This is a genomic window from Neobacillus sp. C211 (assembly GCF_051842875.1).
Lineage (GTDB): Bacteria > Bacillota > Bacilli > Bacillales > Cytobacillaceae > Neobacillus.
In genome coordinates this window covers 57672-173014 of sequence record NZ_JBPXRO010000002.1, presented here as the reverse complement: position 1 = coordinate 173014, position 115343 = coordinate 57672, and the positions used below count along the sequence as shown (strand labels likewise).

Sequence of the window (115343 nt, the reverse complement as noted above, 5' to 3'; positions counted from 1 at the left end):
ACTTCCATAGTAATCTTCTAACTGAGAGTCATATTGATCCAAAACTTCATGATATTTTTCTTCGTTATATACATTTTCATGAAGGATTGCTTCAACTGGTAAACGTGGCTTAACCAGCTGAGTTTCATTCGGAATCCCAACTGTCATACCGAATAAAGGAATTGTTTTATCAGGTAAACCAACAACTTTACTAATTTCTTCAGGGTTATTTCGTACCCCTCCAATATAGCAAATGCCATAGTTTTGAGATTCTGCAGCAACTACAAAATTTTGCGCAAATAGTGCTGTATCAATGACAGCGACCAAGAAATTTTCAAGAATTTCATTCTGTATGCTTGTTCCTTGTTTTTCACATGCATATTCCAAGCGTTTCAAGTCAGCACAGAATAATAACAAAACAGGTGCTGATTCGATTTGCCTTCTATTATTTGAAAGTGATGCAATAGCTTCCCTTTTGTCTGGGGCTGTAATATGAATAACTGAATATGCTTGAACAAAATGAGAGGATGCAGCATGTTGTGCTGAAACCAACAATTTTTCTAGTACTCCAAAAGGCAGGCCTTCCTTTTTATAGTCTCTTATGGAAGTATGACTTCGTAAAAGTTCGAGCGTTGTATCTAATTGTTGTTCAATTGTCATATAACTACCTCCTTCATTAACTTATTGCCAATACCGGCTTTAGGACAACTTGATTCAGACCATCTTCAAAAGCCTGTAAGACATCTGTCAAAGGATAAATCGTCATTATATCCATTAACTTTTCTGATAATGAATTTAAAACTATAAATGCTTCATTATAATCTTCTGGATTACAACCATAGCTTGTATTGATGAGTACCTCATTTCTTACTAATTCTGTTAAAAAGAGGGTGGTTTCATATTCGTATAATGCAACCAAAATCGCTTTTCCACCTTTTTTCAAACTACGGAATCCTGTTTTTACCGCTGCACTTGATCCGGAGCATTCAAAAACAATGTCTACCTTTTCTTCCACATTTCCTGATTCAACAATGTGTGGGATGACTCCGAATGATTTGCATTTTGACAATCTGCTCTCATAATCTCGATCTAGTCCCGACAAATAAACTTTCGAGCCCTTCTTGGCGAGTATTAAACTTACAAAAAAGCCAATTATTCCTGGACCTTGAACAAGAATAATATCAGATTTTGCTATTTCTCCAGCTTGACGAACGGCATGAACTGCAATGGCCATTGGCTCACTTAACGCTGCTAAATGAAGTGGTATTTCCTCTGGAATTTCTTTTACATATTGAACATTTGTTTTAACATATTGTGCCATGCCGCCATTGTAATGAAGACCTATTACTTTATTCTGAGCGCAGATAGATTTCCTTCCGTTTATACAGTTTTCACAGAGGCCACAATAATTCATAGATTCCACGATGACACGTTTTCCCTTTAAGTGTTTTGCAGAGGCATCAAAGCAGTCAACGACAACACCTGAAAATTCATGGCCTAAAATAATGGGTTTATTAACAAACTCATAGCCTTTTGAATGCTTATATGCATGAAGATCGCTACCGCATACTCCACAGTACTTTACTTTAATTAACACTTCATTTCTGTGGAGTTTTGGCAGTTCTTTTTCTTGAAGGATAATTTCGCCAGCCTTTTCTGTTTTCATGGCCACTCTCATACATGACACCTCTACATTCCAAGGTAAGCTTTTTTCAGATGTGGATCTTTAATTAAATCAGCGGATTTTCCAAATAACGACAACCGCCCATTTTCTAATACATACGCATCACTAGCTATAGCCAATGATTGCTGTACATTTTGCTCCACTAGAAGAATTGTAATTCCCTTATTTCTTATATTTATTAAATCCTTTAATAACTGTTGGACTAATATCGGAGCTAATCCAAGCGATAGCTCATCGATAATTAAAAGTTTAGGATTAGCCATTAATCCTCTGGCTATAGCAACCATTTGCTGCTGTCCGCCACTCAGGTCACCTGCCATTTGATTTTTTCTTTCTTCTAAAACTGGAAACAAATCAAACACGAAGCGGAGATTTTTTTTGAAATCTTTTTTTGCCCGTTTGGAATAAGACCCTAATTCCAAATTTTCTTGAATGGACATATAGTTAAAAAGCTTTCTTCCTTCTGGTACCTGGATGATCCCTTCTTCAACAATTTCATGCGGGCTCATTTTGTGAATCTCTTTTCCTAAAAATGTAATTTTACCACCCGAAATTTTTTCTAATCCAGAAATAGCATTGATTGTACTTGACTTTCCGGCTGCGTTCGCTCCTAGTAATGCAGCAATTTGACCTTCATGAATTTCCAATGATAGATTCCATAAGGCTTGAATTTCGCCGTAGAATAAGTTTACGTTTTGTAATTTAAGCAAAGCTCAATTCCTCCCCAAGATAAGCTTTAATTACTTCTGGATTGTTTGCGATTTCTATTGGAGTACCCTCGGCTATTTTTTCACCATGATGCACTACGACTATCCGATCACAAACATTCATGACGACTTCCATTATATGTTCAATAAGAATAATAGTAATTCCGCTGTCTCTTAGTCCCTTGATCATTGGCAGGATTTCCTTCACTTCACTTGGATTCAGACCCGCCATAACTTCATCCAACAGTAGCACCGTTGGCTGGGTTGCCAATGCTTTCGCTACTTCAAGACGCTTTTTATCAGCAATGGTTAAGCTTTTTCCAACTTGGTCTTTCTTTTTATCTAAACCAACCTTTTTCAAGATTTCCATGCTATATTCCCTTGCCTCTTTTGTACTGGATGCTTTGTTAAAAGCTCCAACCATCACATTTTCAAGTACAGAAATATTACCAAATGGCTTAACAATTTGATAGGTTCTGCCAATTCCTTTTTTGCAAATGACATAGGGTTTTTGACTAGTAATATCTTCATTATTAAATATTACTTGTCCGGATGTTACTCCAAGTGAACCGGAAATAAGGTTAAACAACGTCGTTTTACCCGCCCCGTTTGGCCCGATGATCCCGACAATTTCTTTTTCATTTACCTCAAAAGAAACATCTTTTACCGCTTTTAACCCACCAAAATGTTTTGAGAGTTCTTTAACTTGAATAATCAACTTTTTCACCCTCCCCTACTTTGATGTTTTTCTTATTTAAGCTTTTTAACTTTTCAGGAATGCGTTTAAGGATTGGAAGTAATCCATTCGGCAAAAACGATACGATTAAAATTAATACAATTCCATATATTAGATAATTCATTCCACTCAAAGATGGGAATGTAGAACGTAAAAGCTCATTTAATGGGATGATGATAAAAGCTCCTAATACTGGTCCGAAAACAGTTCCTACTCCGCCGATAATTGCTATCAAAGCAATTTCAATGGAAAAGTTTAAGTTGAAAACAGAAATTGGTTCAAAGAACAACATATATTGAGCGTAAAATACACCCGCAACTCCCGTCATTCCCGCACTAATCGCCATGGCAATCATTTTATATTTCGTTACATTAATACCTAATGTTTCAGCCCCATCCTCGTCTTCACGAATTGCCTTCAAGTAATATCCAACCTTTGTTTTATCAACCCAAATTGCAATTGCTATACTAATAGCAAACAATACCAATACGACAAAATAATAGGCGCTGTATTCTCTGAAAATAAGGTTTTTTAAACCTGGTTCAAAACGAATGTTAACACCGATCGCCCCATTTGTTACATTTTTGAAATATAATGTCAAGTGGCGGATAACCTCTGCAAATGCAATAGTTGTTAAAGTAAAATATGTTCCTTTTAATCTGAAAGCAGGCCATCCGATTAAGACACCCACCACTATGGAAATCACAGCCGCAATGATAAATCCTAACCACGGACTAACACCAAATTTTAGATATAAAAGCGATGAGGAGTAAGCACCTAATCCAAAAAAGATCGCATGGCCGAGTGATAATTGACCACCGTATCCGCCTAAAATATTCCATGATCCAGCAATCGTCGCATACAATAAAATTAGAATGAAAATATTTAGATAGAATTTGTTTTGAATAACAAACGGAGTTACTAATAGAAATATCCCCAAGAAAATAAGAAATTTTTGTTTAGACAATAGCTGCATCATTTCAATCCTACCTCCTCTGCACCTTTACCCAGACTAAAAATACCAGCTGGACGAACTAGTAATACCATTATGAAAATGACAAAGTATACCGCTTCTTTGAGACCCGGGTCAAATATAACACCAGAAAGCGCCTCGACTACTCCTATTATCAACCCGCCGAAGAATGCCCCGAACATGCTCCCCATACCACCTAATACAACGACAACGAACGCAATAAGTACGAAGGATGTTCCAATTGTTGGATAGACCGAGTAAATTGGCATGAGCATAGCACCTGCAAGACCTACCAAACCTGAACCGATTCCGAAAGCTAGAAGATAAATTCTTTTGACGTTAATCCCCATCAAAAATGCTGCTTGTCGTTGCATAGCAACCGCTCGGATGGCTTTTCCAGTCATCGTCTTTTGCAAGAATAGATATAAAAATACAGCTACTGCTACGGCAACTCCGAATGCAATTAGTCTAGGAACGCTAATAGCAAATTCTCCTATATTTATAACTTGTGTCTGATAACTTGTTTTTACTGAAAGATGATTCGCACTTAAAGTCATTAAAGCAAGATTTTGAAGTGTAATCGATAATCCTAATGTTGCAAATATTTTCGTTGAAGCAGGTGTATCCAAAATTGGCTGAATCATAATTCTCTGCGTTATGACACCCAGCAAGAAAAGACAGATGATTACTAGAACGGCAGAAACATATGGATCTAGACCCAACGTCGAATAAAATAGGAAACTTATATACATGGCAATCATTAGCAGTTCACCATGCGCAAAGTTTACGATTCTTACGACTCCAAGAATTAAATTTAAGCCCATGCTGATTAAAGAATATATACCACCTAACAATAGACCCGAGATAAGTGTTTGAACTAATGTCATATTTACACCCCGCTGTTTCATTTTAAAATGGGTTTACCCATAAGTGCCCAGCACCCGTTAGCAGTTTCTAATGGCAGATTAGACTGGTCTTGGTTCTACTATTTATTTTCCGCTGATGCCAAGTACTTATTCCTGGGTTATCCTTTTAGCTACCTTTTTGTAAAACTATTACTTTATTGATTTCCAATTTGGGGTTCTTCTACAGCAACATTTTCCGGCCAAACCGTCTTAAGTTCACCATTGATCCACTCATGAACGTATGGTTGGCTCAACTTATTTTGTCCGCTTTTCTTATCGAACTCTACTCCCCAGCCAGTAACGGTTGAACCTACTTTAGTTGTGTATTTCAAAGCTTCTTCTTTTAATTTATCCGGGTCAACTTCGCCAACTTTATCCATTGTATCGAGTACGACTTTCATTCCCATATAGTTTGTTAAAGAATGTCCAGAACGTGGCTCTTGACCATACTTTTCTTTATAGAGCTTGATAAATTGTTCAATTCCAGGCGTAACATCGCGATTAATTTGGTATTGTGGGAAGTCAATATCAAATATCCCATTGGCTTTTTCTCCCATCGCATCTTTAAAGTCACTCATTGTATGACCACCTCCGGAACCAATAAATACTGGAACCTTTAGTCCCAATTCTTCACTTTGTCTAGCAAGAAGAATGGAATCGTTTAAGTATGAAACGGCAATGATCACGTCTGGTGCGGCCTTTTTAATATTCAAAATGACTGAACTTAAATCATTAGTACCTGCGCTGTATCCTTGGTTTGCTACAACATTAATTCCTTCTTTTTTTGCAAGCTTAGTAGCTTCATCTGCAATGGTTGTCCCATAGGAAGAATCTTCATGGGCAATAGCAACCTTAATATCTTCTAAACTTTTCCCTAGTTTTTTTGTTACCACATTTTTAATAAATTCAATATGCACCTTAGAGAAATTAGAAGCAGGCGGATTAGTTCGTAGAACATATTTGTAATTTCTGTCTGTAATGGAATCAGATACGGCCCCAAGCTCCCAATACAAGACACCGCTTCTTTCAGCAACTTCACTAGCAGCAAAAGAGATGGAGCTAGAATACGATCCGATAATCGACTTTATGTTTTCTTGATTAATTAAACGATTCGCCTCTGCTTGAGCAGCATCTGCATCAACAGCGTCACCCTTAACTAATTTAATTTTTTTCCCGCCTGCAATACCGCCATTTTTATTTGCTTCTTCAACTGCAAGCTCGGCACCACGAAAACTCTCTTCACCAAGAAGCGCTAAGCCACCTGATAAAGGGTATAGAGCACCAACTTTTAATGTTTCCGATTTACCACTACCTTTACCATCACCACTTGCTCCTCCCGAGCAAGCTGATAAAAGGAAAAGAAAACTCACCATTATAACGCTTACAATTTTCTTCATTGAATACCACCTTTAAAATAGTTATTTATTTTGGTTAAGTTGTGGTTCCTGCACCGCCACTTTTTCTGGCCATACAGCTAAAAGTTTTCCGTTTACCCACTGATGAACATATGGTTCGCTCAGCGTGTTTTGACCCGTTTTAGAATCGAAGTTAACACCCCAGCCAGTCACGGTTTTACCAGGGTCAACTTTATATTTCATAGCTGCAGCACGTAATTTATCAGGATCAATCTCTCCAACTTTATCAATCAGATCAAGAAGGACATTCGTTCCCATAAAATGCACAAGAGAGTGCCCAGATCGCGGCTCTTCACCATATTTTGCTTTATATAACTTAACGAAATCTTCCATTCCCGGAGTGAATTCATGGTTAATTTGGTATTGTGGAAAGGCTACATCAAAGATTCCATTCCCACTGTCACCCACACCCTCAATATAGTCAGCCATATCATGACCTCCACCAGAGCCAACAATAACTGGAACTTTTAATCCTAATTCTTGACTTTGTCGGTGCAATAGAATTCCATCATTTAAATAAGATACTTCTATAAGAACATCAGGTTGAGCTTTCTTTAGGTTTAGGACGACTGAGCTTAAATCGTTTGATGAAGCACTATATGGCTGGACTGTTACAATGTTAATGTCTTCTTTTTTGGCTAACTTTACTGCTTCATCTGCTATGGTTGTTCCATAAGATGAATCTTCATGAGCAATCGCTACTTTAAGATCACCTAAGGACTTCCCAAGCTTGCCTGCCAAATAATTTTTGATAAATTCAATGTGTTTTTTTGATAGATAGGATGCTGGCGGATTCGTACGTAACACATATTTATAACCTCGGTCCGTAATCGAATCAGCCACGGCACCATACTCCCAAAACAAGACTCCGTTCCTCTCAGTTACTTCACTGGCTGCCTGTGCGATACCAGATGAATAAGAACCAACAATGGTTTTAATATTTTCCTTGTTTATTAAGCGGTTTGCTTCCGCCTGTGCAGCATCAGCGTCAGGTGCGTCCCCTTTAACGAGCTCGACTTTTTTACCACCGGCTACACCGCCATTTTTATTTCTTTGTTCAATTGCAAGCTCTACTCCGCGATAGCTTTCTTCACCTAGCAGTGCTAATCCTCCAGACATTGGAAATACAGCACCAATTTTTAACGCCTTGCTGCTTTTATCATCTCCACTAGCCTGATTGGATCCACTACAGGCTGATAATAGCAATAGAAAACCTATCATTGTTAGAGATAAAATCTTTTTCATAAATTGTCCCCCCTTTAATTTTTTAACTGATTAGCCATCCGCCATCGACATAAATTGTTTGGCCGGTTATATAATCTGATGCACTTGAAGCTAGGAAGATGGCTGCTCCTTCTAGATCCTCTAGCTCACCGGTTCTTTTTAGAGGAATACGAGATTTCATCCACTCTACCTTTTTCTCGTCTTCAAAAAGAACTTTTGTCATTTCTGTCTTAAAATAGCCTGGCCCAATTGCATTAACTAAAATTCCATCTTCCGCAAACTCTACCGCCATTGCCTTTGTTAATTGGGAAATCCCCCCCTTACTAGCCGCGTATGCGGACATGTTAGGAAAAGCTATTTCACTTGTGAGTGAAGCGATATTGATGATTTTTCCATACTTCTGGTCCTTCATATAAGGAATAACTGCCTGTGAGGTAAGTAGGGCTGTTTTCAGGTTGATACCCATCACAAAATCCCAATCTTCTTCAGTTACTTCCAAAAACGAAGAGCGTACATTTGTGCCAGCCGCATTCACTAAAATATCTATTTTCCCTTCATTGATCACGATTTCTTTTACGTAGTTTCTAATTTCCTCTGAATTTCGCGCATCCACTGTCGCATAATACGCATTTCTAGAGAAGTTTTTAATCGCCCCTGCTGTTTCTTTGAGTTCACTTTCTGTCCTACTAATAACAGCTACGTTGGCACCTGCTTCTGCAAGCGTAAGGGCAATCGTTTTACCTATGCCTCGTCCTCCTCCCGTAACCAGGGCTGTTTTACCGCTTAAATTAAATAACCTCAACTAATACACCCCCAATTGATTTCCGATACAGTTCGATGACATCTTCATATGTAGTAGTCCTTGGATTTACCGCGATATTCCCACTTAACAAAGCATCCTTTACCATCCGATCTATTTGAGACTCATCAATTTGGAATTCTGCGAAAGTAGTTGGAATTCCAATATCCTTTGAAAGTTTTTTAACGGCATTCACTGCAGCTTCTGCTCTTTCCATTAATGTTAGTCCCTCTAGATTTTCCCCCATATCATCCGCAATATCGCTAAACAGTTCCGGTACAGCGAGCGAGTTAAATTCCATAATATGGGGAATTAAAATTGAATTAGCTATGCCATGTGCAACACCATAAATTGCACTTACTGGATGACTTAAGGCATGACAATTTCCTAAACGTGTATTGTTAAATGCTAATCCGGCTAGTAAACTTCCCATAAGCATATTTTCTCTAGCTACGATATTGTCACCATTGTAAACAGCTTGCCTCAAGTTTTCACTGATTTTTCGAATTGCTTCCCTTGCAAGCGCTTTCGTAATTGAGTTAGCCATTTTAGATGTATACGATTCAATTGCGTGGACTAATGCGTCAAGTCCAGTCGAAGCCGTAATATGTTTTGGTAGTGTTAAAGTAACAAGCGGGTCGACTAATGCCCATTTTGGTGCAAGCTTTATTCCACCTACCGTTAGCTTGTATTGTCTTACTTCATCTGTGATAACGGTAAAAGTTGTGACTTCACTTGCAGTACCTGCAGTTGTTGGTATAGCGATTAATGGCAAAAGTTCATTATCACACGTATCAATTCCTTCATATTCAACAATGGATCCACCATTTGTGGCCAGCAGACACACTGCTTTGGCAACGTCAATCGAACTTCCACCGCCCATCGCTATAACCGCATCAGCATCAATCTCATGAAGTAACTTAACTGCATCATTACAGTTGGTTACAGTTGGATTGGGCTGTGTTTGATCATAGATAGAATAATTGATATTATCTAATTGCCTTGTAATTTGATTTATTAGGCCCGTCTTAACAAGTCCTTTATCTGTGATAATGAGAACGTTTTTAAAATTTTGTTCATCGATAATTTTTCGAAGTTGGTCCGTTACTCCTAAACCAAACATAATCTGAGTTGGATTTTTAAAAAAGCCAATTGTGTGCACCTTGATTCCCCCTAGGTAAAAGATTTTACACTATAACCATAATGCAATTATTGTGCCAAGATTGAAAATTCATATAATTCCGATTAAACTAACCCTTTATCCAATCATTTACAAAACTTAAATTTTTCTTAATGGGTAAAATTTACACAATTCTTATATTTTTGTATAAATATTATCCATCATGAAGAACCACTGCTGTTTTTGCTGCTTTAAAAAGCATGAAAAAAACCTCAAATTTTGTTAAGGCTTTAGTCATGCTATTGAATTACAGTAATTATTGACGCTAGTATACGCTTTTAATACCTATTTAGCTGAAATAAGTTTCCATATTATAACAATCAAAAGAGCACTCATTGACAGTATTTATGAGCATAACTCTTCTTCCTAGAAACATAATAAATATGGTTAAACCAATACCTTTAGGAGGAGATAAAAAATGATGCAAAATCAACAGGGGCAAATGCACCAAAACATGCATACAGGGAATATACCTCAACAATTAAATCACGGCGGCCATGAAGTGTTCGATGTCCATGAGGTACTTTCAGGAGCAATAGGGACATTAGACCAATACATGATGTTACGCCAACATGTAAAAGACCCAGAATTACTTGATATTCTGGATCGCCAATATCAATTTATGCAGGATGAATATAACATTACTTTAGAATGCTTCAAATCGGGACAAGATCCTTCCAAACGAACCCAAAGCTATAAAATGAACCAAGGAAATGACTTTGTTTATGGGCTAAAACCAGCCCAGCCGAAAAAGCCGCTGCAATCCGTTTCTGAGCTTACTGATGAGTGTATTTCCAGCATGATGCTTGGATCTGTAAAATCAGGTGCATCGATGAAGACTATGGCAGCTTTAGAAGTTACCAATCCAGTTGTCCGTCGTGTGCTAGCTGACTCTGTTCCGAATTGCATTGAAATGGCCTATGAAATCTCGATTTATCAAAATAAACACCATTACTATCAAGTACCACAGCTTGCCGAGCAGGATATGAATCAACTGCTTAATGCCTTCGCCCCTGCACAAGGAATGCCGCAAACTAACAATATGAACATGAATGGAAATATGAATATGAATTCTAATATGAGTCATTAAAAACTTTTATATTAATGAGTGAAGTAATGCAAGCTATCCTATTTTTTAGGATAGCTTGTTTAATTTAAAATTTGAAAAGCGCTTATTTAGATAGTAAAATAATAACAGAACGTATGTTTTGATAGTGGAATTTAGAACGAATCTTAGGAGGAGTTTAGATGGAATCATGGGAAGCCGCCTATATTGCTGGGATTATTGATGGAGAAGGGTCTATTACATTAACTAGAATGCATGAAAATGAAAATCGACGGCCTTGTATTACAGTTGCTTCAACAGATAAGGAACTTTTAGTATATCTTCGTTCTTTAACCGATGGAACTATTAATAGTAAAAAAAACTATAATCCTGAACGACATAAGGATTCTTATACTCTAAGTATAAAGAAAAAAGATTCAGTTGTTACTCTTTTAAAAAAAATATCACCCTATCTTCGGGTGGATAAAAAAAGAAAGCGTGCTCTATGGATACTCGAAAATTATGAAAAGGTTACTCCCCGAAATGGAAAATATAATTCTTTATTATTAACAAAGAAGATTGCATTTGAAGACAACTTTTTTAGAATATAAAAAAGACCAGCATTTTCTGCTGGCCCTTTTTTCCACTATGTAGTGGAGACGGTGGGACGTGCTCTTCCATGCTTTCGTCATGGCACTGACTATATCTTGAACCTGTCTTCAAACAGGTCCTCCGGCGTCTTATGCGAATCATAAATTTACCTCTTCAAGGTATAGATTTCGCATCCTAGTACTACCATATACATGGCAGCCTATAAGTCGATACACGGCTGTTGGATTACTCCACATACCGCTCGGCATTGCCCTATCACATTAAAGTGACTTAGGTTTCACCGATAAAGCCGAATTTTCACTTATGTGTTACCACATAAGGCGACTAGTTACTAATCGAACCCACGTCCAAAGATATCGCCACTTAAGCTTCTACGAGTGTAGTCGATATATTGGTGTTTCGCTGATTCTTCTGCCTATCGACCGGCGTCCGGTCAGCTAGCCTGGTTGTTCTCTTCCTTCATCCTCAGGCGGTGGAATCCGGCGTAGCCCACTTAGAGTGAGTCCCTTACCCTACCACATGGGCAATGGAGGGAGGAACCGCTATGCAGTATTAAGCTGCGAAAGCGAGGTTGTTGTTAGTTTTGCCAGTTATGGCTTTGACGTTTTAACGAGGCCGATCCCCTCGACTCGCGACCTAAGCTCAAACTACCCCTGTCGAATCCGTAGCGTCCCCATAATAAAAGGAGCTGCAATCTAGTTAAAGATTAAAGCTGTAGACGTTAGGAAGCTCAACAATGTTCTTTGAGCAAATGTTACTGTCGCTCTCTTGGCGACAAATTTATTATAACACACTGTAGGGATTTTTCAATTGTAATTATCTGTAAAATAATTTCCAATTCAGCAACCGACGATTCAGATTACATCTTCTGACGATCACGGAAGGCACGTTCGATTTCACGCTTGGCTTCTTTTTGCTTTAAGGATTCGCGCTTATCATAATTCTTCTTACCTTTCGCGAGCCCAATTAACACTTTGCAAAAACCATTTTTCAAATAGAGCTTTAATGGAACAAGCGCATAACCTGCTTCCTTTGTTTCACCAATTAACTTACTAATTTCACGTTTATGTAATAGCAGTGTCCGTGTTCTTAATGGGTCGTGGTTAAAACGATTTCCTTGCTCATAGGGGCTGACGTGCATCCCGAATAGAATGGCTTCTCCATTTTGGATCCGTGCATAGGAATCCTTTAGATTTACTTTTCCGGCCCGAATCGATTTGATTTCTGTTCCCTGCAAGACAATTCCAGCTTCGTAGGTTTCTTCAATAAAATAGTCATGGTAAGCCTTTTTGTTTTGGGCAACTACTTTTCCTTCACCTTTTGGCATTTTTCTCACCTCGTCTTAAAATTTATTTTAGCAGAATATAGAAGCTACTACAATTGAAAGAGAGCCCCACATGGAAGGCTCCCTCAACGCTATCATTTATTTTTACGCTTCGTACTTTTGTTTTTTGGCACATTATCATAAAATTTACGTTTCTTCTTCGCTTTATTACCTTGACTGCTGCCGCCTTCAGACTTTGCATTAGAATTGCCGCCTTGACCACGACCGCCGCCGCCTTGCTGTTTATTCCTCCGAGACTTCTTGGTATCGCTGCCCGTACTGAAAACCTTTGGTGTTTCCGATCGTTCGCGACGCGGTGTACCCTTCATGCCCACAATTTCAAAATCAATCGCACGTTCTTCTTTATTGACTTTTACTACTCGAATGGTAATTTCATCGCCGATCCGGAACACATTTCCGGTTCGTTCGCCAATCATCGCGAGGTGGCGCTCATCGTAACGATAGTAATCATCCGTCATATAGCTGACATGGACGAGGCCTTCAATCGTATTTGGCAGCTCCACAAACATTCCAAAATTGGTGACAGAGCTGATAATGCCGTCATACTCCTCGCCAATCTTGTCTTCCATGTACTCTGCTTTCTTCAAATCGTCCGTTTCTCGTTCGGCATCCACCGAGCGTCGCTCCATTTTTGAAGAATGATCCGCAATTTCAGGTAAGCGAGCATTCCATTTTTCCTGAGTGGTTGAATCCAGCTTTCCTTCGATTAAGTAGGTCCGGATTAAACGATGAACAATTGTATCCGGATAACGGCGAATCGGCGAAGTAAAATGGGTATAGAACTCTGTTGATAAACCAAAATGTCCGAGACTTTCCGGATCATATTTGGCCTGCTGCATCGAACGAAGCATAACCTTCGAAACAACCATTTCCTCAGGCTTTCCTTGAACCTCTTCAATAATCTCCTGAAGAGCCTTAGGGTGGACATCATTTGCTGTCCCTTTTACAATGTAGCCGAAATTGGTGATAAACTCGAAAAATCTACGTAGTTTATCCTCCTTCGGATCCTCGTGAATACGGTAAATAAACGGAACTTCCATCCAATGAAAGTGCTCTGCCACGGTTTCATTGGCGGCAAGCATAAACTCTTCAATTAATCGTTCAGCCACCGAGCGCTCACGAAGCACGACATCGGTCGGCTTTCCATCTTCATCAACTAGGACCTTTGATTCCTTAAAATCAAAGTCGATCGCTCCCCGCTTCATCCGTTTGTTTCGTAAGATAGCGGCCAGCTCTTCCATCATTTCGAACATAGGTACAAGCGGTTCGTATCTAGCTCGCGTTTCTTCATCATGTTCAGCAAGAATCATATTTACAGCATGATAGGTCATCCGTTCGGTTGTCTTAATCACACTTTGAAAAATTTCATGCGAAACAACGGCGCCCTCTGAGGTAATTTCCATTTCGCAAGATAGTACCAAGCGGTCTACCTTCGGATTTAAGGAACAGATTCCATTCGATAAGCGATGGGGAATCATCGGGATGACTCGGTCGACTAAATACACACTCGTAGCCCGTTCTTCCGCTTCCAGGTCAATTGGCGTGCCTTCTTTTACATAATAGCTAACATCTGCGATATGAACGCCAAGCTTATAGTTGCCGTTCTCAAGTCTTGTTACAGTTACCGCATCATCAAGGTCTTTGGCATCGGCCCCATCAATCGTGACAATCGTTTCATTTCGAAGATCGCGGCGATTGGCCAATTCACTTTCATCAATGGTGTCAGGCACCTCGTTGGCTTGTTTTAACACCTCGTCTGGGAAGGCCATTGGCAAGCCGTGCTTATGTATGACTGAAAGGATGTCCACACCCGGGTCGTTTTTGTGTCCGAGAATGGTAATGACTTCGCCCTCTGCACTTTTTCGCCCTTCTGGATACGTAACCAGCTTAACAACAACCTTATGTCCCTCGACTGCCCCTTTGGACGCTGCCTTTGGAATAAAAATATCACTCGCAAATTTTTTATCATCCGGAATGACAAAGCCAAAGCTTTTGCTTTCTACATACGTTCCGACAATTTGCTGCACACCGCGTTCAATGATGCGGATAATACTTCCTTCCCGTCGCTGCCCCGCGCTTTCAGAGGAAACACGCGCTAAAACGATATCACCATGCATGGCTGTGTTGGTTTCATTTGGAGGGATAAAAATATCATCCATCCCTGGCTCATCTGGTGCGACAAAGGCAAATCCTTTCGCATGACCGATGAGCTTACCGCGGATTAAGTTCATTTTCTCCGGAAGTCCATAACGGTTGCTTCGCGTCCTGACAACTAACCCCTTTTCCTCCATTTGCACGAGTGCTTTCACAAACTCCTTAAAATCACTAGAATCCTGGATGCCAAAGGCAGTTTCAAGTTCCTGCACGGTTAATGGTTTGTATGCTTCATCCTTCATATATTGTAAAACCTTATCAATATGCTTTTGTATATTATCTTCCAAACTAATCCTCCTTTGTGGGTACTTTGTTAATCGCGCCAGTCGAGCTTTTCTAAAAAGGTATAGACATCCTCATGCAATTGTTCCCGTTCTTTGTCGAGCGTGATCACATGACCGGATTCTTCATACCATTTCAGTTCCTTCACAACTGATTCGATTTCATTGTAAATAATGTTGGCACTTTCTGTGTTTATCATTTTGTCATGACGTGCCTGAACGACAAACGTGGGCGCATAAATCATATCCACATTTTCACGCACATCTGCGATCAATGCCTGTAAGGCCTTTAACGTTTTCATTGGTGTTTTCTTAAACTCATTCATTTCCATTTCGATTTGCTCGTCTGTTTTTCCTTCACGTTTTTTAAATTCACGGGCATAATCGAGAATTCCTTCGTACATGACCTCTTCACTTTTTATATGCATCGGTGCGCACATCGGTATAATGGCTTTTATAGGTACAGTGTAACCCAATTTCAAGGAAAATACGCCCCCAAGTGATAATCCCGCCACGGCTATTTCTGAGTGACCTTGATTTTTTAAAAACTCATATCCATTTATCACATCCTGCCACCAATCCGATGGTCCTGTGTGAACAAGCTCTTCGGGTGGAACTCCATGACCCTTATAGTGTGGAGCATGACAAGTATAGCCTTTTTTTTCTAAAAAACGTCCTAGCATGCGAACATCCGCTGAATTTCCGGTAAAGCCATGTAAGAGAAGTATAGCTCTTTTTCCTCCTTTGAAAGTAAATGGCTTAGGTATAACAACTTTCATGATAAAAACTCCCTTAATATCAATTCGTTTAGTTTAGTTTTAACAAAGCAAGGGTGAACATTCCAGAAAAAAGCTTATGTTTTTATAAAACAAACAAAAAACCTGGCGCTTGAGGCCAGGTTTGAGTGTAAATAATTAGATTTTAAAGTAAGTTACTGCGATAGAAAGCAGGATAAATAATACTGCTAATACAATCGTAATACGATGTAGAATCAAGTCAAGTCCTCTTGCTTTTTGCTTGCCGAATAGTGATTCAGCACCACCTGAAATGGCACCTGATAATCCAGCGCTTTTACCTGATTGAAGTATAACAACACCAATAAGTCCGATACTTACAATTACTAATAAGATTACAACTAATGTATGCATAAAGGCCACCTCCTGTTAGACGTACAATTCACAGTATATTAAATCTATCATATTTCCTCGCTTAAAACAATAGTCGTGATTGTGTCTTATGGAATGATTAAAAAGGCACACATCCGAAAATGTGCGCCTTTGATATCGTGAAAAATTATTTGCTTAGGTTATAGAATGTTTTCTTCCCTAAGTATTGAGCTGTTTCACCTAATTGGTCTTCAATGCGAAGCAATTGGTTGTATTTTGCGACACGGTCTGTACGAGATGGCGCACCAGTCTTGATTTGACCAGCATTTGTAGCAACAGCGATGTCAGCAATGGTGTTGTCTTCTGTTTCACCAGAACGGTGAGAGATAACAGCAGTGTACCCAGCACGTTTTGCCATTTCAATCGCATCAAATGTTTCAGTAAGGGTACCAATTTGGTTAACTTTGATCAGGATGGAGTTACCGATTCCTTTTTCAATACCCTCTGCAAGTTTACGTGTATTGGTAACAAATAAATCATCACCAACTAATTGAACTTTTTTACCAAGGCGTTCAGTTAAAAGCTTGTGACCTTCCCAGTCATTTTCATCCAAACCGTCTTCGATTGAAACGATTGGGTATTTAGATGACAGTTCTTCGTACCAATCAACCATTTCTGCAGAAGTCTTCACAACACCTTCGCCAGCAAGATGGTATTTTCCATCTTCCTTGTTGTAAAACTCAGAAGATGCAGCATCCATTGCAAGCATAACTTCTTCACCTGGCTTGTAGCCAGCTTTTTCGATTGCTTCAACAATGGTTTGAAGAGCTTCTTCATTTGATCCTAGGTTTGGAGCGAAACCACCTTCGTCACCAACTGCTGTGTTAAGCCCTTTGCCTTTAAGAACAGATTTTAACGTATGGAAAATTTCTGCACCCATACGAAGCGCTTCTTTAAAGTTTGGAGCGCCAACAGGCATAATCATGAATTCTTGAATATCTACGTTGTTATCAGCATGTTCCCCGCCGTTAACAATGTTCATCATTGGCACTGGAAGCTGCTTCGAATTGAAACCGCCAAGGTATTGATATAAAGGAATATCTAAGTAATTAGCTGCCGCATGAGCAACTGCCATGGATACACCTAGGATTGCGTTTGCACCTAGTTTACCTTTGTTTTCTGTTCCATCAAGTTCGATTAAAGCTTGGTCAACAGAAACTTGGTCAAGAACGCTGAATTCTTCGCCAACAAGATGTGGAGCGATAATTTCATTTACGTTGTCCACTGCTTTTAGAACACCTTTACCAAGGTAACGTTCTTTGTCTCCGTCACGTAGTTCAACAGCTTCATATTCACCAGTAGAAGCACCACTTGGAACCATTGCGCGGCCAAAGGCACCTGATTCAGTAAATACTTCAACTTCAACAGTTGGGTTACCACGGGAATCTAATACTTCACGAGCATATACGTCTGCAATAAATGGCATTTAAAAATCTCTCCTTAAAAATTAAATTGTTTTTCGTTTACTTTATTAATGATGTCCCAGTCATTTCGGCTGGCTGATTAAGACCTAATAAGTCTAACATAGTTGGCGCTAAATCCCCAAGTATTCCACCGTCACGCAATTGAATTCCTTGTTTTGTCACAATTACCGGCACTGGATTTGTCGTATGTGCTGTCATTGGCTCGCCTTCAGGAGTGATCACTTCATCAGCATTCCCATGGTCAGCGGTGATAATCACAGATCCGCCTTTTTCAAGAATTAGATCAACGATTTTTCCAAGACACTCATCGACAGTCTCAATTGCTTTAATTGTTGGCTCAAGCATACCTGAATGCCCTACCATGTCTGGATTCGCGAAGTTCAGTAAAATGGCATCAAACTTGTCCTCCTGAATTTCTTTAAGGAGTGCGTCAGTCACTTCGTAAGCACTCATTTCAGGTTGAAGATCATAGGTTGCTACCTTTGGAGAGTTGATTAAGATCCGCTCTTCGCCAGGGAACTTCTCTTCACGTCCACCGCTCATAAAGAACGTGACATGCGGGTATTTCTCGGTTTCAGCAATTCTCAATTGCTTCATATTATTTTGCGATAAGACTTCACCTAGGGTGTTGTCTAAGTTCGTCGGTTTAAAGGCGACATATCCATCCACAGATTCACTGAAGTGGGTTAAGCACACGAAGAATAAATCTTTCGGATGCTTCGGCCCGCGGTCAAAGGAGCGGAAGTCTTCATTTGTAAATGTATTAGAAATCTGAATTGCCCGGTCCGGACGGAAGTTATAGAAAATAACAGCATCATTGTCCTGAATCGTTGCAACTGGCTGGCCATCTTCTTTTGTGATGACAGATGGGATGACGAATTCGTCAAAAATCCCATGAGAATAAGAATCCTCAACCACTTCTAATGGATTCGTATAGGCAGGGCCATCACCATAGACCATGGAACGGTAAGATTTCTCGACACGCTCCCAGCGCTTATCACGGTCCATAGAGTAGTATCTCCCTGAAATCGTAGCAAATTCACCCACACCGTATTCCTTCATTTTATCCAGTGTCTGTTGAATAAATTTAGCTGCTGTTTTTTGACCGACATCACGGCCGTCAAGGAATGCATGCACGTATACCTTTTCGACGCCTTCTTCTTTTGCCAGTTTCAGCAGAGCAAACATATGTTGAATATGGCTGTGAACACCGCCGTCTGACAATAATCCGAATAAATGAAGGGCTGTTCCATTTTTCTTCACGTGCTCCATTGCACCTGTAAAGGTTTCATTTTTTTCAAATTCACCTTCACGAATGGCAATATTCACTCGTGTTAAGCTTTGGTAAACAATTCGACCGGCACCAATGTTCAAGTGACCCACCTCTGAGTTACCCATTTGGCCTTCTGGAAGACCGACTGCCTCTCCAGAAGCTGTTAAATGAGAATGTGGATACTCGCTCCAAAACCGATCAAAATTAGGTTTTTTCGATTGTGCGACCGCATTCCCTTTTGTTTCGCCCCTGCATCCAAAACCATCAAGGATGATGAGAGCAACTGGAGATTTACTCATAGCTGCCTGCCTCCAGTAATTGTAAGAAGGATTGTGCTTCAAGGCTGGCTCCGCCTACTAATGCACCATCAATATCTGGTTGTGCCATGTATTCTTTAATATTTTCTGGTTTGACACTGCCGCCATATTGAATTCTTACCGCATCGGCTACGTCTTGCGAGAATTGTTGTGCAACTACTTGACGGATATAGGCACAAACTTCATTTGCATCAGCTGAAGTGGAAGATTTACCAGTTCCAATCGCCCAAATCGGTTCGTAGGCAATGACCGTTTGCTTCACTTGATCGTCTGTTAAACCAGTTAATGCTTTCGCCACTTGGTCTCCAACTAATTGGTTCGTTTCACCTTTTTCACGCTGTTCTAGTGTTTCACCACAGCATACGATCGGAGTTAAATTATATTTGAAGGCTGCAAGTGCTTTCTTGTTTACAGATTCATCTGTTTCATTGAACATTTCCCGGCGTTCTGAGTGTCCGATAATGACATATTGAACTTCAAGGTCAGCAAGTGCTTTCGGGCTGATTTCGCCTGTAAATGCTCCGCTTTCTTCAAAGTGCATGTTTTGAGCTCCAATTTTCACATTGCTGCCTTGTGTTACTTCGACAAGACTTTGTAAAAATAAAGCAGGCGCACAAATAACGGATTCCATTTTTTCTGGAGTTGGTACAAGTCCTTTTACTTCCTCTGCAAAGCTTTTTGCTTCAGAAAGTGTTTTGTTCATTTTCCAGTTACCTGCAATGATTGGTTTACGCATACTGGCACATCCTTTCATGATTAAAGCGCAAGCGCCCGTTTAGCGGCGTATGGACTGGAGCGCTTCGACTGAGATAAAGGAAACACGGAGAGCGATAGCGCATTCGTGCTTGACTTATCGTAGGGAGAAGAGCGATGTCCACTAGACGCTGGGTGCTGGAGCTAGATAGTCTTCTTCATTCAAAACTTATACTTTCTTTCTAATAAAAATTATTTATCGTTCAAAGCAACTACACCTGGAAGTGCTTTGCCTTCCATAAATTCAAGGGAAGCGCCGCCTCCTGTAGAGATGTGGCTCATTTTGTCTGCTAAATTGAATTTTTCAACAGCGGCTGCTGAGTCTCCGCCGCCAATAACTGAATATGTACCTTCTGCTTCAGCAAGTGCTTCGGCCACCGCTTTAGTGCCGTTAGCAAACTTATCAATTTCAAATACACCCATTGGTCCATTCCAAATCACTAGTTTTGATTTTTGAATGACGTCACGATAGATCTCAGCAGTTTTCGGTCCAATATCAAGTGCTTCCCAATCAGCAGGAATTTCCTCAATCGCAACTACTTTGGAATTAGCGTCTGCAGAGAAATCATCTGCAACTACAGCATCCACAGGCATATAGAAATTAACACCCTTTGCCTTAGCTTTTTCAATAAACGATTTTGCAAGATCAATTTTGTCTGCTTCAAGCAGTGATTTTCCCACTTCATGGCCCTGTGCTTTGACAAATGTATAAGCAAGACCGCCGCCAATAATTAAGTTATCGACTAATTCTAAAAGATTTTCAATAACACCAATCTTGTCCTTTACTTTGGCTCCACCGATGATCGCTGTAAATGGGCGTTCCGGATTAGAAAGTGCTTTACCAAGTACATCGAGTTCTTTTTCCATTAAAAGACCTGAAACAGCAGGCAGAATATGAGCAATACCTTCAGTTGAAGCATGGGCACGGTGTGCTGCACCAAATGCATCATTTACATAAACATCAGCTAACTCGGCAAATGATTTCGCCAACTCAGGATCATTCTTTTCCTCGCCAGGATAGAAACGGACATTTTCAAGCAGAAGGACATCGCCTTCCGTCATTGTTCCAATCAACGCGTTTACAGAATCACCATAGGCTTCATCTGCCTTCTTCACGTCTTTGCCAAGCAGTTCAGATAGTCTGACACCGGCTAGGGTTAAGCGCATTTCTTCGACTACTTTTCCTTTTGGACGGCCGAAGTGGCTGGCTAAAATCACCTTCGCACCTTGTTCCACTAAGTATTGAATCGTTGGCAATGCTGCACGAATCCGCGTGTCGTCCGTAATTTGACCATCCTGCATAGGTACGTTAAAATCCACTCGGCAAAATACGCGTTTACCTTTTACATCGACATCTTTGAGAGTTTTCTTATTCATAAAGGACCTCCGAAAGTTTGGTATGAAGAAAATGAATTATCTAAAATCAGTAAAAAAAGGGGAGGGGGGCATATACTCCCCGCTCCCCTTTGGAAAACCTTTGTAATGTTCAACTTCTTATGATTGAAAACCAATCATCGTCCGTTCCGATATATTAAAGTCCTTTTTGTGCAAGGTAGTCAACAAGGTCAACAACGCGGTTAGAGTAACCAACTTCGTTATCGTACCAAGATAATACTTTTACCATGTTGCCTTCAAGAACCATTGTTGATAATGCATCGATTGTCGAAGAAACTTTAGCTCCGTTGTAATCAGTAGAAACTAATGGAAGTTCGCTGTATGCTAGAATACCTTTTAATGGGCCTTCAGCAGCTGCTTTTAATGCAGAGTTAACTTCATCAGCTGTTACTTCTCTGTCTAATTCTGCTACTAAGTCAACTACAGAAACGTTCGGTGTTGGAACGCGAATAGCCATACCGTTTAATTTACCCTTAAGTTCTGGTAAAACAAGCGCAACTGCTTTTGCAGCACCAGTTGAAGTTGGAATCATGTTTTCAGCTGCTGCACGTGCACGACGGTAGTCTTTGTGCGGCAAGTCAAGAATTTGTTGGTCATTTGTGTATGAGTGAATAGTTGTCATCATACCGCGTTTGATTCCAAAAGTATCATTTAATACTTTTGCAAACGGAGCTAGACAGTTTGTAGTACAAGAAGCGTTTGAAATAACATGGTGGTTATTTGCATCATATTTGTCTTCGTTAACACCCATTACGATTGTGATATCTTCGTTAGATGCTGGTGCAGAGATAATTACTTTTTTAGCGCCTGCTTCAAGATGTTTTGCAGCATCTTCACGTTTTGTGAAACGGCCAGTTGATTCAACAACTACGTCCACGCCAAGATCGCCCCAGCCTAATTGTGCAGGATCGCGTTCTGCAAGAACTTTCACTTTGTGTCCGCCAACTACTAGGTATTCGCCATCAACAGTAACATCTTCTTGTAGAGTCCCGTGAACAGTGTCATATTTTAGAAGATGTGCAAGCATATTTGCATCAGTTAAGTCATTAATTGCAACGATTTCCACATTGCTATTTCCTAAAGCCGCACGAAATACGTTACGACCGATACGTCCAAATCCATTAATACCAACTTTTACTGACATGATAAATTTCCTCCTTTAATTGGGTAAGGATGTTTTTTATTTTAAAAAGGATTTACCCTTTTAATAACTTTCTAGCTGCACCTTCATCTGTGATTAAAATCGTCGATGCTGGTGCTTGTTTTAAGTATGCCTTGATGGCCTTAGCCTTGGAATTCCCGCCTGCAACCGCGATGACATTAGGAATGCCAACCAAATCTTCTAACTGCAGGCCAATCGTTAATACCTTGTGAACAATTTCGCCTTGTTCATTAAAATAATAGCCAAAAGCTTCACCCACAGCTTTGCTGCTTTCAAGCATACTTAGAATCTCAGGATTGGTTTTTCGCCGTTCAGCCATTGTGATAGCATCTCCAATTCCATGAAGAACCATGCTAGCTGATTTAATTAGTTTTAATACTTCATGAATGTCAGGTTCTCTGATAAGCGATTCGTAGATATCTGTACTGACCTGATCAGGAACATAGAACACTCGATGTTTGGATTGGGTGTTTCTGGACATAATCGAACAAATCGTATTTGCCTGATTTTGAACATCCTCGCCTACTCCGCCTCTTGCTGGTACAAACAGTAATTCCTTTTGGGTAAGCTCTGGTGATAGTCTTTCTGCGATAGCAGCCATCGTTGAACCGCCAGTTACAGCAATGATATTTTTTCCGCTGAGAAGCTTTTTCATGCAAATAGCACTTGCCTTGCCAAGCTCACCTTTCACCATGGGCGATTCATCACTATCGCCAGGTACAATGACGACCTTTTTAATGCCCAGCTTGTGCTTCAATTCCAACTCCATCACATCAATACCCTTTAACTCACGCATAAAGCCTTCCAAGTCTTCAAGCAAATTTTTCCCTTCAGGTGTTAAACTCATTCCCACATTATTTGTGTAGATTAAATTTTGCTCCCTTAGGAAATCAACTTCACCGCGAAGGACTCTTTCGGTATACCCGAGACTGACTGCTAGACTCCGTCTTCCTACCGGCTGCATAAAACCAATGTACCTTAGGATAGAATATCTCTTCTGTAAGACCTGCAGGAGGTCGGGTAATAATTTTTTTTGGATATCGATTAATGACTGCATGAATCTCATGCTCCTTTATTATATGTAGTTGGTCCTAAAATGTCCACCATAGACATATTATGTCCCGCTACATTCAAAAAAAATCACCCCTGCTACATTTTTCATTGTAACAGGAGTGAAAATCTATTTCAACTATTAAAATTGGCTTTTTTTTCATGCAAACGGTTACTTATGTCAAATTTGTTAATTACACCGAATCCTGCTTCTACTCCATCAATATAAACAACTGGGATCATTAAACCATATTGTTCGGTTAATTCATCACTGGATTCAATATCAATTTCTTCTAAGGTAAACTCCGAGTCTTTGTTTAGCTCCAGAAGTGTAGACTTTGCCTTGTCACATAGCGGGCAGCTTCTCCTTGTATATAATGTGATTGTTGTTTGATCCATCATTTTTGTTCCTTTCATTCAAACCTTTTTCTTTTCGAAGAGGAGGGAATTCCCAATTGATCCCGGTACTTAGCAATCGTCCTTCTTGAAACCACCATACCTTCCTCTATTTTTAAATGTTCGACAATTTCTTGATCAGAAAGCGGTTTTTGTTTATTCTCTTTTTCTATTAAAGTCGCAATTTTCTTCTTTACCTGTGTGGAAGATGTATTTTCATCATCCGAAACGGTTTGTATGGTACTTGTAAAAAATGTTTTCAACGCGAACGTCCCAATCGGTGTTTGCACATACTTTTCCCGGACTGCTCGGCTGACGGTGGATTCATGGATATCAAGTTCTCCAGCAACTTCCTTCATCGTCATCGGCACTAAGTATTGTGACCCTTTTTGGAAAAATGAAGCCTGTTTTTCAATGATTTTTGCTACAACCCTTGTCAGCGTCTCTTTACGCTGTTCAATGCTTTTTTGGATCCACTGGTAATCCTGGAGTTTATCCTGTAGAAAGCGGCTTACTTGTTGGTCTTGGTCTTTGAATTTATGATAATACTGCTCATTGAGGCTAATCCTTGGCAGCGATTCATCAGACATCCGTACGGTTAGTCCCTCGCTTGATTGCTCAACGATTGCATCTGGGATAATATAAGTGGTTGCTTCTTTTCCTAAAATGGCCCCAGGCTTAGGATTCAATGTTTGAATTTGATCGTAAACATCTTGTATATCCTTAAGGGTTACCTTTAGTTCTTTAGCAATTTTCTTCCACTTCTTTTCGGCGAATGGAATGAAATGATCGCCGATTATGTTTTGCGCTAGTTCGTTATCTGGATTTAGATAATAAATTTGCATCAATAGGCACTCTTGAAGGTTCCTTGCCCCGATGCCTGCTGGCTCCAGTGTTTGGATAATGGCCAAGCATTCTTCAACTGAATCTTCCATTACCCTTAGGTTTTTGGCGATTTCGCTAAGGTCCCCCAGAAAGTAACCGTTTTCATCTAAATTTTGGATAAGATGGCGTATTACACTTAATTGTTCCACCGATAGGTTCGTTATTTTTAATTGAGACAGTAAATAATCTTCAAGCGAAAATGGTTTGTCAGCTATTTGATCAATCCAGTCCTTTTCCGCTTTTTGGTGTTTGCGACGATTACGGTCAATGAGCGGATTCATTGGCTTGATATTGCCATTTTCAACCTGCAATAGGGGATTTTCAAGTGCCTTATCTTCTAAAAAAGCAGTTAACTCATGGGCAGAGTACTGCAACAATGCAATGGCCTGCGATAGCTCCTGTGTCATCGCCAATTTTAATGTTTGCTGCTGCCATAAACCGGCCTTCAAGTTCATTCGTATCCCCCCTGTTTTCTATTTTACACGATTGAGGGAATTTCGGGTATTAGAAAATGATATTCGAGGATGGAACTAAGCCTTTTTCAGGCATAAAGCTAAGAGGTTTTTGGATGAAGTTTTAGTTTTGTGCTGATTTCCGGTGGTTTTGTGCCGATTTTCCATTTTATGTGCAATTTTTGAAAGGTTTTGTACCATTTTGAGCATGTTTTGTGCCATTTTGGAAGAATTTTGTGCATTTAACCTTTTATTGGAAATTCAGAACCCTTTTTCAAAATAAAAAACCCCCTGTTTTAAAAAAACAGGAGGCTTTCTTGATGCGCTCGGCGAGAATCGAACTCACATTTTAAGCTTCGGAGGCTTACGTGCTATCCGTTGCACCACGAGCGCTAAATTGTTGCGACTTACATATTATATGCCAGGTTCCGTCACATTGCAAGCAAAGAATTGTTTAAAATAGTCAGAAATGGTTATGCTGAATTAGGGAAAGTTGTCGAACATTTTTAAAGAGGTATTGTTTGACCTTTATTGACCATCAGTGTATGATAACTATACATATTACTTTTATCTTTACAATCAAAGGAGGAAGAAAAATGAATTTGATCCCTACAGTTATTGAACAAACAAACCGGGGCGAGCGTGCTTATGACATTTATTCCCGTCTGTTAAAAGACCGGATTATTATGCTTGGTAGTGCGATCGATGACCATGTGGCTAACAGCATTGTTGCACAATTATTATTCCTTGAAGCGGATAACCCTGAAAAAGATATTTCTTTATATATCAACAGCCCAGGCGGCAGCATCACCGCAGGTATGGCTATTTTTGATACAATGCAATTCATCAAACCAAAGGTACAAACTATTTGTATCGGTATGGCTGCATCCATGGGTGCATTCTTACTGGCAGCAGGTGAAAAAGGCAAGCGTTATGCGCTTCCAAATGCTGAAGTCATGATTCACCAGCCACTAGGCGGTGCACAAGGACAAGCAACTGAAATCGAAATTGCTGCAAAGCGTATCCTTTTCCTTCGCGAAAAATTAAATGGAATTTTAGCAGAACGGACTGGACAGTCGCTTGAAGTAATCAGCAAAGATACAGACCGCGACAACTTCATGACAGCAGAACGTGCAAAAGAATATGGTCTAATCGACCATATCATCACTCGTAATTTAATCGAAGATGAGAAAAATAAAAACAAATAAGTACAAAGAAGCAATCGGCATCCAGCCGGTTGCTTTTTTTTGCTAATAACCAAAAAAGGCCGGTTCCAATTGGCTCCGGTCCTCTTTCAGATCAATGTTCTTTTTGGATAAAATCAGCTAACGCTTCAATAGCAGATGCTTCATCATCGCCATCTGCTACTATATCAATCATGACACCTGAGCCAACAGCCAAGCTCATTAAGCCCATTATGCTCTTTGCATTTACTTTCTTGCCATCCTTCTCAAGGAAAATATCCGCAGAAAATCGGTTGGCTTCCTGAACAAAAAGAGCCGCAGGTCGTGCTTGAAGACCCGTTTTTAATTTTACTTCCACTTGTTTCACTAACATTACACAATTCCTCCTCATGGTTTTTTTACTCTATTTTTCTTGGAGCTTTGTACATAATTATTATCTTCAGGTAAGTCTTCACTCGATACATGTTATGTCTTTCACATGTTATCTTATACCTATGTTATTGTACTATAGGATAATCTACTCTCGAGTAACCATATCCCCTGCACGCAATTTCTCAGCAATCGCATCGATTTTTCTCAAGCGATGATTAATCCCTGATTTACTGATCGCACCACCGGAAACCATTTCCCCCAATTCCTTAAGGGTCACGTCCGTATAATTCAAACGGAGTTCTGCAATTTCTCTCAATTTTTCTGGTAAAATTTGCAGCCCGACCGTTGCATTGATGTAGCGGATATTCTCGACCTGCCGAATCGAAGCACCGATCGTTTTATTAAGGTTTGCGGTCTCACAGTTTACGAGACGATTGACTGAATTCCTCATATCTCGAACAATCCTTACGTCTTCGAAGCGAAGAAGGGCATTATGGGCACCTGCAACATTTAAAAACTCGGTAATCTTTTCTGCTTCTTTTAAATAGTTGATATAACCTTTTTTGCGCTCGAGAGTTTTGCTATTTAGTCCAAATGTATTCATCAATTCGCATAAAGAGTCATTATGTTCTTTATAGAGCGAAAAAATTTCCAAATGATACGAAGATGTTTCCGGGTTATTGACGGAACCGCCAGCTAGAAATGCACCGCGTAGATAAGAACGCTTACAACATTTCTTTTTTACAAGCTCTGGTGAAATATCATGGATGATGGTAAAACCCTCACCAATAATTTTTGTATCCTCGAGAATTTCTTTAGCCAGATGGGATAATCGGACAATGTAGACGTTGTTCTTTTTCAGACGCATCTTTTTCCGAACAAGCAACTCTACCTGGACATCGTAACTCTTTTTTAATAATGTGTAGATTCTTCTGGCAATCGCAGCATTTTCGGTTTGAATATCAACAACTAACTTACGATTTGAGAATGAAAGGGAACCATTCATCCGGATTAAAGCGGATAGTTCTGCTTGAATGCAGCACGTTTTCACTTCCAAGTTAGTTAATTCTTTTTTCGTTTCCGAAGCGAAAGACATCCCTTCACCCCCCTTAAAAAAACAAAGCGTTTTTAGTAAGTACTATATTTACGTTTCATAACGCTTTTTGGTTTCAATTAAAAGCAAATTATATAAAATTTTTGCAACCTTTTTCGGATCATGTCTTAGCGCACCATTTTCCTGATAAGCGATGTCCGCGTGAACAACTTCTAGTCCTAATTCAAAAAGGCGCGGCAGATCATATAGAACAGGGTCAGCCAGTTCTTCATTATATCGGAGCTGAATATCCTGTGGTATCTCTTCATTATTTACAAGAATCGTATTAATAAAAGCACAGCTCATATGATCATATAAGGCCTTTACATGATCGCTCGCTGTAAAGCCATGGGTTTCCCCAGCCTGGGTCATCAAATTACAAATATACACCTTTTTGGCGTGTGACTGGCACAGCTCATCCCCGATTCTTGGAACGAGCAGGTTTGGCAGAATACTTGTATATAGGCTCCCTGGCCCAATGATGATTAAATCAGCCTGACGGATGGCTTGAATCGCCTCTGGTAAGGGACGAATATTTTCCGGCGTCATAAACACTTTTTTAATTCTCTTACCCGAATATGGAATTTTTGATTCCCCTGAGACAATCGTTCCGTCTTCCATTTCAGCATGAAGGACGACACTCTGATTTGCTGCAGGCAGGACTTTACCATGAACATTTAAGATCTTACTCATTTCCTGGATCGCGTGGACAAAATTACCCGTGATTGAGGTCATTGCAGCCAAGATTAAATTTCCAAGCGAGTGTCCGGAAAGCTCATTCGATGTTTTAAACCGATGTTGAAACATTTCTTCAACGAGCGGTTCGACATCTGATAAGGATGCTAACACATTGCGAATATCTCCAGGAGGTGGAATATGCAAGTCTTCACGCAAGCGTCCTGAACTGCCGCCGTCATCCGCGACTGTCACAATGGCGGTAATCTCCACAGGAAACTGTTTTAATCCACGCAATAAAACTGGCAATCCTGTTCCCCCGCCAATGACGACAATTCGAGGCTGTCCGTAAATGCTCATGTTGTTTTTTCCTTTCTCCTCTCAATGTCACGATGGGATATACATGTCTTATAGTCTTGTTGGAAAAATTTACCTAGATGTTCAGCAAGCGTCACTGAACGGTGCTGTCCGCCTGTACATCCAATCGCAATCACTAACTGCGCTTTTCCTTCTCTTTTATAATGAGGCAGCATGAAAGAAAGCAGGTCGGTTACTTTTTCCAAAAACTTATGTGTTTCATTCCACTTTAATACATAACTGGAAACATCCTCATCAAGCCCCGTTTTAGGTCTCATATGCTCGATATAATGAGGATTTGGTAAGAAACGCACATCAAACACAAGGTCCGCATCAATAGGAATTCCATACTTAAAGCCAAATGACATGACATTGACAGTAAAGAGTGATTGTTTATTCGCCGTAAATTCCGTTAATATTTTCTCACGAAGTTCCCGCGGTTTCATCTGGGAAGTATTGTAAATCAATTGAGCCCTGCCTTTAAGTTCTTCAAGAAGTTCACGCTCAAGCGTAATTCCTTCAAGCGGCAGGCCTGTCGGTGCTAACGGATGCGACCGCCTTGTCTCTTTATATCTGCGCACTAATGTTGAATCATCCGCATCTAAAAATAAGATCTGCGGGGCCACCCATGAAGTTTCTCCCAGTTCATCCAATGCTTTAAATAGATGATCAAAGAATTCTCTCCCTCGCAGGTCCATAACAAGGGCAACTTTATTCATTTTATTCCCGGATTCCTTCATAAGTTCGAGGAATTTTGGAAGCAATGTTGGAGGCAAATTATCGACACAGAAGAAACCTAAATCTTCAAAACTTTGAATGGCTACAGTTTTTCCTGCACCAGACATTCCAGTAATTATCACCATTTGAATGTCACTTGCAGCACCGGTACTCATTATTAATTCCCCCTATTAGTTAGCTTGGATCTAATCGATAACTGATTAGTTGAAAGTCTTTTGTATAAGTAAAAGTACCGTAAATAATTCCTTTTCCATGAATCATATAATCAAGAATATGATAATCGCCAGCAGCCATTGGCAAATTTTTCAATTGATCAATCATTTGCCATCCAAGTTTACCTTCCTCAGATTCGTCTAAATCGATGCCGTCCGCATCAGTTGCTACAAATGTAAACATCATCCACTCGGAAAGAAGCTGGTCGTTTTCTTTCATAATCATTGTAAAAATCCCTTTTAGCTGTGGATTTTTCAAATAGATTCCCGTTTCTTCACGATATTCCCTGATGCAAGAGTCTCGAACCGATTCGCCCGGCTCCATTTTCCCACCAGGAGCAACCCACCAGCCGCGGCGTGGTTTTTGCAGCAGCAATATTTTTTCGTCTCTTATCAATACACAATTGGTGACACGCTGCACAACATTCACCCTCTTAATAAAGCATACATGTTTTTAGCAGTCTTCGAAAAAGCATTCGCTTGTCCTTTTTGAAAAAGGACCTTTTCATAGTCTACTCGAATTACAAAAGAACCCTCTATAACTTTAAATTCATTCTTTTTATTATACTATTTTTAGGATACAGTCACAATGAATACAAATTTGATATTTCTTTAATTATTATTATAGTTTGTCACTATTGCTAACATACTTTTTATAAAATACTTACGAGCAGATCCGCCTAAAAAAATAGCACAGGCTACGGGCCTGTGCATGAAAGGAATATATTTTTTAAAGGGGGTCAATTACTGCTTTTATCATACCCTAACAATATTTCACTACTGTTACAAGAGAATTAAAACAGAGTTACGTTTTTGTAAAAACAATGGAAGATTTTTTAGCTTCTGCTTTTTTGTTTTAATTCTTCTTTAAGCTCCTCAACAAAATGCTGGGCACTTTGAGCAGCAATACTTCCATCTCCCGTTGCAGTCACAATCTGGCGTAACGTTTTTTCTCGAATATCACCAGCTGCAAAAATTCCCGGTACCTTCGTTTCCATGCGGTCATTTGTTTCGATATAGCCATTTTCATTGGTAATTCCTAGGCTTGTAAATGGTTTCGATAATGGCACCATGCCGATATAAATAAAGACTCCGTCAGCCGGTAATACTTGCTCCTCGCCATTCTCTGTGGAAACCAATGTCACACTACCCACTTTGCCATCTTTGTCATTAATCGACTTAATCGTGTGATTCCAAATAAAATCCACTTTCTCATTGGCAAAAGCACGGTCCTGGAGGATTTTTTGGGCACGAAGCTCAGCACGGCGATGGACGATAGTTACTTTGGAAGCGAAACGGGTTAAATAAACCCCTTCTTCAACGGCAGAGTCCCCGCCGCCAATCACATAAAGCTCTTTTGCTTTAAAGAAGGCCCCATCACATACAGCACAATAGGATACACCGCGGCCGCCCAGTTCTTTTTCACCTGGAACACCAATTTTCTTATACTCTGCACCCGTAGTAATGATAACTGCGTAAGCTTTATATTGTTTTGACCCGGCAACGACGATTTTATAGTCACCGTGATCAATGATTTCCTTAATATCGCCATAAGCATATTCTGCGCCAAACTTTTTCGCATGTTCGAACATCTTTGTTGATAAATCCGGACCTAAAATACTTTCAAAGCCAGGATAATTTTCAACGTCCTCGGTATTGGCCATCTGCCCACCCGGCATCCCGCGCTCAATCATTAGTGTCGAAAGGTTCGCACGAGATGTATAAACAGCCGCTGTCATCCCCGCAGGGCCAGCACCGGCAATAATGACGTCATAAATTTTTTCTTCAGACATATTTTGTCACTCCTTTATAGAAAAGCGGAAGCGCTTTGGTCAGGGGCGACTAGCATAAGACGAGCCGGCCGGAAGGTTGTTCTTTACCTTCTCGTCGGATTGGCTTAGACCATAGAGCCCCTAGGCGCTGCAGCTAGACAGTAATATAAAAAAATACGATTAAGTATATTGTTCCCTTACTTAATCGTATATAACAATCGTTTTATCGTCCACCAATATGCTTAATTCAAATAGCTATTCACTATTTTTACATATTTGCCAATCGTTGCTGTGGAAATCCCATAGCGTTCAGCAACTTCCTGCTGGGATACCTTTTCACTGCGCAGCTTGTGCCACATATACTCAACTGCGCCAGCCCAGGCACGTTTATTTTTCAAACGAAGCTTAGCTTTGGAAACCTCGACATACACGGAAAACCACATGAGGTATAACCCAGCCTCAATGGTGCCAATTGGTTGATGGGTTTCATAAAAAAGCTCGGCAATTTCTTGTGCATCCGAAGTCATGGATGGTTTTCCCGATCTGATTAACGAGATATAATCCTTTTCCAAGGCCGTAAATTTCTGGTTTTTAAAAAGCCGTTTAGAGGTGATAATTTCCTCTTTTTTACTTGAAACGGTCGTTAGGAAAAGGGCAAATAAGCGCTCTTCTACATAGTCGCTTTCAAGCTTTTGAAAAATAGATCCGGAAAGGTCCTCAAAACCATTAGCTGATGCGTTTTCTTTATTCCATGGTTCAGAGCCTTCTTTGTCAGGACTAAGGTCCAGCACCTTTTTCCAGATGCTTTTTGCAAAATTTTCATGGCCTGTGAAATAGGCCGAATAAGAAAGCCAATAATAATATGGACCATCGCCATCAAAGCCATGTTTATATAATTTTTTCAGCCATAAATAGGCAAGTTCATATTCACCAACCAAAGCAAACGAGGCACCCAGCTTAAATTGCTGTTCACTAAGAAGCGGTTGAATTTTCTTCAATGTTGCAATCAACCCTGCCACATTCTTTGATTGGCCCTGATAATGAGCAAATACAAGTCTGTTACAAAGAGCATGGAGATTTCCCGGATTTCGCTCCAACACATCGTCTAGGATGGATTCCGCCTTTTCTGTTTTGCCTAGATAGAAATAAGCGAGCGCCAAGTTATTGTATGCCGACCAGTACTCCGGATAATCTTTGACCACATCATTTAACAGCTCAATTGCTTTTGGAAAGTAACCTGACTCCAGCAGGTCACGAGCTTGTTCTTGTTTGACAATCAGGTCATCCTGCGGATAAAGTTCATCCTCAAGATCCTCTGACTCAAATGTTAATACATCAAGCAAATCATCTGTATCTTCGCTAAAATCACCATCTGGATCTAGCTCTAAATACAGCTTGGCGTGGTGATAAGCATCTTTAAAAAATCCCAAATGGGCATAATTATTCGCCAAAAAGTAATGGCATTCCACCATTTCTTGATCTAGTTCTTCAAGGATGAGGTGCAAGAGCCGGTTGGAATTTTCAAACTCGCCAAGTTCTGTTGACACGATCGCCAACTGGCATATAATCATCGGTTCACCCGGCTCAAGCTGCATCGCTCGCCCAAGATATTTTTTTGCTTTTATAAAATCACGTCGATGGAATGCCTTTAAACCCTTCGTGAAATAATATTCCCCCGTAGGAACAAATGAAAGTAATTTTCCCATATGCATTCTTGCTTTCGCGTCTTTACCCATGAAGTCCTCCACATTTTTAACATAACTAATGTAGTATACCACATGATGGAGTTGTTCGAGAAGGGATTGTAATGGGGGAGTTTCGGATTGTTTTAGAAAGATATGGCGAAATGGAAATGTTTTTACAATTTCCGTCTAATTCATCTAACTTTTGTATAATTATCGGTGCGTTTTGTAAAATAAGCTCTCAGTTTTGTATAATAGTAGCCTAATTTGTAAAATTACTCTTCAGTTTTGTTCAATGCAATATTAAATAAAAAAAACCGGTCTATTTACGACCGGTCCTTGTGTCTTTCCTCTAATGTTCTCAAAATATCTTTGAATGGGAGGCCTTGTTCCACCAGCAATACCTGTAAGTGATAAAGCAAATCTGCTGCTTCCCATCTTAGCTCCTCAGGGTCACGGTTTTTAGCAGCGATAATTACTTCGGCCGCTTCTTCACCGACTTTTTTCAAAATCTTATCGACGCCTTTTTCAAAAAGATAGGTTGTGTATGCCCCTTCTGGCCGCTCACGTTCACGTTCGACGATCACTTTTTCAAGCGATTGCAGGATCTGATAATCGGCCAAGCTCGAAGTCCCTTTAAATCCACGTTCAGAAAAACAGCTCACCGCACCCGTATGGCAGGCAGGACCTTTGGGATAGACAAGCACTAATAATGCATCTTGATCACAGTCATAGTTGATGCTGACAACCGTTTGCGTATTGCCGCTTGTCGCTCCTTTATGCCATAATTCCTGACGAGAACGGCTGAAAAACCAGGTTTCACCCGTTTCAATTGTTTTCGCGAGTGATTCCTCGTTCATATATGCGAGCGTTAATACTTCCTTCGTTCCCGCATCCTGGATAATTGCCGGCACTAACCCTTTTTCATCAAATCGTACATTCATCGAACCGTCACTCCTTTTTCCCGTAAATAGGATTTTACCTCATGAACAGAAGTCTCTTTATAGTGAAAAATAGAAGCAGCAAGGCCAGCGTCTGCCTTCCCAGCGCTAAATGCTTCCTCAAAGTGTTCCGAATTCCCTGCTCCGCCCGAAGCGATGACTGGAATCGGAACGGCTTCACTAACCGCCTTTGTCAGTTCTAGATCAAATCCATTTTTCTCGCCGTCACTGTCCATACTTGTTAATAGAATTTCACCTGCTCCAAGCTCGGCTGCTTCCTTTGCCCACTCAACCACTAGTTTGTCTGTAGGAGTCCGGCCGCCGTGCGTAAACACACGCCATGTCCCAATTTCTTCATCAAATTTCGCATCAATCGCTACGACGATACATTGCGAACCGAAGTAACTGGCACCTTCTTTAATGACCTCTGGATTCAAGACGGCAGCTGTGTTCAGTGACACTTTATCTGCCCCGGCCCGAAGAATTCTCTTCATATCTTCCAAGGCATTGATTCCCCCGCCAACCGTAAACGGAATCGCCAGCTCGGAAGCGACAGCTTTCACTACTTCCACCATCGTTTTTCTTCCTTCAACCGATGCTGAGATATCTAGGAAAACAAGCTCGTCTGCACCTTGCTGGTCGTAAAATCGTGCCAATTCAACCGGGTCCCCCGCATCCCGCAGCTGGACAAATTGAATGCCTTTTACCACTCGACCGTCCTTTACATCAAGGCAGGGAATGATTCGTTTTGTTAATGTCATATACTCTCACCTTCCAATGCCTCTTTTTGCAGGGAATACTATGTAAACTCCTGTGTTATACTCCTGCCAGTTCCAATGCTTCTTTCAGGGTAAAACGATTTTCGTATAGCGCCTTACCTACAATTGCACCGCTTATGCCGTTTTTCGCTATCTCCTTTAAATCTGCAAGACTGCTTACCCCGCCAGAGGCAATGACATTTTTTCCAGTTACTTCTGCCATTTCACATACAGCTGCTATATTCGGACCTGCAAGTGTCCCATCTGTGGCAATATCGGTAAAAATAAACGTCTCTGCGCCTGCTTCTGCAAAGCGCTTGCCAAGATCGACCGCCTTTAGTTCTGAGGTATCCAGCCATCCGTGTGTGGCGACATAGCCATTTTTCGCATCAATGCCAACCGCAATTTTTCCACCGTATTTCTTTATCATCTCAATTGCAAACTCCGGATTCGATACAGCAATGCTTCCGATGATGACCCGATCCACACCATTTTCAAGGTAGTGAACGATGTCCTCTTCCGAACGAATCCCGCCGCCAATTTGAATTTTTACATCAAGTTTGTTTGCCGCTTCAATCACGAACCGGTCATTAACCCGCTTGCCATCCTTTGCTCCGTCAAGGTCCACCATGTGGATCCAATCTGCGCCGTCAGCGGCAAAACTCTTAGCCATATCAAACGGCGAGTTCCCGTAAATCGTTTCTTGATCATAGTCCCCTTGGAGGAGACGGACGCAATTGCCGCCCCGCATATCAATTGCCGGATATATTGTTAAACTCATCGGACTGCCTTCCTTTCCTCCACCATTTGTAAAAAATTATCTAGAAGGGCCATCCCAAGCTTGCTGCTTTTTTCTGGATGAAATTGCATCCCCATCACATTGTCTCTGCCAACAACTGCTGAAACTTGTTCGTGGTAATCCGCCTTTGCCAGTAAAACATCGCTGTTGTTTGCATCCACATAATAGGAATGGACGAAATACACATAATCCTCTTCTACATTTTTTAACAGAGGTGAGTTGTTAACAAATTCAAGCCGGTTCCAGCCCATGTGAGGAACCTTGTAAGTCGCTCCCTCTGATGTTCGGCCTGGAAAGCGGCGAACACTTCCTGGTAACAATCCTAACCCTTTCGTTAGACCATTTTCCTCACTTTGCTCAAACAACAGCTGCATCCCAAGGCAGATACCGAGGAGCGGTTTACCCGTTGCCACAAATTCCTTGATCGTCTTCACTGGCAAGCGTTCCATCGCATCACGAAAGGAACCCACCCCAGGAAGAATCAATCCATCAGCTTGAAGTAATTCCTTCTTATTGGCGGAAATAAAATAATCAGCGCCTAGTCGCTCAAGTGCTTTACTCACGCTAAACAAATTCCCCATCCCATAATCAACAATGCCAATCATCGAAAACATCCCTTTCCTGGTGCCTCTTCATGGTGCCTGACACCCAAATTTCTTGCCTTCTGTTTGATGGTGCCTGACACCAAGGTTTTTATAACATCCCTTTTGTCGATGGCACGCCTTTGATGCGTGGGTCGATGGTCGTTGCTTCGTCTAGGGCACGTCCGAGTGCTTTAAAGACGGCTTCGATCATATGGTGTGTATTTTGTCCGTAATGTACGATAACATGAAGATTCATCCGAGCTTCTAATGCAAGCTTCCATAAAAATTCATGAACAAGCTCGGTGTCAAAGGTGCCCACTTTTTGTCCTGGAAACTCGGCACGCATTTCGAGATGCGGACGATTACTGAGATCGACGACTACCTGTGCTAAAGCTTCATCCATCGGTACAAAGGCATTCCCGTAGCGCTTAATGCCGCGCTTGTCCCCCAGTGCTTCACGAAGCGCCTGCCCTAAACAAATGCCAATATCTTCTGTTGTATGGTGATCGTCTACTTCTGTATCACCATTCGCATTAACTGTAAGGTTGAATTGCCCGTGCTTTGTGAATAAATCAAGCATATGCGTCATGAATGGGACACCCGTTTCAAGATTGGACTGTCCGTCACCATCTACTTCTAATTTCAATTGTATTTGCGTTTCATTTGTATTTCGTTCAACACTTGCGATTCTTTCCACGAACGGGACCTCCTTATTTTATGAAAGCTATAACTTTCCGTCATTTTTCAAACGAATTTCCACTGCTCTCGCATGGGCCTCGAGCCCTTCCATCCGGGCGAACTCAGCAATTTTTGCACCATTCTCGGTTAAAGCCTTTTCACTGTAGATAATTACGCTCGATTTCTTTTGAAAATCGTCCACATTTAGTGGACTGGAAAAGCGAGCGGTTCCGTTTGTCGGCAGAACATGATTGGGACCTGCAAAATAGTCTCCCACGGGTTCAGAGCTGTAACGACCAATAAAGATCGCTCCTGCGTGACGAATTTTCCCAAGTAACTCAATGGCATTTTCTGTGATGACTTCTAAGTGTTCCGGTGCTAACTGGTTTACGGTTTCGACCGCTTCGTCCATATCTGCTGTTACGTAAATCGCACCATAGTCGGCAACCGAGCGGGCGGCAATGTCTTTTCGCGGCAGATGTTCTAGCTGCTTTTCGACTTCCAAAGCAACAGCTTCGGCTAAAGTAAGCGATGGAGTCACGAGAACACTACAGGCACGTGGGTCATGCTCCGCTTGTGATAGCAGGTCAGCCGCCAATTCGTCCGCCTTTGCCGAGTCATCTGCCAAGATGGCGATCTCACTTGGACCGGCGATCATGTCGATGTCCACATCCCCGAAAACTTCTCGTTTTGCCAGCGCCACAAAGATATTTCCCGGACCGGTAATTTTATCAACGGAGCGAATCGATTCTGTTCCATAGGCGAGTGCCGCAATTGCCTGAGCCCCGCCAACCTTATAGATTTCTTCGACGCCGGCTTCCTTTGCAGCCACAAGTACCACTGCTGGCAATTGACCTTGGTCATCAGGAGGTGATACCATCACAATCCGTTTCACACCAGCGACTTTCGCCGGAATCACATTCATTAGGACGGATGATGGATAGGCAGCTGTTCCACCTGGCACATACAGGCCAACCGAATCAAGCGGCGTTATTTTTTGACCAAGAACGGTTCCATTTTCTTCGGTGGTCATCCATGATGGCCGGAGCTGCTTTTCATGAAATGCTCGAATATTTTCCGCTGCTTCCTGGACGATCGAGATAAAACGCTGATCGATCTGCTGATAGGCTGCCTCGATTTCTTTATCTGTTACGGAAAAAGAAGATAAGTTCACACGGTCGAACTTTTCGGTATACTCTCTTAACGCTTCGTCACCGCGAGTGCGAATCTCCGCAATTATTTTTTTGACAACATCCTGCTGTTCTGAGGTACCCGCTTCAATCGAACGTTTAATCGAAATAAGTTCACTCACTTTTAGTATTTTCATGTTAATAATCCCCCACTGAAACTACTTCACTAAGTCGTGTCACTAAATCGTCGATCTGATTGTCTTTGATCCGATAGCTGACAGGATTGACGATCAGCCGCGATGTTACATCGACAATTCTCTCGTACTCGACGAGACCGTTTTCCCTCATCGTCCGCCCAGTCGACACAATATCAACGATTCGATCTGATAAACCAATGATTGGGGCCAGTTCGATCGAACCATTTAATTTAATAATCTCGACTTGTTCCCCCTGCTCACGAAAATAAGCCTCGGCCACATTCGGATATTTAGTGGCCACTCTCGGTGCAACATCATTCATTTTCGTATCGGGAAGACCCGCTACTGCCAAATAACAGGCGCTGATGCGTAAATCGAGGAGCTCGTAAACATCGCGCTCTTCCTCAAGCAATACATCCTTGCCGGCAATACCAATATCCGCAACGCCATGCTCGACATAGGTTGGAACGTCTGTCGGTTTCGCTAAGATAAACCTTAGTCCCTCATTTTCAACCTCAATAATTAATTTACGGGAATCATCGAATTCCGGCGGAAGCTGATATCCAGCTTTCCTAAGCAGGTCGGCCGCTTCTTCAAATATCCGCCCCTTCGGCATCGCAATCGTTAGTACATTATTCATCGGCACGCCCTCCTAATAAGTAGGTAGTATCCGCAAATTTCTTTGTATAGGCATCAAGATTTTTGACACCATTGATATCCTGAAGCACCGTCCGCTTTCCTTGTTGATGCATTTTTTCGGCTAATTGAAAGGCTTCTCTTCGTTGCTCCTGGCTGAAAAAGATGCAAGTCACTGTGTTTTCGATATCATAGCTTCCGAGCGCCTCTAAAAGTCGATCAAGGTGAACCCCAAACCCGGTCGCACTTGCTTTTTTTCCAAATTTCTCTATTAAGCTATATCGACCGCCATTCCCAATTGGAAAGCCAACCTTCCCTGCGTAAACTTCAAATAAAATACCAGAATAGTAGCTCATATGGCTGACGATGGTTAAATCAAATTTGACTTGATCCTGTACACCGTAATCATTTATACAATCCCATAATTCCTTTAGTTGTAAAATAGCTTGCTTACCTTTTTCATTTTCTATTAGGTCGAGTGCTGTTCCAATTATTTCCACTCCACCTCTAAGGTCAAGGAACTGAAGAAGTCTCTGCTTATCAATCGATGATAGCGATAGGGAATTCACATGCTCGCGGTAGCCGACATAATTTTTTTCATAGAGAAATCTTCTTAACGAATCGGCTCGCTCATCTGTGCCGAGGATTTGTAAAAATAATTCCTGGGCAAAGCCAATATGGCCGATAGATACTTGGAACTCCGATAATCCTGCTTTTTTCAATGAAGAAATAAGTAATGATATGACCTCTCCATCACAAGAAACCGTTTCGTCATTCAAGCATTCTACACCGATTTGCTCAAACTCAGCAGGCCGGCCGCCTTCACGTTGCTGCGCCCGGAAAACGTTCGCAGAGTATGCTAACCGAAGCGGCATGTCATCCTGCAATAGTTTCGATGCTGCTACTCTGGCAATTGGTGCTGTCATGTCAGGCCTCAAAACGAGTGTATGGCCCTCTTTGTCAAGCAATCTAAACAGCTGGGCATCCTGAATGGCTGATGCGGCTCCAACGGTTTCATAGTATTCCAGTGTAGGTGTTTCAATAAATTGGCAGCCCCAAAGTTTGATCGTATCCTCCATTAAGGTCCGAACACGATGTTTCTTTTCATATAACTCCGGCAGCGTGTCTCTCATGCCTAAAGGCTTTTCAAACATAAACAAGCGACTCATCCTGCTCATCCTTTATCGTTAGATTACTTTGTTTATATATTGCATATTTTCTAAATGCTTTAGTCTGCTAATGTGATAATGAATTAAAGTATTTTTAGTTTACCTCTAGGTAACCTTTTCGTCAATGAAATTTTGAAGGAATTGACCAAATCTAGATAGTTTTCCCGCCAAACTCTGATTGAATTCCGCCAAAACTCAGAAAATTTTTGTTATAGCTTTTGAATTCGTTCGAACTAGGCGGGGATTCCGCCAAACTTTAGTGGATTTCCGCCAACAAGACCAGGAATTCCGCCAATTTCCTGAGTTATTCCGCGAAAGAGTAATTTAATAGTAAGTTTACTACAAAAAAGCCTGGTTGCGAAAACCAGACTTCAATAATTCTTCCTATTTATTTTTCGACCATAATAAAAAAGCGCCTCTGAAAAGTTTCAGAGGCACTTCAAAGTACTCGCTAGTTTTTTACCAGAACTTTGAATTCCTTTTAACAAGAGTAACGGAAGTAGCGTTGCTTGTATTCTCAGCTGCATCTGTTGCAGTTAAGGTTAAGACTTTTCCATGTGTTTGAGCTGATTTAAATGAAATAGTGAATACTCCCTCTTTATCAGCAACCGCACTGCCTAGCATTGTTTTTCCTTCAAAAACTTTAACCGTTGAACCAGCCTCTGACTTTCCAGTAACGTTCTTTGCAGGGGCAATGATTTGTCCAACTTGCGGCGCGTTAGGTGCCACATTATCAATCAAAATTCTACCTTCAATTTGTGCTGAAATTGGTCCGGTAAAGGACTTTACATAATCAATAAACGCGTCTATATCAGTCATCTTTGTAACGCGATCCGTTCCTTGTTTTAGAACAACAAAACCATCACCGCCGTCAGCCATGAAGTTGTTGACCGTAACAGAATAAACTTTATTAGGATCAACTTTCGAACCATTTGGAAGGTAAATATCAAGCACCTTTTGCCCAAGTGGTAAATTATTAGTCCAAGTATACTTTAATCCTGAAATTTGCATGATACGATTTCTGTCTGCTGCAAACTGTTGATTTAATAATGTTCTTACTTGCTCACCAGTAAGGTTCATTGTCACGATATCATTTCCGAATGGCTGGATGGCGAATAGGTCGCCCCAAGTGATTGGACCCGCCTTTTTAATTTCATCACGGATACCGCCAACGTTCATAAAGGCAAAATCGGTGTTTGTAGCTGCTTTCATACCATCAGCAATCAGGTTACCAAGTGCCGTTTCTCCGTCTGCATTTGCAGTCCGAGAAATCGGTGTTGCTGCCTCGCCAACTATTTGACCTGTGATTGGGGCAATATCTGCCTGATATTTATCAAGCTCTGCTTTGATTTGTGTATCTGGAGTAATCGCATCTCTGAAGGTGGATGCAATTTCAGCTTGTTTCTCGACAATATCTTGTGTGACTGGGTCAATGGTCAAATCAACATCAGAAAATGCTGTACCATAAGAATAGGATTGAACTAACAATTTACCATCAACCGTTGAGTTCAGATACCTATGATCATGTGCACCATAGATAACGTCAACTTCATCATCAATCGCTTTGGCCATATCGACAACTTTACCTGTTGGATTGTCTCCATTTGTTGCTGAAGTTCCAGGATCATGGGCAAGAACCACGATAGATTCTACACCTTTGCCTTTTAACTCTGCCGCATATTTATTGACTGCTTCAACTTCATCTGTGAATTTAACGCCTGCGACACCGCTTGCCGTAACGATACTTGGTGTTTCTGTTGTAACGACACCGATGAAGCCAATCTTTACGCCATCCACTTCTTTGATTGCATATGGCGGTAAAATTAATCCGCCTGTTTTTTCATCCTCCACGTTGGCAACAACATATTGGAAGTCGGCTCCTTCAAATTCACCATACTTGTCAACCGTTTTTGGATGGGCACCACCATTGATTAAACGCTTCATTTCTGTTACGCCTTCATCAAATTCATGGTTACCGATTGTACCAATGTCCATACCGATTTCGTTCATAAAACGGATGGTTGGCTCATCTTGTAATAGCGCAGAAACTGGACGGCTTGCGCCTACTAAATCTCCAGCTTGAACCATTAAGGTATTAGCGGGGTTAGTTGCTTCTCTTTGTTTTAGGTAAGCAGCTAAGTATTCAATACCGCCGACTTCACGGTTAGACACTTTAGTTGTATAGTCTAATTGTCCATGGAAGTCATTGATTCCTAATAATTGAACGTGAACGTTTTGGTCTAATTCAAATAACTCGTATCCTGCTTTAGTTGTTGATGCTCCGAGGTCTTTTACCTCTGGTTGTTGTCCAAGGTATGCCGTAGCATCCGGTGTAGAGTGGAATACTAATTTTGCAACCCCGCCAACAGGAGCAATCTTCCAGTTGTTGTCCGCTACAGGGTTGATTGTACCCTTTGCACTAATATAATCCATAAGGATTTGACGGTTTTCGAATGGAGAATCAACTACCACTTTAGCATTCTTCAATTCAGCTAGACCGCCGCTTCCGCCCGCACGATAGTTATTCGTTGCAACGATGAATTTTTGGTCCATCTGAACAGGTGTTCCATCCAACATCCTTAAGTTAACAACGCGCTCGCCTTTTGGCTTGGTTACATCAATTTCGTATTTTACACCGTCAATGACATCATAATTGTAAGGACGGAAATCATAATCAAGTAAATCCTGATTTCCTGCTTTATTCGGGTCAATCGTATTGAATTGTTTTGCTGATTCTTCGATCCATCTCTTCACTTGATCTCCTGTTACTTCAACCGCTTTTAAGGTGTTATCAAATAAATACAAATCAGCTGCACTCTTGATTGTTACGTCACCTTTAGCAATATTCGTGTAGTCAGCTACACCGCCGCGGCCGCCCTTAAACGGTGCTGCCGCAGATAAGACTGGATAATCCTTATATTCTGTATTCGCAATCGCTTTTTTCACGTAATCCATTTGCGCATTGTTAACAATTTGTGTGGAAGCATCATCCATTACACGTGTGAAGAAACTGTGCATCGGAATCTCCGTCGTACCGATTTCTCCACGTACATACGCAAGTGTTTGGTCATGGATAGCTTGTGTATCACTTACAATTGTCGCGTCTGAAGCTGTATCAGCCGTAACGGCACGGTTAACCGATTTAGAATTGGCCTTATCAACAGTCCACTTGCCATTTGTATCCTGAACAAGCGCTAAGTCAAGCACACCAAGGTTATTTCCCCAGAAGCCAGCTTCAACAGCTTGAACATCATTTATTTTACCATTAGTGTTATCGATTCCAGTCTTGCCGTTAAATGATGCATCTCCAGGGAAGTTTACATGAGCATGTCCGAAAAGCATGGCATCAATGCCAGGTACTTTTGTTAAATCGTATACGGCATTCTCTGCTGCTTCTTGGCCTTCCGCAGCGATATCACAGCCAGAGTGTGCAATTGCTACAATTATATCGGCTCCTTCCGCCTTCATTTGGGGGATAAATTTTTTAGCTTGTGAAACAATATCTTTTGTAACGACATGACCTGTTAGGTTATCTTTATCCCACTGCATAATTTGCGGTGGAGCGAAGCCGATTACCCCAACCTTAATGACATGTTCATTCCTGGCCTCATCCTTAATCGTTTTATTGACGATTTTATAAGGAGTGAAGTAGTTAACATCATTATCAGGGTTGGAATCATGATCATCTTTATATATATTGGCGTTTACAATCGGAAATTGTACTTCTTCCTGAACATCTTTTAAGTAGTCTAAACCATAATTAAATTCATGGTTACCCACAATCCCGGCATCATATTTTAAATAGTTCATTGCTTTGTAAATAGGATGAGTATCATTTGGGCCAAGTTTATTTACTTTTGCTACATAACTTGCCAGTGGATTTCCTTGAATCGTATCACCCGCATCGAATAGCATGGAGTTGTCAACTTCAGTTCTAGCTTGATGGATTAATGTCGCTGTTTTAGCTAATCCATAATTCGTAACTGGTGCATCTTTGAAATAATCATAGGGTAAAACATTAGAATGTAGGTCAGTAGTTTCTAAGATTCGTAGAGTCGCTGTGTTTCCGGAAGCAGCCTTTACATTATAAGGTATTGCGGGCGAGACAATAGTACTAAGTATCAAAGCTGTGGCAGCCAATTTGCTTAATTTACTAATATCTTTCTTTTTCTTCATGCGCTTTATCACCTATCCCTTTGGATTATTCTTTCTACTAAGAACACAGGCCACGAGATTATGTACAGGTCATCCTCTCCTTTTCTAAAGATCCCGACAAAAAACGGCAAATTTTTAATAGAAATGTAAACTATTAAAAATTTGCCGATACCTATTCTATGAACAGGGACTGAACCTTTTCGTATAGATGCACTACTATTATAAGGTTCTGCATCAAGACCAAAAACGTGCCTTAAATACTGTTTTTTTGAAGTATTTTAAAAATAGCAAAAAAAACCTAGTCTGAATTGACCAGGTTCATCTACTTTCTATAAATCGGGTCTTCTGCCCAACGCTTTTCTAGTTCTTCTTTCGTGTAAATAAGTCGCATCGGATTCCCGCCAACAAAACATCCAGGAGGAACGTCCTTATGAACTAAAGTTCCCGCCGAGACAATCGCCCCATCACCAATCGTCACGCCTGGAAGTATTGTCGAATTTGCACCGATCATCACTTCACTGCCAATAACAACCGGACCAAGCCGGTATTCTTTAATTAAATACTCATGCGCAAGAATGGTCGTGTTATAGCCGATAACGGTATTGCGGCCGACGCTGATTTTTTCTGGGAACATGACATCCAGCATAACCATTAAGGCAAAGGAGGTCTGCTCGCCCACTTTAAGGCCCAAAAAAACACGATAGAGCCAATTCTTCATCCCCAAGAATGGCGTATAGCGTGCCAGTTGGATCACAATAAAATTTCTGACAACCTTCCAAAAAGGCACAGTCTTGTAGACGTGCCATAAGGAATTTGTCCCTTCAACAGGGTAGCGGGTCGTATTTCTCACTCATTTCACTCCCCGAGAATGGTTAATAAGTCAGCCATGTTCTCTAGAATATAATCTGGTTCGTACTTTGCAATATACTCTCTACCTTTAATCGACCACGCACAGCCAGCCGTTACAGTCCCAGCATTTTTGCCTGCTAAAATATCGTGGTAATTATCGCCGACCATCATCGTCTCTTCAGGCGAAGAATCCAGCTGTTCTAATGCTTTAAATATCGGTTCTGGATCAGGCTTGGTCTTGCTGACATGTTCGTAAGCAACAATCACCTCAAAGAATGGTTCAAGGTTCATCAAACGCAGACCCTTCATTGTCACATCATGACGTTTCGTCGTTACAACTCCGAGCTTATACCCTTTTTCTTTTAAGGTCCGAATCGTTTCCGTGACACCGATAAATTCCTTCACTAGCCTATCATGATTGGCAATGTTAAAGGTGCGGTATTCTAAAATCATTTCCTCGACCTGATCAGGGTCAATACTGCCAAACGCCTCGTGCAGCGTAGGTCCGAGAAATGGCAGGACATCCTCACGCTGGTACTTGCTTGGGTAGTATTTTTCCAGTGTGTGCAGGTACGTCGTAATAATCAATTCATTCGTATCAATTAATGTTCCGTCTAAATCAAATAGAATCGTAGTAATTTTGTTAGTCATAGGTTGCTTCCTTTCTTTTCACAAGCCCCGAGCGTTTCCAAATCGTACCGACAATTAAGGTTAACACAATGGCAACACCGATCCGGATGAGAAACAACGGCAAGACTGGAATCCCAAGCGGAATAAAGATTAACGTATCCTCGACAACCGCATGGCAGGCCATTAGAAAAATAAACGCCAAGGTTATATCCTTTTTGCTGACTCCATCTTCTTTAACTGCCTGAATCATCACACCGGCTCCATAGGCTAAACCGAACAACAGGCCGGCTGCCATCGTGGTCGAAGTGTTCTCCTGCATGCCTAAGGTTTTGGTAACCGGAGCCATCGTTTTTGAAAACTTATATAACCATTGTAAGTCTTTTAAGATTTGAATCACGATCATAAGCGGAATGACGATCATGGCCAGCTGCAATATGCCCAGCCCTGCTTTTTGAATGGCTTCGAGGAGAATTCCGCCGACTCCCACTGCAGGTTCAGCACTCTGCTCAATAAATCCATATTTAGCAGTTTCTCCGCCTCCATGCCAGACAAGATTAATAACGGCTCCAGAAAGCAGGGCAAGTCCTGGTCTTGTGACGAGAACAATCCACAGCTTTACACCGGCTTTCATCGCAACGCCTGATTCAATAAATAAATTATGAGAAAACGACAGCATTACTGCTAAAATAAACACTTCTTTTACCGAAAAATCAAGCGTTAAAATTGCTCCAATTGCCGCATAAAGGTTGAGAAAATTCCCAAGTACAAGCGGAATGGCCGCATCCCCTGACAAGCCGATCAGTTTCATAAGCGGGGAAATCACTTTAATGATCCATGGCAGTACGGGTGTATACTGCAGCACGGCTACAATCAGGGTCACAGGAAAGATAACTTTTCCCAATGTCCATGTTGTCTTTAAGCCAACCAGCAACCCCTTTTTCAATGAATTAAATAGCATTTTCCCCCATACTCTCCTTTAATAATTCCTGTTAGAGATTCTCTTGATCTAAATAACGTCTCTCCGAAATCTGCTTTGTTCGACGATAAATGAGAATAGCTAGTGCACCAATCACTAATGCAATCGAAATCGTTTGCGCCATCCGAAGACTTCCAAGCATTAAACTATCGGTCCGTAAGCCTTCGATGAAAAAGCGGCCGATCGAATACCAAATCACATAGGTTAGGAACAGTTCCCCGCGCCGGAAATTGACTCTACGTAAGAAAATTAATAGGAAAAAGCCTGCAAAGTCCCAGAGAGATTCATAAAGGAACGTTGGATGATAGTAGGTTCCGTTAATATACATTTGATCAATAATAAATGTAGGCAAGTGTAAGTTTTCTAGGAAAGTTCTTGTTACTTCTCCACCATGGGCTTCCTGGTTCATGAAATTACCCCAGCGGCCAATCGCCTGTCCGAGAATAATACTTGGTGCGGCAATGTCAGCAATCTTCCAGAAAGATAGGCCGCGTTTTTTGGAAAACACATAGGCTGTCAGGACGGAGCCAATTAATGCACCGTGAATGGCGATGCCTCCATTCCAAATTTGCGGGATATCCGCCGGATGTTTGACATAATAATCCCATTCAAAAATCACATAATAAATTCGGGCCGAAATAATCGCAATCGGAATGGCCCATAGCATTAAATCTGCGAACGTGTCTTTATCAAGTCCCCGCAGGTTTCCTTCCCTAATAGCCAGGTACAAGGCAAGTGCCAGGCCTGAACCAATGATAATCCCATACCAATGCACCGAAATAGGTCCAAGTGTAAAGGCAATCGGATTTAGCGGTTGAATTGTTTCGTTCATCTCTCTATCTCCTTTTCCCTTTTAAATCTCTTCATCATGGTCACCGTCTTCAATGACATCGGACAAGCGCTCGGTAAATTGTTGAGCTGCATTCACACCCATTCTTTTTAGACGGAAATTCATGGCCGCTACTTCAATAATAACAGCGAGATTTCGTCCCGGACGAACGGGGATGGTTAACTTAGGTACATCCGTGTCGATAATTTTCATTGTCTCTTCATCCAAACCAAGACGGTCATACTGTTTTTTGGAGTCCCAAATTTCTAAATTCATAACGAGAGTGATGCGTTTATGACTGCGGACCGCACCTGCACCGAACAGAGTCATCACATTGATAATCCCTAAACCGCGGATTTCTAGTAAATGCTCGATTAAATCCGGAGACGTCCCAACTAAGGTATCCTGGTCTTCCTGACGAATTTCCACGCAATCGTCCGCGATGAGACGATGACCGCGCTTGACTAATTCTAATGCGGTTTCACTTTTACCAACACCGCTTTTTCCGGTAATTAACACACCAATCCCATAAACATCCACTAAGACACCATGGACAGCCGTCGTTGGCGCCAGCTTGCTCTCTAAGTAATTGGTTAGCCGGCTGGAGAAACGGGTCGTTTTCATGCCCACACGTAGAACAGGAACTGATTCACGCTCTGATGCTTCAATCAGCTCTATGGGTACCTCAATATCTCTTGTGACAATAATCGCTGGAGTGATATCGGTGCATAAACGTTCCATTCTTGAAATCCGTTCGTTTTCGGAAAGCATTTCAAAAAATGATAGTTCTGTTTTTCCTAAGAGTTGAATACGTTCCGCGGGATAAAATTCAAAATATCCAGCAATTTCAATTCCTGGACGGGAGATGTCACTCATAGTAATCGGGCGGTTAATTCCTTCTTCACCGCTGACCAATTCAAGATTAAATTTCTCTACTATATCTTTGGTACGAACTTTCGGCATGGAAACATCCTCCTTAAACGGATTAAGTTTTATTCTAAAAATTCCATTTCCATTTATTTTAGCATTTTTTAATGAATAACTATACTTTCCTGTCTAAAAAATTGATTTGGATATTTTTCTCAAAAAAAAGAGTGCACACCTATTAGGTGAACACCCTTACCATTAATCCTTCGATTTCCTTGATGGTTGCAGAAGCGTTTTTTGAATAATCAAGTTTACAAGTGACATAAGTACAGCGAAAAAGAATGCCATGCCAAAACTAGAAATCTCAAAGGCGTCACCCATCAAATAGTCCGTCAGTTCAAGCGTAATGGCATTGATGACAAATAGAAACAACCCTAAGGTTAAAACTGTCACTGGCAAAGTAAATAAAACCAGGAGCGGGCGCACCAAAACATTTAATATCGACAATAAAATGCTTGCCTGAAGTGCGGCACTAAATCCGGTTAATTGAAAACTTTCGTGAAAATAACCCGCAAGTGCCATAAATAAAACCGCATTAATTAAACATCCAATCAGCCATCTCATTTTCGGCTCTCCTAGTTATACATCTTGTGATCTATGAATCGCGATGGAACCAGTTTTTGTGTCTGCATAAATTTTCACCATTTTATCAGGATGATTAATAGATTGGAAGCGGAGCGATTTCTGAATCATCTCGCTTTTCTCCTCCAATATCTGTACACCGACTAGCTGCACATTAAAACCGCCAAGATTGGTCTTAAGCTCCCCATTTACCGGCAACCCTTCAGGGACGAATAGGTCGATCCCGCCAGTGGTTGCTTTTACTTGTATTACTTCCGTTCGGTTACCGCTGATATTATAGCTGATGTTTCCATTAAAGGATTGGGTCTCTACTTTTTTGAAATCACCATCAAGTTTGATTCCCCCGTTTATGGTCTCTGCCTCAAGATCCTCAATTTGACTGTTGATAATCTTGATTTTTCCGTTCGCTGTTTCAATCTCTGCTTGTTTTCCTTTTATCCGTTCAAGGTTTATTTTCCCATTTGCGGTTTTCACCCTTAGGTCAGCTACATTCATTTCTTCCCCTAATATAGTGCCATTAAACATCCTAATGCGCACGCGCTCATACTCAGATTTTGGCACATAAATAACGGATTCAACTTTCATCCACTTTTGCTGTGTCATAAAACGTAATTTCCTATTCTCAACAGAAAAAACGACATCTCTTAAAAAGTTCTGCCGCGCTTGCTCTGAGTTTTCAACCCTAAATACCTTCGCCTGGCATTCAATTCGTACATCCGGCTGGTCCCATGCTGCAATCTTTATGGACCCGTTAGCTACATCAATGTCCATATTTGTCAGGTCGACATCACCTTGGTGGAAAATATGTGAGATTTCGATGGATTGGCCAAAGTTCAAATCAAAATCAAAATCTTTGATTTTTTTCAATGCTGTATCGACAAAATCAAAAATCTTCTCCTTTGTCGATTGGTATTTCGCCTGTAAGGGGTCTTCCTTTTTCGTTTCTTCAAAATTCACAGCTGTCGAGAGTTCATTCACAATTTGCTCTTGCTTCTGCTCCATCGTCTGCTGGGCCTTTTCGAGTTCATCAAGCAATGTTACTGCTTCATCAACGGGCAATTTGCCTTCTTCAACCATTTTTAAGATCCGCTTTTTTTCTTCTTTCATATTTTCCACCCCAGAATCATAAATTTGTCTCACTTTATGCTTATTCAGAAACTAAGACCTTTACGCCTTTGATAATGTTCCAGATGACGACAACAAGCCAGATAATCAAAAGGACAACCATACTTATAATGGTAAAAGCAGGCACCCTGTCTTGAATAGTGGCGAAATCATAGTAGATACCGAATACAATAAATGGTGTTGGAATGAGTGGAATTAAATGCGATAGTAGTGATTTTTTGGCATGTCTTTTTGTGACTTCATCTCCCGTCGCAATAAACACGATCAGCGGAAAAATAAACCCAGCGAAAAAAATACTAAAATAGCACAAGCTTGAAAGAACCTTTCTCGTTTCCATTTCTGCGCCCAACTCCTTTATCTTTTATTTACGAAATAGGGGAGGAGAAAGTTTCGTATATTTTTAGAAAAAGTGGATGCCTTCTTGGTTGCGTTTGAATTAGGCAGCTCTTTGGTTAAGATTCCGCCGAATTGACCCGGAATACCGCCAAACTTTAATTTATTCTGCCGGACTCACTATTTATTCCGCGAACTCTCATACTTATTCCGCTGATTCCAGCCGTAATTCCGCCAAACCCACATTTACCCGGAGTTCAGCTCATAAAAAAAAACCGAATTCAGAAGGCATCCCTCCGAATTTCGGCTCTTCTTTACTATCTATGCTTTTATGGTACTCTTATCTTCAATTTCCTGTTTCATTCGTAACCGGTCACGTTCAAGAATTGGTTTTAAGTACTTGCCCGTATATGATTCAGGAACTTCGGCTATCTTTTCTGGTGTTCCGATTGCCACAATCGTTCCGCCCTTGTCGCCGCCCTCAGGTCCAAGATCGACAAGGTAATCGGCTGCCTTAATGACATCGAGATTATGCTCAATCACCAACACAGTATCGCCATTATCAACCAATCGCTGCAGCACAACGAGTAAGCGTGAAATGTCATCGACATGAAGACCTGTTGTCGGCTCATCTAAAATGTAAAAGGATTTCCCTTGCGAGCGACGGTGCAGTTCAGAAGCGAGCTTGACGCGCTGCGCTTCTCCTCCAGATAAAGTTGTCGCAGGCTGCCCTAATTTAATGTATCCGAGGCCAACATCATAAATGGTTTGCAGCTTGCGGCTGATTTTTGGAATGTTTTCAAAAAATTCAACGCCAGCTTCCACGGTCATATCGAGGATATCTGAAATGTTTTTTCCTTTGTACTTTACTTCTAAGGTTTCGCGATTATATCGCTTGCCGTGGCAGACTTCGCAAGGTACATACACATCGGGTAAAAAGTGCATTTCAATTTTGATAATCCCATCACCGCGGCACGCCTCGCAGCGTCCTCCCTTCACATTAAAGCTGAAGCGGCCTTTTTTATAACCACGGACCTTCGCTTCGTTTGTGTTCGAAAACACATCACGGACGTCATCGAAAACCCCAGTATAGGTGGCAGGATTCGAGCGCGGTGTTCGGCCGATTGGCGACTGATCAATATCGATGACTTTTTCTAAATACTCAATTCCTTTAATGCTTTTATGTTCACCAGGTTTTGTTTTTGCACGGTGCAGCTTTTGTGAAAGTGATTTATGGAGGATCTCGTTGATAAGGGTACTTTTCCCCGACCCCGATACACCAGTTACTGCAATAAACATACCAAGCGGCAGCTTCACATTGACATTTTTTAAGTTATTTTCGGAAGCCCCTTTGATTTCAATAAAGCGACCATCCGGTTTGCGGCGCTCGAGTGGCAGCGGAATAAACTTCTTCCCTGATAGATATTGACCTGTCAGTGAATTCGGGTCAGCCATCACCTCAGCAGGTGTACCAGCCGAGACAATCTCACCGCCATGCACCCCGGCACCTGGGCCGATATCAATCAAATAATCGGCAGCAAGCATGGTGTCCTCATCATGCTCGACGACAATCAAGGTGTTGCCGATATCGCGCATGTTTTGCAATGCCCCGATTAAGCGGTCATTATCCCGCTGATGCAGTCCGATTGACGGTTCATCCAAGATATATAGGACACCCGTTAAACGCGAACCGATTTGTGTGGCCAAGCGAATCCGCTGGGCTTCCCCGCCTGAAAGCGTACCAGCTGTCCGGCTCAGTGTTAAATAATCGAGACCGACATTAATTAAGAAACCTAGCCGTTCACTAATTTCACGGAAAATCAATTTGGCAATTTGCATTTCTTTTTCTGAAAGGTCTAATTCTGCAAAAAATTGATTTGCTTCTTCAATCGAAAGGTCGGTAACATGGGCAATATGCCGGCCATTAATTAGGACAGCCAAAGTTTCTTTTTTCAAACGGTAGCCTTTACAGGTTGGACATGCCTGCTCGCCCATATATTTTTCCATTTGCTCCCGGATGTAATCAGAGCTGGTCTCTTTGTACCGGCGCTCAACATTACGGATGACACCTTCAAATTCTATATTGCCCTCACGAATCTGGCCAAAATCATTTTCATAGCGGAAATAAATCTTTTCACGCCCACCCCCATAGAGGACTTTCTCCAACAAGTGTTCAGGGATTTCCTTAACAGGGGTATTCATATCCACTCCGAAATGATTGCATACGGCCTCAAGCAACTGCGGATAATATTGAGAACTTGTTGGCTCCCACGGGGCAATCGCATGCTCTTTTAGTGTCAAATCACGATTAGGAATGACCAAATCAAGATCGACTTCAAGCTTGGAGCCAAGTCCATCACATTCTGGGCAGGCACCAAACGGACTGTTGAAGGAAAACATCCGCGGTTCTAGTTCTCCAATTGAAAAACCACAGTGCGGACAGGCATGATTTTCACTAAATAACAGTTCTTCTTGTCCGATTACGTCAACAATAACCTTACCTTCGCCCAGTTTCAGTGCGGTCTCGAGTGAATCGGCAAGCCTTGCCGACACCCCTTCCTTGACAACGATCCGGTCGATAATAACCTCAATCGAATGCTTTTTGTTTTTTTCAAGTTCGATGTCATCACCAAGGTCAATCATTTCCCCATCCACACGGACACGGACAAATCCTTGTTTCTTGATATCCTCGAACACCTTCACATGTGATCCTTTGCGACCTGAAATAACTGGGGCTAGGATTTGCATTTTGGTCCGTTCCGGGTATTCTAAAATTCGGTCGACCATCTGCTCAATCGTTTGCGAGGAAATTTCAATTCCATGAATCGGACAGGTTGGGTGCCCGACCCTTGCAAATAATAATCGTAAATAATCATAGATTTCTGTCACCGTACCGACCGTTGAACGAGGGTTCCGGCTTGTTGTTTTTTGATCGATGGAAATGGCCGGGGAGAGACCCTCAATCGCATCCACATCCGGTTTATCTAACTGGCCAAGGAATTGCCGCGCATAGGCAGACAAGGATTCGACATAGCGCCTCTGCCCTTCTGCATAAATCGTATCAAAGGCAAGCGAGGACTTTCCTGAGCCGGAAAGTCCTGTCAGTACAACAAGCTTATCTCTCGGAATGGTGACATCTATATTTTTCAAATTGTGGGCTCTGGCGCCTTTCACAATCAGTTTTTCCATTGCCATTGTAACGTCATCCTTCCGCCTTAAGTTCCAATATTAAATCACGAAGCTCAGCGGCCCGTTCAAAATTAAGCGCCTTTGCTTCGACTTTCATTTCTTTTTCCATCGTGGCAATTAGTTTTTCTTTTTCTTTCTTCGACATCTTACTGAACGATGCCGCTGGTTTGTAATCTTCCTGATCTTCCGCTGCATGGGTGGCACGGATGACATCGCGAATATCCTTCTGAATCGTCATTGGCGTGATTCCATGCTTGCGATTATATTCTTCCTGAATGGCACGACGGCGTTTCGTTTCACTTATCGCTAATTCCATCGAGTTCGTGATTTTGTCTGCATACATGATGACATGTCCATGGGCATTCCGGGCGGCACGGCCAATCGTTTGGATTAACGACCGTTCGGAACGAAGGAAGCCTTCCTTGTCGGCATCTAGAATCGCGATGAGCGAAACTTCTGGTATATCCAGTCCTTCTCGGAGCAGGTTAATTCCGATGAGAACGTCATATTTACCGAGGCGCAGTTCTCGGATAATTTCAATCCGTTCGAGTGTCTTAACCTCCGAATGCAAATATTGAACTTTGATACCGATTTCCTTTAGATAATCGGTTAGGTCCTCGGACATTTTTTTCGTCAAAGTGGTAACCAGAACACGTTCATTTTTCCTAACCCGTTCGTGAATTTCACCAATCAAGTCATCGATTTGCCCCTCAATTGGACGGACCTCAAGTGTTGGATCCAAAAGTCCTGTCGGGCGGATAATCTGCGAAACCATTTCCGGCGTATGCTCAAGCTCATATGGTCCAGGTGTAGCCGAAACAAAAATGATATTCTGGATATGCTTTTCGAACTCATCAAACATTAACGGCCGGTTATCAAGCGCTGATGGCAGACGGAAGCCATGATCAACAAGCACTTGTTTCCGCGCTTTATCCCCATTAAACATCCCTCTCACTTGCGGCAAGGTAACATGCGACTCATCAATCACCATCAAAAAGTCCTTTGGAAAATAATCAAGCAGTGTATAAGGTGTCGAGCCCGAATCCCTTAAGGTTAAATGGCGCGAGTAATTTTCAATCCCTGAGCAAAAACCCATTTCACGCATCATTTCCAGATCATAGCGCGTCCGCTGTTCAAGCCGCTGAGCTTCGAGTAATTTATTATCATCTCGCAGTTCTTCCAGACGAATTTCCAGTTCTTTTTCAATATTTTCAATCGCTATTTTCAGCTTTTCTTCCCTTGTAACGAAGTGGGATGCTGGAAAAATCGCTACATGTTCTCGTTCCCCAATGATTTCTCCGGTTAATGCATCGACCTCTCGAATCCGATCAATTTCATCACCAAAAAACTCGACACGCATGCAGTGCTCATCACGAGAAACAGGGAAAATCTCAACAACATCGCCACGGACACGGAAAGTTCCGCGCTTGAAATCGATATCGTTTCGGTCGTATTGGATATCGACTAATCGGCGCAATAGTTGATTGCGTTCCACTTCCATTCCCGTTCTAAGCGATAACACCATTTCACTATATTCTTCAGGAGAACCTAATCCATAAATACAAGAAACAGAGGCAATCACAATCACATCTTTCCGTTCGAATAGGGAAGATGTCGCTGAGTGCCGCAGTTTATCAATTTCATCGTTGATACTAGCATCTTTTTCAATGAAGGTATCGGTCTGTGGGACGTAAGCCTCTGGCTGAAAGTAATCATAATAGCTGACAAAATACTCGACTGCGTTGTTTGGGAAAAATTCTTTAAACTCACTGTAGAGCTGTCCAGCTAGTGTTTTGTTGTGGGCGATGACAAGGGTAGGTTTATTTACTTCTTTAATCACGTTGGAAATCGTAAATGTTTTACCCGTACCTGTAGCGCCAAGCAGCGTCTGCTGGCGTTTATTGTTTCGAATACCCTCGACTAATTGTCTGATTGCCTCTGGCTGATCCCCTTGTGGCGAGTACTTTGAAACTAATTCAAATTGGTCCTTCACAAATATTCCCCCTCCCGAAATATCAATCACTTTTCAGCATATGTACCTTGTTAATGGACCGGGATGGTTGCTTTCAAGTGTATCCACTAAAATTCATATTAACATTTTACCACATTCCCCTAAAAACAAACCAATAATATGCGAACGAATATTCGTTTTTTTAAATTTCAACACAAAAAGCCTGCCATTTTCCTGACAGACTCACTAAAACTTCGAATGTATTAACTCTTATTAATGGCTCTCTGCATCATTTTTTCTGCCATCCAAAACCCTGCTGTTAACGAGAAGGCATCCACTACGATGAGCACAAATGTGTTGGTATACCCTTTATATACTGAAGTAGCAATCAGGGCAACGGTTAAAATTAGCCCGATGACCCGGTTGTAAGTAACCCTTGTAAAAAGCAAGACCAGCAGCCCCGGAAGAATAAGTGCTGACAAATATCGAATAACGGTTTCCAATGAGTACACCTCATTCATACATTAATTTCTGTTAATTCATTCTAGAAATTATTGCACATAATTGCAACAAAAATGATAGATGAACTGCCATTCGAAGCGCCTTAGCTTATTTTTCCATTCTAACGTTGATCGGACCTTCGTTTTGCTGTGTAAATAAACTAGTTACCACGAATCCCAGGAGAGAAAGCAGAATAGGGAGGACCACCGTATGAAACCCAAATGCATTTGGATAAAATTGATCTAATAAAATATAAGAACCCATCCCTAAAACCATCGAAGTAATTGCCCCGTATTTATTGCCCTTACTCCAATATAATCCTAAAATAACCGGCCAAATAAAGACCGACTCGAGTCCCCCAAAAGAAAACAGATTCAGCCAAACGATTAAATCAGGTGGACTTAACGAGAACAGAATGACCACAATTCCAATAATCGCCGTCACGCTGAAACTAACCTTTTTCACAAGGTCGTTCCCTGCATCCGGCTTGATGTAATTTAAATAGACATCTTTTACTAGTGCAGAGCTAACTAGAATTAAAAGAGCGTCCACCGTCGACATAATGGCTGCCATCGGTGCAGCGAGAACGATACCCGCAGCATAGGGCGGCAGTACTTTCATTGATAACAAAGGCATAACAGTATCACCGATTTTCACACCTGGTAGAACAGGTCTTGCGAACACGCCAATGAGATGCATACCCAGCATGATAAAACCGACGACAATGGTTCCAATAATAATCGCACTATGCATCGCCTTCGAATTTTTATAAGACATCGCTCGGACAGCAATTTGCGGCAAGCCGACGACGCCAATCCCTACTAATATCCAAAAGGAGGAAACAAAGGATGGCGTTAAACTACGTTCTGCACCATAGGGACTGATTAAATTAGGATTTTCCGTTGCTAAATCTGAGATGATCTTCGGGATTCCTCCACCGGCTTTAATTGTAGCGATTAACAGGATTAACGTTCCCCCAAACATGACCACACCTTGGATGGTGTCTGTGATCGCAACCGCACGAAAGCCGCCGACAATAACAAAGACGAGGACGGAAAAAGCAAAGATTAATAAAGCAGTCGTATATGGCAAGCCTGTTAAACTTTCTACCAAACGTGCTCCGCCAATCCATTGGGCGGTCATCGATGAAAACAGAAAGATGATAATACTTGCGGCTGAGAATAACACGACCGCTTTACTTTTATAGCGCTCTTTTAGAAAGTCAATTAAGGTGATTGCCTTGTACTGACGGGATATAATCGCAAATTTCTTCCCCAATACCATTAACGTAAAATAACCGGTTGCTAATTGGGCCATGGCAAGTAGGACCCATCCTAATCCTTGCGTATAAGCAACCCCGGGCCCTCCGATAAAGCTGCTGGCACTTCCATACGTCGCAACCATCGTCATCGCCAGGATGAATCCGCCCATTTGACGTTCTCCTAAAAAGTACTCCTCCAAGAAAGAATTGGATTTAATAACAAATTTGTTTGACCACATCCCAACAGCGAAGATAATCAATAAGAAAATAAGTAATGGTGTAATGACGGCCCAGTTCACTTGTTTTCCCCCTCTTCCACTTCAAAGGGAACATCCTTGAATAAAACTCTTACGGCAAAAATAACGAGTATAACCATAACAATAAAGCCAAGAATACAGCTGTAAAAAAACCATGCTGGCAAACCATATATGTACGAATATTGTTCTACTTTGGCCGAACCAAGCCCATAGGCAAAACCGTACCACCAGATAAAATTAATCAAAACAAGAATAATTCCAATTATAGCTTCTCTGTGAGCGATCTTGAAACGCTTGTCCAGTGGATTGCTGCTTTTTTTCATTTGATTCCTCCTGGGTGAAAATTCTCTCTAACATCATCAAGTTATTTTAACCAATAATGAAAAAATATCCAATTTAAAACTATTTTCCTCCATTAACTTTTCATAATATCAACACCAAATCTCCCTTATTAAGGTTGTTAATTTTTTAGCATTATTCAACCCTATATTAAACCCTATGCATCATAGGTAATGAGAATAAATAAATATTAGTGATCGCAAGAACAGTCATGAGTACGTAGTAAGGAAGCATGGCCTTAAATGCTGTCTTTTTGCCTTTTCCCATTCTGTACACAACATAACAAGTGCCTGCCAATCCAATTAAGATTACAATATATTGAATCATTTGTACGGTTGGTGTGGAAGCGAGACTTAAACTCGCTGGATTGGAATTGACCCCAAATAATCTGATCGAATTAAACCAAACGGCCTTTCCTTCAGTGAAGATATGGAACAGGTTATGAGCCAGATGTCCTGCTAAGTCTAAAGGAATAATCGCATAACCAAAACGTGTAAAGTTCTTTTTGAGTGTGCCTTCCATTCCAAGGAAAGAAGCAATTTTAGCAGTGCCTAACAATAATAGGATTGGTAATGCCATAGCAATGATAAAGGCGATCGTAAAGTTAACAACATAGCTTGAAGTACCAGTAACAGACCCTATTGCCTTTAAGATATCCTGCCAAGGTTCAAGCATCGTAATATTTTGTACGAACACAATGCCCATAATAACAGCAGCTAGGGAAGCATGCTCAAGCTTTGGATTTTTTAAGCCCCATAACTCTTTCGTCGGAACTCTGGTTGTAATTTTGACGGAATTATTTGGACAGTTTTTCACACAGTTTCCGCAAATATTACATTCTGCACTCGACTCCATTGTTCTAGGGAATTGGAACATTGGACATCCTTCCACACCTTCAGTTCCTTTATAGCAGGATTGCACTTTACATGTTTTACAAATATCAGGTGTTGCCTGAACTTTTAAAGCTCCAGAGCGTGAATAATTCCCAGCAAGACCACCAAGGAAACAAAGCGTCTTACAGAAGGTTCTTCTTTCATAAAAAACGGAGGTGGCTACAACCATTGTGACAAGTAAAAGCAATAAGTAACCTGAACCTCTTGGTGACTCGACAATTCCCCACACATGGTCACTATAAGTAATCATTATAAAGAATAAATCAATCAACCAAATTCCATATTTTTTTAAAAACTTAGGCATTGGTCGCTTGCTGCCAACAAACTTCCGGACAATATCACTTAATTTACCGAACGGACAGATGGTACACCAGAAGCGGCCAGTTACTAAAAATAGAACGGGTATAATCGGCCACCATAACACCCATGTCATCGTGGTACCAAAGTTTTTACTTGGATCAACTGTTCCCATTACTAATTCATAAACAATAATGGAAAATACAAAGATAACGATCCATTGAAAGATTCCAGGATACCATTTGCTTTTAACAAATTTCTTCGCAACTGGTATAGATAGAAGATCAAAAGATTCCTTTTCAGGTAAGTTTTTCTCAGGCATTGCCATTGTTTAAATCCCCCTTTCTTCTAAACCATTTATTCCAAACACCTATTAAGATAAATGATAGATTTACTGCTCCAAAGGTACCTAACACTTTATAATTTGGCGGTATTTCAACCACTTCTGCATGATGATCGTGAGCTTCACCACCGCTACCTTCCATGTCTGTTCCACTGTCATGGTTCATTCCTTCCATGTCTGTTCCACTGTCATGATTCATTCCTTCCATGTCCGTTCCACTGTCATGGTTCATTCCTTCCATGTCCGTTCCGCTGTCATGGTTCATTCCTTCCATGTCATCCCCCTCACTGGATGCATCTTGACTCTTTATACCACTATTTTTGAGGTTCTCTGTGGCTTGTTTTATGTTTGGGCTATGAGAATGCCCCTTATCTGCTAAAGCCCTTACATCGAATGAGAAAATAAATATTAATGTAAAAATAAGTAAATATAGTTTTTTCAACTTTTCCACCTCCAGAAAGTTAATTATGGATCTAATGTTCATATGTATAATGTACTGGGGAAATTTGCAGTTTCTATGCATATTTGTTGGATATAATATGGCATATAGATTTTCGATTCATTTGTTCATATAATTGTAAAATCTGACCTCTATTTTTTAAATTTAGAATTAAATTACACTTTGACTTTAATCCAAACAAAAAAGAAGAACCGATGTGGCTCTTCTTTATTTCTATGATTATACATATTGTAAAGTAACCTTCACATAATGCTCACCTCTACATTTTAACTTTTTGCAAACGTAATGCATTGAGAACAACAGATACTGAACTGAATGCCATTGCTGCACCTGCAAGCCATGGCGCAAGGAATCCAAGAGCAGCGATTGGAATACCAAGTGTATTATAGGCAAGAGCCCAGAAAAGGTTTTGCTTTATATTACCGATTGTTTTTTTACTCATGAAAATAGCATCTGCAATACTATTTAAATCCCCGCGAATAAGAGTTAAATCTGCCGCTTCCATTGCCACATCTGTTCCGGTTCCAATGGCCATTCCAATATCTGCCACTGCAAGGGCTGGTGCGTCATTGATTCCATCTCCGACCATCGCCACTTTCTTACCTAGTGCCTGTAATTTCTTAATTTCATCTGCCTTACCTTCAGGGAGGACCTCAGCAATCACATGGTCGATCCCCACTTGATCTGCAATGGCTTTTGCAGTCTGTTGGTTATCGCCTGTAATCATAATTACTTCAATTCCCATATTTTTAAGTCGACTAATAGCAGTTTTGGATGTCTCTTTAATAGTATCTGCCACAGCAACCATACCTGCAAATTGGCCATCTATAGCAGCAAGCATAGCTGTTTTCCCAACCATTTCTAATGCATTCATTTGATCATAGGCGTTTTCGACAGGTACGTTAAACATATTCATTAACTTCCTTGTTCCAACTAACAGCTCTTTTCCATCCACTTTAGCTTTTATACCAAATCCAGGGATGGCTTCAAATTTCGTTACATCCTTTAAAGATATACCTTTTTCTTTTATTCCTTGAACGATTGCTTGTGCTAGTGGATGCTCTGATTGTTTTTCAGCTGAACCAACCAGTGATAGGAATTCTTCTTCTATTAAATTTTGATCTGTGAAAACATCTGTTAATACTGGAGTGCCGTTTGTAACTGTGCCGGTTTTATCTAAAACAACAGTAGAAATTTTATGCGTCATTTCTAAATGTTCTCCGCCTTTAAACAGAATTCCGTATTCGGCAGCACGGCCTGAACCTGCCATGATGGAAGTTGGCGTTGCCAATCCCAATGCACACGGACAGGCTATAACAAGGACTGCTATCATTTTCTCAAGTGCATTCGCAAAATCACCAGGAGTTACCCATACATACCAAACGATAAACGCGAAAAGGGCAAGAGCAACAACAATAGGGACAAACACTCCAGAAATCTGGTCAGCAAGGCGTTGAATAGGAGCCTTGGAACCTTGTGCTTCTTCCACTACTTTAATAATTTGAGATAAAGCCGTATCCCTACCTACTTTTGTTGCTTCCACTTTTAAAAATCCATTTTTATTGATCGTTGCTCCTATTACTTCATCACCTATCTTTTTATCAACTGGGACACTTTCACCTGTCAGCATCGACTCATCAATAGCTGAGCTACCCTCAACAATTTTTCCGTCTACTGGAATTTTCTCGCCAGGCTTGATATGCAGAATGTCGCTAACGATCACTTCTTCAATTGGTACTTCCTGTTCCACTCCTGCTCTTTCAATGATTGCTGTCTTTGCTTGAAGACCCATTAGTTTCTTAATCGCTTCAGATGAACGCCCTTTTGCTTTTGCTTCAAAAAGCTTCCCAAGAATAATTAACGTAATAAGAATGGAACTCGTTTCATAATAAAGTTCTACTGAATGGGCCATACTTCCGATTGAAAGCAGCGATAGATACAAACTATAAAAATATGCAGCTGATGTACCTAAAGCAACAAGAACATCCATATTAGCACTCTTATTTTTCAACGCTTTATAAGCTCCAACATAAAATTGTTTTCCGATAAAAAACTGCACCGGAGTAGCCAAAGCAAACTGAACCCACGGATTCATAAACATTTTTGGAACCCAAATAAAAGAGGTAAAGGAAAAGTGTCCAACCATTGCCCATAATAGTGGGAAAGAAAGGATCGCAGAAAAAATAAATTTTCCAGTTTGTTTATCAATTTCCTTTTGACGATAATCACTTGTGTCTATTTCATCTTCCTTAATATGAGCACCATAACCAAGGCTTTCCACCTTTTTAATGATATCGCCTGAAGAGAGTTCCGCACTTTTATATTCCACTGTTGCTATTTCCAGTGCCAAATTCACATTTGCTTTCACTACCCCATCTAACTTATTTAGACCTTTTTCGATCCGAGTAGCACAAGCCGCACAGGTCATTCCGTTTATGTCAAATTCGTTTTTTTCATTTACAACATTTTGACTCATAAATGCCAACTCCTTATACCCTATATAGGTATATTTTTTTGTAAAAAGAACGTGCTATCAGCTAGCACGTCTTTTCACTATTTATTTCACATCGTACCCCTGGTCATCGATGGTCTCCTTAATCTTTTCTAATGAAACCTCTTGGTTATTAAACTCAACATCTACTTTAGCTGCTTTTAAATCAACTTTTACAGAGCTAACACCTTTTAGTGCACCGACACTTCCTTCTACCGCTTTCACACAATGACCGCATGACATTCCTTGAACATTCAATATTACCTTTTCCATTTTAATACTCCCTTTCACATTATTTATTTTTTTATAAGTCTTTGAATAGTGGTTATTAACTCATCAACAACTTCATGGTCACCCTCTTGAATTCTCTCAACCACACAACTTTTCATATGGCCTCCCAAAAGTACTTTAGCAACGCTGTTTAAAGCTGCTTGAGTAGCTGCAATCTGAGTAATGACATCATCACAATACGTATCTTTTTCAATCAAACCTTTTATGCCACGAATCTGTCCCTCGATACGGTTTAATCTTGTGACAAGATTTTGTTTTGTTTTATCAGAATGATGGCTTTTTCGCCCAGATGTTAAAGTATCACAATGTTCACTACTATGATGAGGTTTAAGGTTAACAGGATCGTGATTATTCATTATCACCCCTCCTTCAACTTAATATTACCATACCCCCCTACCCTATGTAAATAATCAATTTTGGAAGTTTTTTATTTTTTTATTTTTTTATTTTTTTATTTTTTTATTAGGTCGCATGCTTTAAAATATATTTGAAAAAATAGTAAATTTTTTTATGCAAGTATTAACTTCCTTAATTAATAAATCTTACAAAACAAAAAAACAACGATTCTCACTCGTTGTTTTTTTGTTTTGAGACAATACGACAGGCATTAAGGTGACAAAGAATAGTAGAAACATAGTCGGACAGAATGCTAGTGAAAAACTAAATCCTAACATAAACAACCCAACGCATAGACAATTGGCCATGATTCTAAGTTATAGGCTATATTGGAAAACGGTTTACTCACAAATGAGCTAAATTGACTTAATATACTGTACATTTAATCACCTTAAATCAATAGTTTATGTCTAAAACAGCAACTCCTAAAAAGAAACAACTGTTTTGTCTTAGTGGTTATATCGTACCTTCAGGTTGCAAGGAACAGCTATAAGTTCCTTTTTCAATTTGAATAGTGGCATGTTCAATACCGAATTGGTCATGCAATTCCTTTGTTAACTTTTGAAGCAGCTCATCATTATCATCTATTTCAGATCGAATTATATGAACGGTTAAAGCAGCCTCGGTCGTACTCATTCCCCAAACATGCAGGTCATGAATTTCCAAAATCGTTGGTAAACCACTTAAGTAATCCTTAATTTTATTAATATCAATGCCTTCTGGTACAGCATCCAATGACAAATTAATGGATTCCATTAATAATCCCCACGTACCAAATAAAATGACAATTGAAATTAAAAGACTTACTAGAGGGTCAAGCCATTGCCATCCTGACCAAAGAATAATAAGCCCTGCAATCACTACCCCAAGTGAAACTAAGGCATCCGCAGCCATGTGCATGAAAGCCCCACGGATATTTAAATCGTTTTTTCGTCCTGACATAAAAAGTAAAGCTGTGAGAGTGTTAATCACAATACCAATGATTGCTACGATGATAACAGTTTTTCCTGCAACTGGTTCTGGAGAAGAAAATCGTTGGATAGCCTCCCAGGCAATAGCACCAATTGCTACTAATAAAAAAACAGCATTGAATAGCGCAGCTAAGATGGAACTTCTTTTATATCCATAAGTCCGCTTTTTAGTAGGTGCTTTTTTTCCTAACCAAACGGCAATCCAAGCAATAATTAAACCTAAAACGTCACTTATGTTATGTCCTGCATCCGCAAGCAGTGCTAAAGAATCCCCTAGGATACCGTATATAATTTCAACAATAATAAAAATGGTATTTAATATAATCCCAAATCCAAATGCAAAGCCATAATTGGCTGGTGCATGACTATGTCCATGACTGTGACTGTGCCCATGGTTATGACCATGGCTATGATTATGTCCCATTCCTATCTCTCCTACTTAAATTTAATTATGACAAGCATGCTCAATTGTTTGTTGTACCCTTCCATTAAAAGGCTTCCCACTTTGGGAAGCCCCACTTTATTTGTCTTTTACTCGGAGAAGTCGTAAACCATTAAGAGTCACAATAAGAGTTGCTCCCATGTCTGCGAATATCGCAATCCACAGGGTTAACCAACCTGGAATCACTAATAATAATGCTAAAAGTTTAATTCCTAATGAGAAAGTGATATTTTGCTTGATGATAAATAATGCTTTCCTGCTTAGTTTTAACGTAAATGGTAGTTTCCCTAAATCATCTGCCATTAAAGCAATATCAGCTGTTTCTATAGCTGTATCCGTTCCAGCTCCACCCATCGCTATTCCGACTGTGGATGCAGCTAGAGCTGGTGCATCATTTACACCGTCTCCAACCATTGCCACACGGTCAAATTTGTATCTTAGATCTTTAATAAAGGTTAATTTATCTTGAGGTAAAAGATCTGCTTGTATATCAGAAACTCCTACCTGCTTTCCAATCGCATTGGCGGTCCCTTTGTTATCACCCGTTAACATGATGGTTTTTTGAATACCTAATGAGTGAAGTTTCTGTATAACTGATTTACTGTTCACTCTCACTTCGTCTGCAACTGCGAGTAGTCCCAATATTTCAGTTGAAGTACCTGCAACCATCACTGTTTTACCTTTATTTTGAAGGTCAGAAATGGTAGCTTTTAAATTCGCTGGAATTCCATTTGATAGGATCTCATCGAATAAATTAGGGCTTCCCACATAATACATTTTACCGCTGACCCTACCTTTGATGCCTTTACCTGTAATGGAAGAAAAGTCTTCAATCACAAGATCTAGATAAGGTAAGTTTTCCTGCTCTGCTTTCTTCATGATTGCTGAAGCCAAAGGATGCTGAGAACTCTTTTCTAAAGCAGCGATAATGGAAAGAAGTTCATTCGAATTTGAATTTGGTTGAGGTAGATAATCCGTTACAACAGGAATTCCTTCTGTTAAGGTACCTGTTTTATCAAAGGCAATGGCTTTAATGGCTCCCATTTCCTCTAAATGAATCCCACCTTTGATCAGAACCCCGTTTCGCGCAGCATTTCCGATTGCTGTAACAATAGATACAGGAGTGGAAATGACAAGAGCACAAGGACAACCAACCACTAATACGGCAAGACTCTGATAAACCCATTTGCTCCAGTCCCCATCAAATAAAAGTGGTGGAAGTACGGCCACTAATAACGAAATAAACATGATAACAGGTGTATAATACTTAGCAAAGCGATCAACAAATGCTTGTGATGGAGCCTTTTCTGCTTGAGCTTCCTCTACAAGGTGAATAATTTTTGCAATAGTCGTATCGTCTACATGTTTAGTAACTTTTACTTCAAGCAGTCCTTCTTCATTTAGTGTTCCTGCGAACACTTCATCATCTATGGTTTTCGAAACTGGAACAGATTCACCTGTAATGGCAGCTTGATTCACAGCGGATAATCCTTTAACTACTTTTCCATCCATGGCAATTTTCTGTCCTGGTTTTACAATTAAAATATCCCCAATCCGAATATCGTCCACTTCTACTGTAAATTCTTGATTACCTCTTCGTATTAAAGCCTCTTTTGGAGCAATATCCATTAAGGAACGAATCGATTGTCTGGCTTTATCCATTGAATAGGATTCTAGAACCTCACTAATGGCAAAAAGGATGACAACCGTTGCTCCTTCTCCCCACTCACCGATAATTGCTGCTCCAATAACGGCGATCGTCATCAAGGTTCTCATATCAAACTCTAATTGAAATAAGTTCTTCAATCCTGTCGTAAACAGGCGATGACCGCCTACTAAAATAGAAGCCCCATACGCTAAAATCGATGAGGTACTCTCTTCACCATACATTTGTCCTGCCATCCACCCAATGATCAAGAAAACCAATGAGGCGATAACAGATGAATGTTTTTTCAAAAACGGCTCTTTTTTCTCTTCAAATTTTTGTTTTTCAGGTATGACTTTAATATTTTCAAAGGCCCCTGCTTTCTCTATTTCCTCTATAGTTGTTTCACCAAAAACTGTAAGTTTAGAAGCACCGAAATTTACACTTGCATTAGCAACACCATCCAGGTGTTGTACGTTCTTTTCGAACTTTGTCGCACAGCCTGCTCAGGTGAATCCCTGTACACGGTAAACGGTTTTTTCATTGGTTTGTTCTAAAGCGTTACTCATGAGATTTCACCTCCTTTTGATGTTCAAATGCAATCTTTATCAATTGTCTTACATGATCATCATCTAATGAATAAAATACTAATTTGCCCTCTTTTCGATATTTCGCTAATCCTAAATTACGAAGAAGTCGTAAATGATGGGATGCAGTAGCTGTTGAACTTCCTACAATGTTTGCTACGTCACATACACATAATTCATCTTCTTCACTTAAGGCGTAGGCGATTTTTATTCTAGTATCATCTGATAAGGCTTTGAATATTTGTGATACAGACATAGTATCTTGCTGTGAAATAGATCCTTTTAAACGTTTTACTTTGTCTTCATCAACACAGGTTACTTCACATATATCATCGTGCTTCATTTTTTCACCACCATTATTCAAACGTCTATTTGATTATTAGTATATGTTGGTTCAAAAAAATGGTCAAATATTTATTTGAATGTTTTATCATAAAATTTTAAATTTTCTATTGACAGAAAGAATGTCTCTGAAATAGAGTATTGACACAGACAAATAAAGTTGCATAAAGGAAACTTTTTAGGAGGAGGTAAAAGCATGTCAGACAAAAAAATTTCTCGACGAGATATTTTAAAAATAGGTACTACAGGAGCATTAGGGATAGCTGGGAGTGTTTATTTAAGTAAAGTAGCCCCATATTCCCAAATGGTTCATGCAGAAGAAAAAACAACAAGTCACAATAATCATTCTGCAAATCACTCAAACATGTATGATTCTTCAAAAACAGAAGGTTATAAGATGGGTTGAACTATGGATTTATTGGTTTTTACGTAGGGATTGTTCCCATTACTTTAGGATTACTATGGTTTCCATTTATGAAACGTTTGAAAAAAGGCTGGATTAATGCCATTCTTGCTCTCACAGTTGGCCTCCTCCTATTCTTATTCTTTGGTACGTTATTTGATGGATTTGAAATAGGAGCAGAAGCCCCGTCTGTATTCCAGGGCAACATGGTGGTAATCATTTGTACGATTCTTTCATTTTTATTACTGGTTGGATTTGATCAATATCAACATCAAAGACAAAAACGAAAGGGTTATTCTCCACTAGGGATTTCATTATTGATGGCAACAGGAATTGGTCTTCATAATTTTGGTGAAGGATTGGCAATTGGCTCATCATTTGCACTAGGTGAAGCAGCATTAGGTACGTTTTTAGTAATCGGATTTACTCTGCATAATATTACTGAAGGGATTGGGATTGCTGCCCCATTACTGAGGAGTAAGCCAAAGATTAGCCACTTTGTGTTATTAGGTACGATTGCAGGTGCCCCTGCGATATTGGGAACTTGGTTCGGAGGGTTTATTTTTTCACCAATTTGGGGTGCAGTATTTTTAGGAGTTGGTGCAGGTGCTATTTTACAGGTAATATTCGTAATTTCAAAAATGCTGATGGAAGAAAACAAAAGGAATAATGAATAATGAACCTGTCGTATCATGGATGAATTTTACTGGATTTACAATCGGAATATTTATCATGTATTTTACAGCCTTTTTCGTAAAATAATTAAGGGGTGTTTGGAATGGCAAATATAGGATTTGGTGGAGCCTTAATTATACTTGTTATTGCACTAATTGTTTTTGGCCCGAAAAAACTTCCAGAGCTCGGTCGTGCTGTTGGATCTACACTTAAAGAATTTAAACAGTCAACAAAAGGGATATTGGATGATGATCACGATAAAGAAAAATAAATAAACTTCTATATAAAAGGTGGCTCATCATGTTAAGACGATGAACTACCTTTTTTATATATTCCTAAATCACAAACAAAAAAGAGAATTGTCCTGATTGTTCTCCATTTCAATCTGATCAGCTTCTCTTCTATATTCCATTAACTAGCTTTGAGTATTTTCAATTTTCATATTATTTATAATGCTATTGTATTAAATAATATTATAGCGTTATAATATGTTAGTGTAATAATTCGGTAACGTACTAAAGGAAATTTAAAATAAATAGCTAAGGTGGTAGTTCTATTATGAAACGGTTAATACCTATGATTCTAGTAATAGCAGCACTATTCTCGGTCCTTACAGGATGTTCGTCTAAATCATCAGGAGCAAAGAACAACACACTCGTGATTGGGATTGATGATAAATTTGCCCCGATGGGTTTCCGCGATGAGAACAATAAAATTGTTGGTTTTGACATCGACTACGCAAACGCAGCTGCTGAAAAGATGGGGAAAAAGGTCAAGTTTCAACCAATTGATTGGAGCACAAAAGAAGCGGAACTTAGCAGTGGACGGATTGACCTTATTTGGAACGGATACACTATTACGGATGAACGTAAAAAGAAAGTTCTTTTCACGAAGCCATATTTGAAGAATGCACAAGTGGTTGTTACATTGGCTGATTCAAAGCTTACTAAATTAGATGATTTAAATGGAAAGGTTGTTGGACTGCAGACACTATCTTCTGCAGCAGATGCTTTGGATGCTGCACCTATTAAAGCCAAAATTAAGACAGTTACCGAATTTGCTGATAATGTCCAGGCATTAACTGACTTAAAGAGTGGTCGTTTGGATGCAGTAGTAATTGATGAAGTTGTTATCGATTATTATATGAAAAAGGAAAAAGAGTCTTTTAAAGTACTTCAAGAATCACTTGCTCCTGAAGAATACGGAATTGGCGTTAAAAAAGGGAATGAAGCATTACTTGAAAAGTTACAAAAAGCACTCGATGAGATGAATGAGGATGGCACAGCAGCAGGTATCTCTGAAAAGTGGTTTGGCGAGAATAAAGTATTAAACTAATACCGAATATAAGGCGAACAGGATTTCCATTGGGAACCCTGTTTTGCTTTTGGAGGAACATATATGTCTTTTGATTATCTGATTTCCATACTTAAACCAATGCTCGAAGGCGCCCAGATGACAATCCTCTTGTTTGTCATTGCGATTGTGGTTTCGATTCCACTTGGGTTTATATTAACACTGGCTGTCGGCAGCCGTTTTAAGCCTGTGTCCCTGCTTGCACAAGGATATATTTACGTGATGCGCGGTACACCGCTCTTGCTTCAGCTGTTATTTATCTGTTTCGGGCTGCCGATGATACCAGTAGTTGGAGAATATTTAGTTTTGGACCGCTTTGTCGCTGCCTGTTTAGGTTTTATCTTGAACTATGCTGCCTATTTCGCCGAAATCTTTCGCGGCGGGCTTCTTGCGATTGATAAAGGTCAATATGAGGCATCGCAAGTGCTCGGCCTGAATAAATGGCAGACGTTAACAAAGGTCATCCTTCCGCAAATGTTCCGGATCGCCCTTCCTGCTGTCGCGAACGAATCCATTACATTGGTCAAAGATACCGCACTGCTCTATGCGGTTGCCGTACCGGAATTGTTGCATTTTGCCCAGACAGCTGTAAACCGCGACTTTACCATCGTTCCTTTCTTCGTCGCCGGTATTATTTACTTGATCATGACGCTCCTCTTAACGATGGTCTTTAAATGGCTCGAAAAACGGTTCAAATTTGAATAAGAAGGAGTGATAACTATGCCTGTCATGGAAATAGCTAACCTCAAAAAATCGTATGGGAATTTGGATGTCCTAAAACAGATTAGCTTTGATGTAAATAAAAATGATGTGGTAGCCGTCATTGGTCCCTCCGGTTCCGGGAAGAGTACGATGCTCCGCAGTTTGGTCCATCTTGAAAAAATAGACGGTGGCACGATTTGTGTCTCCGGTAAGCATTTAGTAAAGGACGGCGTCTATGCGAAACCCCTGGAGATTAAAGAGATCAATGCAAAAATGGGGATGGTCTTTCAGCATTTCAACCTCTTTCCGCATCTCACGGTGAAAGAAAATTTGGAACTAGCTCCAAAAATGCTGAAAACGGAAGCGCCCGCTAAAATTCAGCAACGAAGTAGTGAACTACTCGAGAAAATCGGGCTTACTGACCGGGCAGCAGCCTATCCAGCCAATCTCTCAGGAGGGCAAAAACAACGAGTCGCCATTGCCAGAGCGCTCATGTTAAACCCAGAAATTCTGCTTTTTGATGAGCCTACTTCTGCATTAGACCCCGAATTAACTGGTGAGGTATTACAAGTGATGAAGGATCTGGCCGAAGAACATATGACGATGATTGTTGTGACACATGAGATGGGATTTGCTAAGGAAGTAGCAAACCGGGTTATTTTTATGGACAATGGGGAGATTGTGGAATCTGGTTCGCCCGCGGAGTTGTTTACAAACCCTAAGAATGAACGAACGAAGGCTTTCTTGAAGCGTAGCTTATAAGAGTATGGTTGGATAATAAATGCGGGTTTCGATGTTCATCGAAGCTTTATGAGGACAATTTTCACTTTTCCATCCTTAGTTTTGTCCTCATGAACACCTCATGAGGACAATTTTCACTTTTCCATCCTTAGTTTTGTCCTCATGAACACCTCATGAGGACAGTTTTCACTTTTCCATCCTTAGTTTTGTCCTCATGAACGCCTCATGAGGACAGTTTTTACTTTTTCATCCTTAGGTTTGTCCTCATGAACACTCCATACCGATTTTACAGTCAGTTGTTATTTTTCCACAGAATCATCTTTCGGAGCAATCCAAAACGCCACTACAATCGACACAATCATCACAAGAAACGGGGCATAAAAGAGCAAGAAATCATCCACGTTCATTCCCCCTAAGCATGTTCATCATTTCGATTCCCTTGTACATATTCCTTGTTAAACAGAAACAATTTTAGCAGAAGATATAGCGATGGCAGGAGTAATCCTAACCCTGCAATGAAGGCAACAATCAGGGCAATCGCCATCGATTGATTCGTAAAACTATCATAAAGGGTGAGATAGGGATACAGTAAATAAGGATAATGGGAAGCGCCATAGGCCAAAAAGGCAAGCGCAAATTGCCCGACTAATAACCAGAATGCCAAACCGTACGCACGCCGCTTCCAAATCAAATAAACGGTTCCAGCAAAGAAAACGACAGACAATCCGAACAACCACCAAAGGTCGAGTAAGCGCTGATAATGTTCCGGATTGTGTATCCTCATTTCTATGATAATACCCGCAGCCGTGATAATGGCAGGTCCTGCCCAACTAAGTGCATATTTGCGTAGAAGGTTCGTTGCCGCCTCATCCTTTGCATGATGGGCATACCATGTCAAGAATACAGCGGAGATATATAATACGGCTGTCAGACTAAGGACCACAATACTCCACGATAAAGGACTGGTAAACAATGCCCAATAATCAAGTACAGGCGCAGAACTTTCCATTGTCACAAAGCCGCCTTCTGAAATCGTCAAGACACTCGACAGCGATGCTGGAATAAATAATCCCGTCAACCCATACAAAATGGTGTACCGTTTATGTTTGAGTCCCCCGTAGGTTGTAAAGGCATAATAAGCTCCCCGAATAGCTAGCAAAATAATCGCAATGCTTGCCGGCACAAGTAAGGTGGTGCCGAAGTAATAAGCAGTTTTTGGAAAAAAACCAACCATCCCGACGAAGAAAAACACTAAAAAGACATTCGTGATTTCCCAAACTGGCGATAAATAGCGTTGAATAATCTTCGTCAAAATATGCTGTTTCCCGGTTAATGTACTAAACGCGTTAAAAAATCCTGCCCCAAAATCAATGGACGCAATGATAATATATCCAAAGAGAAACAACCCCAATGCGCTTATCCCGACGATTTCCAGTGTCATAGCACATCACCCGCTTTCTCGGAGGCTCTATCGGCCAATTCCCGTTCCACCGTGTTCTTCCGGAACATTCGCCAGAGTACAACTGCACTGCCAACCCCGAGGACAAGATAAAGCCCAGCAAATAAAACCAACATGATATCCACTTGACCGCTTGTTGTCGCTGCATCTTTAGTTCGCAAAATCCCACGCAGGACCCAAGGCTGACGGCCGACCTCGTCCAGCCACCACCCCGCCTCAATCGCAAGAATGGAGAGAGGGCCGCCGAGCACTAGCAGCCAGCGAAACCATTTGGATACAACGAAACGCCAGTGGCGCCAAGTACCAATTACATACACCAAAGACAAAACAGTCATCCACATCCCAATCGTCACCATCGTATCGAATAAATAGTGAATATACAGGGGCGGCACTTCATCCTTCGGAAACTGATCGAGTCCTATCACTTCTGCATTAGGGACTTCATGAGCCAGAATGCTGAGTGCAAAGGGAATTTTTAGTGCATATTTTACTTCCCCATTATCCAGGACACCGTATAAGACAAGTGGTACACCTTTCCCGGTTTCAAAGTGCCACTCGGCCGCAGCTAATTTTTCTGGCTGATATTCGGCCAAATACTTTCCGGAGAAATCCCCTAAAAGAGAGGTTGCTACGGAAAAGACGAAACCAAGCTTCATTGTTAAAAACAAAGCCTTTTTATGATACGCATGGTTTGACCCCTTAAGTAAACGAAAGGAACCAATCGCAGCCAGGACAAACGCTGAAGTCATATAGGCGGTGACAACTACATGGGCTACCTTTGTCGGCATCGCCGGATTAAACATCGCGATAATTGGACTGACATTTACCAACTGCCCCCCAACCAAATCAAATCCTCGAGGCGCATTCATAAACGCATTGACAATCGTAATAAAAACGGCAGAAAAGGAGGCTCCCAACGCAACAGGAATCAGCAGGAGCAGATGTTTTTTCTGGTCCTTAAACCGATCCCACGTATATATGTAAATACCTAAAAAAATCGCTTCAAAGAAAAACGCAAATGTTTCCATAAATAACGGCAGGGCAATCACATTTCCCGCTAGCTGCATAAAATTGGGCCAGAGTAGTGAGAGCTGTAACCCTATCGCGGTCCCGGTCACAACGCCCACAGCCACGGTAATCACAAATCCCCTTGTCCACCTTCGAGCTAATAAAATATAGTGTTCATCTTGTTTCTTTATCCCCACCCATTGAGCAATCATAATCATCAGCGGAATCCCGACACCAATAGTTGCGTAAATGATGTGAAAAGACAAGGTCAATTCTGTGAGGACACGACTAAAAAATACTGCTTCCTCATTACCCATAAAACTCCCTCCTTTCTTATCCTGAAAAAAGCCGTCCAATGATGGACAGTCCCATAATGGATGCAACAATAAAAGCCAGCCAAATGAGCTTCCGCTCTTGTTTTTTGTAAATAAAAATCCCACCTAATCTTTTGGCTAATTTAATTAATTAAGCACACTTCTTACATACCATTCCCAAAATTATGGCGGAATATATTTAACGGCACCGGAAAGTATCCGCACACAGAAAAAATAGTGGGAAGTGCCGGTCAGTCAACAATTCCCACCACATTCCCACTATTCATTTTTTTACCAAGACGAACGGTCAAGGTTAATCCAAATTTATGCATTCCCAACATTAGGATTCCCGCAAACAATTGATCAAGTCTTGTATTAAATGGTGATGGCAGTATATTGAGAGAACTTAATTGAGAAGGAGAGATACAAAGGTTTGCGGTTAGTTGTGTAAGAAGCGGATTATTCAATCCACCAATAAAGGCAGTTAATATGAAAAGCAAACAGGCAGGCATTAATACAAGCCCGCTCAATAATAGATAACGTTTATTTTGCCCTTTTGAACCATACTTCTTCGAGTCGGGAGAGGCTATTGGGCCCCACATCCTAAAAGAAAGGACAAACAGCACAAATAGGTACCCATTATGGACAAACGAATTTTGAGTGAGAGTCATTAAAACTACTGGGAAATGGTACATCAAGAACATTGCGCCAAAAGCATAAAGTGCAGCAATTGGCGGTAAGAAAAACTTGCTTACTCTTACAAAGATGGAGAGATGACGAATTTGCTGGAGAAATGAATCTGGAATTCCTAATAAAAATAGAGGTGGGATAATAAAGTATAAAATGCTCATTTGCAGCATGTGCAAACTATACGACAAGTGACTTATGGCTTCAAATGGACTGCCAAAGGTTCCGTACATAATGCTTAAACTGAGGAAAAAAAGCAGGGGTTGTTTTTGATGAAGCTTTATTTTTGTAAAAGAAAGTACTAAGACTACATATAAAACCGCTATACAAATGAGGCAAGCTAGTAATGGTGTATTCCACAACGATTGACCTTCCAACAACATCGCATAGAACATGATATCCTCCTTCCTACTCTGGGGATATATACTTTTTAAGCGAGCAATTAACTTTAGATTTTATGACAGTTTAGCTGATTTATGACAAAAAAGAAGAACCTTAGTGGCTCTTCCTTTTCCATATTCAGTTTTACATTCAAAGCAAAGTCCCTCTTTAACGCATACAAAGCCGCTGCCTCGTTCGGCTTTCTATCTTTTTCTGACTAGACGGTTCTTTTTCAAAAGATTACTCTCAATTTTCTCATAGTACTTAATTAACCAAAGGATTACTTTGTTTATTTCCTCGAATCGAACTAGTAGGAAATGGATGGCAAAAGCTACACTTGTCCCTATGAGCATTCCTGCTACCACATCTAAAGGATAATGTACTCCTGTCCAAACACGGGACAGAGCAATGCCTGCAGCCAATACCAACCACAACCAGCCGTCACGTTTTTTCCAAATCCAAATGGCCGTCGCAATCACGAATGCGGCAGTCGCGTGGTCACTTGGAAACGAGGCGTTTTTCACATGAGGGATTAACCAGTTTACATGATGGGTGACAAAAGGACGATTCCGGTAAAAAAAGTGACCTATTTCTCCATTTATACTTAGCGCAACGCACGCGGCCAGGATTGCTTCAATAACCATTTTTCGGTTTTGTGATTTATGATAAAACCAATAAAAAATGATTCCCGCAAAAAATAAATACTCTGCTTTTTCTGCTAAAAATATCATTAGTGGGTTTAAAAATCGCTCACTTATTGCAAGGTGATTTATTATTTGAAAGATACCATAGTCTATGTGAGACATCTTAACTAACCTCCAGATTCATGTGTTTCAACAAACTTAAATTCTCAAAGGAGAAGAATATCTAACCAATCTCGACTGTCTGCTGCTCGTCTTTTGGTCAAGGATTGTTTCTATCAACCCCACGATATTTTCCGGCTTCTCTAGCTCAATTCCCTGCTGGTAAGCATCAATAGCATCCTCCCAGCCTTTCATTTTTTTCTGGTTCGTTAAAACACTAAGCAGCTGTTTTTCCAATGGAGTGCTCTGATCAAGATCAAACACTAGCTCTTTCCGCTTTAAATATAGGAGATTTATTTCCTCCTGCCCTGGAAGTGCAGAATGAACAAAGATTGGCAGTCTTTTTCGGATTGCTTCACTTATAGTGACTCCACCCGGTTTTGAAATTATCGCATCCACTTCTTCATACAGTAAATTCATTTCTGATCTTGATGAAAGATAGGTTAATGGTTTGATATGCTCTAAATCCCACGAAAGAATTTCATCATAAAGCTTCTTGTTATTACCACACAATACCAAGAAGTCTAAGTTTGAGGAGAGTTTTAACTCTTCCGCTAGTTTCAAAATCCCGCCCAAACCGCTATTTCCTCCAGATAATAAGATTTTGAGACGCTCATTTTCGTGTTTCCGATAGAGGGTTTTCGTAATTTCTTCATGGACAGGAATACCAGTGACCATCAGCCGTTGGTTCGTGGTTTGATATTTTCTGCTTAGTTTTCGTTTGATCTCTTGGCTAGGGAGAAAATGAAGATCGATCCCCTCTCTTCCCCAAACACTATTAATAAAGAAATCTGTGTAAACGTTAATAATCGGTATGTCGCATTTTCCCTTCATTTTTAACTTACTAAGAAGATAAGAAGGGAACCCATGCGTACATACAAGTAAATCTGGTTTTTCCTCTGTTAACAATTGCTCCATTTTCTTCAAAAAGAGCGGTTGATACCATTTAAAGGAATGTTTTTTAGTTGGTGATACGTAAAAAAAGCTTTTATAGGCAAGATTATACGTTTCTGGCGCGTAGCGGATCCAATTAAGATAGCCATTTGTAATCACTTTTTCTAACGATTTATTTGTATAACTTAACAAGTCGATTTTTTTAAATGTAAGATCATCTGTATGATTTTTTAACAGATCCATTAATGCCTCAGCAACTTGATGATGTCCCGATTGCATTTGTAAGAGTGGTAAAAACAAAATCTTCTTCACTTATTCCATCTCCTGTTCTACTAGAAATCGAACTTTGAAAATGATGATTTCTAAATTACCCTTTCAATGTATCACTCATTTCTTAAAAAACTCGTTTTTTAATGGATTTTTAATCTTACCTTCAGCTTTTTTTTAGCTTGGTCAAAAAACAAAAACCTGAAAATGCCTTTTCAGGTTTTTGTTTTATTTTCTCCTATTCAGCTGATGCAGTTCTTTTCCTTTTTATATACTTAAGTATGACAAATAGCAGAAAAAGAATGAAAAATACCATTCCTAAATATGGAATATAGTCTGGATTTATATGAAATACCTTTCCAGCATAATAGCCTCCTACAATAAAAGGGATGGTCCAGAGAAGAGTGCCTAGCAGGGAAAAAAGGAAAAACCGCCGAAATGGAATGTTTGTAATCCCAGCAAAATACGGACTGATCTGCCTAATACCTGGCAGATAAAAACCGATAACGATTGTTTTGCGTACATTTTTCGTATATATACGACTTACTTTTTCCCAACGGTCATCGCTTATGCCGACATACTTACCGAATTTTTTTATAAACGGGGACCCTGCATATTTTCCAATCGAATAGGCTGTTTGCATTCCAATAAACGCTCCGAGAATGGAACTTAGTATGGCTAGCCCTATTGAGAGCTTATGATGAAAACTCAGCACGCCGATTAAAAAGAGCAGCGATTCTTCAGGAGCAGGAATGCCCACAATACCAAAGAATAAAAAGAGAAAAATGACTAGGTAACCATATATATTAATATAATTAATAATTGTCTCTACATTCATAGCAGCCTCTAAAAGTTCACTTCTTTTAATGGGATAAATTTTGTGCCCTTATTTACATTTTCCTGTAAATAGATTTCCAAGCACTTTAGCATATAACGGGGAGCTAGCCTATCGGCACCCAAGGTTTCCCCACAATCATGAAGCAACAATACAGAGCCTGCTTCTGTCGTTTGGAGCAATTCTTCAAGCAGGCCGTTTTTACCCTTCGCTACCTTCCAATCACCGAAGATATGCGACCACATAATCACTTTATATCGCTTGCTCAAAAATAGGCTGGCACTATTAAAGCTCCCCCATGGCGGCCGGTAAAAGGTTACTGCTTCATTGGTGCAATCTTTGATTGCCTGTTCTGTCATTTGCAGTTGTTTTTTCAAGTGAAAGGGGGAAAGAATCCAACTCGAAATATGGTTATAATGATGAATTCCAATTGTATGTCCTTCCTGACTCATCCGTTTAATAATGGCAGGATAGGCTTTCACTTTACTGCCAACCACAAAAAAGGATGCCTTTACACCGTACTTTTTCAAAAGATCAAGTAATTGTGGTGTGTATTCAGGATTGGGGCCATCATCAAACGTTAATGCAATAGCTGGAGCATTTATTGTTTTGATGATTCCCCGCTCGCTCCTACGTATGAGGAGGGTTGGCAATATGGAATAGATAAGAAACAAAATGAATAAAAGAATAACACTTACTATCAATATTTTAATCACTCGAAAAACATTTCCTTTCCAACTTTACGTTTGGGTAAGAACAACTCCACCTCTGTTCCCACTCCCTCCGTACTTTTTACGATAATTTCCCCTTGATGCTGCTTCATAATATTTTTGGCAATCGACAAGCCTAACCCTGTCCCTCCTGTCTCCCTGCTTCGTGCCTTGTCCACCCGGTAAAACCGTTCAAAGACATTCTCTATTTCACACTCAGGTATGCCGATTCCGTAATCCTTTACCGTAATAATCGTCAATTGTTCCTTATCCTGTAAGTACACATCTATTTTATCTGTACTATATTTAATTGCGTTATCGATTAAGATTATCATTGCCTGCTTTAGCTTGACTTCATCCGCCATAACCGTAATGGCGGGTTCTTGGTAATGGAGGTTAATTTCCCTCTTATAAGCACTTTTAAGCTGCTTGAAGATATTCTCGCACAAGGAAACTAAATTGATTACTTTTGGTTCTAAAAGATGACCTGATTCTGTATCGGCTAAATCAAGAAACCTTTCAGTCATTTTTTGAATTCTTGTTGCTTCTGAATGAATCGATTCAATCGCATCATGGGCAACCTCTTCATTTTTTAACCCCCGTCTTAATAGTAGGTCTGCATAACTCTTGATCACAGTAAGCGGGGTCTTCAATTCATGTGAAGCATCCGAAATAAATTGCCGCTGTTTTTCGAGATTTGCCTCTAATCTGCCAATCATCCGATTAAACGTAACGGCCAATTTTTGCAATTCATCCTTTGTCTCATGTTGGATGATGATCTTTTTCGGGATCCCGCTTTTTTCAATATCCTCCATGGTGTTAATCATATTAGAGATAGGTTTCATAATCAGATTTGACAACCATCTACCACCGAGCAGTGATAATACCGCACCTAAAATGGTACAAAAGACAAGAATGGAAAGTAATAAGTCTTTTCCTGTTTCCAATCCCACTAATTTCTCCCCGAACTCTAGTGTTCCTACTACATGGCCATTTGATTGGATTGGCACCCTGACAATGGCAATTTGTTCTTCTTGATGTTTAAGTCTAATGGTCCGCCTTTCCGTACCTTTTTCAGTAGTGAATTGTGGTTTTATTTTAGCCGCTAATTTCGGATCATTCGTTACTTGATTAACTATTTTCGAATCTGGCTGAACGATCCTTATAAAGGACTGGTTCGTTAGATATGGGGTTAATTTTTCTTTAATAACCGCTAGAGAATCTTCCTTGTTGATTTCGTTTATCAAATAATCAGCCTTTTGAAGTAGTTCACCATCTTCCATATTGACAGTAATCTTCATAAATGAAAAAAAGACAACCGCATTCACAGCAAGTAACATACATAAAATCCATGCCGTAGTAATAAGATTTATTTTTGTGGTAATCTTCATTTGTTAATTCTCCCTTATGGTATAACCAATGCCCCTTACCGTCTGAATAATCGTTGGGTCAGAAAAACCTTCTTCCATTTTCTTTCGTAAATGTCTGATAAACACATCGATGACATTGGTTTCCCCTTCATATTCATAGCCCCAAACATGAAGGAGGATGCTCTCTCTCGTGACAATTCTATTTTTATTGGATAGCAAATAAACGAGTAAATCGAATTCCTTGGGAGTTAACGTGATGGAAGTCTCCCCCCTTTTGACCTCTCTTGTATCCAGATTAACAGTTAAATCCCTTATATCTAATAAGGAGTCATTCGATTGTGATGCCATGACTGCGATGGTACTTTGACGAAGGCAAGAACGAATTCTTGCCAATAATTCCTCGATTTCAAATGGCTTGGTGATATAATCATTCGCCCCTTGATCGAGTCCTGCTACCTTGTCCATGGTCATATTGCGGGCTGTTAATAAAATAACAGGGATGAGGTCATTCTCTTTTCGTATTTTTCTTAAAACCTCAATGCCATTCATTTCAGGCAGCATAACATCCAATAAAATTAAATCCAATTTTTCATGTAAGGCTGCCTGCAATCCCGATTTCCCATCATAAGCAACATGTACTTCGTATCCCTCATACTCCAGTTCGATCTTTAATATCTTGGCGATCTGTTTTTCATCCTCTACAACCAAAATCCGCTGTTTCATCGTCACCCCTCCTTTATATGGCATGAACCTAGGTTACAAATTTACATATTTTATAAAACCATCTTATTTTTTTAGAAATGATCTACTTCAATTTAGCATGATTTCTGCTTAGTTTTCTTTTTTTCATTGAATTTTAATCTTTTATTCAGATCACACCTGCCACGATCATTTGTCGATTTAATTAAAATATCAAATCTATTTGCTCAAATTCATCATCCATGGCCATGTATGATGATTGACGTATTAAAGCAAAAAACTCCTTCTTATATGTTACGGAAGGAGTTTTTTCATATGGTGTCAGGCGCCTATTGGATTGGATTGGTTGGTTCATCGGTAATAAGGTCCTGCAATGAATGTTTCCGGATGGCTAATACAAGATCGGCAAGGAAGTATAATCCTACTGCAGACCAGACCCAGGCCCAATATGGTTCAATTTCTCCGTACATAGATGCAACTGCAGGATGGATCCATTTTATGCAAAGAAGGGAAAGGATACTCCAGCAGGCCGAGAAAGGCAAACAAATATGTCCATGAAGCTGCAAGGGTGAATCGGAATAGTCCCACCATTGCCGGTTAAAAAGCTTTAGTAATAATGCTCCCGTCACATATTCCACCATGGTGGGGATCAAGCAGCAGAGGAGGATTACCACCAGCCAATTTGTTTCTGGTGAAATCAAAAAATATACCAGGAGGATAGGGGTAAAGCCGTACATCGGTTTAAATGGTCCAAATAAAAAATTCGGCTTAAAAAACTCCTGTTTAGTGAAAAAGTTATAACTGTTTTCGAGCAGCCAGCCTAACCATGAGTAGACTGTAAAATAAAAAACGATTGTTGCCGCTCCTTCAAGATTAAAAATATCCGGATTTTGAAACTCAATACCATTCAACAAGTTAAAGATCATGGCTAAACCACCTTTCATGGATAAGAATTTCCCATTTTAGGTTTAACAGCCACGCTGGCAAATATACAAAAAAATTCCTACTTCAAAAAAGGAATCCCCTTTTGTTTATTCAAGAAAATTAATGTACACGATGTTTATTAACATCCACGATGTATATTATAATTTGTTTGACAGGTATGGCAATTAACAATTTTCAAGGAGGGATTTGACATGTCGGAAAAGTCAACAGATAGGCGGATCGTACGGACGAAGCGATTAATTCGTGATGCTCTAACAGAGCTAATGGAGGAAAAAGGCTTTGAAGGAATTACGGTTCGTGATTTAACGAAAAAAGCGGATATTAATCGGGGTACTTTCTATCTCCACTATCGTGATAAATATGATTTGTTGGAGCAGAGTGAGGCTCAGATATTAAATGAAATTGAAAAAATGACCCAAGAGATAAATCCAAATGATTTCTTGAATTTTAATAGTGAAAATGATCCATTTCCCTTCATCATTAACCTATTTGAGTTTTTCCATGAGAATTCAAGTTTTATGAAAGTGATTTTGGGTCCCAAAGGTGACGCATCCTTCCAAGGAAAATTGCGAGATATCATTAAAAAGACCTTTTTCCAACATATTATGTCAAAGATAAATGGGGAAGAAATGCTTGTCCCCGTAGAATATCTATTTTCCTATGTCAGCTCTGCCCACCTCGGTGTGATTCAGCACTGGCTAGAAAGCGGGATGGAAAAACCGCCGCGTGAAATGGCGATGATCTTATCGCGGATCACATTATTAGGCCCAAGGCATGTTACCGGGTTGATAAAAAATTAGGCTGCCTTTTTTCAAAAGTAAATGAACACTTTGTTAACTAGTGGATCATAATCAACACATTGTTGTTTTTTGTTTATTGCTTATCTTTCACTGAGTTGTAAAATAAAATCATAAGCGCGTCAACAATCCTAGGGGGAATGATTGATGGATTCAACCATAAAAGTAGAAGAAGTCAGCAAAAGCTTTGGAAAAAAAACCGTTTTAAATGACGTCAACTTAAAGATCGAGAAAGGGCAATTATTTGGGTTGATTGGACCTTCAGGGGCCGGGAAAACCACCCTTGTCAAAATGATTGTTGGCATGGATAAGGCGGATACCGGATCGATTCATGTATTAGATAAGAAAATGCCAAATCTTGCTTTACTTCAGGAAATTGGTTATATGGCCCAAGCGGACGCCTTGTATGGCGAATTAACAGGTGAAGAAAATCTGAAGTTTTTCGCTTCGCTATTCGGGTTAAATAAAGAAGCACAGAAAAAGCGAATCACTTATGTTTCCAACTTAGTAAACCTGACAGACGACTTAAAGAAACGGGTAGCTGCTTATTCTGGGGGCATGAAACGGCGCTTATCCCTAGCGATTGCTTTAATTCAAGACCCTAAAATATTAATTTTAGATGAACCAACTGTCGGCATAGATCCCGAATTAAAGTTATCGATTTGGAAAGAATTTTTACGTTTGAAAAATGAAGAGCAAAAAACAATCATTGTCACCACTCATGTTATGGATGAAGCGGTGAAATGCGATTATGTTGCTATGGTCCGCGACGGCCGCATTTTAACGAGTGGAACGCCAGCAGAATTAAAGGTGTTCTACGGGACAGACGATTTTGATGAGGTATTCTTAAAGGCAGGGGTGAAACAATCATGAGAGTTCTTGCGCTAATTAAAAGAATTTGTCAGCAGATGTTTCGGGACAAACGCACCTTAGCCTTGTTATTTGTGGCACCACTACTAATTCTGACCTTGATGTACTTTTTATTCAATGGCAACACCGTCAATCCAAAATTAGGTGTCGCGGGCGTTAATAGTGGGTTAACAACCGCCTTTAAAAAGGCAGACATTAACCTTAAAGTATACAAGTCAGTAACAAATCATACCATTCTAAATGACGACCTTGACGGACTGCTGCAGCAGGAAAATGGAAAAATAAAGCTGATACTTCTGAATGACGATCCTACAAAAGCAAAAGCGCTGCAAATGAAGGTAAATCAAGTAATCTCGGCACAGTTCCAAGCACAGATTATGATGCAAAGCTCCGGAAAAGCGCTTGCGATGACACCGAAAAGTATCGATATAAACTACGTTTATGGTGACTCAGACACTGTCTTTTTTGATGTGTTAAGTCCGATCTTAGTTGGTTTCTTTGTCTTCTTTTTCGTCTTTATTATTTCAGGAATCGGATTATTACGCGAGCGCACAACGGGCACATTGGAACGGCTGATGTCTACTCCTATTCGGAGATGGGAGATCGTTACCGCCTATTTAGTTGGCTATGGAATATTCGCAGTGATTCAAACAATGATCGTTGTTTTCTATGCTATCAATGTATTAGATATCGTCCTTGTCGGGTCGATATGGAATGTGCTCCTCATTAATTTAGTCTTAGCTTTGGTGGCACTCTCGCTTGGAATCCTGTTATCGACCTTCGCAGCCTCAGAATTCCAAATGATTCAATTTATCCCGATTGCAGTCATACCACAAATATTTTTTGCAGGAATTTTCCCGCTTGAAGGGATGGCCGATTGGTTACAGGCAGTTGCGAAGGTAATGCCTATGTACTACGCAGGTGACGCATTAAAAGGTGTGATGTATAAAGGGTTTAGTTTGAGTGATATAAGCGGGGACCTTCTTGCCTTAGTGATCTTCGCCGCTATTTTCATTGTTTTGAATATCTTTTCATTGAAAAAATATCGATCCTTATAATCAGGTGACAGCCAAAGGAAGCACATCCTTTGGTTTTTTTATGTAAAAAAAGTGTCTCCCTAGAAGGTTTCAGAATAACGGATGAGCCGTTTGTTCATTCTAAACAATGAAGTATAAATCTAATTAAAGGAGACCATCATGGATCAAACACAAACACAAATACCTATTCCGAATCCGCCTCGCGCGATTACAACTAAAGACTTAATGTATTTAAAAGATGCTTTATCGTGGGAGCTTCTGGCGTTTAAAAAGTTCCATTCCCTAGCACAAAACGCCGAAAATCCAACCTTCAAGCAGGCGCTTGATAAGGCTGGGAGGATGCACCAGGATCATTTTAATCGATTGCTTCCTCACCTGCAAGTGAACAATAATCAAGCAATGGCGAACATACCAAGTCCTTCACAAGTCAACTAAACACCATCATGAGGAGGTAGAACCGTGCAAAACCAACAAGCGCAAAACAATAACCAAATCGCTAATCCGCAAACCGGACAATTGCCAAAAGTTAAAGGACCAAATATGAATGACCGTGACTACTTGAATGATGGGCTCAGTACTTGTAAATATTTAACGGATAGCTTGAACATTGCCGTTCGTGAAGCAAGTCATGAACAACTTCATACTGATATCCTACAAATTTTAAACGAGACGCACCAAAGCTGCCGCGAGCTGTATAGCCTGATGTTCCAAAATGGCTGGTACAAACTTGAAGCCGAGGAACAGCAAAAGCTTGACCAGGCCTATCAACAATATAGTAATTATTCAACCCAATTTCCTTATTAACGCAACCTGGCATCCTTGAAGCCAGGTTCTTCCCTATTCAACTGTTTTCAAAATACAACAAAGGGGGATGAATCATCATCCCCCCCTCTTGGTTATTATCGAATTGTTTTTAATGCTCCGCTCCAACTATTCACTTCGTCAAGCATATTATTTACATTTGTAAGGTGTAATTCAGCTGGCTTGAATACACTGCCGTTTTCAAAGTCTGTAAATAATGACAAAGTTGGGTGTGTACGAACATCCGCCACTTTCAATTCGCCTAGAATACCACGTAAATGTTCAGCCGCACGAGCTCCGCCTGTTGAACCATAGCTTACGATTCCTGCAGCTTTGTCATTCCATGCTTCACGTGCAAAATCAAGGGCATTTTTTAATGCACCAGTGATGCTGTGGTTATATTCTTGAACAATGAATACAAAGCCATCTAAGTTAGCAAGTTTTCCATTCCATTCAGCGATACCAGGTTCTGAACCGTCAGTTGTACCTAAGAATGGTAAATTGAAGTCCGCGATATCAACGATTTCATAGTTTGCATCGCCGCGTTTGTCGGCAATCCCTTTCACCCATTCCCCTACTTGTGGGCTTACTCGTCCTTGACGTGTGCTACCTAAAATAATACCAATGTTTAATTTTGTCATTGTTTTTTCCTCCTTTGTTGTTGAATCACCAAATAGTCTACCTAAAAAACCCAACTTCAACACCACCTATAAAATTTTTTATCTAAAGAGTTACGTAGTGTTCATGAATAAACAAAACACTTTTTGGCAGGACATTATCCTACTCAATATTACAGTGTAATCTTGAATTGGAATATTATTAATTAATATATCTCTAATTCAAAGTAATTTTATAATATAAAATGCATCTTGTCAACGAAATAATCTTATTTGTTTTTTACACAATTAGATTACCCAATAAAGAACATAAAAAACCACTTAGCAATTTTTGGCTAAGTGGTTTTTTGAATATGGTGTCAGGCACCATCGTTATCCTATTTTCTCATCATACTTGCGCTCATCCTGAACAAAGAGGATGCCCAGTTCGTGGTGGTCACCTTCGTAAAGGGCACGTTGGAGGAAGCGGATCTCTCCATTAGTATCAAGGACCTCTAGCTTGCAGTGCGCACGATTTTTTTGCAGGGCTTCGTAGAACACCTTTTCATCACGAACCAACAGTCCATTTGCTTTTGAGATGATTTCACCAACCTGCAGACCCATTTTACTTGCAGGGGACTCAGGGATGACTCCAATAATCATCAGGCCTTGATTTTTTTTTGAAAAATAAAACGGGAGATTATCATCCTTCATCATTGTCATTAATGTAATCAATTCACGGCCAAGGACAGCCAGAGCCGCTACCACGATCGAGCTGAGCGGCAACCAATAGCCTGCGACAGAAAGTAATGTAACGAAAACCCCAAGGGCGATTACTCGGCGTCCATGAAGCTCAATGGCAACTTTGGGCAGCATCCCTTTGACTTTCTGGTGAAAGCCAATTGCAAATGGCACCAGAATTAGTGAGTACTCTTGTGATCCCAGATGAAAGACTGGCCACCAATCGAATGGAAGTTGCAGTGCATTACCTGGTATAAGTAAGAACAACGGAAGCATCCAGAGGCGCTTTCCTTCATGCAACCCTACGTTTTGACCGCGTTTGCTTTTGGCAAGTTTAGGAGAGGTCCCCTTTCCGCCGTTTTTAAAAATTAGGATTCCTTCTGCAATTAACATCATTCCTAGCACAACGACAACAGAAGGATAAACCTTGTCACCCAGTGCTTGAAACGACTTCGTAAAGAGCGGGATCGACCAACTATTCTCAGCAATCAATATAATCGCGAAAAAGGCAGCCCCAATTGTATATGCAGGTGATATCCATCGAACATTTGTTGTCAGTGACCACAAAAACGTAAAGACAGCAATCAGTAGAATTGTTGCAAATGGAACGGCGATGCCTGCCGCAACAACAATAATAGAAAGAACCAGTCCGATCAGAACTCCCAGCGGAAATAACTGGCGGAGTTCAAAATAGGCATCATGTGCCCGAATGTGAAAGTTTTTCCGCTCACGCTTCACTCTTGTAACGCCTAAAATCCCTGTTAGGAAAACAAGATAGTATAAAACAGGATGAAGAAATAACTTGCCTGTCCCTTTTAGAAGTTCCGCAAGCCATGTTTCCACCATTTCCTGCCACCTGCCTCTATTAATTCTAGTAATTTCATAAAAAAATCTCTTAAAGATTATTTTACCAAATTAGAACCATAAAACATATTACTAGTTTTTAGAAAATGGCAAAAATGTTGTAACAGTTACTACCCAAAAAGAAAAACAGAGGCTAAAGCCCCTGTTTACTATTTGGTAATTAATCTCAATGCCGTTTGCAGCTGGAGATCGTTTTTTTCTTTTTTCATTTCAACAATCGCAGCTTCTTCAAGTTTGGCAGCTGTTTTGGGGCCGATTTTTCCTGTCGGATTCATGTTAACATGAAGTTGGAAGCCTTTTACGGCCATGGTCGTTTCCTTGCTGAAGTATCCATCCGTCCGACCTGGGGCAAATCCTAAACCAGCCAACACTTCTTGAGCATTCTTAACCTGCTCATTGTTCATATCCTCTTCCAGTGTCTCTTCCACTTGAATGGGATGGGTGGCGAATATGGCCGGTTGCTTAACGGCCACATCTGGTTGGATTCCCTTTTTGTGGATCCAATTTCCATCTGGGGTCAGCCATTTAAATAACGTTAACTTGATATTGCTGCCATCCCCCATTGGGACAGCTTGTTGAACCGTGCCTTTTCCAAACGTTGTTTCTCCGATGAGCTGGTAACCTGCCGCCTCTTGCAGTGAACCTGCGAGAATTTCCGATGCGGAGGCACTGCCTTTGTTGACAAGGACAAGCACTGGATAATCCTTTTTCTTCGATAGCGTCGAGAAGTAACGTTTTTTCTTACCGTTTCGCTGTTGGATTTGGACATACGGCTTATCCTTTGGTACAAATTCTTTTAAAATCTCACCGACACTATCCAGAAGGCCGCCAGGGTTTCCACGTACATCAATAATTAACCCTTTAATATCATTGTTTTCGAGGGACGATAATTCCTTTTCAAAATCCGCGGCCGTATCTTCAGAGAAGGAGGTTAATTCAATATAGCCAACCTTTTTGCCATCCTGCTTCTTAATGGAAGCATGTACGGTCTCAAGTGGAATTTCATCACGTGTGACATCAATGGCTAGTGGATCTTTTAACCCTTTTCTCGCAATCATTAATTGAACCGTTGTGCCTTTTTTGCCGCGGATTTTTAGCGTTGCTTTATTCAAGTCAAGTCCTTCCACACTTTTTCCATTCACCTTTAATATTTGATCATTCGGCTTGATGCCTGCTTTTTCAGCGGGGGAATTTTTGAATGGTGAGACAATCACAATTTTCCCATCGACCATTCCAACTTCGGCTCCAATCCCTTCGAATGAGGATTCCAAAGTTTGTGTGAATTGTTTGGCTGTTTCCTTGTCCATATAGACGGAATACGGATCCTTTAAGACTGAAAGCATCCCTTGGATCGCACCCTCTACTAATTTATCCTGATCCACTTTTTCAACATACCTGCTTAAAATAAGGTCATAGGCCTGCTCTACTTTTTCAAGATCAGCTGTATTTTCTTCGGGAATTATTTGATTATCTTTTGATGATTGCACTAACTCAAGCTTCTTGTTTCCGATTTTATCATCTAATAACTGCATTCCTGCATATGTGCCCCCCGCTCCTGTCAGAAGCGAACCCGTCATCAACAGGGCAATCCATCTACGATTCATCCCAATCCTCCTCGAGTTAAAAATGCGTGTCCTATCTATTTTTATAACAAGGCTCCAAATTCCTGCCCGAATATTAACTTATATGTTAGGAGTGGACGAGTTATGATTGAATAAAAAAATGGAAGAAGTATGAACTTCTCCCATTTCATTATTATAGCGGTACAATCCCTGATGGATTGATTGCCGCATGATATTGCCAACGCCCTTTGTATAGTTCAAAGTGTAAGTGCTGACCTCTGGAATCACCCGTGTTACCCATAACACCGATTTGTTGTCCTTTTTTCACGGTTGCACCTGCTCCCACCAAACTTCTTCTCATATGTGCGTAAACGGTGGTATAGGTTTGACCATTGATGTTATGCAAAATATACACTACGTTTCCATAACTTGATGAGTAATGCGAAACATATACTTCCCCATCTGCAGCAGCGACTATTGGTACATTATCGCCCGGTTTTGCGATGTCAAAACCATAGTGGAATGATCCACCACGGGCTCCAAAGGTCGAAGTAATGACCCCAGGAGCTGGTCTTGTGAAGCTGCCACTTGACACCTTTGGTGCAGAAGATGATGCACTGCTTCCACTTGAAGTAGAAGAGGTCCCGCTGCTTCCACTTTTAGATTGATTACTTTTAGCTTGAGCCGCTTCCCTTGCCTGACGCTCACGCTCATTTTGGATTGACCTTTTAATGGCTGCCTCTTGAGCCGCAAGGATTTGCTCTCTCTCCTGCATATCCAGCATACCTTCATGTGCTTCTTCTTCCTGATCTTTCAGGCTAGCTAATAGTTTTTCTTTTTCTTTCTTTTGTGCACTTAATTGCTGGTTCATATTTTTTAAGTCTACTAGCATCTTCTGGAGGCTAGCAAGGTTCGTTTCTACTTGCGTTTGTTTCTCAAGAAGTTCCTTTTTGTCGGCCTCATGCTGTTCTAAAATATTCTGGTCCGCCTGCACGATGGTTGCTACTGCGTTTGCACGATCAATGAAATCATTAAAGCTTGTGGATCCCATTATCACATCCAAATAACTAACCATTCCTCCATTCTCTTGGTAACTGCGGGCCCGTTCCTTCAAAAGCACATTACGCTTTTGAATTCGCTCCTTGATGACTTTTGTTTCAGCTTGGAGTTTAGCCACTTCGGCCTTCGTATTTTTAATCTTCTCAGTTTTATCATTTATTTTGTCAGTTGTATCATCAATCGCAAAGTCAAGGCGTTTCTTTTCACTCTTTACATCTGCCTGCTGACTTTGTAATGTTTTAATCTTATCGTTTGCTGAATTTATATCGGCTTTTATATTGGAACGTTGGTCCTGAATTTTAGTTTGTTCACCTTTCAATCCGGAAATCGATTCGGCTTCTGTTTTAACTGTTACTCCGCCAAAAATTGTTCCCAGCCCGACCGTCGTTGCAACGGCAATAGTAATTACTGATTTCTTCATTTCCGATTTTTCCTCCCATTATCTCTATGTACAGGTTGAATCGTTCTTTATCTTTGTGTGAACGAATGTTGTTGTGTACGAAACTTTTGATGGTTCTCATGCTTTTATTCTAGTAATCTTATCGTTCATAATAAATCAGGAAGGACATGAAGACTGCCCTTCCTGATCTAATCAAATACACTGCTCTCGCTTATCTAGTTAAACCTTTAAGAATTTTCTTACGGACATCAAACTGCCCCAAACGCCGATTAATGCGCCCATTAAAATCAAAATGCCAGAAACCTGATAGACAAACGGATCAAACGGCAAGATTTTGATAAAAGTCCCCTCTAGCTTAGGGCCAATGTAATCATAGGCACGATAATAGGCAATCGCAATCAGGATAATGGGCAGAATGGACCCAAGAAAACCGAGCCACAATCCTTCCAAAAAGAACGGCCAGCGAATAAACGTATTCGTTGCTCCTACTAATCTCATAATCTTAATTTCTCTACGTCTTGCAATAATCGTAATTTTAATCGTATTAGAGATTAAGAAAATGGCAGTAAAGAATAAGCCGATAATTAAAACAACTCCGACGTTGCGGCTCGCTTTAATAAACTTAAATAATTTTTCTACCTTGCCCTGGCCATACTTTACCTTGGCAACATAATTGGATTGTTTGATTTGATTAGCAACTTCCATCGTATCTGTTGGTTTTTTCGTTTTTACGATAAATACATCGTTTAAAGGATTGTCTTGTTCAAAAAGTTTAAAGGATTTTCCTTCCTCACCAAGACTGCTTACTAAATTATCTAGTTCATTCTTTTTAGAAGAGAAAGTCACACTTTTTACTTCAGGCATTCTTTCAATCTCAGTTTTTAAGGTTTGCTGATCTTTTGGGGTTGCAGCAACATCGATGTGAACGCGAATTTGCACATCATCTTCAATGGTTTGTGCTACTCTGTTAAGATTCATCATAATAACGAAAAAGACTCCAACTAAAATCAAGGTAACGGTAACAGCACTAACGGATGCAAAAGTCATCCAGCCATTTCTGCTAATATTTTTAAAACTATCTCGAGCGTGACGGCCAATTGTTCTAATTTTCATAACCGTATTCACCTCTTTCATCATCTCGTACTATTTTTCCGCCTTCAATGGCAATAACACGATGCTGCAATGCATTAACAATCTCCCGGTTATGTGTTGCCATAACAATAGTGGTTCCTCGTGCATTAATTTCTTCAAAAATCTTCATAATTTCCCATGATGTTTCCGGGTCAAGGTTTCCAGTCGGCTCATCCGCAATGACCACTTTCGGTGAATTGACAATCGAGCGGGCAATAGAAACACGCTGTTGCTCACCACCAGAAAGCTCTGTTGGCAGCATTTTTATCTTATGCTTTAAATTTACAAGATCGAGAACTTCCATCACTCTTTTTTTAATGACTTTCGGCTGCGCTTCAATAACCTCTAAGGCAAAAGCTACATTTTCATAGACTGTTAACCGTGGTAACAGCTTGAAATCCTGAAAGACAACGCCAAGATTCCGGCGGAAAATGGGTACCTTTTTCATCTTTAATTTTGCGAGGTTGACACCATTCATTGTGATGGTCCCTGAAGTCGGAACTTCCTCACGATACATCATTTTAATGAATGTCGATTTTCCAGCTCCACTTGGTCCAACGACATAGACAAATTCGCCCTGGTTTATCCGGACGTCTATTCCATTTATGGCAGAAACCCCATTCGGGTACTTTTTATATACATCTTGTAGTTCTATCATTTTTATCACCTTTATTTAAAGACTTCTCGAATGGCGATTCGACAATAATCTTTATTTATTTGCAAAATGGACTAGGATAAAAAAAAATATGTGCATAATTTCGCATATTCCTATTATAACATCATAAATTGCTAAAAAAAGCGGCAAAAATATTACAGTTTCTTTTCAAAGAATTACAAAACCCGACAAAGTTTGCGTTTTAGGCAAAAAAAAAACGCTCTATCTTTTCAAATAGAACGTTTTTGTAACTTTTATTTTTTAGCTGCTAGCCATTCAGCAACTTGATTCGCGTCATCGCCGCTAACAACGTTTGCCGGCATTTGACCTTTACCATTTTTTATAATACCTAAAATGTCGTCCTTAGAGTACTTTGAGCCAACCTTTGTTAAGTTTGGTCCCATACCACCCGTAAGATCACCGCCATGACAGCCGGAACATTTTTGGTCGAAAATCTTTGCTCCAGCATCACTGGTAACAGTGTCCGTTCCATTGTCCGTTCCCTTGTCCGTTCCCTTGTCGTCATTGCCGCCTCCGCAGGCTGCAAGTCCCATAACTAATGCTGTTCCCATTAACAATGTAAGTAGCTTCTTCTTCATTACCTGGATCCCCTCCTGAAAATATTACCATCAATGCACTATTATACCAATCCTATTCCCGTTTGAAACCCTCTCCCAACACTTCCGCGGCATCCATAACGACTACAAACGCAGATGGATCAAGGGCTTTGACCAATTGTTTCAATTTTGTGAACTCCGTTTGGTCCACAACACACATCAGAACTGGCCTTTCATGGTCCGTAAAACCACCATATGCAGATAGTTTTGTCACACCACGGTCAATTTTATTCAAAATTCCTGCACGAACTTCTTCTTGTTTACTTGTAATGATCATCGCCATTTTTGATCTTCCAAAGCCAACCTGAACAAGGTCAATCGTTTTGCTAGTCACATAAAGGGCTATCAATGCATACAATCCCTTCTCGATATCAAACACGATGGCAGCAGTGAGCACGATTAATCCATCGATTAGGACCACACAACGCCCCAGTGTAAAACCTGTATATTTATTAATAATCTGCGCGGCGAGGTCGGTCCCGCCGGTGGATGCCTTCCCCCTAAAAACAATGCCCAGCCCTAGCCCTACGCCTATTCCCCCAAACAAAGCCCCGAGTAGAGCATCATTGGTCCATGGCTCTAAATTTTTGGTAAAAAAAACAATGAACGGTAAAAAAATCGTTCCCACTAGCGTTTTGACGCCAAATTGCTTCCCTAAAAACACGATACCAGCAATGAACAAGGGTATATTAAATGCCCACTGTACATAGGCTGGTTCCCACCCCAGCACCGTTTTTAGAATCGTACTGATGCCGCTAACTCCACCAGAAGCCACTTGGTTCGGGAGTAGGAAAACGTTAAATGTCAGACCAATAATCGCCGCCCCAATCAGAACAAATAGATAATCTATCGCAATTCTCATTTTTGGATAGGTCCGTGTAAGATTACTTAAAATATTCATAAATCTATTCTCCTCAAAATTCATTCTTTAACCGAAGGCTATGTTAATGGTCATTGTTAATTTTGTACCACTGTTGATTGGAGCGGAAGGCGCGAGACTCCTGCGGGATTACGGTGCGGGGAGACCCCTCCGCTGAAGCGCCGAGGAGACTCACCAAACCGCCCGCGGAAAGCGAAGCGCCTGGAGCTCAAATCAACAGACAAGTTTTACATAGCCTAACCGAGAGTGAGTATAGCACGGGCAAATTTTGGTGTAAATGGCATTAAGTTGACGTGTTAAAGGGTTAAAATTTTTATTAGCATTTGCCAAAAATGAGGTTTTGATAAGGAATTTATGATTCAATACGCTGTCATTTGTTTTGCTAAAACATTATCAATAAATGTTATAATATGTTGAAATGGAGGTGTACCATATGGAGCAGTTGTTACGACAAATGATGGAACAAATGAATCAACAGTTTGATAAAATTGATCAACGCTTTACCGCAATTGATAAGCGATTTGATGCCATGGATGACCGGTTTGATAAAATCGAACTTAGACTTGATGCTATGGATGACCGGTTTGATAATATTGAACTTAGACTTGATGCTATGGATGATCGGTTTGATGCTATGGATCAACGGTTTAATGCTATGGATCAGCGGTTTGATTCGATGGATAATGAATTCATTGGTGTGAAACAACGGTTAGATAAAGTAGAAGCAAGTATTCACTCACTCGAGGATACGGTTAAAAATAATGCCACGGAATTTAGGAGTTATTTCAGACACATCGATAACAAATTGGAACATCATGATAAAATGTTTGAAATGCTTTCTGCAGAAGTGTAAATTCAAAATTTTAGGTAAATCCACTTAAACCACAAAGTAACGATCACACAACCTTCACCATGATCGGCAAATACATCCCAAAAAATAAGCCTTTGCCGAATGGGTCAGCAAAGGCTTGATACATTTATTTCAAATCCTTGTTTAAAAATTCCCGTTTTATGAAATCCTCGACCTTAGATACGCATCAATAAACTGATCCAAATCCCCGTCCATCACAGCTTGAACATTTCCGCTCTCGGCACTGGTCCGGTGGTCTTTCACCATCGAATACGGATGGAAGACGTAAGAACGGATTTGACTTCCCCAGCCGATCTCCTTCTGTTCGCCACGAATTTCCAGAAGCTCTTGTTCTTGACGCTCAATTTCCAATTGATATAACTTAGATTTCAGCATTTTCATTGCCGCATCACGGTTTTTAATCTGTGAGCGCTCTGATTGGCAAGTGACGACAACATTCGTTGGCAGGTGGGTAATCCGGACGGCGGAATCCGTGGTGTTGATATGCTGTCCACCCGCTCCAGTCGCACGATACGTATCAATTTTTAAATCTTCTGTCCGAACTTCGATTTGAATGTCATCATTTAACTCAGGCATCACTTCACAGGAGACGAACGAAGTATGGCGACGGCCTGAGGAATCAAATGGGGAAATCCTTACCAGACGGTGAACCCCTTTTTCCGCCTTCAGGTAGCCATAGGCATTATGACCTTTGATCGCAAGCGTAACACTCTTAATCCCAGCTTCATCCCCAGGCAAGTAATCAAGTGTCTCGACCTTAAAGCCCTTTTTCTCAGCCCAACGGGTATACATCCTGAGCAGCATCGAACCCCAGTCCTGTGATTCTGTTCCTCCTGCACCTGGGTGAAGCTCCAAAATCGCATTATTTTTATCATACTCCTCACTCAAGAGAAGCTGCAGTTCAAATTGATTCAAGCGCCCTGTAAGCTGCCCGAGCTCATCTTCCAACTCGGTCCGCAATTCTTCATCATTTTCTTCTTTAACAAGCTCATAAGTTAATTCCAAATTTTCAAAGCTCTCATTAAGCTTGTAAAATTCATGGACCTGGTCCTTCAATCCGTTTGCTTCACTAATGACGGTCTGAGCTGCTTGCTGATCATTCCAAAAGTCAGGATGCAGCATCTCATCATCTAGCTCAGCAATTCTCGCTTCCTTATTTTCAAGGTCAAAGAGACCCCCTAAAGTCCGCTAATTTCTTAGCTGTTCTTTCAAGTTCATTACGAATTTCTGCTAATTCCATTTTCTTCACCTCTATAAAAATTAAAAATATGACCTCTATTGTATCTTATACCGAAAATCAATTGTCAGTTCCTTAACCATTATAGCGTGATAACCGTATAAAATTCAAAGTTTGGTCTTAAAAAAGCACAAACCTGTTATTAAGAAATGATCGACAAATCTTTATTTGGATCATCCAAGACTTAAAATATCATTTCAATCAATTTTCATTAGTATTTTTATATTTCTGCCTGTCAAAAATGGTACTATTAAATTAAGTGGAAAGTGGATGAAATCCACTTTATTTCAGCTATTTTATACATAATTCACCTTTTAACATGAATGAACATACTACATCATGCAATTAATTAGTGCGCTGGATAAATAAATAGGGTAATCAAAGGAGCGGAATGCGTTGGAGAAAATAAACCGGAATGGTCCTTGTCCATGCGGAAGTGGGAAAAAGTATAAAAAGTGCTGCGGGGCTAATGAAGCCGTATCGATTACCGATATGATTGATAGTGAAATCGACGTCCTGCAAAAGCATATCCTCCATTATGGTTACTATCACTTCGGGCCAGAAATACAAGAGGATTTCGAAGTCCTTGAAGAAATGATTGAAATCGATAATGAACAGGAACGAGAATTTTATGAGTTGATTCATGCCATTTGGTTTACTCTTTTTGAAGGATTAGATGATGGGGAAACCATTATCGAGAAGTTTATTGCGGCTGAGATTGGGAAAATTAAACGGCCTAAATTAAGAAAGATTTTACAAACATGGACGGAAGCTCGAACGATTGCTGGAAAAATCCTGGCTGTTGAAAATAATAGAGTAACGGTGGAGGACGGCTTTACCGCTGAAGAGTTTGAAGCAATCATTGCGAATGTACCTATCACGGTTGAAGAAGGTTCCTTCTTCGTAGGAATCTTAGTTCCCTATGACCAAAATTATGTCTTCTTTCCATCTCCCTTTGATTTACCAGACCTAAAACCTGAAGATGCTTTTTCATACATTGAGGTTAGCAGTATCGAAGCAGATTACGACTCACCCCAGGAATACTTGACTGACTTTTTCCTGGAGGTCTTGAGCGAACTTCCGATGGTCGGCAATTTTTTGGAAATCGATGAAATGGATTGGCCGGCACCAATCTATAAAGAAGTCGCCAATATCTTTAAGCAAAAGCTGGAATCTCTTGATGTACCAGCATCCATAGTCGATACGGGGGTTATTCTTTGGCTGAGTTTTTGCCAGAAAAGGCAAAAGCGAATCCAAAATCCGAATCTGTATGTTGCCGCCCTCCATTATTTACTGTCAACGATTGCACCGTTAGAAAAAACGTATACTCAAAAGGAGCTCGCCAAGCTGTATAGTGTTTCTACAGGGTCTGTTTCCACCATATTCACGGAGTTGGAAACGGTATTACATCCGGAAATTGCCGAGTTGATTGGAATGGTTTATGGGTTAGATGAAGCGCCCCTACTGCCGCCATTTGAAAAGGCACCTGTTATTGATTTCCCAAGAAAAAGCGCGCCCGCAGCTGAAGAATCAAGGAAAACAGAAGCGATGCGGGATTCATCTGTTCAAACACTTACACTTGTCGATACTTCATCAAAAAAAACTAAAAGCCCAGTTCGTAAAGTTTCAAAGCAGGATGAAGAGCGGGCTAGAAATTTAATTTACGATGCCTATCAATCGGACGGCCAGCAGCGTTATAAACTGGCTGAAGAAGCAGTAAAGCTAAATCCAAATTGTTCGGATGCCTATGTCATCCTTGCTGAAAAAACAAAAAGTCTCGAAGAAGCCATCTTGCTCTATGAAAAAGGCATCCAGGCGGGGGAACGAGAACTTGGTAAAGCGTTTTTCAAGGAGAACAAAGGGTACTTCTGGGGGTTAATTGAAACAAGACCCTTCATGCGTGCGAAACTACATTACGCAGAGGCCTTGTCTCTGATTGGAAAAATAAACGAGGCCATCCTCCAATATGAAGAATTGCTGGAACTCAATCCAATGGACAACCAAGGCGTTCGTTACTCGTTGTTTGTAGCCTACCTAGATGCGGGAGACACTAAGAAAGCTAGTGACTTGCTCTACCAATATGAAGAGGAGTCAGCCCAAACTTCATACAATAAGTTGTTGCTTGAGATCCAAGAAAGAGGCTTTACGGCGAAGGCCGCGAAACTGCTGAAGGAAGCAAAAAAAGATAATAAGTATGTGATTAGCTATTTAACAGGCAAAAAACGCCTGCCTGCTTATCCCCCTGACTATTATGGTTTTGGTGATGAAAATGAAGCGATTGTTTATGCAGATATGCATTTGCATTTGTGGAAGAAGATTGAAGGGCTGGGGGAGTGGTTGAAAGGGAAATAAGTCAGTATATCATGCGTTTTTGCGAAGTTCCATGATCAATAACAAGTATTAAAATCCTCTATACCTATTTTAAAGCCTTTGGAAGCTCTTTTGGGAGTTACCAAGGGCTTTTTTTATTGGGACGAAAACCATCCCTTAATTTCGAACGTTTTCCGTTAACAGGAAGAAACCATATTATTTAGGATTTGAAAGCAAAATGAATGGCTTTAAATCTGAAAAATATGTTTAAAAATAACTATAAGAAAGCGATCTATTTAAAAAAGCCTATTTTTCGTAAAAAATATTTTTATAACTCAAGGATAAGCTCATAAAAATGATATTTGGTGTAAAATTACACTAAAATACTTGGACAATTATGATTTATTTAATGACTTATACCTTCAATAGGCGAATTTTTGACTTTTATGGGCGAATCTTTGAGTTCTATGAGCGAATTCTGGACTTTTATAGGCGAATCGGAGGGTTCTATGGGCGAATTTAAAAAACAACAATACTTAATATTTTTCTTAGTACTCCCATTACATTTTGTTCCATTAAGATTCATAAGATCAAAGAAAATATTAAATGCTCTGAAGATATAATTGGAAACAGGAGGCTATTTGAAGGGAAAGCTGTTTTATGAAAAAATGGGCTATAATTATTGTTTTGATTCTAGAATATTGGGGATTTTCTCGATTAAATATTTTACGACACTATTAGATTCAAAGGACTCTGCGATTATTGTTAATACACTATCCATTTAAGGATGATTATCAAGATAAACGAAAATTAACGAATGCCGTTGATCATATTTTTATTGGCGGGGTAAAAGACAAGTTGGGAATAAAGAATTTACAGTAAATCCCAATACCCAATTTTTAGTGCGGATTACCCAAAATATAAAAGGTGCGCTGCTCGGGGACATAACGGTCAATCAAGAGGGAGGCTACTATAAAGAAAATGGGGAATTATATCTACTTACTTACTTACGAAAAATCTCCTCTGCTAAAAAAGGATCAAATGTATCTATTCTTCCTAACCAAAACAAACAATGGGTATTATGAAATGATGCCGCGATATGGCAGCATGCTTCTAGATAATGAAGATGAAAAGTTAAAACAGATTGATGCAGTTAGAAAAGTGATGAAGGAAAATTGAGTTTTAGAAAAAAGCTTTAATGAAAAAACGAGAGGGGGTGCTCCCCTCTCGCTTTTTCGTTCTTTTAATTTAAGGTGTATGAGCAGCACTCACGACTTTTTCTTCAGCAGTATTTCCCGTTCCGCAGCAGGTCGAGCTTGCTTGGAACAAACCATGAACCTCAGCGATTTCTCTATTTTGCACCATAATAGTAATAGTGGTCATTTTTTTGGATGACTTTATTATTTAAAACCACTCCTAGTAGTTTGCCTTGTGCATTCACGAGTAATTCTTTCGCCCTTTTTGCTGGTTCCACCCCCGTTTTGCCACTTGAAACAACAAGTATAGACCCATCACACTGATTTGCAATAACTTGGGCATCTGTTACCGCCAATAGAGGAGGGGTATCGAAAAAGATATAATCGAAATCTGCCCTTGCTTCCTGAATAAACTGTGTCATATTTTTAGAGCTTAATAATTCCGACGGATTCGGAGGTATTGGTCCGCTAGTAATGATAAATAGATTTTTCTCATTTGTGTCCGTAACTGCTTTTTCAATAGATATTTGCCTTGTTAATAAAGAAGTAAACCCATATAGATTACTAACTCCAAAGGTATGGTGGACAGTGGGTTTTCTAAGGTCAGCATCTACAAGTAAAACTTTTAATCCAAGTTGAGCAAAAGCAACAGCAAGGTTTGCGGTTGTCGTTGACTTCCCTTCACCAGGTCCTGAGGATGTTACCAAAATTGTTTTTAATTCTTGATCAATTGAAGAATATTGTATATTGGTACGTATAGTCCTGTACTGCTCGGAAATAGGCGATTTCGAGTCAATTGTGGTAATGAGATTTCTACTTTTATTCGGTTTTTGTTTCTTTCTTCTATTAAAATTAAACACCAAGGGTCGCTCCTCTTTGCTTAGATTTCCTTAATTCAGCGCGCGTATTTTTCTCTACAATGCTATGGTTATCCATCAAATAACACCGATTAGAGGAAGCCCTAGTATTCTCTCAATATCCTGCTCATTTTTAAGTGTAGTATTGAAGTTCTCAAGTAAGAATGCACAGCCCACACCTGCGATGAGGCCCACTACACATGCGATGGCAATATTTAATATTGGTTTTGGCTTAATTGGGGATGGTTCCTTTTCCAAGTTTGCTTCCGCTAAAATGCTTATATTATCGACATTCATTCTTTCGCCCCCAAATATTAATAAAGCCAATGACATCTTATCATAGCGCGTTATACTTATTGGGATTTTGTCTAATAGTTCGGAAATTCGACAAACATTATATCCGTAAAACAATTTTTTCGTTCACTTGACAAACATCTAATATAATAATTTGTTGATTATCAACTTTATTACAGTAAATAACTTCGTTTAGGACGTATACCAAAACCCTCATTATTGTTATATTACAAAAACTTCACAATATATCTACAAAAGTGCCAATTTAGAGAAGTAAAGGTTAATTTTTAAAAAAGGCCCTCCATCTTTTAAAGAATGACTGTTTTTGTTGATAAATGCATACTTTTTTACAACAAATATCTTCATTAAATACAATATTTAATGAAAACCTTGGTACAAAATACAAAAAAACGAGAGGTAATTTCCTCTCGATTCTTTTATGGACTATAGATTGTTATAGGGCTATGCACGGCCTCAATAAATGAATTGTCATTGCTATGACATGTTGAACAGACTTCTGCACTGGTATTCGCGTGACCTGATTTTGCCCGCTCATTCGTGGTAATGATTGAATCACCATTTTTATCATAAATCGCTTTACCAGTAATACCGTAAATTGATGCTTTACCATTGTGGCAAGCTATGCAGAAATCTCGTTTCTTTAAATCAGTCCAATCTTCTTCCTTGTTAAGAGAAAAATCACTTTGATTTTCATGGCCTAGTTTATCTTTTAATAATAGAATATTTTTTGCCCCATGTGTTTCATGACACTCCGCACAAGGGATTTGGCCATTTAGTTTACTACCGTCAATGGCGGTGATGATATGTTTTGAATCCTCATTTGTATAAGAGCTTAATATGTCTTTTGCATTTTTTACTTTGTTCTCGTTGTTATGACAGCTAAAACATAAGTTGTAATCCTCAACTTCTGATATGACACTTGTTGGATCGCCCTTTACTTGTTCTGTTTTTGTTATTTCTCCTATTGCATTAGTTTGTTTCTTAAAGTTCAGAACTTTATAACCACCTGTCTCTTCTGCCTTCTTTTTATATGAAGAGGTATACCTTCCATGACATGATTCACATAGTTGGATATTACTATCAATCTTGCCTACAGCGATATCTTCCCATTTATCTTCAGGTTGATGTTCATAGACAAAATGGTCTTTTAATAAGTTAGGATTTTCTTGACTCCAAGATAAATGTGGATTATGGCAGGATGTACAGGAACCTGCTTTGGTTTTGTGATCCAATCCTAGTTGAGTATCATGTTTATTCATTATAGCGTTTCCGGCCTTAACTGGACTTGTTATAGTTCCATCATGACAAGCCAAACAATAACCTTCCTTTACATCTTTGCCTTCCAAGCTTTCGTTCGCTGCTACATGGGTATTATGACAGACACTACAGCTGTTGGTATTATTGTTATAAAATCCATGACGTTGCTCTCGTAAATCTCTCATTTCTTCGAGTGTGTAGCCGTTAATAGGATGATTTTTCACCTGATTGGTTACAGTTGAGAATTTCTTAATTAAAGGAAAAAAAATACGACCGTCATCTGCTAATAGAGTTGAATCATTAGGTAGACCATTAGAAAATAAACTATTATTAAATTCCAAGCGATATGTTTCCCCAGGATTCAGATTATTTAAGGATATTTCAATTTTATTATTTTCAGATCTAGGTTTAATTACCGTACTCTCGACTAGATCATTATTTTTATCATAGATAATGAATGGGTTAACAATTGTATGTAAAAGATCTTCACTAAGTTCAATAACGATGATTTGATTTAAAGAAACTCTAGTAATGTCATCTTTGTTCAAAATATCAATATCTGTAGTTATATCTTCTTCTCTGGAACTTCCATCTGCTTCGTAAACTTTCTCCCTGTATTTGAAGACATTCATTCTAATAGATTTTATATATGGACGTTGAACAAAAATAGTTGTTGTATTATTCATCTCATCAGTGGCTTGTATTTTCACATTGTTTTGTTTTATAGATAATATATCGGTTGTAAATGTCCAATTTCCAGATATAGGTGTCAATACTATTTCTCGATCAGGATAGATTAATTTCATTGTTATTGGCTTATCTAAAGCCTGATTATCAGAAACCGTCCCATTCACTTGAACTCCAGTGCTAGTTAAAGTAATACTCTTTACAATAATGGAAGGCGGGATTGTATCTGTTTCTGAAACTGATTCTTCAGTTGTAACTGGTGGTTCTTCATTAGTAACTGTGTCTTCAGTTATAATGGGTTCTTCAATAGTAACAGGGGCTTCAGTTGTAACTAGCTCTTCAACAGTAACAGGGGCTTCAGTTGTAATTGGTTCTTCAACAATAGCCGGGTTTTCAGTTGAATTAGGATTCTCAACTGGATTAGAGTTTTCTGCTGGGACCTGATCTTCAGCAGTAACTCTATAGGGAAGAATGATGGAGATAAACATTAATAAAAAAACAAAAATGATATTTAATTGTTTGATTTTAATTTGTGAAGTCATTTTTGGTCATTCCTCTTTTAATTCGACATGTGTGATTTGATGATAAAATTTCTTTGGCGGTAAATTAACATGTTATTAAGTTTATAAATATTTAAATGTATTTATCTTATAATCTTCATTATTATTATACTTTTATTGTTAATGTAATTGGTTAACAGATCTGTGAATAATGATTGACAAATTTGTGAAGTTGAAGATTGACGATTTTGTGAACTCATGCTTAAATAAAAATAAGAAACAGCCCACCGAAGTGAGCTGCCTCTTTAAAATTAAATATTTCATTCAGGGCTATCAAATAGTAGGGCTATTTGATGGCTCTTTTTTAATAGTCGAACTCGATTCCGTTACGATCGTTATCTTCATCTGCAGTTGGATTGTATTGGAATGTGTCAGTGTTTCTTGTGCCTTCAGAGTGTGAAGACGTATGACATCCCCAACATACAGCCATGTTAGTATAACGTTTTAAAGCAGAAGAAGGGTTTTTATCGATCATATAATCTGTAGCTAAATTATGACGCTCAGTTACATCAGTAACACTTGAGAAGTATCCAGAGTCAGATTTTTCGATATCAGCAACTTGTTTACCACGAGCGTCTCTCATGATTGTTACATCAGTACCATGTGCATAGTGACAGCGTACGCAAGTGTAGCTATCAGAAGTTGTAGTGTGACGGTATGCATGATCAAATTGACCAGTTTCTTTACCAGATCCTGCTAGGTAGTCAGTGTGACAAGCAGCACAGAATCCAGACATTGCAACACCGCGACCAGAAACATAACCTGGGTTTGTAGTACCGTCAGCTTTTTTGCTAGCCCATAAAGAAGAAACAGTAGTTTTTGCTACGTTGTTTGCATCTAGAGCACTAACGTCTAACTTAACTACATAACCACGAGCAACGTTACCAGAAACTAATGATTTAACAGTCGTAACTAAAGAAGTTTTTGCAGCGGGTACTCCAGCAAAACCAGCACCTAAGATTTCGCCTTTTTTCAATTGGTCAGTATCAAATACTTCTTTACCAGTAGAATCTTTGAAAGCTGTCCAATAGTGTTTTACGTGTGCTTCATCGAAATCATAACCATGTAACCATGGATCTGTATCGTTTACATATTTAGTGCCGTTCCATTTCATTAATTGAATAACAGTATCGCCAGTTGTTAGACCCTTTGCAGAATATGCAGCATCAACAGTTGTTCCAATATCGAAACGATAGAATACATAGTTAATTGTTACATCTTCATTCATAGCATTTTTATAAATGTAGTCTCCACCAGGAACTTTAGCAGAAATATCAGTTACTACAGGTAGGTTTTCTAATCTCTTACCGCCTTTATCAGCAGTTAGGTTACCCATTCCGTTTGGATCTGTGTGTAATAAACGGTCAGAGTAAGAACCGTGTGGTGCGTGACAGCTTGCGCAAGTGAATTCAGCTTCCCAGTTGCCTGTACCATTTGGGTTTCCGCCAGGTGCAGCTTTTGTTTTTACAGAACCATCAGCTAAGTGAGCAGACATGTTACCATCATGAGTTCCACCGAATGTACCAGCAGAATTAGAACCTTCTCCCATTACATTATAGAACCCTAATGTACCATCATGACATGCACTACAAGTTGCATATTCGCCATTTTTAAACAAAAGGCCTTCAGATGCACCTGTGTGTGTTTGGTGACAGCTCGCACAAGAGTTTGTGTTGTTCATGTAAGAACCGTGTGTACGTTGTGTTCCGTGTGATCCGTCTGACTTAACCATGTCATCAGATTTGATTACTTGGTTGAATGTTGAATCATCATTAGTACCAATACCAGTTCCAGTTTTGTTGGCGTTGCTTTTATCAGTTCCATTGTAGCTGTTATCATTTGCACTATCAGTTCCAACTACCCCTGCTTTAACTCCGCCAGTGTCACCAGGATTTGAGCCAACGCTCCCTGTAGCAGAAGCCACGATGCTAAACATTGCTACTAACATTAATGTTAGCAGGAATGAAGAGCTAATTTTCATCTTACTCATTCCAAAAACCTCCCATAATTCTCTCTTTTTTTCTCTCTGTTTTTAAATCTAAATCTATGAAATTACATCGTTGACCCTAATTTGAGGCATCACCTCCTTAAATCTATCGGTCGTTTTTTTAATAGTAAAGTGCAACCCGTTGATTTAAGGTGTCGGTGATGTAAACTCGGTCGTTGTCATCAACGTATAATCCGTTTGGAAGATAGAATTGTTCGTTTTGGTCACCCATTGAACCGAAGGTAAATACTTGCTCACCTTTTTCATTAAATCCATAGATCGTGTGAGATAGGTTGTTTACTACGTATAGGATGCCGCGTGAATCTACACCGATTCCTCTTGGGTTTACAAACACTGATGAACCCTTACCGTCTTTGGAACCATTAATAGTTCTTAAATATTTACCTTTTTGATCGTAAGCTAAAATTCGCTGATTACCAGAATCCGAGACAAAGAGCTCACCTGTTTTTTTATCTAAAGCTATGGCATTCGGTGCTTTAAATTTGTCATCCTTATTAGCGCCAGTGCTAATTTCTAGTACCTTTTCGCCAGTAAGGTTAAAGACATAAACTTTGTTTTGTTGAACATCTGTCACGTATAATTTTTCATCAAAGATACGAATTCCAGCAGGTGTTTTTATTAATTTCTTTTTGTCGTCAAAGTATTTAATAAATTTACCTTTTTGATCATGTATGGATATTTTCCCATTATATAAATCGGCAACGTAGACATTTCCTTCTTTATCGCCTGCAATCCCATAAGGAAATTTAAATTGACCTTTTCCTTCGCCCTCTTTACCAAACTTAAATATTGGTGTTCCAGATGAATCAAATACTTGAACACGCTTGTTATTAGTATCAGAGACATATAAGAACTCACCAATTTTCGCAATATCCATTGGTTTATCCAATGAATTATCAAAGTCTCCATAAATAAGTTGGCTAAAGGTAGGAGGAGCATCAGGGTCAACCAAATTAGGTGCCTTTTTTACAACAGATTGCATGTTCAAGAAGTAGATAGCGACGAATGCAGCAATTGATAAAACTACAATCACGCTCATCCACTTATAGACAGTCTTTTTCTTCATTGTATTCAACCCCTCTAGCTATTTTTTAGCGACTCTTTCAAGTCCTTCTAATGCCGGTTTATACATTGGGTCGTAGCTGAGTGCGTCCTTGTAGATTTGTTCAGCATTCTTTTTGTCACCTTGATCTTCTGCGACTCTACCAACCTCATAGATAATATCCGTATTTGCAGGCATTAATTTATTTGCATCGTTAAGTGCTTCAATAGCATCTTTATACATTTTAAGTTTTCTATAGGACATTCCTTTCAAAAGAAAGCCTTTGTAATCTTTAGGTGATATTTCTGTCGCCTTCTGTGCCATTTTGACTGAATCATTAAGTCTATTTTGCTTGTTATAAACAAGTCCAAGATTAAAGTAAGCATCGAAATAATTTTTATCTAAATCAAGAGCCATTTTATATTGTTTAATAGCTTCTTCATTATCACCATTTAAGAAGTAGGCGTACCCAAGATTGACATGGGATTTTGGATCATTAGGCTTAGCTTCAGCAACAGCCTTTGCGCTATCTAATTGTTCGGCTAAACGATCATTATCATACTTCGACCAAAAATACTTTTGGCTGACATAATAACAGGCACCAACTGAGATAACTAAAGTCAGACTCAAAATCAGTAGTGTTTGCCACCATTTGAATTTTTCATTTTTTGTGCCTTTAGTCTTTTTCTTCTTTTTTTCAGGTTCTTTTTTTGATCGTGTCTCTTCTTGATTGAGCGTTTGTTCTTGAACTTCCATACGAACCCTCCTAATCTAGCAAATGTCGTCTGCCTATTTTATATGGCAGGCTGAACATGTTCTTTTTACGTGACAGGTATAACAAAAATCAGTTACTTTTTGCTTTTCAGACAGTGTTACTGGATGTCTTTCTTTGTCGAATCCTTTATGCATCGCAGGATGACAGGATGAGCAGGCAACCATTGTGGTTTTAACCCCACCAGCTGCTTGATAGTTATGACATGCTAAACATTGCTGTTTATCCTTTGATGCCTGATTACCATGGTTCGTCATCCACCGGCTGCTATGGCTAGCTGGCCGTTTGCTATGACAATCTTTACAGAAAGTATTGTCTTTCGCATAATCATAATGATTCTTTTTCACCTGTTTTTGCTGGGAATCTTTTTTAAGATAAGTAGTTAAGGTTGAAACCTGATCATAACCCTCAACTGGTTCCGTTGACATATCCTTGTGACACTGATTGCATTTTTGTAGATTTGTAGCAGCTTGGTTTCCATGGGTCTTTGTTGCAAAATCCTCTTTTTTGTGGCTTTTCGGAACCATTCCAGTTGTATGACAGGCACTACATTTAGTTGTAACCTTACGTGCTTTATGGCACTCGATACATGTATCCATATCTGGCCGAGTGAATTTGAGATCCGCCATGGTCGCTGTTCCGACTTTACTGTCCCACTTTTCGTAGTCAGTTGTGTAAGTCATTTTTCGATCAGCGACTTTACCATGTGCAACTCCACTATGACACTGGATACATTCAACACCTTCAGTTTTATGCTTATCATGTGGGATGATTAAATCCCCCGATGGAGTTACCTCTCGTTTTAAAACGTCATGACATGATTCACATGCACTATCTTTTATTTCACCAGGCATCCGAATTGGTGCAGCAGATGTGCTCGTTGAATGTTTTTTTAAAGCTTCAACTACCCCTTGAGCTTTATCTTTCGCTAATGTTTTAAACACAGGGTCCGTGTGACAGTCGGTACAATCGACTTCACTGTGTGTGGAGGCTTTCCACGTATAGACCTCCGGTTTCATCTCATGACAGGATGCACAAAACTCGGAGCTAGATGCTGTTTCTAGCCCCACGAAGCTGAGACCGAAGAAGATGGCTAGAAACAACAATGTTAAAGTCGCAATTTTGATTAATTTATAGCGAAAACGGGGAGGGGCTGACCGCGTTTCTCGTTCTTCTTCCATAAAGCGACCCTCCTGAACAAAAATCGATTATTTCTTCTTGTCTGTTTTAAAGCCAGTTCTGTGACAGTATTGGCAATACACATCTGTTGGTGCTTTTACTTCTTTTGATCCTGGTTTTGGCTTTTCACGGTCGTGACAAACGAAGCATTCTGATTTTTGATCAGCTGTTTTCGCTTTAGACGCGTGGGCCGTTAGCCATTGATCGCTGTCTACGTGTCCAGAAGGACGGTTACTGTGACAGGCGCTGCAGAATTTATTGATTCGAGATTGATCTTTAACGATTGTGATGTTTGGTGTATATTTTGTTTTTGTTTCTTTCATTTTAAGTAGAGAGAGAATGTCTTCTTTTGGAATCTCTCTGATCCATTTAGAATCCTGGTGACAGTTCACACATTTATCTAACTCTTGGACAGCCGTGACGCCGTGTTGACCATTCCAGCCTTCAACCTTATGACTCTTAGGAACTTTTACTTTTTTATGGCAAGTTTCACATTCCATCGAAATTTTAACTTCTTTTTGTTGTTTTCCAATGGCTTGTAAGATGATATCTTGTGTTTTTTGATCATGCTCGGCTAACTCCTCAGCTTCGGTTGTTTCGCCTTTGAGTGTTGCCTCAGTTGTTGCCTCAGTTGTTGCTTCCGTTGTGCCTTCTTTTTTATTTTCTTCCAGTTTTTTCTCAAGCTCTTCTGGATTTTCCGGTAAGCTATAAGTTTCTTCTATCCATGGCTTTTCGCCGTTGTTTACTTTATCGTGGCAATCAATACATGTTCCCATGTTAGGTCTTAAATATTTCTTTTCCATCAATTTTTCAGCGCTCTCTGCTGTCCACTTACCGCGAACTTCTTCGACGTTGATACCACGAGATGCCATTTTTGCATGGACAACCCCGGCGTGACAGGTGATACAAGGAATATCTTTTTCGATATGTCCTTTGTGATTTACCTTTAAGTCACCGGATGCTGTGACGAGTCGATTTTTGGAGTGACACTGTAAGCAGTTTTCATTTGAAACAGCTTCCGTTTGCACAATTTGTTCAGGTACTCCTGTTACATGGTAGTAAACTTCTTTCACCGATTTCATTTTGTGGGTAATCATGTTGGTAAAACCTGGCTTGATATGACACTGTACACAAGATATCTGATTATGGGCACTGGCAGTAAACGTTGAATATTCTGGTGCCATTTCGTGACAGCTCGCACAGAATGTCGGCGAGTTTGTCATGGTAAGGACCCCGTATCCGCCACCAAAAACAATGATACAACCGACAAGTGAAACAAACAGTAATTTCCACCTGTTCACTGGATTCTTCCAGTCAATCCCTCGAAACTTTTGCCAAAGTCCGCGAATCAGGCCAGCTTTTTTTCTATCTTCTCTACTTTCGGGATCTTTATCTTTATTTTTTTTCCCCCAAATGGCCAATTAACTCACCCTTCCCATTTTGGATTCTTTCTCTATATATTTTCCATATTAACCTCTCTAAAGGTAGTATCTAACATCGTAAGAGTATATTCCAATGTACAATTTGTGAATAATTCCCCAAAGAAATAAGAGGTGATATTTCCACTGAAAATAACTTAAAAACATTGTTATTAAAGGGTTAGATTAACACTATACGCATGTTGTTTAATCTGTATATTTATGTTTTTTTATGCATTATTAGTGTTATTTATACAAAAATATTTAGGAATTGAAGCGTTGATTTTCTGGTTGCAATACATTCTCAACAGTTGCCATAAGTCTGTCATATTTGACGATAAATCGAACATAACAAAAGGCTAGGTTAGAAGTTTGACTTTAGTTGATTAATTATAGTAGATTGTACGAATCTTGCTTCCCTCTACATTGTTGTCACTGTATTGAGGAAGTGGTAAGATTAAAAGGGAAATTATCGATATTTTTGACTAGGATTTTTTAAAAAAGAGTGTATTAGTCTCGAAATAAAGGAGCGTTCATCAGATGATGGGGATTTTAAATAAAGTATTTGATCTGAACAAGCGTGAGCTGAAGCGGTTAGACAAGCTTGCAACGAAAATTGATGCATTGGCGACGGAAACAGAAAGACTGACCGATGACCAGCTGCGGGAAAAAACAGAGGAGTTCAAGGCCCGCTATCAAAACGGGGAAACACTCGATGATTTGCTCGTTGAAGCGTTTGCCGTTGTCCGTGAAGGCGCCCGCCGTGTACTTGGTTTATATCCGTATCATGTTCAGCTAATGGGGGGTATTTCTCTCCACGAAGGGAACATTTCCGAGATGAAGACTGGTGAAGGTAAAACGTTAACCGCGACCATGCCCGTTTATTTGAATGCTCTTTCTGGTAAAGGTGTTCATGTTGTTACGGTCAACGAATACTTAGCAAGCCGTGACGCCGATGAAATGGGTGAATTGTATCAATTTTTAGGCTTAACGGTAGGCTTAAATTTAAATAGTATGGATAAGGATGATAAGCAGGCAGCCTATGCCGCAGATATTACGTATGGAACAAATAATGAATTTGGTTTCGATTATTTGCGTGATAACATGGTCCTATATAAGGAACAAAAAGTACAACGCCCACTTTTTTATGGAGTGATTGACGAAGTTGACTCGATCTTAATTGACGAAGCCCGTACCCCATTAATTATTTCAGGTTCAGCTGCAAAGTCCGCTGCCCTTTATATTCAAGCCAATGCCTTTGTCCGTATGCTTAAAAGGGATACAGATTATACGTATGATGAAAAGACAAAGGGCGTTATGCTGACGGAAGAAGGAATTAGTAAGGCTGAGAAAGCCTTTGGGATTGAAAACCTTTTTGACATGGCGCACGTTACCTTAAACCATCATATTAACCAGGCTTTAAAAGCGAATGCAAGCATGCACCTTGATGTGGACTATGTCGTGCAAGATGGCGAAATTGTCATCGTTGACCAGTTCACCGGTCGTTTGATGAAGGGCCGCCGTTATAGCGAAGGCTTACACCAGGCTATTGAGGCAAAAGAAGGTCTCGAAGTCCAAAACGAAAGCATGACGATGGCAACGATTACGTTCCAAAACTACTTCCGGATGTATGAAAAATTGGCCGGTATGACAGGAACCGCGAAGACGGAAGAGGAAGAATTCCGTAACATTTATAATATGAATGTTATCGTGATTCCTACTAATCGCCCGATTGTCCGTGATGACCGTGCTGATTTAATCTACTCATCAATGGAAGGCAAGTTTCGTGCCGTTGTCGAGGATATCGCTGAGAGACATCAAAAAGGACAGCCCGTACTAGTTGGTACGGTTGCGATTGAGACGTCTGAACTCATTTCCAAGTATTTATTGAAAAAGGGAATTCGTCATAATGTCTTGAATGCCAAAAACCATGAACGTGAAGCAGAAATCATTGCAGAAGCAGGTCACCAAGGATCGGTTACGATTGCGACGAACATGGCCGGACGTGGTACCGATATTAAGCTGGGTGAAGGTGTCATTGAACTGGGCGGACTTGCCGTAATTGGTACCGAGCGTCATGAAAGCCGACGGATCGATAACCAGCTTCGCGGACGTTCTGGACGACAAGGGGACCCTGGTATTACACAGTTCTACTTATCTATGGAAGATGAACTGATGCGCCGCTTCGGTTCTGATAATATGAAATCCATGATGGAACGCCTTGGCATGGATGATTCCCAGCCTATCCAAAGTAAAATGGTATCTAGAGCTGTGGAATCTGCACAAAAACGCGTCGAGGGTAACAACTTTGATGCCCGTAAACAGCTCTTGCAATATGATGATGTTCTTCGCCAACAACGTGAGATCATTTACACCCAGCGTGATGAAGTATTAGAATCTGAAAACCTTCGTGACATTGTTCAGAAGATGATTGTGAACTCCATCGAGCGGAATGTGGATGCCCATGCATCTCGTCATGAGGATGAGGAAGAATGGAATCTTCAAGCCATTGTCGATTATGTGAATGCTACTCTACTACATGAAGGTGACATCGCGGTCGATGACCTTAAGGGGAAAGACCCCGAGGAAATCCGGGATACGATTTTTGCAAAAGTGAAGGAACGTTACGAGGAGAAAGAAGAACTTCTCTTCCCTGAGCAAATGCGCGAATTCGAAAGGGTGGTTACGCTGCGTGCGGTTGACTCCAAGTGGATAGATCACATTGATGCGATGGACCAGCTCCGTCAAGGAATCCATTTACGTGCATACGGACAAATCGACCCGCTTCGTGAATATCAGCATGAAGGCTTTGCGATGTTTGAGACGATGATCCATTCGATTGAAGACGAAGCAGCGACGTATATCATGAAAGCGGAGATCCGCAACAACCTTGAGCGCCAAGAAGTAGCCAAAGGCCAAGCGGTTCATCCAAAAGAAGACGGCGAACCGGTTAAGCAAAAGCCGAAAGTGAAGCAAATTGATGTGGGCCGTAATGATCCATGTATTTGTGGAAGCGGCAAGAAATATAAGAACTGCTGCGGGGCAGGGAAATAACTAGTTTTGTCAGAGCCGGCGATTTGATCGCTGGCTCCTTTTGTTGTTTGAGGGGGGATTATGTGGATATGTTGATAAGTGGTGGGGATTTGTTGATATCTTCTGAAAATTTTGTAGATATAATGCAGAGTTTTGTTGATATCTCTTCTAAATTGTAGATATCCACAAGGGGATATCTTTTTTATATGTTTATTTAGAAAAGGCAGCTTGATTTTGTGTGATTTCTCCTCTATGTGACCATTTATCTATTCTTTACTCTTTTCGGTCATGTAGACCCTACCCGAGCTCAAAAAACGCTGCCCCGTTAAGGAGCAGCGTTTGCTTTTCGTATAATTTACTTATTGTGCTTCGATTAAGCCGTAGCGGCCGTCTCTGCGCTTATAAACAACATTGGTACGATGTGTGTCTGCATTTGTGAATACATAGAAACTATGGCCTAGCATGTTCATTTGCAGGATGGCTTCTTCACTGTCCATTGGTTTTAGGTCGAAGCGTTTTGTACGAACTAGTTCTAATTCGTCTTCGTCTAATTCATGAATTTCGGTGTTTTCAGTAGTTGCAAATGTAACAGGAAAGTCGCCTTTTTCACGGAATTTACGGTTAACCTTTGTTTTGTGTTTGCGAATTTGGCGCTCTAATTTGTCAGTAATCAAGTCAATCCCAGCATACATGTCAACATTTGTTTCTTCAGCACGAAGGACTAGCTGCGGTAGTGGGATGGTTACCTCTACTTTAGAAGTTTTATCTTGATTGAATCGTAGATTCACATTTACCTTTGCATCAGGTGCTTCAGTAAAATAGCGTTCCAATTTAGCGATTTTCTTTTCAACATACTCTCTAATTGCTGGAGTTACCTCAATGTTTTCACCACGAACGTTATATTTCATTTGTGGATTCCTCCTTTAGTTAAGGCTATGTAATAACATTTCTATTTTACCCTATGATTATCCTGCTAAATCAGAACAAAAATTTTGTCGATTTATTGACAAAATCAAAGGGAATATAGTGACAATGTTTTGTACGCCCTTTGACACAGATAGATAATATTTATTAAAATGAATGATTGTTCAATTTTATTGTAATCTTTAGTGGGACAACTTTCCAGTGAATTGCTTAAAGAATAGGTTAAATGGATGTTAAACGAAATGGAGGATTTCGAGAATGGAGCAAGAAGAAAGAAAATTACTGGCCTGGCATGAGACGTTGGAATTGCACGAAATGGTTGCTTTTCAGTCGGTTGGGTTAATGAAACTAAAAATGTCGATGAAGAAAATTACTGATCCTGAGCTAAAGGAACTTTACAAAAAATGTATTCATGATCTGGAAAGCAACTTGAGAGCTTTACTTAAGTTTTATCCCTCTGCCGCCGGCCATCAAGCCAGGGACGAAGAAGATGTGCGCGAGGATACAGGCTTTTTTGCCGGTGATTTGCTGGGCCTTTCTAAAACTTTGGTGAGAAATCTTTCTGTCGCGATTACAGAAACGGCGACACCTGCGTTACGAAAAACATTTACCAATCAACTGCTTGGGGCGATTCATGGACATGAGCGCATTTTTAATTATATGCACAAGCATGGTTATTATCCTTCCTATGATTTAGGTCGGTTGCTTGGCCATGACATTGAAAATGCACAAAAGGCGTTAAAGATGGGATTTTAATGTTATAGGGGCGGGCGGGTCCCTGTCTGGGGTCCCCCTTAACTCCATCCCTGGTTGCGCACCGATTGGGAGATGCGCATGTAAGCTAACGAGCAAGTGTCAGTGATTGAATGCTCGCAGCACCGGCTGCTTTTAAAAGTTTTGCTGCATGCCGTAGTGTTGAGCCAGTTGTATAGATATCATCAATCAGGATGACCTTTTTTCCTGCTAAGTTAACATTAGGGTTGACCTGAAAGACTTGTGAGAGATGAATCCGCTCGGACCTAGATTTTTTAGATTGCTTTTCTGAATGGATTCGGCTGAGCACATTTTCGGGATGATAGCCAGCTTCTGCAAGGATGGCGGCTGCCTGGTTAAAGCCCCGCTCATATAGCCGCTCTTCACTTAAGGGAATAGGTATAAATAGGTCGGGTGCGATCTCGGTCAACTTCTGCCTGAGAAATGCCGAAAAGATTCTCGCTAGTACATAATCACCGCGAAATTTAAACTTTGCGATCACTTCTTTTAAAAAATCATTGTAGAGGAACAGGGAATGGTTCTTCTCAAGGTATCCCTGCCATTCGGGATCTTCCTCCCATCGGAAACAATCATGGCACAAATCACCTCTACGAAACTTCATATCTATGTTGCCAAATGGCCTGCTGCAGATTTGGCATTGATCGCCTTCAACTTTTTCTAACTTCCCTTCACAGGCTTGGCAAATAAGCTGTTCTTTATCTACGGAGAAAATAGCCCTCCAGCCAATGCTTGGCAGGATTACTTCGTGGCAGTTTAGACAGCGGTTTTGGACGGGGAATTTCATTTTTAATGCTCCTCTCTCTTTTTATTGATTGAGCAAGCCCCTTTTAATACCTTCTCGGTTCATCGAGACGATTTGCTTTCTTGCCTTTAACATCTCTTCGGTTTTTCCATAATGAAAATAGGTCACCACCCCATCAGGATGTTCCTTACTCCTCCCTGCTCTTCCGGCAATTTGGACGAGGGCACTTTCTGTAAAAATGGCATCTTCGGACCCAACTACGGCTACATCAATGTTGGGAAAAGTTACTCCTCGCTCAAGAATAGTTGTCGTTAACAGTAAAGGAATTCCTTTGGATCGCATTTTTTGCACCTTTTCTTTGCGGTCAGGGTCTTCGGCATGGACAGCTTCTATAGTTGTATCAAATTGACGCAGGATGGGGAGGGCTTTTTCCATCAAAGGGATATGCGGAAAGAAGACTAAGGCTTGTTTATTTGCTTGAATCCGCGCCGAAGTCCAGCGGAGGACATTCGGTGGCAATTTATTTTTCTGCAATTGCTTTTGCCAATTCCCAC

General features: G+C 40.2%; 110 protein-coding genes, 1 tRNA gene, 1 other RNA gene and 1 pseudogene (2 of these 113 cut by a window edge). 20 read left to right on the top strand and 93 right to left on the bottom strand.

The window, feature by feature from the left end; all coding sequences use genetic code 11:
* From ACSU6B_RS02620 to ACSU6B_RS02575, 10 genes are all read right to left on the bottom strand, one after another.
* On the bottom strand, window positions 1-639 hold the 5' portion of the coding sequence (locus ACSU6B_RS02620; protein WP_410882515.1) for an NADPH-dependent oxidoreductase. Its footprint begins 117 nt before the window's first position; the window shows 639 of its 756 coding nt (coding positions 1-639); it begins with the start codon at window positions 637-639; its stop codon lies off the left edge, out of view.
* Between the two features lie 16 nt (window positions 640-655).
* The gene (locus ACSU6B_RS02615) at window positions 656-1657 is read right to left on the bottom strand and encodes a zinc-dependent alcohol dehydrogenase (RefSeq protein WP_410882513.1); all 1002 of its coding nucleotides are present in this window, start codon (window positions 1655-1657) and stop codon (window positions 656-658) included.
* A gap of 11 nt (window positions 1658-1668) precedes the next feature.
* On the bottom strand, window positions 1669-2373 hold the full coding sequence (locus ACSU6B_RS02610) for an ABC transporter ATP-binding protein (protein ID WP_410882511.1): 705 nt from the start codon (window positions 2371-2373) through the stop codon (window positions 1669-1671).
* Window positions 2366-3097: an ABC transporter ATP-binding protein gene (locus ACSU6B_RS02605; protein WP_410882509.1), complete on the bottom strand. Its 732-nt coding sequence runs from the start codon at window positions 3095-3097 to the stop codon at window positions 2366-2368. Before ACSU6B_RS02605 ends, ACSU6B_RS02610 begins: the two co-directional genes overlap by 8 nt.
* On the bottom strand, window positions 3072-4085 hold the full coding sequence (locus ACSU6B_RS02600; RefSeq protein ID WP_410882507.1) for a branched-chain amino acid ABC transporter permease: 1014 nt from the start codon (window positions 4083-4085) through the stop codon (window positions 3072-3074). Before ACSU6B_RS02600 ends, ACSU6B_RS02605 begins: the two co-directional genes overlap by 26 nt.
* Window positions 4082-4966, bottom strand: a complete 885-nt coding sequence (locus ACSU6B_RS02595) for a branched-chain amino acid ABC transporter permease (RefSeq protein ID WP_410882505.1) — start codon at window positions 4964-4966, stop codon at window positions 4082-4084. The genes ACSU6B_RS02600 and ACSU6B_RS02595 overlap by 4 nt, the downstream gene beginning before the upstream one ends.
* Before the next feature lie 173 nt (window positions 4967-5139).
* Window positions 5140-6381 carry an ABC transporter substrate-binding protein gene (locus ACSU6B_RS02590; RefSeq protein WP_410882503.1) on the bottom strand — a complete coding sequence of 414 codons (1242 nt, stop codon included), beginning with the start codon at window positions 6379-6381 and terminating at the stop codon, window positions 5140-5142.
* Window positions 6382-6402: 21 nt separating this feature from the next.
* Window positions 6403-7644, bottom strand: a complete 1242-nt coding sequence (locus ACSU6B_RS02585) for an ABC transporter substrate-binding protein (protein WP_410882501.1) — start codon at window positions 7642-7644, stop codon at window positions 6403-6405.
* Window positions 7645-7666: 22 nt separating this feature from the next.
* Complete coding sequence (locus ACSU6B_RS02580; RefSeq protein WP_410882499.1) at window positions 7667-8425, bottom strand: SDR family NAD(P)-dependent oxidoreductase; 759 nt, start codon at window positions 8423-8425, stop codon at window positions 7667-7669.
* On the bottom strand, window positions 8412-9584 hold the full coding sequence (locus tag ACSU6B_RS02575) for an iron-containing alcohol dehydrogenase (protein ID WP_410882497.1): 1173 nt from the start codon (window positions 9582-9584) through the stop codon (window positions 8412-8414). Before ACSU6B_RS02575 ends, ACSU6B_RS02580 begins: the two co-directional genes overlap by 14 nt.
* Window positions 9585-10023: 439 nt before the next feature.
* Here ACSU6B_RS02575 and ACSU6B_RS02570 point away from each other — a divergent pair, with 439 nt between their 5' ends.
* Both ACSU6B_RS02570 and ACSU6B_RS02565 read left to right on the top strand, forming a co-directional pair.
* A complete protein-coding gene (locus tag ACSU6B_RS02570) occupies window positions 10024-10692 on the top strand; it encodes a spore coat protein (protein WP_410882791.1) in 669 nt (222 codons plus the stop codon).
* 158 nt (window positions 10693-10850) lie between these two features.
* Window positions 10851-11258 carry an LAGLIDADG family homing endonuclease gene (locus ACSU6B_RS02565; protein ID WP_410882495.1) on the top strand — a complete coding sequence of 136 codons (408 nt, stop codon included), beginning with the start codon at window positions 10851-10853 and terminating at the stop codon, window positions 11256-11258.
* A 333-nt stretch (window positions 11259-11591) separates the two neighbouring features.
* Here the strand turns inward: ACSU6B_RS02565 and ssrA are convergent.
* From ssrA to ACSU6B_RS02495, 14 genes are all read right to left on the bottom strand, one after another.
* Window positions 11592-11926: a transfer-messenger RNA gene (gene ssrA / locus ACSU6B_RS02560) on the bottom strand.
* A gap of 192 nt (window positions 11927-12118) precedes the next feature.
* On the bottom strand, window positions 12119-12586 hold the full coding sequence (smpB, locus tag ACSU6B_RS02555; RefSeq protein WP_168245642.1) for an SsrA-binding protein SmpB: 468 nt from the start codon (window positions 12584-12586) through the stop codon (window positions 12119-12121).
* 92 nt (window positions 12587-12678) lie between these two features.
* Window positions 12679-15045: a ribonuclease R gene (gene rnr / locus ACSU6B_RS02550; protein ID WP_410882493.1), complete on the bottom strand. Its 2367-nt coding sequence runs from the start codon at window positions 15043-15045 to the stop codon at window positions 12679-12681.
* A 26-nt stretch (window positions 15046-15071) separates the two neighbouring features.
* Entirely contained in the window at window positions 15072-15818 is a 747-nt protein-coding gene (locus ACSU6B_RS02545) for an alpha/beta hydrolase (protein WP_410882491.1), read from the bottom strand.
* 135 nt (window positions 15819-15953) lie between these two features.
* Window positions 15954-16187 carry a preprotein translocase subunit SecG gene (gene secG / locus ACSU6B_RS02540; RefSeq protein ID WP_088089548.1) on the bottom strand — a complete coding sequence of 78 codons (234 nt, stop codon included), beginning with the start codon at window positions 16185-16187 and terminating at the stop codon, window positions 15954-15956.
* Window positions 16188-16332: 145 nt separating this feature from the next.
* Complete coding sequence (gene eno, locus ACSU6B_RS02535; protein ID WP_088089549.1) at window positions 16333-17631, bottom strand: phosphopyruvate hydratase; 1299 nt, start codon at window positions 17629-17631, stop codon at window positions 16333-16335.
* 37 nt (window positions 17632-17668) lie between these two features.
* Complete coding sequence (gpmI, locus tag ACSU6B_RS02530; RefSeq protein WP_410882488.1) at window positions 17669-19201, bottom strand: 2,3-bisphosphoglycerate-independent phosphoglycerate mutase; 1533 nt, start codon at window positions 19199-19201, stop codon at window positions 17669-17671.
* Window positions 19194-19955: a triose-phosphate isomerase gene (gene tpiA / locus ACSU6B_RS02525; RefSeq protein WP_410882486.1), complete on the bottom strand. Its 762-nt coding sequence runs from the start codon at window positions 19953-19955 to the stop codon at window positions 19194-19196. Before tpiA ends, gpmI begins: the two co-directional genes overlap by 8 nt.
* Before the next feature lie 209 nt (window positions 19956-20164).
* Window positions 20165-21349: a phosphoglycerate kinase gene (locus tag ACSU6B_RS02520; protein ID WP_410882484.1), complete on the bottom strand. Its 1185-nt coding sequence runs from the start codon at window positions 21347-21349 to the stop codon at window positions 20165-20167.
* Between the two features lie 154 nt (window positions 21350-21503).
* Window positions 21504-22511: a type I glyceraldehyde-3-phosphate dehydrogenase gene (gene gap / locus ACSU6B_RS02515; RefSeq protein WP_088089553.1), complete on the bottom strand. Its 1008-nt coding sequence runs from the start codon at window positions 22509-22511 to the stop codon at window positions 21504-21506.
* 52 nt (window positions 22512-22563) lie between these two features.
* The gene (locus ACSU6B_RS02510; protein ID WP_410882482.1) at window positions 22564-23586 is read right to left on the bottom strand and encodes a sugar-binding transcriptional regulator; all 1023 of its coding nucleotides are present in this window, start codon (window positions 23584-23586) and stop codon (window positions 22564-22566) included.
* A 128-nt stretch (window positions 23587-23714) separates the two neighbouring features.
* Window positions 23715-23996: a glutaredoxin family protein gene (locus ACSU6B_RS02505; protein WP_410882480.1), complete on the bottom strand. Its 282-nt coding sequence runs from the start codon at window positions 23994-23996 to the stop codon at window positions 23715-23717.
* Complete coding sequence (gene rpoN, locus ACSU6B_RS02500; RefSeq protein WP_410882478.1) at window positions 23993-25315, bottom strand: RNA polymerase factor sigma-54; 1323 nt, start codon at window positions 25313-25315, stop codon at window positions 23993-23995. The genes ACSU6B_RS02505 and rpoN overlap by 4 nt, the downstream gene beginning before the upstream one ends.
* A 318-nt stretch (window positions 25316-25633) precedes the next feature.
* Window positions 25634-25705: transfer RNA gene (locus ACSU6B_RS02495), tRNA-Arg, on the bottom strand.
* Between the two features lie 203 nt (window positions 25706-25908).
* Between ACSU6B_RS02495 and clpP the strand changes: the two genes are divergently transcribed.
* On the top strand, window positions 25909-26520 hold the full coding sequence (gene clpP / locus ACSU6B_RS02490) for an ATP-dependent Clp endopeptidase proteolytic subunit ClpP (protein ID WP_088089556.1): 612 nt from the start codon (window positions 25909-25911) through the stop codon (window positions 26518-26520).
* Window positions 26521-26611: 91 nt separating this feature from the next.
* Here clpP and ACSU6B_RS02485 read toward each other — a convergent pair whose 3' ends face one another.
* From ACSU6B_RS02485 to ACSU6B_RS02300, 38 genes and pseudogenes are all read right to left on the bottom strand, one after another.
* On the bottom strand, window positions 26612-26869 hold the full coding sequence (locus ACSU6B_RS02485; protein WP_066258757.1) for an HPr family phosphocarrier protein: 258 nt from the start codon (window positions 26867-26869) through the stop codon (window positions 26612-26614).
* A 144-nt stretch (window positions 26870-27013) separates the two neighbouring features.
* Window positions 27014-27964, bottom strand: a complete 951-nt coding sequence (gene whiA, locus ACSU6B_RS02480) for a DNA-binding protein WhiA (protein ID WP_215005548.1) — start codon at window positions 27962-27964, stop codon at window positions 27014-27016.
* 48 nt (window positions 27965-28012) lie between these two features.
* Window positions 28013-28996 carry a gluconeogenesis factor YvcK family protein gene (locus ACSU6B_RS02475; RefSeq protein ID WP_215005551.1) on the bottom strand — a complete coding sequence of 328 codons (984 nt, stop codon included), beginning with the start codon at window positions 28994-28996 and terminating at the stop codon, window positions 28013-28015.
* The gene (gene rapZ / locus ACSU6B_RS02470) at window positions 28993-29886 is read right to left on the bottom strand and encodes an RNase adapter RapZ (RefSeq protein ID WP_410882475.1); all 894 of its coding nucleotides are present in this window, start codon (window positions 29884-29886) and stop codon (window positions 28993-28995) included. Before rapZ ends, ACSU6B_RS02475 begins: the two co-directional genes overlap by 4 nt.
* A gap of 19 nt (window positions 29887-29905) precedes the next feature.
* Complete coding sequence (locus tag ACSU6B_RS02465; protein WP_410882789.1) at window positions 29906-30364, bottom strand: 8-oxo-dGTP diphosphatase; 459 nt, start codon at window positions 30362-30364, stop codon at window positions 29906-29908.
* A gap of 415 nt (window positions 30365-30779) precedes the next feature.
* On the bottom strand, window positions 30780-31736 hold the full coding sequence (trxB, locus tag ACSU6B_RS02460; protein ID WP_410882473.1) for a thioredoxin-disulfide reductase: 957 nt from the start codon (window positions 31734-31736) through the stop codon (window positions 30780-30782).
* A gap of 221 nt (window positions 31737-31957) precedes the next feature.
* Complete coding sequence (locus ACSU6B_RS02455; protein ID WP_410882471.1) at window positions 31958-33451, bottom strand: tetratricopeptide repeat protein; 1494 nt, start codon at window positions 33449-33451, stop codon at window positions 31958-31960.
* A gap of 272 nt (window positions 33452-33723) precedes the next feature.
* Window positions 33724-34341, bottom strand: coding sequence for a bifunctional phosphoribosyl-AMP cyclohydrolase/phosphoribosyl-ATP diphosphatase HisIE (gene hisIE, locus ACSU6B_RS02450; protein ID WP_088089562.1), 618 nt, complete (start codon window positions 34339-34341; stop codon window positions 33724-33726).
* The gene (hisF, locus tag ACSU6B_RS02445) at window positions 34338-35099 is read right to left on the bottom strand and encodes an imidazole glycerol phosphate synthase subunit HisF (RefSeq protein WP_215005562.1); all 762 of its coding nucleotides are present in this window, start codon (window positions 35097-35099) and stop codon (window positions 34338-34340) included. The genes hisIE and hisF overlap by 4 nt, the downstream gene beginning before the upstream one ends.
* Before the next feature lie 55 nt (window positions 35100-35154).
* Window positions 35155-35877, bottom strand: coding sequence for a 1-(5-phosphoribosyl)-5-[(5-phosphoribosylamino)methylideneamino]imidazole-4-carboxamide isomerase (hisA, locus tag ACSU6B_RS02440; RefSeq protein ID WP_410882469.1), 723 nt, complete (start codon window positions 35875-35877; stop codon window positions 35155-35157).
* Entirely contained in the window at window positions 35874-36500 is a 627-nt protein-coding gene (hisH, locus tag ACSU6B_RS02435; RefSeq protein WP_410882467.1) for an imidazole glycerol phosphate synthase subunit HisH, read from the bottom strand. The genes hisA and hisH overlap by 4 nt, the downstream gene beginning before the upstream one ends.
* Window positions 36501-36588: 88 nt before the next feature.
* Entirely contained in the window at window positions 36589-37176 is a 588-nt protein-coding gene (gene hisB, locus ACSU6B_RS02430) for an imidazoleglycerol-phosphate dehydratase HisB (RefSeq protein ID WP_168245660.1), read from the bottom strand.
* A 27-nt stretch (window positions 37177-37203) separates the two neighbouring features.
* Window positions 37204-38484 (bottom strand): histidinol dehydrogenase, encoded by a 1281-nt coding sequence (gene hisD / locus ACSU6B_RS02425; protein WP_410882465.1) that lies wholly within the window; start codon window positions 38482-38484, stop codon window positions 37204-37206.
* 1 nt (window position 38485) lies between these two features.
* Window positions 38486-39124, bottom strand: coding sequence for an ATP phosphoribosyltransferase (hisG, locus tag ACSU6B_RS02420; protein ID WP_168245662.1), 639 nt, complete (start codon window positions 39122-39124; stop codon window positions 38486-38488).
* Window positions 39117-40289, bottom strand: a complete 1173-nt coding sequence (locus ACSU6B_RS02415) for an ATP phosphoribosyltransferase regulatory subunit (protein WP_215005577.1) — start codon at window positions 40287-40289, stop codon at window positions 39117-39119. Before ACSU6B_RS02415 ends, hisG begins: the two co-directional genes overlap by 8 nt.
* Before the next feature lie 459 nt (window positions 40290-40748).
* Entirely contained in the window at window positions 40749-44465 is a 3717-nt protein-coding gene (locus ACSU6B_RS02410; protein WP_410882462.1) for a bifunctional 2',3'-cyclic-nucleotide 2'-phosphodiesterase/3'-nucleotidase, read from the bottom strand.
* 301 nt (window positions 44466-44766) lie between these two features.
* The gene (locus ACSU6B_RS02405; protein WP_410882460.1) at window positions 44767-45294 is read right to left on the bottom strand and encodes an acyltransferase; all 528 of its coding nucleotides are present in this window, start codon (window positions 45292-45294) and stop codon (window positions 44767-44769) included.
* 5 nt (window positions 45295-45299) lie between these two features.
* Entirely contained in the window at window positions 45300-45944 is a 645-nt protein-coding gene (gene ppaX / locus ACSU6B_RS02400) for a pyrophosphatase PpaX (protein WP_410882458.1), read from the bottom strand.
* Window positions 45937-46881 carry a nucleoside recognition domain-containing protein gene (locus tag ACSU6B_RS02395; RefSeq protein ID WP_410882456.1) on the bottom strand — a complete coding sequence of 315 codons (945 nt, stop codon included), beginning with the start codon at window positions 46879-46881 and terminating at the stop codon, window positions 45937-45939. The genes ppaX and ACSU6B_RS02395 overlap by 8 nt, the downstream gene beginning before the upstream one ends.
* Window positions 46882-46912: 31 nt before the next feature.
* On the bottom strand, window positions 46913-47731 hold the full coding sequence (gene lgt, locus ACSU6B_RS02390; RefSeq protein WP_215005592.1) for a prolipoprotein diacylglyceryl transferase: 819 nt from the start codon (window positions 47729-47731) through the stop codon (window positions 46913-46915).
* 21 nt (window positions 47732-47752) lie between these two features.
* The gene (gene hprK, locus ACSU6B_RS02385) at window positions 47753-48691 is read right to left on the bottom strand and encodes an HPr(Ser) kinase/phosphatase (RefSeq protein WP_410882454.1); all 939 of its coding nucleotides are present in this window, start codon (window positions 48689-48691) and stop codon (window positions 47753-47755) included.
* Between the two features lie 162 nt (window positions 48692-48853).
* Entirely contained in the window at window positions 48854-49219 is a 366-nt protein-coding gene (locus ACSU6B_RS02380; RefSeq protein WP_168245669.1) for a phage holin family protein, read from the bottom strand.
* Window positions 49220-49234: 15 nt separating this feature from the next.
* Window positions 49235-50344 carry a DUF4097 family beta strand repeat-containing protein gene (locus ACSU6B_RS02375; RefSeq protein WP_410882452.1) on the bottom strand — a complete coding sequence of 370 codons (1110 nt, stop codon included), beginning with the start codon at window positions 50342-50344 and terminating at the stop codon, window positions 49235-49237.
* A 40-nt stretch (window positions 50345-50384) separates the two neighbouring features.
* Window positions 50385-50699 carry a DUF4870 domain-containing protein gene (locus ACSU6B_RS02370; protein ID WP_088089577.1) on the bottom strand — a complete coding sequence of 105 codons (315 nt, stop codon included), beginning with the start codon at window positions 50697-50699 and terminating at the stop codon, window positions 50385-50387.
* Window positions 50700-51016: 317 nt separating this feature from the next.
* Window positions 51017-53890 carry an excinuclease ABC subunit UvrA gene (gene uvrA / locus ACSU6B_RS02365; protein ID WP_410882449.1) on the bottom strand — a complete coding sequence of 958 codons (2874 nt, stop codon included), beginning with the start codon at window positions 53888-53890 and terminating at the stop codon, window positions 51017-51019.
* A gap of 7 nt (window positions 53891-53897) precedes the next feature.
* Entirely contained in the window at window positions 53898-55877 is a 1980-nt protein-coding gene (gene uvrB, locus ACSU6B_RS02360) for an excinuclease ABC subunit UvrB (RefSeq protein ID WP_410882447.1), read from the bottom strand.
* Window positions 55878-56098: 221 nt separating this feature from the next.
* Complete coding sequence (locus tag ACSU6B_RS02355; RefSeq protein WP_215005607.1) at window positions 56099-56356, bottom strand: DUF2198 family protein; 258 nt, start codon at window positions 56354-56356, stop codon at window positions 56099-56101.
* Window positions 56357-56444: 88 nt separating this feature from the next.
* A complete protein-coding gene (gene panF, locus ACSU6B_RS02350) occupies window positions 56445-57896 on the bottom strand; it encodes a sodium/pantothenate symporter (protein WP_410882445.1) in 1452 nt (483 codons plus the stop codon).
* Entirely contained in the window at window positions 57893-58177 is a 285-nt protein-coding gene (locus ACSU6B_RS02345; protein WP_410882443.1) for a YhdT family protein, read from the bottom strand. The genes panF and ACSU6B_RS02345 overlap by 4 nt, the downstream gene beginning before the upstream one ends.
* A gap of 166 nt (window positions 58178-58343) precedes the next feature.
* Window positions 58344-59711, bottom strand: coding sequence for a 4Fe-4S binding protein (locus tag ACSU6B_RS02340; RefSeq protein WP_410882441.1), 1368 nt, complete (start codon window positions 59709-59711; stop codon window positions 58344-58346).
* A complete protein-coding gene (locus ACSU6B_RS02335; protein WP_410882439.1) occupies window positions 59698-60168 on the bottom strand; it encodes a hypothetical protein in 471 nt (156 codons plus the stop codon). The genes ACSU6B_RS02340 and ACSU6B_RS02335 overlap by 14 nt, the downstream gene beginning before the upstream one ends.
* Before the next feature lie 277 nt (window positions 60169-60445).
* Window positions 60446-62662 carry a heavy metal translocating P-type ATPase gene (locus ACSU6B_RS02330; RefSeq protein ID WP_410882437.1) on the bottom strand — a complete coding sequence of 739 codons (2217 nt, stop codon included), beginning with the start codon at window positions 62660-62662 and terminating at the stop codon, window positions 60446-60448.
* An 81-nt stretch (window positions 62663-62743) separates the two neighbouring features.
* A complete protein-coding gene (gene copZ, locus ACSU6B_RS02325) occupies window positions 62744-62950 on the bottom strand; it encodes a copper chaperone CopZ (RefSeq protein ID WP_410882435.1) in 207 nt (68 codons plus the stop codon).
* A 23-nt stretch (window positions 62951-62973) separates the two neighbouring features.
* Window positions 62974-63324: a metal-sensitive transcriptional regulator gene (locus tag ACSU6B_RS02320; protein ID WP_410882433.1), complete on the bottom strand. Its 351-nt coding sequence runs from the start codon at window positions 63322-63324 to the stop codon at window positions 62974-62976.
* Between the two features lie 234 nt (window positions 63325-63558).
* A pseudogene (locus ACSU6B_RS02315) lies at window positions 63559-63654 on the bottom strand (sulfite exporter TauE/SafE family protein); the annotation flags it as partial.
* A 166-nt stretch (window positions 63655-63820) separates the two neighbouring features.
* On the bottom strand, window positions 63821-64759 hold the full coding sequence (locus ACSU6B_RS02310; RefSeq protein WP_410882431.1) for a cation diffusion facilitator family transporter: 939 nt from the start codon (window positions 64757-64759) through the stop codon (window positions 63821-63823).
* Window positions 64760-64855: 96 nt separating this feature from the next.
* On the bottom strand, window positions 64856-66991 hold the full coding sequence (locus ACSU6B_RS02305; RefSeq protein ID WP_410882429.1) for a heavy metal translocating P-type ATPase: 2136 nt from the start codon (window positions 66989-66991) through the stop codon (window positions 64856-64858).
* Window positions 66984-67352 (bottom strand): ArsR/SmtB family transcription factor, encoded by a 369-nt coding sequence (locus ACSU6B_RS02300; RefSeq protein WP_410882427.1) that lies wholly within the window; start codon window positions 67350-67352, stop codon window positions 66984-66986. The genes ACSU6B_RS02305 and ACSU6B_RS02300 overlap by 8 nt, the downstream gene beginning before the upstream one ends.
* Window positions 67353-67547: 195 nt before the next feature.
* On the opposite strand from ACSU6B_RS02300, the gene ACSU6B_RS02295 reads away from it, so the two are divergent.
* The 6 genes from ACSU6B_RS02295 (at window position 67548) to ACSU6B_RS02270 (ending at window position 71246) form a co-directional block, all read left to right on the top strand.
* Window positions 67548-67757, top strand: a complete 210-nt coding sequence (locus tag ACSU6B_RS02295; protein ID WP_410882425.1) for a hypothetical protein — start codon at window positions 67548-67550, stop codon at window positions 67755-67757.
* The gene (locus ACSU6B_RS02290; protein ID WP_410882423.1) at window positions 67754-68431 is read left to right on the top strand and encodes a ZIP family metal transporter; all 678 of its coding nucleotides are present in this window, start codon (window positions 67754-67756) and stop codon (window positions 68429-68431) included. The genes ACSU6B_RS02295 and ACSU6B_RS02290 overlap by 4 nt, the downstream gene beginning before the upstream one ends.
* A gap of 101 nt (window positions 68432-68532) precedes the next feature.
* The gene (locus ACSU6B_RS02285) at window positions 68533-68700 is read left to right on the top strand and encodes a twin-arginine translocase TatA/TatE family subunit (protein ID WP_410882421.1); all 168 of its coding nucleotides are present in this window, start codon (window positions 68533-68535) and stop codon (window positions 68698-68700) included.
* Between the two features lie 287 nt (window positions 68701-68987).
* Window positions 68988-69764: an amino acid ABC transporter substrate-binding protein gene (locus tag ACSU6B_RS02280; RefSeq protein WP_410882419.1), complete on the top strand. Its 777-nt coding sequence runs from the start codon at window positions 68988-68990 to the stop codon at window positions 69762-69764.
* A gap of 63 nt (window positions 69765-69827) precedes the next feature.
* Entirely contained in the window at window positions 69828-70487 is a 660-nt protein-coding gene (locus ACSU6B_RS02275; RefSeq protein WP_410882417.1) for an amino acid ABC transporter permease, read from the top strand.
* Between the two features lie 15 nt (window positions 70488-70502).
* The gene (locus tag ACSU6B_RS02270) at window positions 70503-71246 is read left to right on the top strand and encodes an amino acid ABC transporter ATP-binding protein (protein WP_410882415.1); all 744 of its coding nucleotides are present in this window, start codon (window positions 70503-70505) and stop codon (window positions 71244-71246) included.
* A gap of 278 nt (window positions 71247-71524) precedes the next feature.
* Here the strand turns inward: ACSU6B_RS02270 and cydS are convergent, their stop codons facing one another.
* From cydS to ACSU6B_RS02215, 11 genes are all read right to left on the bottom strand, one after another.
* Complete coding sequence (cydS, locus tag ACSU6B_RS02265) at window positions 71525-71626, bottom strand: cytochrome bd oxidase small subunit CydS (protein WP_374103889.1); 102 nt, start codon at window positions 71624-71626, stop codon at window positions 71525-71527.
* A gap of 11 nt (window positions 71627-71637) precedes the next feature.
* Window positions 71638-72666 (bottom strand): cytochrome d ubiquinol oxidase subunit II, encoded by a 1029-nt coding sequence (locus tag ACSU6B_RS02260; protein ID WP_410882413.1) that lies wholly within the window; start codon window positions 72664-72666, stop codon window positions 71638-71640.
* Entirely contained in the window at window positions 72663-74009 is a 1347-nt protein-coding gene (locus tag ACSU6B_RS02255; RefSeq protein WP_410882411.1) for a cytochrome ubiquinol oxidase subunit I, read from the bottom strand. Before ACSU6B_RS02255 ends, ACSU6B_RS02260 begins: the two co-directional genes overlap by 4 nt.
* 248 nt (window positions 74010-74257) lie before the next feature.
* The gene (locus ACSU6B_RS02250; protein WP_410882409.1) at window positions 74258-75088 is read right to left on the bottom strand and encodes a cytochrome c oxidase assembly protein; all 831 of its coding nucleotides are present in this window, start codon (window positions 75086-75088) and stop codon (window positions 74258-74260) included.
* Between the two features lie 189 nt (window positions 75089-75277).
* Entirely contained in the window at window positions 75278-75880 is a 603-nt protein-coding gene (locus ACSU6B_RS02245) for an undecaprenyl-diphosphatase (protein ID WP_410882407.1), read from the bottom strand.
* 36 nt (window positions 75881-75916) lie between these two features.
* Entirely contained in the window at window positions 75917-77083 is a 1167-nt protein-coding gene (locus tag ACSU6B_RS02240) for an MGDG synthase family glycosyltransferase (RefSeq protein WP_410882405.1), read from the bottom strand.
* A 193-nt stretch (window positions 77084-77276) separates the two neighbouring features.
* Window positions 77277-77876, bottom strand: a complete 600-nt coding sequence (locus tag ACSU6B_RS02235; protein ID WP_410882403.1) for a DedA family protein — start codon at window positions 77874-77876, stop codon at window positions 77277-77279.
* Between the two features lie 8 nt (window positions 77877-77884).
* Complete coding sequence (locus ACSU6B_RS02230; protein WP_410882401.1) at window positions 77885-78589, bottom strand: polysaccharide deacetylase family protein; 705 nt, start codon at window positions 78587-78589, stop codon at window positions 77885-77887.
* Window positions 78586-79974 (bottom strand): sensor histidine kinase, encoded by a 1389-nt coding sequence (locus tag ACSU6B_RS02225; protein ID WP_410882399.1) that lies wholly within the window; start codon window positions 79972-79974, stop codon window positions 78586-78588. Before ACSU6B_RS02225 ends, ACSU6B_RS02230 begins: the two co-directional genes overlap by 4 nt.
* A gap of 3 nt (window positions 79975-79977) precedes the next feature.
* Window positions 79978-80676, bottom strand: a complete 699-nt coding sequence (locus ACSU6B_RS02220; RefSeq protein WP_410882397.1) for a response regulator transcription factor — start codon at window positions 80674-80676, stop codon at window positions 79978-79980.
* A gap of 305 nt (window positions 80677-80981) precedes the next feature.
* Window positions 80982-81578: a putative ABC transporter permease gene (locus ACSU6B_RS02215; protein WP_410882395.1), complete on the bottom strand. Its 597-nt coding sequence runs from the start codon at window positions 81576-81578 to the stop codon at window positions 80982-80984.
* A gap of 210 nt (window positions 81579-81788) precedes the next feature.
* Here ACSU6B_RS02215 and ACSU6B_RS02210 point away from each other — a divergent pair, with 210 nt between their 5' ends.
* From ACSU6B_RS02210 to ACSU6B_RS02190, 5 genes are all read left to right on the top strand, one after another.
* On the top strand, window positions 81789-82397 hold the full coding sequence (locus ACSU6B_RS02210) for a TetR/AcrR family transcriptional regulator (RefSeq protein ID WP_410882393.1): 609 nt from the start codon (window positions 81789-81791) through the stop codon (window positions 82395-82397).
* 144 nt (window positions 82398-82541) lie between these two features.
* Window positions 82542-83267, top strand: a complete 726-nt coding sequence (locus tag ACSU6B_RS02205) for an ABC transporter ATP-binding protein (RefSeq protein ID WP_410882391.1) — start codon at window positions 82542-82544, stop codon at window positions 83265-83267.
* Window positions 83264-84322, top strand: coding sequence for an ABC transporter permease (locus ACSU6B_RS02200; RefSeq protein ID WP_410882389.1), 1059 nt, complete (start codon window positions 83264-83266; stop codon window positions 84320-84322). The genes ACSU6B_RS02205 and ACSU6B_RS02200 overlap by 4 nt, the downstream gene beginning before the upstream one ends.
* 138 nt (window positions 84323-84460) lie before the next feature.
* On the top strand, window positions 84461-84736 hold the full coding sequence (locus ACSU6B_RS02195; RefSeq protein WP_335711878.1) for a ferritin-like domain-containing protein: 276 nt from the start codon (window positions 84461-84463) through the stop codon (window positions 84734-84736).
* Window positions 84737-84760: 24 nt separating this feature from the next.
* Complete coding sequence (locus ACSU6B_RS02190) at window positions 84761-85105, top strand: spore coat protein (RefSeq protein WP_410882387.1); 345 nt, start codon at window positions 84761-84763, stop codon at window positions 85103-85105.
* A 95-nt stretch (window positions 85106-85200) separates the two neighbouring features.
* Here ACSU6B_RS02190 and ACSU6B_RS02185 read toward each other — a convergent pair whose 3' ends face one another.
* From ACSU6B_RS02185 to ACSU6B_RS02150, 8 genes are all read right to left on the bottom strand, one after another.
* Complete coding sequence (locus ACSU6B_RS02185) at window positions 85201-85797, bottom strand: NADPH-dependent FMN reductase (protein ID WP_410882385.1); 597 nt, start codon at window positions 85795-85797, stop codon at window positions 85201-85203.
* Window positions 85798-86091: 294 nt separating this feature from the next.
* Window positions 86092-87285 carry a PDZ domain-containing protein gene (locus ACSU6B_RS02180; protein WP_410882383.1) on the bottom strand — a complete coding sequence of 398 codons (1194 nt, stop codon included), beginning with the start codon at window positions 87283-87285 and terminating at the stop codon, window positions 86092-86094.
* A 167-nt stretch (window positions 87286-87452) separates the two neighbouring features.
* Window positions 87453-88907 carry a S41 family peptidase gene (locus ACSU6B_RS02175; protein WP_410882381.1) on the bottom strand — a complete coding sequence of 485 codons (1455 nt, stop codon included), beginning with the start codon at window positions 88905-88907 and terminating at the stop codon, window positions 87453-87455.
* 151 nt (window positions 88908-89058) lie between these two features.
* Window positions 89059-90345 (bottom strand): murein hydrolase activator EnvC family protein, encoded by a 1287-nt coding sequence (locus tag ACSU6B_RS02170; RefSeq protein ID WP_410882379.1) that lies wholly within the window; start codon window positions 90343-90345, stop codon window positions 89059-89061.
* Between the two features lie 198 nt (window positions 90346-90543).
* Window positions 90544-91437, bottom strand: a complete 894-nt coding sequence (gene ftsX / locus ACSU6B_RS02165) for a permease-like cell division protein FtsX (RefSeq protein ID WP_215005697.1) — start codon at window positions 91435-91437, stop codon at window positions 90544-90546.
* Entirely contained in the window at window positions 91427-92113 is a 687-nt protein-coding gene (gene ftsE / locus ACSU6B_RS02160) for a cell division ATP-binding protein FtsE (RefSeq protein WP_410882377.1), read from the bottom strand. The genes ftsX and ftsE overlap by 11 nt, the downstream gene beginning before the upstream one ends.
* A 251-nt stretch (window positions 92114-92364) precedes the next feature.
* Window positions 92365-92709 (bottom strand): cytochrome c551, encoded by a 345-nt coding sequence (gene cccB, locus ACSU6B_RS02155; protein WP_214715483.1) that lies wholly within the window; start codon window positions 92707-92709, stop codon window positions 92365-92367.
* Window positions 92710-92761: 52 nt separating this feature from the next.
* Complete coding sequence (locus ACSU6B_RS02150; RefSeq protein WP_410882375.1) at window positions 92762-93628, bottom strand: YitT family protein; 867 nt, start codon at window positions 93626-93628, stop codon at window positions 92762-92764.
* Between the two features lie 412 nt (window positions 93629-94040).
* Between ACSU6B_RS02150 and ACSU6B_RS02145 the strand changes: the two genes are divergently transcribed.
* The gene (locus tag ACSU6B_RS02145; protein WP_410882373.1) at window positions 94041-94460 is read left to right on the top strand and encodes a hypothetical protein; all 420 of its coding nucleotides are present in this window, start codon (window positions 94041-94043) and stop codon (window positions 94458-94460) included.
* A 156-nt stretch (window positions 94461-94616) separates the two neighbouring features.
* On the opposite strand, the gene prfB is transcribed toward ACSU6B_RS02145, so the two are convergent.
* Window positions 94617-95718 (bottom strand): peptide chain release factor 2 gene (prfB, locus tag ACSU6B_RS02140; protein WP_410882371.1). Its coding sequence is split into 2 segments (ribosomal slippage): window positions 94617-95645 and window positions 95647-95718, totalling 1101 coding nucleotides; the frame shifts between segments, so codons are not numbered across the junction.
* 393 nt (window positions 95719-96111) lie between these two features.
* Here prfB and ACSU6B_RS02135 point away from each other — a divergent pair.
* The 3 genes from ACSU6B_RS02135 to ACSU6B_RS02125 all read left to right on the top strand — a co-directional run bounded on the left by ACSU6B_RS02135 (window position 96112) and on the right by ACSU6B_RS02125 (window position 99204).
* Entirely contained in the window at window positions 96112-98067 is a 1956-nt protein-coding gene (locus ACSU6B_RS02135) for an SEC-C metal-binding domain-containing protein (protein WP_410882369.1), read from the top strand.
* A gap of 599 nt (window positions 98068-98666) precedes the next feature.
* Window positions 98667-98810 carry a hypothetical protein gene (locus tag ACSU6B_RS02130; RefSeq protein WP_410882367.1) on the top strand — a complete coding sequence of 48 codons (144 nt, stop codon included), beginning with the start codon at window positions 98667-98669 and terminating at the stop codon, window positions 98808-98810.
* Window positions 98811-99006: 196 nt separating this feature from the next.
* On the top strand, window positions 99007-99204 hold the full coding sequence (locus ACSU6B_RS02125; protein WP_410882365.1) for a hypothetical protein: 198 nt from the start codon (window positions 99007-99009) through the stop codon (window positions 99202-99204).
* A gap of 172 nt (window positions 99205-99376) precedes the next feature.
* Here ACSU6B_RS02125 and ACSU6B_RS02120 read toward each other — a convergent pair whose 3' ends face one another.
* The 8 genes from ACSU6B_RS02120 to ACSU6B_RS02085 all read right to left on the bottom strand — a co-directional run bounded on the left by ACSU6B_RS02120 (window position 99377) and on the right by ACSU6B_RS02085 (window position 109319).
* Window positions 99377-100081: a CpsD/CapB family tyrosine-protein kinase gene (locus tag ACSU6B_RS02120; RefSeq protein ID WP_410882363.1), complete on the bottom strand. Its 705-nt coding sequence runs from the start codon at window positions 100079-100081 to the stop codon at window positions 99377-99379.
* 75 nt (window positions 100082-100156) lie between these two features.
* The gene (locus ACSU6B_RS02115; RefSeq protein ID WP_410882361.1) at window positions 100157-100375 is read right to left on the bottom strand and encodes a GNVR domain-containing protein; all 219 of its coding nucleotides are present in this window, start codon (window positions 100373-100375) and stop codon (window positions 100157-100159) included.
* Between the two features lie 434 nt (window positions 100376-100809).
* Entirely contained in the window at window positions 100810-102879 is a 2070-nt protein-coding gene (locus ACSU6B_RS02110) for a hypothetical protein (RefSeq protein WP_410882359.1), read from the bottom strand.
* Between the two features lie 322 nt (window positions 102880-103201).
* On the bottom strand, window positions 103202-104887 hold the full coding sequence (locus ACSU6B_RS02105; RefSeq protein ID WP_410882357.1) for a cytochrome c3 family protein: 1686 nt from the start codon (window positions 104885-104887) through the stop codon (window positions 103202-103204).
* Between the two features lie 118 nt (window positions 104888-105005).
* The gene (locus tag ACSU6B_RS02100; RefSeq protein WP_410882355.1) at window positions 105006-105971 is read right to left on the bottom strand and encodes a 6-bladed beta-propeller; all 966 of its coding nucleotides are present in this window, start codon (window positions 105969-105971) and stop codon (window positions 105006-105008) included.
* A gap of 18 nt (window positions 105972-105989) precedes the next feature.
* Window positions 105990-106703, bottom strand: a complete 714-nt coding sequence (locus ACSU6B_RS02095; RefSeq protein WP_410882353.1) for a tetratricopeptide repeat protein — start codon at window positions 106701-106703, stop codon at window positions 105990-105992.
* A gap of 33 nt (window positions 106704-106736) precedes the next feature.
* Window positions 106737-107900, bottom strand: coding sequence for a cytochrome c3 family protein (locus ACSU6B_RS02090; RefSeq protein WP_410882351.1), 1164 nt, complete (start codon window positions 107898-107900; stop codon window positions 106737-106739).
* Window positions 107901-107927: 27 nt separating this feature from the next.
* Complete coding sequence (locus ACSU6B_RS02085; protein WP_410882349.1) at window positions 107928-109319, bottom strand: cytochrome c3 family protein; 1392 nt, start codon at window positions 109317-109319, stop codon at window positions 107928-107930.
* Window positions 109320-109856: 537 nt separating this feature from the next.
* Here ACSU6B_RS02085 and secA point away from each other — a divergent pair.
* Window positions 109857-112370 carry a preprotein translocase subunit SecA gene (gene secA / locus ACSU6B_RS02080; protein ID WP_410882347.1) on the top strand — a complete coding sequence of 838 codons (2514 nt, stop codon included), beginning with the start codon at window positions 109857-109859 and terminating at the stop codon, window positions 112368-112370.
* A gap of 338 nt (window positions 112371-112708) precedes the next feature.
* On the opposite strand, the gene hpf is transcribed toward secA, so the two are convergent.
* Window positions 112709-113257, bottom strand: coding sequence for a ribosome hibernation-promoting factor, HPF/YfiA family (gene hpf, locus ACSU6B_RS02075; protein ID WP_168245720.1), 549 nt, complete (start codon window positions 113255-113257; stop codon window positions 112709-112711).
* 274 nt (window positions 113258-113531) lie between these two features.
* On the opposite strand from hpf, the gene ACSU6B_RS02070 reads away from it, so the two are divergent.
* Window positions 113532-114029, top strand: coding sequence for a spore coat protein (locus tag ACSU6B_RS02070; RefSeq protein ID WP_410882345.1), 498 nt, complete (start codon window positions 113532-113534; stop codon window positions 114027-114029).
* Between the two features lie 85 nt (window positions 114030-114114).
* Here the strand turns inward: ACSU6B_RS02070 and ACSU6B_RS02065 are convergent, their stop codons facing one another.
* Window positions 114115-114831 (bottom strand): ComF family protein, encoded by a 717-nt coding sequence (locus tag ACSU6B_RS02065; RefSeq protein WP_410882343.1) that lies wholly within the window; start codon window positions 114829-114831, stop codon window positions 114115-114117.
* Between the two features lie 21 nt (window positions 114832-114852).
* On the bottom strand, window positions 114853-115343 hold the 3' end of the coding sequence (locus tag ACSU6B_RS02060) for a DEAD/DEAH box helicase (protein WP_410882341.1). Its footprint extends 997 nt past the window's final position; only the last 491 of its 1488 coding nucleotides appear in the window; the start codon falls outside the window, past its right edge — the gene reads right to left on this strand; it ends in the stop codon at window positions 114853-114855.

Excerpts from the sequence above, each read along its gene's own strand:
- ACSU6B_RS02285 (WP_410882421.1), top strand. The coding sequence starts at position 68,533 with ATGGCAAATATAGGATTTGGTGGAGCCTTAATTATACTTGTTATTGCA.
- ftsX (WP_215005697.1), bottom strand. The coding sequence starts at position 91,437 with ATGAAAATTAGAACAATTGGCCGTCACGCTCGAGATAGTTTTAAAAAT.
- clpP (WP_088089556.1), top strand. The coding sequence starts at position 25,909 with ATGAATTTGATCCCTACAGTTATTGAACAAACAAACCGGGGCGAGCGT.
- ACSU6B_RS02195 (WP_335711878.1), top strand. The coding sequence starts at position 84,461 with ATGGATCAAACACAAACACAAATACCTATTCCGAATCCGCCTCGCGCG.
- ACSU6B_RS02145 (WP_410882373.1), top strand. The coding sequence starts at position 94,041 with ATGGAGCAGTTGTTACGACAAATGATGGAACAAATGAATCAACAGTTT.
- ACSU6B_RS02590 (WP_410882503.1), bottom strand. The coding sequence starts at position 6,381 with ATGAAGAAAATTGTAAGCGTTATAATGGTGAGTTTTCTTTTCCTTTTA.
- ACSU6B_RS02410 (WP_410882462.1), bottom strand. The coding sequence starts at position 44,465 with ATGAAGAAAAAGAAAGATATTAGTAAATTAAGCAAATTGGCTGCCACA.
- hisIE (WP_088089562.1), bottom strand. The coding sequence starts at position 34,341 with ATGAATGTACGATTTGATGAAAAAGGGTTAGTGCCGGCAATTATCCAG.
- ACSU6B_RS02175 (WP_410882381.1), bottom strand. The coding sequence starts at position 88,907 with ATGAATCGTAGATGGATTGCCCTGTTGATGACGGGTTCGCTTCTGACA.
- ACSU6B_RS02255 (WP_410882411.1), bottom strand. The coding sequence starts at position 74,009 with ATGGGTAATGAGGAAGCAGTATTTTTTAGTCGTGTCCTCACAGAATTG.
- cccB (WP_214715483.1), bottom strand. The coding sequence starts at position 92,709 with ATGAAGAAGAAGCTACTTACATTGTTAATGGGAACAGCATTAGTTATG.
- ACSU6B_RS02570 (WP_410882791.1), top strand. The coding sequence starts at position 10,024 with ATGCAAAATCAACAGGGGCAAATGCACCAAAACATGCATACAGGGAAT.
- ACSU6B_RS02510 (WP_410882482.1), bottom strand. The coding sequence starts at position 23,586 with ATGCAGTCATTAATCGATATCCAAAAAAAATTATTACCCGACCTCCTG.
- secA (WP_410882347.1), top strand. The coding sequence starts at position 109,857 with ATGATGGGGATTTTAAATAAAGTATTTGATCTGAACAAGCGTGAGCTG.
- ACSU6B_RS02485 (WP_066258757.1), bottom strand. The coding sequence starts at position 26,869 with ATGTTAGTGAAACAAGTGGAAGTAAAATTAAAAACGGGTCTTCAAGCA.
- ACSU6B_RS02110 (WP_410882359.1), bottom strand. The coding sequence starts at position 102,879 with ATGACTTCACAAATTAAAATCAAACAATTAAATATCATTTTTGTTTTT.
- ACSU6B_RS02260 (WP_410882413.1), bottom strand. The coding sequence starts at position 72,666 with ATGACACTGGAAATCGTCGGGATAAGCGCATTGGGGTTGTTTCTCTTT.
- ACSU6B_RS02105 (WP_410882357.1), bottom strand. The coding sequence starts at position 104,887 with ATGAGTAAGATGAAAATTAGCTCTTCATTCCTGCTAACATTAATGTTA.
- ACSU6B_RS02600 (WP_410882507.1), bottom strand. The coding sequence starts at position 4,085 with ATGATGCAGCTATTGTCTAAACAAAAATTTCTTATTTTCTTGGGGATA.
- ACSU6B_RS02200 (WP_410882389.1), top strand. The coding sequence starts at position 83,264 with ATGAGAGTTCTTGCGCTAATTAAAAGAATTTGTCAGCAGATGTTTCGG.
- uvrA (WP_410882449.1), bottom strand. The coding sequence starts at position 53,890 with ATGGCAATGGAAAAACTGATTGTGAAAGGCGCCAGAGCCCACAATTTG.
- ACSU6B_RS02100 (WP_410882355.1), bottom strand. The coding sequence starts at position 105,971 with ATGAAGAAAAAGACTGTCTATAAGTGGATGAGCGTGATTGTAGTTTTA.
- ACSU6B_RS02125 (WP_410882365.1), top strand. The coding sequence starts at position 99,007 with ATGGGGAATTATATCTACTTACTTACTTACGAAAAATCTCCTCTGCTA.
- gpmI (WP_410882488.1), bottom strand. The coding sequence starts at position 19,201 with ATGAGTAAATCTCCAGTTGCTCTCATCATCCTTGATGGTTTTGGATGC.
- ACSU6B_RS02310 (WP_410882431.1), bottom strand. The coding sequence starts at position 64,759 with ATGGGACATAATCATAGCCATGGTCATAACCATGGGCACAGTCACAGT.
- ACSU6B_RS02115 (WP_410882361.1), bottom strand. The coding sequence starts at position 100,375 with ATGAATGTCGATAATATAAGCATTTTAGCGGAAGCAAACTTGGAAAAG.
- ACSU6B_RS02235 (WP_410882403.1), bottom strand. The coding sequence starts at position 77,876 with ATGAATGTAGAGACAATTATTAATTATATTAATATATATGGTTACCTA.
- hisH (WP_410882467.1), bottom strand. The coding sequence starts at position 36,500 with ATGATTGGCATTGTTGATTATGGGATGGGGAATTTGTTTAGCGTGAGT.
- secG (WP_088089548.1), bottom strand. The coding sequence starts at position 16,187 with ATGCATACATTAGTTGTAATCTTATTAGTAATTGTAAGTATCGGACTT.
- ACSU6B_RS02585 (WP_410882501.1), bottom strand. The coding sequence starts at position 7,644 with ATGAAAAAGATTTTATCTCTAACAATGATAGGTTTTCTATTGCTATTA.
- ACSU6B_RS02595 (WP_410882505.1), bottom strand. The coding sequence starts at position 4,966 with ATGACATTAGTTCAAACACTTATCTCGGGTCTATTGTTAGGTGGTATA.
- hisG (WP_168245662.1), bottom strand. The coding sequence starts at position 39,124 with ATGAATAATGTACTAACGATTGCGATGCCGAAGGGGCGGATATTTGAA.
- tpiA (WP_410882486.1), bottom strand. The coding sequence starts at position 19,955 with ATGCGTAAACCAATCATTGCAGGTAACTGGAAAATGAACAAAACACTT.
- ACSU6B_RS02375 (WP_410882452.1), bottom strand. The coding sequence starts at position 50,344 with ATGAAAGAAGAAAAAAAGCGGATCTTAAAAATGGTTGAAGAAGGCAAA.
- ACSU6B_RS02150 (WP_410882375.1), bottom strand. The coding sequence starts at position 93,628 with ATGAATATTTTAAGTAATCTTACACGGACCTATCCAAAAATGAGAATT.
- hisA (WP_410882469.1), bottom strand. The coding sequence starts at position 35,877 with ATGAGTTTAACAATATATCCGGCAATTGATATGCGGGGCGGCAATTGC.
- ACSU6B_RS02545 (WP_410882491.1), bottom strand. The coding sequence starts at position 15,818 with ATGAAAGTTGTTATACCTAAGCCATTTACTTTCAAAGGAGGAAAAAGA.
- ACSU6B_RS02475 (WP_215005551.1), bottom strand. The coding sequence starts at position 28,996 with ATGAGCATTTACGGACAGCCTCGAATTGTCGTCATTGGCGGGGGAACA.
- ACSU6B_RS02520 (WP_410882484.1), bottom strand. The coding sequence starts at position 21,349 with ATGAATAAGAAAACTCTCAAAGATGTCGATGTAAAAGGTAAACGCGTA.
- hpf (WP_168245720.1), bottom strand. The coding sequence starts at position 113,257 with ATGAAATATAACGTTCGTGGTGAAAACATTGAGGTAACTCCAGCAATT.
- ACSU6B_RS02095 (WP_410882353.1), bottom strand. The coding sequence starts at position 106,703 with ATGGAAGTTCAAGAACAAACGCTCAATCAAGAAGAGACACGATCAAAA.
- ACSU6B_RS02090 (WP_410882351.1), bottom strand. The coding sequence starts at position 107,900 with ATGGAAGAAGAACGAGAAACGCGGTCAGCCCCTCCCCGTTTTCGCTAT.
- ACSU6B_RS02330 (WP_410882437.1), bottom strand. The coding sequence starts at position 62,662 with ATGAGTCAAAATGTTGTAAATGAAAAAAACGAATTTGACATAAACGGA.
- eno (WP_088089549.1), bottom strand. The coding sequence starts at position 17,631 with ATGCCATTTATTGCAGACGTATATGCTCGTGAAGTATTAGATTCCCGT.
- ACSU6B_RS02205 (WP_410882391.1), top strand. The coding sequence starts at position 82,542 with ATGGATTCAACCATAAAAGTAGAAGAAGTCAGCAAAAGCTTTGGAAAA.
- hisF (WP_215005562.1), bottom strand. The coding sequence starts at position 35,099 with ATGACATTAACAAAACGAATCATTCCCTGCCTTGATGTAAAGGACGGT.
- ACSU6B_RS02070 (WP_410882345.1), top strand. The coding sequence starts at position 113,532 with ATGGAGCAAGAAGAAAGAAAATTACTGGCCTGGCATGAGACGTTGGAA.
- ACSU6B_RS02340 (WP_410882441.1), bottom strand. The coding sequence starts at position 59,711 with ATGGCAATGCCTGAGAAAAACTTACCTGAAAAGGAATCTTTTGATCTT.
- whiA (WP_215005548.1), bottom strand. The coding sequence starts at position 27,964 with ATGTCTTTCGCTTCGGAAACGAAAAAAGAATTAACTAACTTGGAAGTG.
- ACSU6B_RS02280 (WP_410882419.1), top strand. The coding sequence starts at position 68,988 with ATGAAACGGTTAATACCTATGATTCTAGTAATAGCAGCACTATTCTCG.
- ACSU6B_RS02300 (WP_410882427.1), bottom strand. The coding sequence starts at position 67,352 with ATGAAGCACGATGATATATGTGAAGTAACCTGTGTTGATGAAGACAAA.
- ACSU6B_RS02250 (WP_410882409.1), bottom strand. The coding sequence starts at position 75,088 with ATGTTCTATGCGATGTTGTTGGAAGGTCAATCGTTGTGGAATACACCA.
- ACSU6B_RS02320 (WP_410882433.1), bottom strand. The coding sequence starts at position 63,324 with ATGAATAATCACGATCCTGTTAACCTTAAACCTCATCATAGTAGTGAA.
- ACSU6B_RS02505 (WP_410882480.1), bottom strand. The coding sequence starts at position 23,996 with ATGAAAGGAACAAAAATGATGGATCAAACAACAATCACATTATATACA.
- smpB (WP_168245642.1), bottom strand. The coding sequence starts at position 12,586 with ATGCCAAAAGGTGAAGGAAAAGTAGTTGCCCAAAACAAAAAGGCTTAC.
- gap (WP_088089553.1), bottom strand. The coding sequence starts at position 22,511 with ATGTCAGTAAAAGTTGGTATTAATGGATTTGGACGTATCGGTCGTAAC.
- rapZ (WP_410882475.1), bottom strand. The coding sequence starts at position 29,886 with ATGAGTACCGGTGCTGCAAGTGACATTCAAATGGTGATAATTACTGGA.
- ACSU6B_RS02275 (WP_410882417.1), top strand. The coding sequence starts at position 69,828 with ATGTCTTTTGATTATCTGATTTCCATACTTAAACCAATGCTCGAAGGC.
- ACSU6B_RS02210 (WP_410882393.1), top strand. The coding sequence starts at position 81,789 with ATGTCGGAAAAGTCAACAGATAGGCGGATCGTACGGACGAAGCGATTA.
- ACSU6B_RS02355 (WP_215005607.1), bottom strand. The coding sequence starts at position 56,356 with ATGAATGAGGTGTACTCATTGGAAACCGTTATTCGATATTTGTCAGCA.
- lgt (WP_215005592.1), bottom strand. The coding sequence starts at position 47,731 with ATGAACGAAACAATTCAACCGCTAAATCCGATTGCCTTTACACTTGGA.
- ppaX (WP_410882458.1), bottom strand. The coding sequence starts at position 45,944 with ATGACTAACAAAATTACTACGATTCTATTTGATTTAGACGGAACATTA.
- ACSU6B_RS02180 (WP_410882383.1), bottom strand. The coding sequence starts at position 87,285 with ATGGTGGAAACATGGCTTGCGGAACTTCTAAAAGGGACAGGCAAGTTA.
- ACSU6B_RS02565 (WP_410882495.1), top strand. The coding sequence starts at position 10,851 with ATGGAATCATGGGAAGCCGCCTATATTGCTGGGATTATTGATGGAGAA.
- ACSU6B_RS02245 (WP_410882407.1), bottom strand. The coding sequence starts at position 75,880 with ATGTCTCACATAGACTATGGTATCTTTCAAATAATAAATCACCTTGCA.
- ACSU6B_RS02380 (WP_168245669.1), bottom strand. The coding sequence starts at position 49,219 with ATGAGATGGCTGATTGGATGTTTAATTAATGCGGTTTTATTTATGGCA.
- ACSU6B_RS02270 (WP_410882415.1), top strand. The coding sequence starts at position 70,503 with ATGCCTGTCATGGAAATAGCTAACCTCAAAAAATCGTATGGGAATTTG.
- ACSU6B_RS02225 (WP_410882399.1), bottom strand. The coding sequence starts at position 79,974 with ATGAAGATTACCACAAAAATAAATCTTATTACTACGGCATGGATTTTA.
- ACSU6B_RS02295 (WP_410882425.1), top strand. The coding sequence starts at position 67,548 with ATGTCAGACAAAAAAATTTCTCGACGAGATATTTTAAAAATAGGTACT.
- copZ (WP_410882435.1), bottom strand. The coding sequence starts at position 62,950 with ATGGAAAAGGTAATATTGAATGTTCAAGGAATGTCATGCGGTCATTGT.
- ACSU6B_RS02065 (WP_410882343.1), bottom strand. The coding sequence starts at position 114,831 with ATGAAATTCCCCGTCCAAAACCGCTGTCTAAACTGCCACGAAGTAATC.
- rpoN (WP_410882478.1), bottom strand. The coding sequence starts at position 25,315 with ATGAACTTGAAGGCCGGTTTATGGCAGCAGCAAACATTAAAATTGGCG.
- ftsE (WP_410882377.1), bottom strand. The coding sequence starts at position 92,113 with ATGATAGAACTACAAGATGTATATAAAAAGTACCCGAATGGGGTTTCT.
- ACSU6B_RS02370 (WP_088089577.1), bottom strand. The coding sequence starts at position 50,699 with ATGGAAACGAGAAAGGTTCTTTCAAGCTTGTGCTATTTTAGTATTTTT.
- hisD (WP_410882465.1), bottom strand. The coding sequence starts at position 38,484 with ATGAAAATACTAAAAGTGAGTGAACTTATTTCGATTAAACGTTCGATT.
- ACSU6B_RS02455 (WP_410882471.1), bottom strand. The coding sequence starts at position 33,451 with ATGGGTAAAGACGCGAAAGCAAGAATGCATATGGGAAAATTACTTTCA.
- hprK (WP_410882454.1), bottom strand. The coding sequence starts at position 48,691 with ATGCCGAAAGTTCGTACCAAAGATATAGTAGAGAAATTTAATCTTGAA.
- ACSU6B_RS02415 (WP_215005577.1), bottom strand. The coding sequence starts at position 40,289 with ATGAGTCGCTTGTTTATGTTTGAAAAGCCTTTAGGCATGAGAGACACG.
- ACSU6B_RS02395 (WP_410882456.1), bottom strand. The coding sequence starts at position 46,881 with ATGCTATTTAATTCATTGAAAAAGGGGTTGCTGGTTGGCTTAAAGACA.
- ACSU6B_RS02215 (WP_410882395.1), bottom strand. The coding sequence starts at position 81,578 with ATGATCTTTAACTTGTTGAATGGTATTGAGTTTCAAAATCCGGATATT.
- ACSU6B_RS02170 (WP_410882379.1), bottom strand. The coding sequence starts at position 90,345 with ATGAAGAAATCAGTAATTACTATTGCCGTTGCAACGACGGTCGGGCTG.
- ACSU6B_RS02220 (WP_410882397.1), bottom strand. The coding sequence starts at position 80,676 with ATGAAACAGCGGATTTTGGTTGTAGAGGATGAAAAACAGATCGCCAAG.
- ACSU6B_RS02345 (WP_410882443.1), bottom strand. The coding sequence starts at position 58,177 with ATGAAAAAAAGCAGCAATCCACTGGACAAGCGTTTCAAGATCGCTCAC.
- trxB (WP_410882473.1), bottom strand. The coding sequence starts at position 31,736 with ATGTCTGAAGAAAAAATTTATGACGTCATTATTGCCGGTGCTGGCCCT.
- ACSU6B_RS02615 (WP_410882513.1), bottom strand. The coding sequence starts at position 1,657 with ATGAGAGTGGCCATGAAAACAGAAAAGGCTGGCGAAATTATCCTTCAA.